The sequence below is a fragment of the Vallitalea sediminicola genome, from assembly GCF_054408565.1.
The window spans coordinates 1-115343 of the sequence record NZ_BTPT01000034.1; the positions used below are offsets into that span (position 1 = coordinate 1).

Genomic DNA, 115343 nt, shown 5'->3' on the forward strand with positions numbered 1-115343 from the left:
AGTCAACTAAAAAAAGTGGCTGTCTAATTATTAGATAGCCACTCTACATTTATTCCACTACTTGTACTTTCATTAAGTTAGTTTTACTTCCTTCTGATAGAGGTACTCCTGCTGTTATTACCACTAAATCTTGTGGACTGACAATACCTAATTCTCTTGCCATAATTACAGATTTATAAAATAATATATCTGTAGATGTTTCCTGCTTCAAGTAGAGAGGTGTAACTCCCCATAATAATTGCATTTGTCTTCTTACTTTTTCATCACTTGTCACAGCAATTATCTGAACATTTGGTCTGTACATGGAAATCATCCTAGCAGTATTACCACTATAAGTTGGACATATAATTGCTTTTGCCCTTAGATGTATTGCAGTAGTATAAGCCGAGTAACTAACAGCATGAGTAATACTCGTTTTACTCTTTTTGCAAATATTTCTCTGTTCATGATCATTCATACTCTCAGCAGCATAGGCAATTTTACTCATCACTTTTACTGCTTCAACCGGATATAGTCCAGCAGCTGTTTCACCTGATAGCATAATAGCATCTGTTCCATCAATGATGGCATTAGCGACATCAGATACTTCTGCTCTAGTTGGTCTTGGGTTTTTAATCATGGAATCAAGCATTTGGGTAGCTGTAATTACTGGTAATTCATCTTGATTACATTTATCAATTATCATTTTTTGAACAATAGGTATTAATTCTGTTGGTGTTTCAACTCCTAGATCACCACGAGCTATCATAATTGAATCTGATACTTTTATTATCGAATCAATATTATCTACACCTTGCTGATTCTCAATCTTGGATATTATTTTAACATCTTTTCCACCATTATCGTCTATGAATTTTCTGATTTCTAGAACATCTTCAGCTTTTCTAATGAATGAAGCAGCAATAAAATCAATGTCATGTTCAAGTCCATATAGTATTTCATCTTTGTCTTTTTCAGTAATAGCTGGCAAATCAACATTGACATTGGGAACATTGATGCCTTTTTTATTCTTGACTATACCACCATTTTTAACAACACATATTATAGATTTTTCTTTTGCATCCACTTGTAACACTTCAAGTTCGATTAATCCATCATCGATTAATACTTGACTACCTTTTTTGACATCTTTATATAGTGTAGGATATGTTATGCAGAAGCCATCTTTCGTACCATCAAAATCTCCATTACATATTTTTATTTGTTGTCCAACTTCAAGATTCAATTGTCCACCAATAAAATTTTTGGTTCTTATTTCAGGACCTCTTGTATCCATTAAAATAGCTACAGGAATATCTAATTCTTTTCTAACTTCTTTTATTATATTAATAATTTTTTTATAATATTCTTTGGTTCCATGAGATAGATTAAGTCTAGCAATGCTAAGTCCATTTTTTACAAGCTCAGTAATAGTTTCTCTGTTATCACTGGCAGGTCCAATCGTACAAATTATCTTTGTTTTTGCTTTATACAATATTAAACCTCCTTTATTTATAATAATATTTATGTTAACTTTACTAATAAAACGTAAATACGCAAAAAAAATTTGTTAAATAATATACTGTGGAAAAATTCATTAACCACTATGTATTTTTGTTATATGCAAAAGTTTTTCCCATTGTATTATACGCTTAAAAGCATAATTTGTAAAGTACTTATTTTATCTAATGTTACAGACAATCATCATGGAAAAAATCAAAATTTTATATTACTATATTATAATTACTCATTAGTAACTCAATATGTTTTATTCTATCTTCATCTAAACTCTTTACAAAATAATCATAATGTATTTTCCATTCTTCCTCGTCATCAAAAGACTCTATCAATAAGAGATTGATTTCGTCTTTATATCTGAGTTCTTCATCATATACTATCTTACCTAGAATAGCTAATTCCATATCATTAAAAATATTGTATATACTTAAAAATGTTTCTTCTCCAAACAGGCAATCAGCTTTTAAGATATCTATAAAATCTATTATAGATTTTACATTATCTTTAATAATCATTATTATTTCTTCTATATTAGTACATTCTTGAATTCTATTAACCATATCTTTGAATGAATCATCATCCATCTTATTATCAGTATCCAATAGATTTATTTCTTGTAATTTTTGTGTATCATTGATTATGATCATATATTCAAGGCTACCATGCTCCATATTATTAATAAACCTGTCAATAAAAACACTTTTATATTCATTTATATAATTAATAAGTTCCTTATCCTTGATATCTAGATTTATAACTATTTTATCAAAAACATCATCTATCAGAGCATTAATATCTTTACTTTGAATACTATTAAGTTTACTGATTATTATCTCATAATCAACTTTTGATATATTAATGCTTATTCCATCATTTTCAGCTATTAAACAAAAAATATAGTTATTAATTACAATTTCAAACACATTTATTAATTCTTCACTATAATTTATTTTGTATAGCTCTCCATAACAGCTTAATACTCCATTTATTTCATTGATAAAATAATTACAGAATTTGTTTTCAATAATTATTGTCTCTAGATATTTTTTAATATAAAAAGTTCCCTGTACACTCATATCATCTATTGCAAGAGGATAATCAATACTGCACATCGTCTCATGGGCATTATACAAACAATTATAATGCTTTAAAAAATATGGTATTGCCATGTCTAGAGTATCATTATAAGCTTGTATATCTATTTCCTGTTTATTGGCCATAATATCTTCATATAAATCTTTACATTGTTTAAAACAAAATCTTACTTCTTTTAATCCTTCTTGATATATTTCCTTAATCCCTTGATTTTGCAGAGTTACTAACCCCTTTTCCTTGGAATATCTATTTACATAAGCATCGATTGAATAATGGACAGACAGTAGAAGGTTTTCAGCAACTTCTGTTTTTACTGATGAACTTTCACCAAAAGTATATTTCTGAATTAAGTTTTTTAGTATATCTAATATCTCTATATTATTTTCCCTGATAAACTGCAAAGCCAAATTATTATTCATCTAAATACTTCTCCTTTAAAAAAATCAGATCGTTGATATTTAATTCTTTGATTTCTAGCAAATAATTCAATTTCCCTACCTTGTAATAATTCTATAGATCCTTTGCAATAATCCTCAAAAAACTCTTTTAATAGTTCAACAATCTCATCATCACTTAGATTATCTTCTGTTTCATTTTTCATATAATAAAATATTTCTTGTAACTCCATTAGAGTTGACATATACATATCTTGTTGTATATATGACGAATCATAAAAACTCTTAATTAATTTATTAATGACTTCTGTACCTAATTCAATACGTCCATATCCTTTCAACAAGTCATTTCTAACTTCAATAATTTGCATTATTTCACGTTTTGAAAGTGATAGACCATAAGTTATTGTTTCCTCATTAAGTTTAATAATGTCATTCATCTGTTGTTCTGTTGAACTATTAATAATCATAATAGGTAATTTCATAAAATCCTCCTTATAAATTTTTCAAAAATCCTTGACAAAACATTTTAAATATGTTATAGTAAACTTGGTATATTATATATTTTTCTAATCAAAGACTTAAATTTTATTATATAACATGAATTCTATATTGTCAATCTATATTTTATTGAACGCAAAAAAAGGCATGTAACCATACCTTTTCTATTTTTATATTTTAATTTGTATTATTATTCTTCAATACAATCACTATTCACTATCCTAATAACTAAATAACTCAAGAACAATATAAAGCATGAAAGAAATCCATATTTTATGAGTTTTTTAATCATGTCTATTTCCCCCTTTGGTAATAACATATTTATATTATACCAAATAGCAACCTATAAAAACATTGATTTTCCTTACAAAATTTATGTACAACCTTACAAGTATGTAAGATTCAATATCTTATACCTAAAATGTATTATTAGATAGCCTCATTAACTTATTGAATCACTGCGTTATTGTAATATGTTCTTTCTCAACATCAGATAAAGCTTTGAAGATTTTTTTAATACTATCTGGAACTTTATTAAAATAACGATCATAAAATTCTATAGCATGTTTCTCTCTTTTGTTAGCTTCTATCAATAATAATTCATCAGTATTATGCCTAGTATAATCTATTTTTTTAAGACTTGGTAATGTAGCAAAACCACCAAAATTCTTATGTACTCTTGCATGCATCATTTCAATATTACTCAAGTCTTTAAACATTTTCTTAAGATTTTCATCTTGTGCTTGTTTACTAGCTTTAGCATAGAAATCACCGTTGAACATTTCTAATTTCATACCCATATCTAGTACTTTCTTAGTTTGATCATCTAAATCTTTTGGATCCAGATTAATATATTCCTCATTACTACTTAAATATTCTTTGGTAACCCCACAAAAAGGGCATCTAACTATTTCGTCTTCTTCATTTTTATCAATAAATGTAGATTCATTCATATTGTAGTTTTTTTCATTTATGATCATTCCACATATTAAACATCTCATCTTTTCCACAGTAAATCATCTCCCATGTCTTAATTAAATAATATTATATCATACTTATTTATAAATACAATGAGACTATCTCATCTTGTCTTAATACATTTATGATATCCGTTTTTTCTAACCAGCCTTTTCTTGCAACATTAATACCATATCTTATATAATCAAGCTCTTTTATGCTATGTGCATCTGGAGAAATGACAAACTTACATCCTTTTTCTTTTGCATTTTTCATATATCTCCAGTCCAGGTCTAATCTATAAGGATTAGCATTGATTTCAATAACTACATTATTTTCACTACAAGCCTCAATGATGTGATCTACATCTATTTTATACCCTTCTCTGCTAAGAAGCAATCTACCAGTCGGATGCCCTAATATGCTTATATATGGATTAGAGATTGCCTTTATTATTCTATTTGTCATCTTTCCTTGTTCCATTTTAAAGGCACTGTGGACTGAGCCAATAATAAAATCAAAGGATTGTAGAATTTTTTCATCATAATCCAAGCTACCATCTGGAAGAATATCTGATTCAATACCTTTTAATATCTTAAAATCATGATATTTTTCATTAAGGATATCTATCTCTTCATGTTGTCTTTTTATATCCTCTTCAGTAAGACCACCTGCGTAAATAGCTGTTTTACTATGGTCTGTAATTCCTAGATAAGAATATCCTCTATGAATACACTCCCTAACCAACTGTTCAATTGTAGCATTACCATCACTATAATTAGTATGAGTATGAAAAATTCCTTTGATATCTTCAATGGTTACAAGAAGAGGTAACTCATTATTCTTGGCAGCCTCAAGTTCTCCATAATTCTCTCTTAATTCTGGTGGAATATACTCCATACCAAACACATTAAATATATCTTCTTCACTATTACAGATAATCAATTCATCATCTTTGAAAATCCCATATTCATTCATTTTTATTCCTTGTTTCTTGGCTAGGTGTCTAAGTGCTGTATTATGTTCTTTGCTACCTGTAAAATGATGAAGTGCATATGGGAATTGAACATCACTAACAACTCTAATGTCAACATTCATACCATTTTGTAATACTACACTTGATTTTGTTTCTCCCTTACCAGTTATTTCTTTTACATAATGATGGGAAGTAAATAAATCCATCACTTTATCCGGTTCATCACTACTTACTAATAAATCAATATCTTTTAGCACTTCCTTTTTTCTTCTTAAACTTCCTGCTAACTCACATCTTTGCACTATACTGCTTTCTCTAATATATTTTAACAACTCAGAACCTAAAACTTCACCAATGGGATAGTGATATTTTTCAGAATATTCATTATAATTCTTTATTCCTTCTAAAATTTTATCTTGAGTTTTCTTACTGAATCTTGGTAAATCTAATAATTTATTATTCTCACAAGCTTCTTTTAATTCTTCTATAGTACTTACACCAAGGCTTTTATATATAGTCATTATTTTTTTTGGTCCTAACCCTGATATACGTAGCATACTTACAAGTCCTCTAGGTACGGTCTCTTTTAATTTCGAATAATATTCAAGCTCACCTGTAGTGACTAGTTCAGTTATCTTACTAGTTAATGCTTTACCAAATCCTTTTATACTTCCTAATCTATTTTCTGAAACCAAAGTCTGTATATCTTCTTGAACGACTTCCAACTTGTTAGCTGCATCATAATAGGCTCTAGATTTGAAGAAATTTTCACCTTTCAATTCTAATAACAACCCTATTTCATTGAGAATTTTTATTACTTCACTCTTTGTCATTACGACACCGCCTCTTTATCTATAAATGATATCTTATTAATACTTTTTCTATAGTTATACTTAATCTAAATATTAGTATTAGCACTTAACAAAATATCTATACTGAACAGTAACAAATACGGTGTATTTTATAATCTTCCTAAACCCTTTGAATCTATTATTTTATTTGATATAATATACAATATATAATTAATAAATTCATATTCAGAAAGAAGGATTCATATGTGTGGTCGTTTTGTTTTAACATTAGATTATGACATGTTAGTTGACATTTTAAAAGGCAGATTTGATATTGAAAACGTTGCTTCTAATCTTGATTATATTCCTCGTTATAATATTGCTCCAAGTCAACAAGTTCTATCCATTGTCGGTAATGGTAAAAAAGATAGAATGGGTTATCTACGCTGGGGATTTGTTCCTTCTTGGGCAAAAGATACAAAAATCGGATATAAAATGATTAACGCAAGAAGCGAATCTGTAGAAACTAAACCAGCATACAAAAAATCCTTTATAAATAATAGATGTCTTATATTATCTAATGGATTCTATGAGTGGAAAAAAGAAGGAAATAGTAAAAAACCTATGTTTATCACTTTAAAGAACAATAAATTATTTTGTATGGCAGGTCTATATAGTATATATCATACTGAAGACAAACAAAAAATAAGCACTTGCTCAATATTAACAACTACACCTAATAGATTAATGTCCAATATCCATAATCGAATGCCTGTAATATTAAATGAAAATGATGAAAAAAATTGGTTGAATCCTGATATAGAAGATATAACTTATCTTAAATCATTGTTACAACCATACCATAATTCAGAAATGGAAGCTTATGAAGTATCTAAACTAGTAAACTCACCAAGAAACGAAAGCCCATTATGTACAGAACCTTTATCTTCTTAAATATTTTGTATAACAAAAGAAGGACTTATCCTAGTCCCTCAAAATGCACTCTAAATATTTTTCAACCAGTTTTTCAGTTTATTAACAGACTCTGATTTAGCCTTCAAAGGATCTTTGATATCTATTTCTCCGATGAATTTATTACCTTTTAATTTTTCTTTATAACTTTTAAAAGCTTTTCCATCACCACCACCTGCATGGCAGCAAAAAAGCGCTATATTTTTATTAGTTATTGGATTCTCTGATAAAAAAGTATTAACAGCTGGTGAAAAATGGCTAGCCCATATAGGTGAACCTATGAAAATCGTTTCATAATCGTCTAAGTTAACATCATATGGTAATAATTCTGGCTTTTTATCAGTAATTGCCTGTCTTCCCCCTATCAGGTATTTCAAGAATCCTTTTGACTTAATATCTTTCTTCAGTTTTAATTCCAATAGATCTGCATTCTCTTCTCTTTTTATTTCCTCGGCAATAAATTTTGTGTTTCCACCTAAAGAATAAAACACAACAAGTTTCTTTCCATTTTCCATAAACAATTCCACCTTTCATTTTTTATAATCTTGATAAAAGTATACTTTTCATTTGTTCTTTATTTAGATTAACAGGATTATTTTTATTATTCGTATTCCTTACAATAATATCCAAGTCTTGTTCTATAATACCAAATCCACCAAGTTTGGGGATATTCAGTTCATGTACCCAATACTCTATGATACTTATTAACTCTCTACAAGATGTATCTATATCTTTTTCACTACATCCAGTAAGCAAGGCTCCTACTTTAGCATATTTTTTTATATAGTAGTCCTCTTGTTGTTCTTGTAGTAATTTGATGTTAAGTTTAATTGCCTCCGATAATAAGGTACCGCATAAAACTCCATGGGGGATATCTACATAACCACCTACACTTGATGCAAAACCATGTACAATACCCAAACCTGCATTCGCCAATGTAATTCCTGATATATAAGAAGCATAAGCCATATTGGCTCGTTTTTCTATTGAATCATATTCATCCTTACATACTGATATAAAAGATTTACCAAAGTATTCTATACCAGACATTGCTAATGCATCAGTCATAGGATATGCCTTAGTCGATACATACGAGCCTATTAATTGAGTCAGCGCATCTAGTCCACTTGCTGCTGTCACATTAGATGGGCAGTTAACCATCAACTCTGGATCTAGTATAACTATATCTGGAACAAAATTTTCGTGACGTATGGATTTCTTGAATCCTTTTTTACCCACTTGACTTAAAACAGCATTTTTTGTTGTCTCACTACCAGTTCCAGAAGTAGTAGGTATTGCAATTAGAGGTATTTTATCTCCATTATGAATCTTTCCTTCTCCAACTCCCTCTAAATATGCTATAACCGATTCTTTTTGAGTCAGCATTGCAGAAATAGCTTTACCAGCATCCATAACACTACCTCCACCAATGGCGATAATCAAATCAATATTCTGATTTCTATACCCATCAACTTCCTTATCTATACCTTCTGGTGAGGGTTCTCTTATTACTTTTGTCTCGTGAATATTAGTATTTACCATTTTATCTAACAATCTTTTGTAATATTTAGTCCTTCTAAAAGAACTAGCACCAGTAACAAGCAAAACATTTTTTGCATTTTCCACTATCGGCAAAGAATCTATCTTATTAATACTTCCTTGATAAAAAAACGTTTGAGGTACTTTAGCAAAATTAAAGTTCATTATACGACTCATTCCTCTTCAGTATATTTATTATCTAATATTCATTTGATAAGATTTCATAGAAGGTAAAATCCTATAAACTATATTTTATATCAAAAAAGCTTTTTTGTCATTTATTATTTTAGAAATATTTGTTAAAATCTTTATATTTTTTGTGCAATATTAAATATTTTGAATTAACTAATTGTAATTTAATTCTTAAATATTAGATAATTTACTCAAATAAACATATTTATTTTTTTCAACTTTTCCCCTTGACAAGCATATAATATAAGCATATAATCTTAGTTAATTCAATTTGATTATTAAATATGTATTAAAAACTGTGATAAGAATTAGTAGAATCAGTAGCGTTTTCAAGAGAGTTGCCGGTTGGTGAGAGGCATCAAACAAGCTGATTTGAATACATCTTTGAGTTTCCTATCGAAAGTTAAACGAGTAGACTAGTGACGTTGGGTATACGTTATAATACCAGGGCATCCTTTTTGAATACCAAATAGCGTGCTTATTGAGATTGTTATAGTAATATAACAGTGAACCAAGGTGGTACCACGTGAGATTATACTCTCGTCCTTTTATTAGGATGAGAGTTTTTTATTTGTCCAAATTTAATTATATTTAATTAGTTAATTGATTATTAGTGAGAATATATCTTAAGGCCTAAAGATTATTTATAAATATTATATTTTATGGAGGTAAGAAAAATGGATAGAAATGTTTTTGAAACTTTACAAGAAAGAGGTTATGTATACCAATCTACACACGAAGAAGATATAAGAAAAGCTCTGAACAGCGGTTCTCCAGTCACATTTTATTTAGGTATTGACCCCACTGCTGACAGCTTGCATATAGGACACTTTTTTGCATTAATGATGTTTAGATATTTACAAGATGCTGGGCATAAAGGTATTCTTGTCATCGGTGGTGCAACTGCACTTATCGGTGACCCAAGTGGTAAAAGTGATATGCGAAAAATGCTTACAAAAGAACAAGTAGCACATAATGTTGAAGAGGTTAAACGTCTTGCAGGTAGATTTATCAAGACTGATGGTGATAATCCTGCATTAATTCTTAGTAATGCAGATTGGATCAACCCTTATAGTTTTATTGATTTCATGAGAGATATAGGTATTCATTTTAATGTTAATACCATGCTTTCAGCTGATGCTTATTCTAAGAGATTAGAAGAAGGCGGACTTACGTTCTTAGAGATGGGTTATATGCTTATGCAATCCTATGATTTTGTTTACTTGAATAAAAAGTATGGCTGCACTTTACAAATCGGTGGCAGTGATCAATGGGGAAATATTGTTGCTGGTACTAATCTTGGAAGGAAACAAAATATTGCTAATAATGATGAAAGAGATATTATGTTTGGACTTACTTGTCCTCTACTTATGACAAGAGAAGGTAAAAAAATGGGTAAAACTGAATCTGGTACATTATGGGTAGCTAGAGATAAAACTACAGTTTTTGATTTTTATCAATACTTTTACAATGTGAATGATGATGATACTGAGATGTTATTACGTTTATTTACTAGAGTACCTATGGATGAGATTATAAGTCTATGTAAAGAGGATATTCGTGGAGCTAAGAGGTTGATGGCTTATGAAATAACTAAGTTGGTTCATGGTAAGGAAGAAGCTGATAAGGTTCTTAAGACTATTACTGAGTTATTTGACAAAAATAAAATTTCTAGTGATATGCCTGCTTTTGAGATTGAAGAGAAATTAATAAAAGATGGTATTTCAGTTATTGATTTATTGTTTGAGTGTGAATTTGTAAGTACTAAGTCAGAGGGTAGAAGATTGATTAAGCAAGGTGGTATCAGTATTAATGGAGTTAAAGTAGAAAATGTTGATTTAGTTGTTGATGAAAATAGCATTGAAAACAGTGAGATTATCTTGAAAAAAGGTAAGAAAAAGTATTTGAAGGTTGTAGTGAAATAAGTATAATACAACTCAAATTCATGTGGCTAATTAGCTTTGACCACATGAACTTGAGTATTATACCAATTGACTTAAGTCCCACAAATTTTTATATATTCCATTTTGCATAATAAGTTCTTTATGATTTCCTGATTCTACCATTTTACCATCATCAATAACCAAAATACTATCTGCTTCTTTTATACTTGATAATCTATGGGCAATCACCACCAAAGTTTTATTTTTTACAAGCTCATTAATTGCCTCTTGAATAAACAGCTCATTTTCTGGATCGACACTTGATGTTGCTTCATCTAGCAGAATAATAGGAGAATCCTTTAGTATTGCTCTTGCAATTGATATTCTTTGTTTTTCACCACCAGAAAGGGTTGCACCACCTTCTCCTACCACTGTATCATACCCATTTGCTAAATCAGATATAAACTCATGGCATCTAGCTTTTTTTGCTGCTTCAACAATTTCCTCATGGGTTGCTTGTTCCGCACCAAAAGCTATGTTCTTAGCAATTGTATCTTCAAATAAATACACATTTTGAAAAACCATACTTATTTTTGATAATAAGGTATTTAAGGAAATTTCTTTAATATCTACCCCACCAATGGTCACTTTACCATTATCAACATCCCAAAATCTAGAGAGTAAATTAGTAATCGTGCTCTTACCTCCACCTGATGGACCAATTAAGGCAGTAAATGTTTTTTCTGGTATTCTAAAATTTATGTCTTTTATTACATCCTTTTTATCATATGCGAATCTTACATTAGAAAATTCAATATCCAAGTTATCAAGTTCAATGTTTTTATGGGTGTCTTTAAGTTCCTCTACCGCCATTATCTCATCATATCTATCTAATCCCGCTTCAAGGATATCAAAACGTGTTACCCCATTTACTATAACCATAATTGAATCTAAGGAAATAGGTGCAAATATCATCATTCCAAGGACAAATTCCAATCTGATATAACTTGAAAAGTAAAGTATTAATGATAATGAAATTAGTAAAGCAATCCCTATGTAATGAGAACTTTCTGTTAGTATCCTAGGAAGTAAATATGCTTTTTCAAAAACAATTGCCTTGTTTTTACTTTTTTCAAAATTCTTTTCAAGATCTATATTGTCTTCGTTTTCCATACCAAATGCCTTAATAGTTCCAACTCCTTTAATAAACTGCACTACAGCACTAGATAAATTAGCGAACTGCTCTTGTCTTATGGCTCCATGTTTCTTATTTACTAGATCCAAATAATTAATAGTTAAAAAAGCTATGAAAACTATGATGACAAATCCAAAACCTAACCACATGTTTATATAAAACATAAATATAGAAGTAAGCAACAGACTAATGTATGCCGAAATTAATTGTCCTAGAAAAATCATACCATTTTCTTCTGCAAATATAATATCTGTCGTTACCACAGAAATAATATTCCCAATATTCCCCTCTGAAAAATACCCCAATGATAGTTTTCTGAGGTGTTCAACTAGCTTTAATCTTTGTTTTGCAAATATATTTAATCCCTTTGCACTTTGTAATCCATCAACAATTCTTCTAAATATACACCGAAAAATAATGCTCACTAACATTGCTATACTAACGTTCCTTATACTAGTATAGGTTAAATCATCATTCAGATAATTATTCAAGGAATAAAATACAAGCATATATGGTACAAATATAGTCATATTTTCAAGTACAGAAAAAATTATACTTATATAAAGACTTTTTCTATCTTCTTCGGCTATGATAAATATTCTTCTTATTATCTTTAACATACTATACCTCCCTTACTTTGAATCTATAATCTAATGTCATATTGTATCTTTCCCAAAGATTTTTATAGATGTCATTATTTAATAGCTCATCATGAGGCGCAAAATCAATTAATCTACCTTTATCTATCAACATGATTTTATCGGAGTTCCTTACACTTGATAGTTTGTGAGCGACTGTTATAACTGTCTTATCTTTCGTTAGATTCCTTATGGCTTTATTTATAAGTGCATCATTTTTCGCATCTGTAAATGACGTTGCTTCATCAAGAATCACAATATTTGTATCCTTTAATATTGCTCTAGCTATAGTTATCCTTTGACGTTCTCCACCAGAGAGTTTATTCCCACTATCACCTACATTCGTATTATATCCATTGGATAGGCTCATAATTACATCATGACAACTTGCAGCCTTACAAGCTGCAACTATCTCATCTTCAGTAGCATCTGACTTTGCAATTAACAAGTTTTCTTTAATAGATATGTTAAATAGAAAATTATCCTGTGACACATAACTGATATTTTCCATTAGCTTTGTTAACGAAATCTCTCTAATGTCTATACCACCAAGTTTAATTGCGCCATTATTCACGTCCCAATAGTGCATAATTAATCGGCCTATCGTACTCTTACCACTTCCACTTTCACCAACAATACCAATTTTCTCTCCCTCATTAATTGTAAAAGTCATATTATCTATAACACTTACCTTATCATAAGCAAAAGTAACTTGTTCGAAATCAATTTTAGTAGACACTATATCTTTATCTCTAGGATTTTCAACAAGCTCAGCCTCATCAAATTCTACTTCAAGTTTTTCAATTTTTTTCACAACATTATACATCATAGGCACAAAGTTCATTATCTTTAATAATGGCGTACTTATACTTAATGCGAGAATTATACCAAACAATAATGTTGATAATTCCATTGTATTGTTTAAAACCATCATCATACCAACTGGTAGCATAAAAGCAATTGTTGATGGCAATACAGATTGGAACACAGCCATATAATTAAAATTAACCTTATACCATTTTTTTGTAAACTCTTTGTATTCGCTTATTGAATCATCAATTTTCTTATTAGATATTGAAGTCTTATTAAATATTTTAACAACTTCCATTCCCGATACATATTCTACAATAGATTTATTAAGCTTAATAAGACTATTTCTATATTGTTTACTTTGTTCTACTCCATCTTTTACCATTCCAACCATTGCAACTACAGCAATAGGAATCGTAACCAAACTTAGTAGTCCCAACCTAACATCAACAATAAACAAAACTACATATACACTAATACTTGAAATCACATATGGTAAACCCTCTGGAAAAGCATGAGCAAGTAATAGTTCTATACTTTCTATATCATCAACAAAGTTTTGTCTATACATACCTGCTCCCTTATTTGTTATTGTACCAAGCGGCATTTTTTTCAGCTTTTTAGCTAATGCCTTTCTAATATTACATAAGGTATTAAATGCAAATACATGAGACTGATCAAGACCAAAGGAAAACAACGTTGATTTTAATAAGTAAGCAATAAAAATTCCTACAACGTATATTGATACAGAGTTAAATGCACTTAATCCACTAATTAATTCTTTAATGATGCAATACACTAAATAAAATGCAGTAATTTCACTAAGTACACTTAGTAGAATTAAAATTACAGCAGTATATCCATTTTTCTTATATTTTCCTGCATAAGAAAATATTTTTTTCAGCATATAATTAACCTCCTTTTTTTAGAAACCAAACACCTTACTCCAATTAAAAAATATTGCTATAGTTTCGGATTTTTTTAGTGCCACTTCCCTTGAATCACTGTGAATAATTGATTCAAATATTGTAGTCCAATAAGCCGTTAATAGCATATGAAGTGTATCCTTGTCCATCAAGGAACAACTTAAACCTCTTTTATAAATTTCTTCAGTAATCTCATAAGTTAGATTTGTAATCTTTGTGACAAATCCATGTAAAAACCCACTATGCTTGGTTCCTTCTGATGAACACAGAAGTAACCTCATACCTTCATAATGATCATATAAATAATTTATTTGATACTTATATGTTTCAATTGGATTTGACCAAAATTTTTCTAGCTCTTTGCTCTCTAATATTTTCAAGGTATTGCTTATCCTATTATCTGATAGTTTCTCAAGTTTGTCATATATAGGCTCTATAATAGTATCGAATAAATCTTCTTTCCCCTTGTACCTCTTGTATAATGCACCTGTAGTCACTCCAGCATTCTCACATATTCTTTTCACTGAAGCATTAAGATAGCCGTACTCTAAAAATTCTTTTATAGCACTTTCAGTTATTTTTGGATTTAAGCTAGTATCCTGTACAGACATAAAAAACCTCCTTCTATTCGATAATTAAATTACCGATAATCCAATTATCTATTTGTTAGTATATTCCTATTCATACTATTTGTCAACTGTGTTTTGCTATCATTCCAACATAACGCTTACACAAGAATTAATAAAATTTCATTAGTATTTAATGATTTAATGATTTAATTGATTTTGTTTATTGAAGAAAGTTTTATATCCTAGGTGGAGCATTATTATGACGGTTAATGATACAGAGCCGAAAATACCTAGCATGATGGCTATTTGGTATGTTATGGCGGTTGTTGGTATTACTCCTGCTAGTATCTGTCCTGTCATCATACCTGGAAGGAAGATGATTCCCATTCCCAGCATTGAATTAATTGTTGGGAGAATTGCTGAGTCGAAGGCTTTATTTATTATATTTTTGGAGGCTAGCTGTGGAGTTGCCCCTAGGATTAGTGCTTCTTCTATTATGGCTTTATTGGTTGTCATTCCTTCTATCAGCGAGTTTATTCCTAAAGAGATACCTGTCATCGAATTTCCTATAAGCATTCCGGCTATAGGGATAAAATATTGTGGTTCATACCATTTTGGAATACGAATGACTATAAATAAAAAGTAAGTCAGGCATATTAATGTACCAACACTCATTGAGAGTGCTATGACTTTTTTTAGCTGAGTCGATAGCTTAGCTTTAAATTTCTTGAATACGGTATATATTGAAAAAATCTCCATTATCATTATTATGGCTATGGTGATATATGGATTAGGGTTGTTAAAAACAAATAGTAAAACGTGGCCAGTCAATATGAGTTGCAGAGTCATTCTTATTGATGAAATGATTATTTCTTTTTCTCTGCTGATACCTCTGAGTCTAACTATGACAAGTACGAAAATCACAAATATATAGGCTAGTGCAACTTGTATTATTGATAAGTCTATGATTCCATTCATATGTCACCCTCCATTATATGTTTTCCTTTGTTAATTTTTATTATTGTATCTGAATATTTGTTTGCTATTTCTTTGGAATGAGTTACCATTATTAGAGTTTTATTGTTTTCTTTTGCAAAACCAGTAATCATTTGTATTATTAGTTCTTCTGTACTGTCGTCCAAGGAAGATGATGGTTCATCTAATAGATATACCGGTGAATCCAGGAGTAGAATCCTTCCTAATGATAGTCTTTGTTTTTCTCCACCTGATATATGTTCTACATCATCATCAAGGTTTTTATTCAATTGGACTTTTTGTAATATTTCTTTTAGGTAATCATCATTTGGTAACTCTTTACCTTGGAATTTTAATCCAACTATAAGATTGTCTTTAATATTTCCATCAAAAACTATAGGAGTTTGGGACAGCATTGTTACTTGTCTACGATGTGTTATTGAATCGATCTCGTCTAATGATTTACCTTGAAATAAAATTTTACCTTCTGTTGGTGAAATCATTTTGTTTAACAACTTCAGTATTGTTGTTTTTCCTCCACCACTTTCCCCTACTAGTGTTGTAATTTTATTTTCTTGGATTTTCAATGATGGTAAGTCTATTATGTGTTTAAATTTCACACCTTGTAGTTCAAACATTTTTACTCCTCCTCTTCAGTTCCTATTTCAGCTATAAGTTCTTCCAAATATCTCTTCGATTCCTTTAACTCTTTTTTACCCTCTTCTGTAATGGAGTAATATTTTCTGATTTTTCCTTTTACCTTTTCATTATAATGATTAATGAATCCCTCTTTTTCTAGATTGTGCAATATTGGATACAGTGTTCCTGGACTAAGTTTATACCCATGCTCAGATAATTCCTCCAGCATCCAACTACCATATATAGGTTCTTTACTTGCATGATGTAAAATGTGTAGACATATAAAACCTTGAAATAATCTCTTACTTATACTATTTTTCATATTATTAACTCCTATATCGTTTATTGTTATCGGTTTTCGATATCTTATTATAATTATATTATAATATTATTTTTCTTAGATGTAAATGCTAATTATTCTACAAATTACTACTGCTTTTTTTGTTATTTTAATATTTTCAAACATCTTATAGCTAATAGTAAACCACGTCAGAAGAAAAAAGGGGTTTGTGAACTAAAACTAAGACACTTAAAGCAAAATAGTATATGTATATGTGGAGTAGTGAGGCAGGACGCCGAACCCAGCTCTTAATCTGACAGCCCTACTGGACTGTCAGAAATAATAATGGACTCGATGTCCATTGTTATTTATTGAACTCATGGACGAGCAAGTAGCTGGCGTAACATATACATATACTATTTTGCAAAAGCCACGTCAGAACAAAACTCTTTTTTCTGACTTACCTCAATACATAAAAAAAGACACACCAGAACTATTAAAATTCTAAATGCATCTTTACACGCTTTTAACTTATCCCCTTCACAAAAGGTTTATATATCTCTTTCTTAGAATAAGTAAGTACTTCATTATTTTCTGATTGACTAAATCTTTTAGTTATTACTTCCCACCCTTTTACAAATTCAACATTTTCTATATTATCGGGTAAAAGTTCATTCAAAATATTTTTTTCAACCCTGACCTTTGTTTCAACTTCATCTCTAGATACTATTTTACACCAGATCACCAGATCTTCTTTTGAAACACCCATGTTAATTACCACATCCGAGTTGGTACTGTTTTGAAATTTCAGATCTTTTCTACCGTATACATAGGTTGCATCTCTACCAAGGTCTACAAATCTATCTTCCCCCCATAGGTCTGTACTGTGATTATATTTTTCTAATACTTTTAGATTTCCATATAATACAGCATTAAACAAAACTGAGCTATCAAGACAAAGCCCCCCACCAGTAGTATATGTTGTCTTACCATTCCTGAATACCGGTCCCTGTGCATAACCTTTTTCAATTGTTGCTTCTCCAAGAACTTTTCTTAGAGAAAATATCTGCCCAGGCTTTAAAAGAGTTCCATTTATTGTATCTGCTCCTAGACTCATGTTATGTATTCTGCTATGGTTAACCTCTCCTAATTCTTCTCTCCAATTAATATCTATTTTATATTCCGATATCACATACCATTTATCAACATTCTCTTTATTTTCTATTTTCTTGCTGGTTAGTCTAAAATACCATCCTTTAATAAAACTTTTTAAATTATCCAAGAATAATCTTGTCCTAAGAAACCTCATCCCATTTTTCCTTTTACCAAACATATTATCTCCTCCTTCAGCATTATTAATATGTTTTTTATATTGTACCAAATACCTCCCAACTTATTTATTATACAATATTTACTCTTTCTTTGTATTTCATAATGATTAAATGTTATTAATACACTATTAATTTTCATTTACCAAATATTAATAATATTTAACCATAGTACAAAACAATTATAAAAAATCTTAAATGCAAAAAGAGACTGTAGGTTATCAATACATTTTTTAGATTAGACAAAACTTAGTCAATCTTCCTTGACGCTAAAAATATATTATCCGACAGTCTCTTAATAATCACTTATCATAAAGTGCTATTCAATATTTATTATATTATAATCCCTATGAATTAAACTAGATACTAACCTTTAATGTATGAATCTCAAATGGTTGGAATCTTAAATTAGTTATTCCTTCTTCAAAAGGTAATTCCTTTGGATTTTCTTCCATCATATCTACCAATTTTACAGATTTTACATTAAAATCAAAAAATATCTTTGCATTACTACTAGAACCATTAGTTTCGTACACTCTAACTATAATATCATTGTCATCTTCTGCTTTTTTTATTGATTCAATTATTATATCTCCATCCAAAACCTCAATGAATGATTTAGCATTTGGTAGTATTGCCTTATTTGAGTTACACTTAATGCAATTCAATGGAATATTAAGTTCATATGCTTTTTTAGAAACTTCTCCTGCTACATGATCTCCATTATGAGGATAGAGAGAGTAAGTGAACTCATGTATACCTCTATCAGCATCAACTCCCGGATAATCAGTACTTCTTAATAGGTTAAGGTCTATAGTATTTCCTAAGACTTTATATCCATATTTGCAATCATTCATCAATGCAACACCATAATCTCTTTGAGAAATATCTACCCATTTATGGGCGCATATTTCATATTTTGCTGCTTCCCAACTGGTATTTCTATTTAGTGGACGTTTTATTGTTCCAAATTGAATATCGCATGTTGCTTCTGTAGCAAAAACATCTATTGGAAAAGACGTTCTTAACATTTTCTTTCTTTCTTCCCATTTAACTTCAGTCTCAAAATCTATCCTACGGCTATCTTTGGTTAAAATTATTTTTTGTATTAATCTTGATTCTCCAAATGTATATATTTGTTTCACTATGGCTCGTGGTCCATCTATATAATTTTCCCTTGATTCTAACTGAAAACTATCATACATTCTTTCATCATAATTGATATCAAAATCCCATGCATCTCCTTGATCATCATAGACAGCTAATACATTAGCTGTAATACCATCTTGTACAATCTCTCGTACATATTCTTTATCAAAAATTGATTTTATTGTACCATCTTCATTGAATACTATTTCGATAAGTTCATTTTCAAGACTCTCTTCTCTCACTATTAGTTTTTCACTTAAAATATCAGTTTCCTTTTCTTCTATTACTAGATATCCCATTGGTGGAACTGATAAAAATTGCCACTCATCATTCACTTTTGTCCATTCTTTTCGTTCCCATGAAAGTGAATTAAATATAATATAGGAATTATCTATTCCATTAGTATTAACACTCTCTGCTACTGCTTCATAAGCTTGTTGAATCATTTTTTCAGTTTTATTAATTAATAATTGGTATCTTTCAAGGCTTTCATCATATACACGTTTGATAGATGAACCAGGTAAAATATCATGAAATTGATAGAGTAAAATTTCCTTCCATATTTCCTCAATTTCCTCTTGGGGATATATCTTATCACTATTTATCTGTGCTAATATAGATGAAAATTCTAATTCTCTCAACATTATTTCCATTTTTCTATTGTATTTTTTGTTTTTTGCTTGAGTAGTAAAAGTACCTTGATGTTTTTCAAGATATAATTCTCCGTTCCACGTTTTATACCTATTAGAATCTTTATCTATCTTTTTGAAAAAATCTAGTGAAGATTCTTGTACTACTGGTGATAGTCCATTTAGATTCTTAACTCTTTTAAGTCTTTCTAAATGTTCTGCACCAGGACCTCCACCTCCATCACCAATTCCAAATAACATAAGGCAATGATCGGATACTCCTTTATCTAAGTATTGTGTCTCCGCTTTTTTAATTGCTTCAGGGCTTCCTGAACTATTATATGTGCCTTCTGGAGGCATATGGCATAAGATTTTTGTACCATCTATTCCTTGCCAATTGAATGTATGATGAGGAAATTGATTAATTTCACTCCATGACAACTTTATGGTCATAAAATAATCGACACCTGATTTTTTTAATATTTGAGGCAATGAAGCAGTATATCCAAAGACATCTGGGAGCCACAATATCTTCATATCTTTACCGAATTCTTCTCTGAAAAATCTTTTACCATATACAACTTGTCTAATCAATGCTTCTCCACCTGAAATATTGGTATCAGGCTCTACCCACATGGCACCTTGTACTTCCCAACGATCTTCTTTAATTCTTTCCTTGATTTTTTTATATAAACTAGGGTAACGCTCTTTCATCCATACATAGAGTTGAGGCTGGCTAGCTCCAAAAATATAATCTGGATAACGTTCCATCATCTCTAAGACTGTTGAAAAAGTTCTAGCTCCCTTTCTAATAGTTTCTCTAATAGGCCATAACCATGCAAGGTCAATGTGAGCATGACCAATAGCACTTACTGTTAATGATGGGTCGCCACCTTTTTTATTCAGCTCACTCACAAGTATTTCTCTTGCTTTGATTGCCTCTTCCTCTGTAAAGTCTTTCAAGACTTTTGTGGCTTCATCTAATTTATAAAGTATACTCATATGCCTTGATTCACTTTCAGGTAAGTGTAACATCAATTCATATAATACTTGGAAGTCATAATATAAAGCTCTCATTTCTTGATTACATATTGCTACACTGGCCTCTTCCAAAGTACCCTCTTTACTATATCTACCGAAAAGGTCATTACATCCTGTTTCTATCCATAAGTCAATCTTTTCTCCACCTTCAGAGTGTTCTAGAAACTGTACAACCTTTTTACCAGGTTTTCCTAATGAAAAATCAAAAGAAGAGCTTATATTGGTTAATCCTCTAATTGGACAACCTTCACTATCAAAAATACAACCCTCACCATTAACATCAATCAACAGAACTATTTTTTGACCTTTTTGTTTTTTAGGAACTTCTCCAGTAAAATGAAACCATCCACAATCCCATAGTTGTCCCCAAGTCTCTCCTACACGAACCTGTTTTTTATCTCCTGTACATCGTTCTTCAAATGAAACGGGTTCTTTGGTAATCCATGCAACAGCATCTAATTCTGCCACTTTTATATACATAGCTTTATTAATTTTCTGAATCACATTTTGAATATAGACATATATCTGTTTTCTATTATATGGCATAATTATATTAACTCCTATCTTATCTAACTTTATTACTATTCTCTCACTAAAATAATTATTTGATTCCTGTCATACTGATTCCTTCAACAAATTTTTTCTGGAATATTAAAAATACTATCACTATTGGAGCTAAGGTTGTAATCAATGCTGCGGATTCTAGAATCATATCGTATCCTGTCTGAAAATTAGTTTGGAATCCCATCAAACTAAGTTGAACTGTAAATACTTCTGCTTTGTTAGTAACTATCATCGGCCATAAATAATCATTCCACATTCCCGTATAAGTTATAATGAAATATGTAGCTATTACTGGTCCTGATAATGGTAATACAATCTTAAAGAAAATCTTCATTTCACCAGCACCATCTATGTATGCAGATTCTATTATTGAATCTGGAAGTGTTTCTAAAAATTGTTTAGCAAGAAATATCCCTACAATATTGACTAATCCTGGTATAATAAGTGCAGCTAATGTGTTGAGAAGCTTTAGGTCCCTAACTAGAATATAATTAGGTATCAATAATACTTCTGCTGGTACCATTAGTGTTGATAGCAACATTATAAATATCATTTTTCTGCCTTTGAACTTTTTCTTAGCAATTACATACCCTACTAAAATAGCAATGAATGCACTTATTATAGTAAAGATTGTAACATAAATCAAACTATTTTTGTATCCAACTCCTAGATTTGACATTTTCCAAGCTTGAACATAGTTTTCAAAATGGAATCCCTCAGGTAATAAATATATTTTACCCATTTCAGGCAAGAAATCTTTTGGTTGCAGTGAATACACTATCCTCAGATAAAAAGGAAATAGCTGAACAAATGCAAAGATACTTAAGATTATATAAAATATCGTATTTCTAATTTTATTTTTACCTTTATTCATAAGTCACCGTCTCCCCTTCAAATTTAAATTGTATTATTGTAACAATTAGAATAAAAATGAAAAACATTACAGCAATAGATGAGGCATATCCCATTTTATTCTCAACAAATCCATCTTGATAGATTCTAAGAACTACCGACATTGTACTACCGATAGGTCCCCCTTTAGTAACAAGCTGCATCGGACCTATTACCTTAAAACTTTCAATTGTTGTATATACTATATTTAATAAAATGATTGGTTTTAATAGTGGAATAGTTACCCTCTTGAAAATAGTCCAGTTACTTGCCCCATCAATCTTAGCAGCTTCATAAAATGCCTTAGGAATTTGTTTTAATCCCGCTAGATATATGAGCATTCTTATTCCAAAACCTAGAAACAGAGGATAAAGCATCAATGATATCAATGCCATATTGGGGTCTGATAACCATGCTACAGATTTAATCCCAAAATGTCCTAATATTGTATTTAAAAATCCATATGGGCTAGGATCAAATATCCATTCTATCATTGTGGCACCTACAACTTGAGAAACGAGTATTGGCCAAAATAATGCCGCTCTAAAAAACTTCTCTCCCTTAGAAATACAAGTAATCATGTAAGCTGTACCAAGTCCAATTAAATTATGACCTATTACAGTAAAAACTGTCCATATAAATGTATTTTTAAATGCCTTCCATAATGCTCCATCGTTAGTGAATATACGGATATAGTTATCTAATCCGACAAAATCTGGAGATTTAAAAATATTCCAATCTGTGAAACTAAGGTAAATTACTCTAAATAATGCGAACAGGAAAAATATCCCCCAAATAATTAACGGGATAGCAAGCATTTTATATGCTACTATTTCATTTTTATATTTAACTCTAAAATTATTAGGGCTTTTAGTTTTTTTCTTCATAGCCTTCTTTTTCATCATTAACCTTCTTTCAAAATAAGGGCTGTCTAATAATACTTACAGCTGCACTATTACATAACCTGTATTATTAGATGCCCCTTCTTATTTATGTAATTTTAGGTAATTCATTATTTAATGTTCTTTATTTCTTCATCACATAATTCTTTTGCTTCCTTTAATGCTTCTTCTGGTTCTGCAACACCAGTAAGAACTTTTTGAATTGAATTTGAAAGATGTTTATCAATTGAAGGCCATGCTGGACTTCCTGGTCTTGATACAGTATTTTTAAATTGTTCAACGAATACCTTCCATTCAGGAGTATTGAACATTTCATCTTCTAGTGAATCATTTAATGATGGCATTAAATTAGTCTGTTTTGCATAGGATAACTGTAAATCTTTATTAGTTGCTAGGAATTTACAGAAATCATAAGCTTCTTGTTGATGTTTTGTTGCTTTTGTTACTGCCAAACTATATAATCCTAGAGGCGCATATCCTGTAACTCCATCTTTTAATGATACCAATGGTGCGACATTTAAATTAGCTGACTCGTCAGCAGTAAGTCTATTTATATTCCAACATCCCATTTCTAATAACCCAATCTTACCCTCATAGAATTCATTTTCAAGATATACATTTGGTGGAATTGCTCCACAACCAAGTAAATCATCTACTTGTTGTAATGCATTAACTGCTTCTTTACTATCTAATGTACTTGCACTCCAATCATCATTTAGAATAGAGCCACCGTTTCTAGCTACCCATGAACTGAATTGAAAAGATAGGAAACCACTTCCTTTTGGATTAACTGGAACTGTATATCCATATACCCCTTCTTCACCTAGATCATTGATTGCCAATGCAACCTCTTTTAATTCTTCGTATGTAGTAGGAACTTCTTTACCTGCTTTAGCCAATAAATCTTCATTATACATCAATGCTAGTGTATTAGCGTCGAATGGTAATGCATAAACATTATCTTTATACATATTCGCTTTCCATGCTGCATCTACAAATTTGTCTCTAATATCATTTGCACCAAAATCACTTAACTCTAGAATTTGGTCATTATAACCTAAAGTTTGAACAAATACATGATCTATCTTTACAATATCAGGTGCTGTTTTTCCCGCTAATGCAATTTTATAATTATCATAGTAATCGAAATTAGCTAACCACTCTGGTTCTATTTTTACGTTAGGATGTTCCCCTTCATACTCTGAAATGGCATCTAACAGTGGCTGTTTGAATTCATCTTGACTTGCCCACCAAATACTGAGTTTAACTTGTTCCTTACCCGCTCCTTCTTGCTCATTAACTTTTCCATCCGTTTTCTGGGAATCATTTGAAGATGTTTCTTTTGAACCACATCCAGCAAATAAACTCATTACCATTACTATACTTATAACAAGAGTAAACCATTTTTTAGTGTTAAACATATTATATCCTCCCTAAAACCTTAGATTTATGATATTTTATAGTTGTTTATCATATTAAAACTTGTCCTACAGAACCTGTTTTAATAATTTTGTATTCATTTAGAATAATATTTGATGATTGCTGCTTATTATCTATAATCATAGTGATTTGTTTTGCAGCAGCTTCACCCAATTTTTTATAATCTACTACTACCCTACTAACTTCAGGAGTCAAGAAATAATCCATACCACCTAATGCAAAAACAGAAATATCACCTGGTATATTAATACCTTTATCTTTTGCTTCTTCATACACCCCAAGCGCCACTACATCTGATTCAGTAATAATTGCACTGAATTCTCCCTTTTCCAAAATACTACTTGCTAATTTTCTCGCTTTTGTTATTGTATTATCACAGTTATATATATAAGAAGGTTCAAAATCAATCTTGTCTTCTGATAGAGCTTTTATATATCCTTTTAAACGATCGGATGTTATTGTCAAGTTAGGCTTGCTGTTTATGAATGCAATCTTTTTATGACCGTTTTTTAATAGCATCCTAGTTGCACTATAAGATATTTCAATGTTATCAACATCTAGACTACATAGATTCTCGTACGATTTTGGAGCTTTTCCAACTAAAACTATGGGAGTACCTGAACTTACAAAGTCTTTAATACGAATATCTTCAATTTCTGGATCTAAGATAATCGCTCCATCTATAGGTTCTATTCTTAATTTAGCACTTTTAGGAATTTTCTCATTCTCTCTGTCAATATATAATATAACATTAAAATCGTACTCATTTAATTTCATAGCTACACCTTCAATAATTTGATGATGCATACTTCGAAACTCACCTAGATTCTCTAGAAATAAACCGATCATATAAGTTTTTTTATTGGCAAGACCTGTAGCTAGTTTATTAGGATAATAATTTAATTCTTGTGCAGCTTTTAAAACTCTATCTGTAATCTCTTCACTTACATATTTAGTATTGTTAAACACGTTAGAAACAGTTGATTTTGATACTCCAGCTAATTTTGATACATCATTGATTGTACTCATTCTTTAACCACCTTTTTACCTTAGAATAATGCTTTAACCGTATGTGGAGAACCGGTTTTCTATACCATAGTATCATAATTATGTATATATGTAAATGGTATTTAACAATTATAATGTCTATTAGGACAAAAGGTGTTATGTATTAACTTGACTAAAAGTAGCTTGTAGTAAAAGTAAATATATCGTTACATTGAGTAGTAATATTATCATCTACAGCAATAACTTTCCAATAATATTTTGTCCATCTTTCTAATGTAATAGTCGAAGTATAATTACTGGTTGTAATGTCTGAAACATTTATTTCAGGACTAGAAAAATCACTATTGTCATCTACTATTATTCTATAACTATCTGCTCCTACAGAATCTTCCCAATCAAAAGCTGTATTTGTTTTAGAAACCCACGTATCATTATCTGATGGATTTAATAATTTAAAAGTTTCAGCAGTCTGGTTTATATTTTCTTTTATCAATCCAACAAATTCATCAGGAGTGACTACTCTAACATTAGAATCTAATCTATCAACAATATATTGTAATGTTGCAGGTAAATCATAATTGTTCCATGCATCAACTGCTATCATTGAATATCCACTTTCACTATGAGTGTCAGTAGGTTGATTATTAAGGTAGTTTACGACTTGATCTTTTTTATAAGCATATGAAAGTCCATCTGCTAATTTCATACTAGTCGATATTACAGGTTTTCCATTAGACCACACAATATCTCCGTTGTAAGGACTTCCAAAATATTGTGTCCACTCGTAATAGAATAAACCATCAATGTTAGGCTGCATAGTATATTTATCCCATACTGAAGTATCATTAAATGAATTCCTTCCAATGACAGCTGCAATACCCATATCCAATTTTCCCATATACTCATTTAATCTCTGAGTATGTAAATCAAGCTCGCTGGCTGGATATGCATTTGGAAAAATAAATCCGCTACCTGAAGGTCCTACTATAAAATTATCATTTGAAGTTGCTGATTCGTAATACCAATCTAGTACACTTGGTGATAAGTCTATCATTCCAGGAGGCATTGTCCATCCTATTGCAAAATTACCTCTTGATTGACTTCCCCACCAATCATCTTCATTTCCTCTGTTTAGAGTCCATTGTAGATTATCTCCATCAGATACATAGAATGTTACATAATGTACATTTTCCTCATTAGTAGCTTGTGAAGTATTTTGAGAATATGTTCCTGCAGAAAATCCGCTTAGAACTGATAAATTAAGTGCCCAATCAGAAGGAATACTCATTACACCATTATATGAACTATTAGAAATAAACGCTTCTTCTGAACCACCACTGGTATCTCCCCATCCAAAAACAACTGAATCAGGTTCTAACTTTTGCATTATAGATGTTCTAAAACTTGAATTTCCATCATAAAAGACAAGTGCCTTATTCATTGTTGCAAAATCCCTTAAGTGCGTTGAATGTTCATTATCCTCTTTTGCTTCTATAACAATGCTATGATTCAATTGATCCCAATAGTTATCTACTACCCATGATTCATTTTTGCCAGTAACATCTTGCACTAGAGTTAATACATTAGTCTGTGCAGTAGTTTCGATACTTGCATCGACAGCAACTGCATCTAATATCCCTGCTAGTGAGCTAGCAACATTCATGGAATCAGTACCTGTTTGATACAATATGTATCCGTCAATATATTGACTGAATGTATTAATTAAATCCCATGCGCTATTAACTTCTTGATAAGTTATTCCCTTTTTGCTTACTAAATCATTCAGATATCTGGAGTATGCATCTTCAGTAAAGTATGGATCCGAATCGATTATGTATATTTGTGATGATGTCTTATTAGCAACAATCCCTTGTAAAGTTGCTATCATAGTTCTTTCTGCATAAGTCATATTTTGGATGTCTATAACATATAAGTCGGTTGCTGTATATGCTGGTTTTGTATAATATGAACCATTAGAATAAGCATGTACATCATTAAAATTAAAAGTTGTTATGGAAAATATCATACATAAACATAATAAAACACTAAACACCTTGTTTTTCACAAAAATTCCTCCTAAATTCTATTATATTACCTGTAATTAATTTGTATTAAATTATGAATTTAAGATAAGTATACAATGAAGTTAGTTGTTTATATCTTGCAAGATATATAATGGCAATTTAGTAAACCGGTTTTCTGTAATCATAATAATATATATTTGATTAAAAGTCAATACTTTTTATAAAACCAATTTTTTTTTCATTAACAATATTGACTATTCTTGCAATAAAAAGTGGCTGTATTATTACAGCCATTTCTAATATTCAAATGTAGCTTCTACCATAGCTACTATACTCAACTTTCCTGATTGAACAGGTATTCCGCCATCTCTATATATAGCAGTTTCATATGGTTTTATTTGATCACGTTTTGTTTTTTCTATTACTTTTATTGGTTGTAAATCTATTCTTGTTCTAAGTGTTATCCCTATATTTTCAGCTTTGTCCCTAGCATTAATAACTGCTGATTCCAATGCATCTTCATAGTATTTATCAGGTTCATTTACTGTAAAATTAAGTCCTTGTTGATAATTAACCCCATTTTTTACTGCATTCTGAATTATAGTACCTACTGTATCTATATCTGCAACCGTTACTTCAATTACATGTCTTACTTCATAACCTCGAAAATCTTGTTTACCTTCAATATAATCATATTGTGGTACTACAGTATATTGAATAGTCTTGATTTCTGTTTGTCTTACACCATCATCTAAGAGTCCCTTGATTACTTGATCCATAATATTTTTGTTTTCATCTTGTGCCATTACTACATTTTCATTTTTTGTAATAACACCTATTTTTATAATTGCAGTATCCGGTTCTACTTCAACTTTACCTATACCTACTACAGTAATCACTCTTCTGTCTTCGCAGTTTATCTTTTCTCGATAGGACTGAGGATATCTATCGTAACATGAATTTGGTACCATATTTTTCCCCTCAATAATATTATTCTTATATATAGTATGTTATTTTGTTATGAAATGTACTTATGATTTATTTATTTGTTGGTAATAGAAAAGGTTGCCATTAGGCAACCTTCTCTATTATTATATATACTGTTATATAAGTCAAATTAAATACTTACTATAAATCCAACAATTATTTAGTTTTATTTTGCTGTAATATATCCTTCAGCTGTCAACAATTCTGCAATTAGAACTGCTCCACCCGCTGCACCTCTTAGAGTGTTATGAGATAGACATACGAATTTGTAATCATACAAATTATCTTCTCTGAATCTACCAACTGTTACGCCCATTCCATTTTCATAATTACGGTCGATTTTTGTTTGTGGACGATTATCTTCTTCCATGTATTTCATAAATTGTTTTGGTGCCGATGGAAGTTTCAATTCTTGTGGTTTTCCTGAATAATTATTTAATATACTAATAACTTCTTTGATTTCAGGTTTTTCCTCAAAACTTATAGAAACTGCTGCTAAATGACCATCAGCTGCTGCAACTCTAATGCATTGTGCAGAAATTACAGGCTCTGTAGCTGAAACAATTTTATCGTTTTCAATTTTTCCCCATATTTTCATTGGCTCTTGTTCACTTTTCTCTTCTTCGCCACCGATATAAGGTATTACATTGTCAACCATTTCTGGCCAACTATCAAATGTTTTACCAGCTCCAGATATAGCTTGATAAGTACAAACATTAACTTGAGTAGGTTTATATTTCTTTAATGCATTAACAACAGGTACATAGCTTTGAATTGAACAGTTAGGTTTTACTGCAATAAAACCTCTTTTTGTTCCAAATCTTTTTCTCTGTACATCAATTATTTTTAAATGTTCGTCGTTAATCTCAGGTATTACCATAGGTACATCTTCAGTCCAGCGATTAGCTGAGTTATTAGAAACAACTGGTACTTCAGCTTTTGCATAAGCTTCTTCTAATTCACGAATAGTTTTTTTATCCATATCGACTGCACAGAAAACAAAATCAACCATTTCACTTATTTCTTCAACATTTGATGCATCTTTCATCACCATATTACCGATTTTTTCTGGTATATCTATTGATTGCGCCCAACGTCCTTTTACTGCTTCATTATATGACTTTCCTGCTGATCTTGGACTTGCAGCTAGACATACTACATCATACCAAGGATGATCATGCAATAATGAAATGAATCTCTGACCTACCATACCAGTAGCACCAATTATACCAACACGTAATTTACTTTCCATATTTTTATACCTCACTTTTTTAATCTTTATATTGAATTAATTAAATATATCTTATATAATAAATAAACATAAATAATCTTTTGTCTTTGTAGCATAAACATATGTTTTTGCTATGCGTAGATTTTATCACGATTTTAATAAAAAATCAAGCCTTTTAATAATTTATCTCTGTATTTTAGTAAAGTATTTTTTCTTATAATATATATATATTCATTAATAGTAAAAAATCACTGAAATTTATCAGTGATTTTTTTATTTAATTTAAGCATGAACACTTGTAGTTGTTATTTTACCTTCTACCTTACTTAAGTTTTTAATCTTAAGTGTAGGATTTTTAACTTCATATTCATCTAAAATCTTTTCTAGGATTCTAAATTCATTTCTCTTCATTACTATTTCAACTTTATGTCGTCTATCGCCATTAATACCACGAGCAAGGAAATTGTTAACTGTATATCCTTCTCTTCTAAGTTTTTCTGCGATTTCAATCATCTTTTCTCTGTTACTTAAAAATAAATCCACTTCAATAATTCCTAGAGCTAAACGCCCTTCAATCTTTCCACCCATAAACACACCAAATGTTCTACCACATGCATATGCTATTGTATAATGAAATCCACTTGAACTAGTAACTTTCGTAAGTACTGATGCAAAAATTATTGCATCTATAAATACTAGAATGTATACTGGGTTCATAATTTTTTTTGAAATCAATATTGTTTTAAGTGTAGCTAAAATATTAGTAAGAGAGGTGATAATGAATAATCCAACTAAAGTCAATATGAGTTCTTTTGTCATATTGCCACCTCCTTATATATTTTCTCATCAAATGAGAATTTTTTGTTGCTATAGATTATTATAGATGTGAATTACATAGATATAATATTTATAAAAATTTTACCAGCCGCGGATTCAATAAATTAAACATATCTTTTATCAATTAGTTTTTCTTTTCAATATAAAAAGACTAATACCGCTATTAGTCTTTAATAATTACATATTAAAATTTTATATAAAACAAATACATCTTTTTGCAATTTGACATTTACATAACCTTAATAACTTCTCGTATTATACCATAAGATAATATATAATGCAAGTGCTTTTTAAAAAAGCTAGAAAAAGTTAGATTCGTTAACTAAAGTTTCTATCTTTAACATATATTTTAAGTTCTATATAAAACTTACATTTTAAATAATGGAATATCATTAAATAACGTTAATGATTTGAATATGGTTAATATTTTTTTCAAATTATATCCGTGGAAGAATATAAACCAACAAATTTTTCTTCAAATTCTTGAATAGTATAAGTATGTACTTCATGAAAATACAATTTTTGAAATCTTTCTAATCCAAATCTTATTAATTCTTTATTTGCTAAACCATGAATTCTCTTAGTTATTTCATCTCTAGAAAATGAGTCTTGAATATTTTCTTTTTTTTCAAACAAAAAATTCTTATCATCATTATAAACCAAGATATAATCCATGTTTTTTCTTGTGTAACTTATTCCCTTATTAATTATATCCGTAATAATGAGCAAACTATCAAAAATCTTTAGTCTAATATCAAATTGTTTTTTTCCCTTAACTTGCCCATTTTTAAATTCTATAAAAACTAAATGTTCATCTTTGATATATAGTGCATCATTTGATTTTGGTATTTCACTGATACTAATATCACATATATACTCATCTTTAACTTTATCAAAATCAATGACAGGAAGAGATGATTGTGTCATATAAAAATCATCTCCATCATGATTATCTTTAGACGTTTCTTTTAGCGTTGATATATTTCTTTTTAGTAACTCAATATCTTCAATATCAATCATTACTATACCTCTCATTTTCAAGGTTTTGAAATGGTCTAGCTAATTTTTCATATATTCTTTCTATATCGTTAGTTACATCAGAAATAATTGACTTAGTATTAACATTCTCTGCCAAATAGTATTTACATTTATCCTTTATGCCATATTTAGCTGCATAAACTTCAATAGCATTTAAAAAATAAGGGCTATGTGTATTTAACAATATGTGCATATTAAATTCTTTTTGAATTAATATTATTAATTCTGCAAATAACAATTGCCATTCTGGATGTAAATGGATTTCTGGTTCATCTAAAACTATAGTTCCATTATCTTCTAAACTACCATTTAATAATAATGTCTTAAGAATAACGAATGTTTTAAGACCAGTGGAGATATTTTTAATATCTAATACTTCATCTGTATTCATTTTCTTATATCCATATGTTACACCTGTTTTTACCATTTCACCATTACATACAGTATTAATCTTTTCAAATATCTTATCTAATTTTTTAGCCGCGATAATTTCTTCAAAAGAATCTTTTACATTTAATTCATTATTCTTTATACTCAATTTTGACTTTAAATGCTCTCTATGTGCAACATAACTGCTACCCCATATTAATCCAGCATATGTCAAATCATCTAAAGCAAATGGATCATCTATATAAATAACTTCAGTTTTCAAACTAAAGTTATTGGTAATTGTATCTACAACATCGTTTTTAACCATTACTTTAACATCTGAATTTTTTATTTTCAAATAAATTTCGCCGGAATTTTCAGGAGAGTATATATTGTTTATCTGACCATTATATTCAGCTTTTAATTTTTTTTGCAAATGATTTTTAAACACTTCATTATCTGATATATTTAGTATCTGAATAATTTTATCAGATGTAGCATCCACAAAGTCTTCATTAAACTTCATTTCATCTTGAATCTTATAAAATTCTTTAATATCTTGTCGTAATTTTATATTGTTATCTAAATATTTTTCTTTCTTTTCAAATATACTTTCAACTATCTTATCTGCTTTAATTTTACTTTCAAATGTATTAGCTACATTATGATAACTTGATTCAAAGCTTCTTCCAATAGCATCTTTTCTTTCTCTATTAATCTGTTTTTTTATATTAAAAAAGCTGTTAAATATACAAAATAATGCTTTACCTACAGTACTTTTTCCTGTATTATTTTCACCAGCAATTACAGTTATACCATCTAGTTTTATGTCTGCATTAGAGATTCTACCTATATCTTTTAGTTTCAATAACATTTTACCCAACCTCCCTTTATATTCTTAACTAATATATATAACCTTAATCAGTCATAATTAGTACTTAGCCCATACAAAATTTAAGTATCCGCATCTAATTCTAACTACCTATTATTATATTTCAAATAAATATAAAATACAACTAGTGTTTACTTACATGCATTGTATCTAATAATGTAATATTATCAGTCATTTCTTTATATAAGCATCTCAAACACATATACCGTTAGAATTGCACTTACAGCCACCTTTATTAATCTTTTATCAAAATAAGCTACTACCAACGCTACTATTAACCCTACAATCGCAGAATATAAATGCTGTGTAGAGTATAATATACTAGGAAATGTCATAGCTCCCAACACTGCATAAGGCACATAACTTAAAAAGGAGCGAATGAATTTCGACTTAATCTTACGTTGAAAAATTACTAACGGTGCTACCCTTGGTATATATGTAACAAAAGCCATAATAAGTACTGCTATGAATTGCTTGGTAACTGTCATCTAATCATCCTCCTTTGGAAACATAAGAGCACCAAAAGACGATGCAATCATGGTTGATATTATAATTCTCCATCCTGATGATATATGATTTACTACAGGAAGCCATGTTAAAATACAATTAATGCCTACAGCTATAACAACAACCATTAAAGCTGACTTGGATTTTTTTGATGCTGGAACTATTAATGCAATAAACATAGCGTATAATGCTATTCCCATGGAGTTTTGAACATTTTCTGACAATACTGAACATGATAAAGCTCCTAGGGCTGTTCCTAACCCCCATCCCAAAAAAGGACCTGTAATCAAACCTAACATATAGAGAAAAGATATTTCTCCATCCTCCATTGCTGCTAAAGTAAATGTTTCATCTGTAATCCCGAATGCAATTAAGCACCTTCTAAATACACTCATAGGTTTCTTAATCTTTTGAGATAGTGCTAGTGACATAAGCATATAACGTATATTTATAACAAGGGTTGTCACCCCAATTTCCAAATACGATGATCCTGCTATAATTAATCCAGTTCCAGCAAATTGACCAGCTGATGTAAGATTCGATAGTGATATAAAAATTGTCAACCATATAGGTATTCCACCAGTCACTGCCATTAAACCAAATGTAAATGAAACAGGTATATAACCTAATGCTATGGGCATTCCTTTTTTCAATCCACTATAAAACTTACTATTTGTTGCATCTTTATTGTGTATCTCGTTATACTGTGTTGTTGCTGCATAATCTTTCAGTTTTCTCACCCACTAATTAAAATACTGTCGTTTAAATGAATATATTGTAACAATATATATAATAATGGATGAATAATATTTGTCAAGATTTTCCGAGTAATTTATGCATAAATATTAATTTATTTGGTTATTTTTAATCATCATCAGATCTTTCTTCTGTTGAATCAGTTGTGTAAATTCTTCATCAAGCATTCTATAATGTTCATGCTCTTTGTTTAATCCACTCAAATCTCCAAGTATCTTTACAATTCGATTTTCAATTATAATCAATTTTTCTTCAAATTCTTTTTGAGTATTTGTTCCATCTTTTCTTTTTTCTTCTTTCAACATATAGTCCTTATAAGAATCTTCTTTCCTATATATTTTACCTTCTTCAAAAACTAATACTTTATTACATAACTTTTCTAACAAGTATCTATCGTGAGAAACAATGATTATTGTTCCTTGATAATCTCCTAGAGTTTTTTCCAACATCTCACGACTATGCAGGTCTAAATGGTTGGTAGGCTCATCAAGTATTAGAACATTGTTTTCCATCATTATCATATGAGCTATTTTCACTCTTGTTTTCTCACCCACACTAAGATTCTTGATTTTAGTGTTGACCATCTTTTTTGTGAACCCCATATTTGCCAAAAGTGTTTGAAGCACACCTCTTACTTGATAATTATCTATATCAAAAAACTGTAATACCGTTTTATCTGTATCCATTTCACCCACATCTTGACTTAGATAAGCAATTTTAGTTGAAGGACTAAGATACATTTCTCCCTTGTCTAATTCAATCTCATTTAATATAGCTTTTATGAGAGTTGTTTTACCGCAACCATTTCTACCTAATAATCCAATTTTTTCTCTGGACTTAATATAAAATGAACTGGCTTCAATCAAAGTTTTATCATCAAATATCTTTTCTATATTGTTAGCTTCTAGAACTTTATTGCTTTTTGAATCATTATTGAACTGAAATGTTATTTTCTGTTCTTCTTTTGGCTTTTCTATTCCTTCATAACTAAGTTTTTGTATTTTTTTTATCTTCGATTTAACCTGTTTATCTTTTTTCTTAGCTCTTACTCTATATTTTTCTTTATAGCCTTCTTTTTTAGTAGAATCCTTATGACCTTTTTGTGACCATTCCTTCAATCTTTTGATCTCTCTTTTGATAGTATCTTTGTTTTTCTCTTGAACCTGATATTGATGTAATTGGCTCTCATATCTTTTTTTCTTCTCACAGTAATATACTGAATAATTACCATTATAACAATTGGCTCTACCTTCTTCAATCTCTATGATTCTATTACAAACTTGATCCATAAAATATCTATCATGAGATATGATTACCATTGTTCCTTCATATTTGTTAAGGTTAGTTATTAACCAGTTCACACCATCATAGTCCATATGATTAGTTGATTCATCTAATATTAGAAGTTCTGGATTTTGCGCCCATATTTTTGCAAGTGCCAATTTTGTTTTCTCTCCACCACTAAGATTTTTTAATCTTATGGTATTATAATCTTCTATGTTCTCAACACCTAATTCTTTTGATGTATGAAAAAAATCTCCAATACCTATCTTGTCACCACTCATAACCATATCCTTGAATTCACCTTGAGTATAATAGGTGGATTGATGTAAATATCCTATCTTAATATTTTTCTTATGCCATAATAATTGCCCACTATCTTGATTCAAATTACCTGTAATGATATTGGCAAGTGTAGTTTTTCCTGCTCCATTATCACCTACAATAGCTATTTTATCACCACTTCCAATATGAAAATTAACATCATCTAAGATGACCCTGTCTTTGAACTCTTTTTTTATATTAATACATTTTAATAACAACGACATAAAATTTCCTCCTGTCTAACTATAATCTATGGGAAATCTAATATCTTGTTTCATTTAAAGCATTAAACCTTGTAATTAATTATTAAATTAAACTTTCCTATAATATAAAAAAGCTGCAAGTCGAATTAGTTCAACTTACAGCAATATATTCTAAATCTTACCATACCAATGATTTCTAATAATTATATTAAAATCTGGTATCTGTTAAATTATAAGAATGTAAAGCAGTTATATAATAGTTATACTATCAATAAATAATTTCAAACTAGTTCTTAGCTAAAAATGCACAAAGATATTGTATTCCATTGACTTATGTGATTCATATAAGTCTACAAATCTTCTTACACATCTATTAAATTGTTACTTATCTAGCTAAAAACATTATAATCATTTCAGTCTCCTTTTCATTCTTTATTAATATTATATTATCAATCTATAATTAATTTGTCAATACTTTAGATTAAAATGAATGATAATATGACTACAACAGCAAATGTAACAAGCCCTTGTATCAATGTAGCCATTGTATGGGATTTATACGCTGTAGATACATCCATTCCACTGAATTCTGTTACAACCCAGAAGAAACTATCATTAGCATGAGATACTGTCATAGCACCTGCACCAATAGCCATAACTGTCAATACACTTCCCATTGTTGATTGAAGTCCTAATGCTCCTAATAATGGTGCTACAAGAGCGGATGTGGTTACTAACGCTACAGTTGAAGAACCTTGTGCTGTTTTAAGTGCAGCCGCTATTACAAATGGTAATAATATGCCCAAATTATATGTTGCTAATGTTTCACCTAAATAGCTTCCTATAGGAGTTGCTTTTAGAACCGCACCAAGAGCTCCACCTGCTCCGGTTACCATAATAATTATTGCAGCACTTTTAAGCCCTTCTCCAACCCATCCTGTCAATGTTTCTTCATTCAACTTAGGTAGTAATAATAATGAGAAGAAGAATCCTATAACTAATGCATTTATTGGTTTACCTAAGAAGGCAAAAAAAGTATAAGCTGTACCTTGACCAAATGGTTGAGTTGGGAAACTTGCTATTGATCCAAGAGTGATTAATACTATGGGAATCAATATAGGTGCAAAAGCTTTCCAAGCACTTGGTAATTTACCATATTTCTCTTTTATCTCTTCATATGAAAACTCTAATTTTTCGTCATCCTCTTTTGAACGATATTTTTTACCAGCAATCTTAGCCCAAAAATATCCTGCCAACATACCTATCAATGCTACAAATATACCCACTAGAATAACTATACCAAGTTTATCTTCAAGACCTAAATTACCTGCCGCAGCTATTGGTCCAGGAGTTGGAGGTACAAATGTATGTGTTGCATATAATCCAGTTGCTAATGCAACAGTCATCATAACTGATGATGATTTTGTTCTTTTTGCAAGTGATTTTTTTAGAGATGACAAAATTACAAAACCAGAATCACAAAATACTGGGATAGATACAATATATCCAATAATACTCATTGCAAGCCCTGGACGTTTTTCTCCAACTACTTTCAGAACTGTATCTGCCATAGTTATAGCAGCTCCTGATTTCTCTAAAATTGTACCGATGATAGTTCCTAATATGATAACAATACCAATATAATTAAGTATTCCCCCGAATCCACTTCTGATTGTGGAACCAATTTCTAACACTGGCATTCCTGCTGCTAATGCAATCCCATAAGAAGTAATTAATAATGCGATAAATGGATGAATCTTTAACTTAGATGTAGCCAATACAATAAAAGCAATACCTAGTAATAAGATTAGAATTAATACTGGTCCTTGAACCATTTAAAACCCTCCTAATTATTAATATATTTTTATTTAGATAATAAACATTAAAAGCTATTTTTATACACTTCTGCAAATTAAAGCCTATAATTATTTGAATAATCAGTCAAATAACTTTATAACTTTCATGATTCTCTCTATCGCTTGTAATAATAATGTATCTGCATTTTTTATTGCGTAATCTAATTTTTTAGGTCCATCCATAATTGTAAAGATAGAATCAATACCATATTCATAAACTCTATCTGCATCCTTACCAATTGAACCAACTACAGCAATAACTGGTACATCATATTTTTTTGCTGTTTTTGCAACACCAACAGGTAATTTACCATTAACCGTCTGATAATTGATTTCGCCTTCACCAGTAATCACTAAATCCAATTTGTAATCACTAAAATACTTCTCTAGATTAATTATATTCTTAATTATTTCAAATCCTGGTTTCAGTGTTGCATCAAAGAAAGCTAAAAGTCCTGCACCTAACCCACCAGCTGCTCCAGAACCTTCAATATCCTTTACATCTTTGCCAAAATCATTTTTGATAACTCTAGCAAAGTTGGCTAATCCATCATCTAGTAATTGTAATTGCTTTTTTGTTGCACCTTTCTGTGGTCCATAGATATAACTTGCACCATTAGGTCCACATAATGGATTATTGACATCACAAGCAACTAGAAAATCAACATCATCAAGTCTTTTATCCTTATTACTTGAATCGATATGGTGTAAATTCTGTAACCCTATAGCACCTCTTTGTATTATATTATCTCCGTCATCTAATAGCTTGAAACCTAGAGCTTCCATCATTCCTGCTCCACCATCATTAGTAGCACTACCACCAATACCTAATATTATTGTAGTACAACCTTTATCAATGACCTTTTTAACTAATTCTCCTGTACCATAAGTAGTTGTGTATAATGGATTCCGTTTGTCTATTGGAACTAGCGGCAAACCTGAAGCACTTGCCATTTCTATAACGGCTGTTTTACCATCACCTAATAATCCGTATTTTGCTTTAACCAGGTTCCCAATAGGGTCAGTAACTGTTTCAAAAAATATACTTCCCTTTGTATTATATACCAAAGCTTCAACTGTACCTTCACCACCATCTGCCATAGGACAAGTTACTACATTAGCATCTGGAAAAACATTAGTAATTGCTTTTTTAGCTATACCACAATACTTTTCTGCTGACAAACTACCTTTAAATGAATCAGGAGCAATGAGAATATCCATTTTCCACCTCCTTTACATAATTATAGTTTTGCAAAATAATTTACAAAACTGTCTTTTGCTCTCTATTATTATATTACATTTTAAACAATACCTCTTTATACACCTACAATAAAAAAGTACACATATTTTGTTTCAAGGGTACAATTTTTATCCAAATTCACTATACAAATTATAACATCACACATTATCCATATCTTTTGTTTGATAGTATTTAACATATAGGTATATCAGATGAAGCAACAGCCTATCTGATTCATCATGCAATGGATTGATACCAAATAACTCTTTTAATTTATTCAACCTGAATACAATAGTATTTCTATGCACAAATAAATCCTGAGAGGCTTTAATCAAATTCATGTTATTTTTTATCAGAGCCTGCATTGTTAGTAGCATCTCTTCGTTATTATTAACTTTTTTTACAAATGGACCCAAAAAATAATCCATTTTCTCTTTATCTATACTAGCAAAGAGAAGTTCAAAGACATGGTCTCTAGCAAATATGGTTTCATCTTTTTTATTCATCAAGCTACCATAATCAATCATAGCTTTTGCTTCTTCATAACTTTTATTATAACCATACATTGAAGTATGATACGTACCTACTCCAAATAATAATTCAACCTCTATATTACTAAAACTTGATTTTATATTATCAATATATTCCATAAGCTCTATTTTCACATTATCAGGATCTGTTTTATTAAGTATCTTAAAAATAATGATTTTATTGATTGTTACATAGGATGATATATCCTGTTTGTTATGCTTTTTTGTTCCTTTAATATTATTCAACACATACTCTTTGACTTTTTCTTTATTGAGTAATGGATTCTTTTTCACAATTGAATTTAAGTTTTGAATAGAGATTAAGCATACAACTCTAGGTATATTCAAGTCATAACCTAATTTAGAACCCCAATGAACAGTAGCTGACCATTCTTCATCTGTATTCATTGTTAATAATTTATTTATAAAAAATGTCTTTTGGCTTTGATGAAAATAAACTCTTTCCTTCAATGCTTGTTGTTCAAGCATCAATTCTGTTGACATTCTTACTATTTCTGCTGTATTCTCTATTTCTTTTGGTGCTCCCGTTATACCGATTACACCAGCTACTTCATTATTATAATAAAAAGGCATATTAATCCCTTTTTTGACTCCCTCATATTTGTTTTCATCATTTTCATATATATCTATTCTCAACTTTTTATTTATTACTTCTTCAGCTACCTTATGAAAAGTACCAATTCTTTCTTTATTTCCACTTGCAATGATGACACCTGACTCATTCATAATATTTATGTTATATCCAAGATTCTTCATGATGTTATCTACTAATTTTTGTGCTAACTCGTGATTTAATAACATATTGGTTAATGCTCCTTTGACTATTAGGATTTATATCTTGTACTTATGTTATCTATTAATTAATGTGTAGTCAAGGACTTTAAGTTACACATTTTTCAGAAATAATTTGCATTGCAAGTAATTCAGAAAAAGTGAATTGTTCTGACGTGGCTTTTGCAAAATAGTATATGTATATGTTTCGCCAGCTACTTGCTCGTCCTGAGCTCAACAAATAATGATGGACATCGAGTCCATTATTATTTCTGACAGTCCAGTAGGGCTGTCAGATTAAAAGCTGGGTTCGGCGTCCTGCCTCACTACTTCACATATACATATACTATTTTGCTTGGAATTCCGTCAATATAATCACAAAACACTTTTTCTTCTTAGTTAGTTTACCTATTGGCTACTTCATATTTTATTATAAGAATATGGTAGCTAAGGCTAAATTACCTACAAAATAAAAACTGCAAGTTGAATTTTCTCCAACTTGCAGTAATTAGAATACAATATAATCATTTTAAGTAAATAAGCTTATTTTTTGTTTACATTTATAAATTGTTTATTGAACTTCACCATTTTTAAATAATGGTAATTTTCCTAAGAAAATTATGTCATCACGGTCAGCGGCATCACCTTCAGCTAATATTGCAGCTTTTCCAACTATTTGTCCTCCTGCTTTATTAACTAAATCTTCTATTGCGATAATAGATTCTCCTGTACTAATGACATCATCTATAATTACTACACGCTTATCTTTTAACAACTTCACTTCTTCTTTATCAAGGCATAATAACTGTTCTTTTTGAGTTGTTATAGATACAACTTTTGTTACTAATGGATCTTTCATATAAGGTTTTAGACTTTTTCTTGCTACAATATATTCTTTCATATTCTTTTGTTTAGCTATTTCATATATCAACGGAATCCCTTTAGCTTCTGCAGTAATCAATATATCTGCTTCAGGTAACTTTTTTGCTAAATGTTTTCCTGCTGTCTCCACTATTTCAGTATCACCAAGTATTACAAAACTCGCTATTTTCAAGTTTTCATTGATTTGTATAATTGGTAAATCCCTTTTTAGACCACATACTTCCAACGTATATGTATTTTTCATTTAACTTACATCCTTTCTATCCATCACTTCTAAATCTCTTAACTAATTATCTATCATTAATTATTATAATCCTATAATACCTGATAACATTTTCATAATCAACCCTGCAACCATACCAAAGAATGGGTCAGTTATTGCAGTTACTGTCATTGTTATACCACCTACTAGAGAATCTTGTCCTAAAGATGCAGCAGCATTAACTGGAACTGTCACCCAAGCACCTAGAACAAAAAGGAAACCTGCTATGGATTCACTTGGTACATATTTTCCGATTTTAGGCAATAGACCTGATAGCAATATTACAGCCATAAGTATCATCATTCCAACACCAGCCCAAACTGCATGAGGTGCACTGGCTGTCGCAGAGATTATAGATTCAACTGGTCCTCCTCCGAAAAGTGAAGATGACATATCAGCTAAACTACTTATTACTGCTAGATGATCTAAATTGACACTTTCCCCAGCAATATTACCAGTGATATTTCCAAAAGCTATGTTAGCACCTATATTAAGACACACCATCGATAATGCTCCTCTTATGATTGATGTATTCAATATTGGTTTTTGAAACTTAATTTTATCATTGCCATTTGCCATTATTCCAGTATCTTGTTTCATTATTCTAGAAACTACACTCGATAAGATTACTGAAATAGATATAGTATATACTAAATCTTTTGTAAATAAAAATGTAAGAAATGCAGAAGCTATAGAAACACTACCAATTATCCTATTTTTTCTACACATATCAATAGAAACACGAGCTAACATAATACCTACACCAGCCATCATACCGCTGGTAATTACTGGTCCAATAAAATCTACAATTGTTCCTAGAAATCCAAAAACTCCAATAAGTGCCATAATGACACCACCATAAAATATCATGGATAATCTTTCTCGCATATTCTTACCCATAGTACCAGCTATTGTAATTGTCTCAGCTTGAAAAGATATTGGAGCTACAGAACCAACTATACTATTACCTACTGCTCCTGTTAAAAATGCAAAAGCAGTCGGTATTGATGCAAAACCGAACGTTAACGCTAACAACCCTTGTGGCAATCCATTCAAAATAACACTAAAAACGGCTAATAAATCTTTAATAAAATCCATATTTTTTGTCTCCTTCATAATGTCTGATTCTAATATTATATCGTCAATTTATTTCCGAACATTTTTAGCTTATTACAAATTAATGTTCTAAAAGTCATTATATGACATATTTATATTTTTTTCAATATAAAATTTATATTTAATTATATAACTCTGTAATTCTTAATAAAATTACATACTAAAATAATAACAAAAAACCTTATCAGTATAAAATAAAATTCACCGATAAGGTTTAATTAATATGTTAAAACAAATATAATTCATTTGATAATTTATTGTTTTCGTAGATACCATGTAAAGCCAAATATACCTATAGTTCCAATAAGCAATACTACTAGGTTAGGAATTAATAATTCCATATTAACAGTCATTCCTTGCTGCTGCATACCCATAGGCATCATGCCAGCAGGCATATCTTTCATTAATTCTTTCATTTTATCCATTGGAGGCATTTCACCATTTTCCATATAACTTCTTAATTCCTCTGGCAAATCCTCCATATTCATACCCTTAGGCAAACCTCCCATCATGTCCTTACTTCCTTCATCACCGTTTTTCTTAGCTTCACCATCTTGATTATTCCCAGGAGGTACTTTACCATCATCTCTTCTTTGAGGTTGTCCATTCTGACCTCCCATACCATTAGGTGGCATTCCGCCTCTCTCTGATGAACCATTATTTCCCAAACCATTATTGGTACTTGGTATAGTGCCTTCAAGTTGCTTTGCAATATTATCATTTCTTTTAGTTACAAAGTTAAGTAAACCTAAATTAGTATCAGTATCCAAGAACAGCGCTTCTTCAAATTGTTCATAAGTAAAGAAAGCTGTTGGATCTGTTTTAACATAGTCCTTAATCATCTCATAAATAGATAAGACTTTATTTTCCACATTTTCCTCTGCTAAATATCCGTTGATTAAGATATTTATATAGTCATGATAGCGATCCACATACTCATCATTTTTAAATATAGCATTTATTAAGGGATAATTCTCCATTTCACCAATTACTGGTTCATCTATTAAAAATTCCGTTGCCTCTTCATCGGTTAGACCAGCCATAGGAAATTTATTATAAATGGAGTTAAGATCCCATGTAATCCATTCAAAAACACCATTATTATTATACAAATAATAGTTATGAAACATTCCTGATTGGTAATTATCCAGATGTATTGTCACAGTACTCATAGCCAGATATTTGAGAAAAGAATCTACATCCAACACACTTTCTAGATCCCCACCCTCTTCTATCACTTTCATAAGTTCAATCAATTCCTTATTGCTATAATTAGAAAGATTTTCTGGAAACATACCAGTGTAATCCTCACTATTATCTGAAATGTATTTCAAATTACTTCCAACACCCATATCAGGTTTGTATAATTCATTATTGGCATTTCCATAATGATCTTTCAAGAATGTTTCATTAACCTGCTCCACGCTTAGATAAAGTCCAAAATACTCTCCGTTAATATGTAACGCAACATAAGTTGTCCTTGAAGCATCAGCATCCAACTCCGACATAATCTCATACCCCATATACTCTGACATCATCGTTGTATCGCCATAGAGATTATTTAGATTCAATTTGGTGACTCCAAAAAAGCTTTGATCATCAATGTAGTAATTGAAATCCACTTTGAAACTGTAACGTATACTATCTGTATCAGCTACAAACCTAAGACTCGAATTTCCTTTTGGCCTTATACCCACACTACTAAAACTAATACCATTATAAACAATATCTGCCATTACAATTTCTTCGGACATTGCATTCTCGTTCATATTTGTATAAGTATCTTCATCAATGGTAATATATACTTCAATAACCTCATCATGTGGAAAGACCGTTTCATCAACTATACTTCCACTCTTATTGTCAGCTTGGATTGTACTACTCAACAATAAGTTGTCCATGGCTATTAGTAGGATAAAAACACCCATGAGAACAGCCATCATTTTTATCCATTTCATTCAATCATCCTCCTAACTGGAAAATTCATTATTGCTGACAAGCATAGCATTGGAGACAGATTTTACCCTTTGCAATTCATTAATCAAATCTGTTTCTCCATCTTTTATTCTTAATTCTACAGTAAGCTCTGTACCTTCACCATCAATTGTTTTGGATTTAATGAAGTACTTCGTAACAGTAGATTTGATCTTATCTAAGATTTGTTGTTCAGCCATTGTTTCTGTAAAATTTATAAGAAGCAGATAAGGACTTTCTTGTTTAACACTCTTAGTCAGCATATAAATAACTATACCTACCACCAAAGAGCCTATAATAGCCAATAAATAAAAACCAGCTCCTGTTATAATACCTGCAGCAATTGCCCAGAACATAAACACAATATCCATAGGATCTTTAATGGCACTTCTAAAACGAACAATACTAAGAGCACCAACCATACCTAGTGATAAAACCACATTAGCTGTTACTGCTAAAATTACTAGAGCTGTTACCATGGTCATCATGACTAATGAAATGTTAAAACTTTTCGTATAAACCACACTTTGATATGTTTTCTTATAAACTTGAAATATAAAGATTCCAATAATAAAAGCTAAAAATAATGTAATTCCAATTGATAATGCTGATATGCTTGTTGTATTTTCTAATATCCCATCTTTTAAAATATCTTGAAATGTTGTCATTAATATTCCCTCCTATATGTTTTAAAATATGTTTATCCTAAAAACTCACATTGTACTTTCTTGAAAAGATATACTTGGATGAAGACGCTTGCATAATATGTCCTGATTGAATGAGGCTTCTGATAAAATCAGGTAGAACTCCATTAAATTTTATTTCCAAAATGGTCTTCCCTTTCTCCAATGCATCAATAAAATATTGATTGTCACTTAAAATATTAGTATGCATATTGGCAGTCTTTATTTTACGGTCAAAGGTAATTCTCAAATCTCCGACAGGGTGTATAAAAGCTTCCCTATCATACTTGACTATTACTTTTGGCTTTAATAATCCATGCTTTAATTCTTTATAGAATTCATGATATAGATATTTTTTCTTGGCTAATAAAAAATCTAAATCCCTTTCATAGATTTTTTCCACTTCTTCTACAGATAAAGGTACAGAAACTTTTTTTGTTATCTGATTAATCTTTGATTTTTTCTCAAGTTTAATATATGACAGATCATCATTGTAATAGCGAATCCTATATTTATGTCTAATAGCTTCACCATTCATCTTTTGTTCATAAGCTTGATTATAACAATTATCAAAATAAAGACTTGTGATTGAATAGCCTTTTCCATTACTATTCCCATCTCTTTTCAATACTTTCTCAACACGTTTGACTAGAACTATATCTTCCAACTCATTCATCATGTACTTAAGCTCATGTCTTCCAGTCATGCTATATCAACTCCTTTCTCAGTTGTATATGTTTAACTATGAATTTACACTAACTTTACATTATCAATGTCACAGTTATATCACAGTTACGAAAAAAATAACTTGTATAATTTGTGATATAACTGTAACATTAAAATGAGATACTAATGAGTGAAGAACCTAGCAATATGATGAATAATACAACCAAAAAAGATTAGGTGATATAATATGAATAAAAAAATCTTAATTGCCGAAGATGAAATTAGGATGCGAATTCTTGTATCGGATTTCTTGACTATGGAAAATTATGATATCTTAGAAGCCAAGGATGGTAAACAAGCTATTGATATTTTCATGAAGAATCCAGATATACAGTTAGTAATTCTAGATGTGATGATGCCCTATTATAATGGCTGGGAAGTTTGTGAAGAAATTAGAAACATCAGCAATGTTCCTATAATTATGCTCACTGCAAAGAATACTGAACCTGATGAATTAAATGGATTCAAGTTTGGGGCGGATGAATATATAACAAAACCTTTTAGTCCATCAATTTTTGTCGCTCGTGTTAACGCCTTGATAAAGCGCACCTATTCTACACTTGGGCAAGGTGATATCATCAAAGGTAGTTTATCCATAAATGTTACTAGGCATAAAGTAACTACGAATAAAATACCTATCGACTTAAGCCAAACTGAATACAGCCTACTGTTATATATGATTCAGAATGAAGGTCAGGTTTTTACTAGAGACCAATTACTTAACAACGTTTGGGGTTATGATTATCAAGGCACAGATCGAACCATCGACACTCATATTAATAGACTACGTATTAAGTTAAAAGATTGTGGACATTATATTCAAACCATTAGAGGATATGGTTATAAATTCGAGGTGAATACATGAATTCTATAAAAAAGAAGCTCTTTCTTCAAATTGGATCTTTAGCCATTATACTCATCGGAATTATGGTTCTGGCTAATACCTATTTACTACAACCTTACTATCTTAACAAGGCAAAAAAACAGCTTTATACGTATTACAAAAAAATAAATAAGTTATCCTCAGTAGATTATAATAATTCTTTATCAGATTTTATTTCCATTGAAGATGCCTCTAATATAGATATTCTTATCTACAACTCAGAAGGTGATATTAGCTATGCCTCTAAATCATATATGAAAGATAGACATTTATTAGAATTTGTAGAATCATTACCTAATATGAAAGGACTCAAACCCAAACCCGCAGGTCCACCTGTTAAAATTAATACTGAGGAACCTATTAATGACAAAGTAAAATATCTATGGGTAGATGATCTGATGTCAGGTGGGAAAAGCCTTGTACTAACTGGAAAATTGGATAATGACTATAATATTGATCTAAGATTACCCCTTATTCCTATCAAAACCAGTATATCAATATCTAACAACTTTCTACTTTTTACTGGTATTCCTTTGTTTTTAATAGGTATAATTACAGCCTATTTCTTATCAAAGTCTTTCACAAAACCTATTCTACAAATGAACAAAGCAACTAATAGCCTGAAACAACTTGATTTCTCAACCAAATGTTCAGTCATATCCAATGATGAGATTGGACAATTGGCTAACAGTATAAATGATATGTCAATAGAACTAGAAAAAAATATAGAATCATTAAATACAAGCAATACAAATCTACAACAAGAAATAGAAGAGAAAACTAAAATCGATGAGAGGAGAAAGCAACTCCTTAACAATGTTTCACACGAACTCAAGACACCTTTAGCTCTTATGCAAGGTTATGCAGAAGGGTTAAAACTTAATGTTGCCAAAAACCATAATAGGACAGATTTTTATTGTGATGTCATTGTTGACGAAGTTAAAAAAATGAATCAACTGGTACAAAATCTATTAAGTATCAATCAAATTGAATTCGGTGATACTACACCTAATAATTCAACTTTTGAAATTGTAGAATTCATAGAATATATACTTAAAAAATATGATCATGTATTTATAGAAAATAAAATCAATCTTTCATTTAATAAAATAGAACCCATTAACGTTTACGCAGATGTTTTGAAGGCAGAACAAGTTCTTACTAATTATTTAAACAATGCTATTCAATACGTTGATAATAATAGGGATATTAGAGTTACACTCTCAACCAAAGATAATCATGTGCGTATTGAGATATACAACTCCTGTGAAACGATAGACGCAGATGAGTTAGATAAATTATGGTTAAGTTTTTACAAAAGAGACAAAGCAAGAACCAGACAACCTGGGAGCCATGGATTAGGACTATCCATAGTTAAAGCTATCCAGGAAGCTAGTAATAATGATTATGGTGTTAGAACTACCACTAAAGGAATTACATTTTGGTTTGAATTAGATATACAAGACTGAGAGTAACCATATATAACTAATCACTGAATCCTCCACCAAATACCTCAATACTCTCAGTTACGTAAACAAAACTATTATCATCTAATGCAGCAACATAATTTTTCAGAGTTATCAATTCCTGATTAGTTACTACTGCCTTAATCATCATTTTCTTTCTAACTTTGTATGTTCCTACGCAAGGTACAAAAGTAACTCCTCTGTTTAGTTTTTTATGTATGAATTCTGTAATCTCAATAAAGTTATCTGATATTATATTCACACAATATTCTCGTCTTGTCCCAAGAATAATATAATCTGTTACTTTACCAGAAATATAAATACTTATAAGAGAATAAATAATACAAGTAATATCACCATAGGTAAGTGATGATGTCAAAATGCAAAAATTAAGTATAGTAAAGAACGTTCCAATAGTTATACCTTTTTTCTCTTTTAGATACATACCAACTATGGCTTCAGGTCCATTTGCTGCACCTTCCCTAATTATAATCCCTGCAGAAACCCCAAAAAGCACTCCTGCTACAATAGCAGCTACAATTGGATCTGTTTCAAATGCTGGAACAAACTTCCCAACAATTCCTATAGAAAAAGTAAATAATCCAAAACAGAATCCTGCATAGAATACCAACGTTCTATTATATTTGAAATAAGCCCATATAATAATGGGGCAACATAACCCTATTAAGACCAATTGAATGTTTGCACCAGTTAACTTATTAGCAACAGTTGCAAGACCTCCAAAACCGCCTGCTATCAAATTATTGGGTAATAGTATTTGTTGAAACGCTATAGCTGCAATTAACTGTCCCATAATAATAATCAAGTAATGTTTAATCTTCTTTAGCATTTTTGTGCTCCTTTATTATAGTATGTCATATCCCTTTTCACCCTATAACGCAATGAAAAGCAAATGCTTATTACTTATTATAATAAACATTTGCTATTAATTAAAGTTATTTATCTATTTATTTTTGCTCCAAAAGGAATAAGTGCAAGTTTAGCGAATTTAAAATGCTGTAAGCCAAATGGAATACCTACAACAGTAATACAAAAAATCAATCCTACACTAAGGTGTAACATACATAATTCCCACCCAAACAATATAATCCACAGTATATTACCAGCAAGGCCAAATATGCCAAAATTACCTATGTTTACATCTGACCCAAAAGGCCATAATACAAAATTAGAAATCTTGAAGCATTGCTTTCCAAATGGAATAAAAATAATGGTAATACATAAAATCAGACCGGCTGCAAACCACAAAATAGAACTGATTAATCCACCAAATACTATCCATATCAAGTTACCAAGAAACTTCATCGTTGTCCTCCTCACTAAAAAACAGTATATTCTTTTTTTAGTATAGATTATGAACGTTTCTTTGTAAATGTTAAAATGATTAGAATTGGATTAAGCATTTATATTCACTAATTCAGCTATATACATATTTGCCACAAATAATAATATACTTATATAAATAAGTTCTTAGGAGATACCTAATGGTTATAACACCTGATTTGCAGAATTTGAACTACTCTGTAAAATACGGAGTTAAGTGTTTTGAATTAGTGGCAGAACCAGTTAAACAAGAAATACTCCCTGGTATTTTTATGAATGCATGGGGATACAATGGGAGTTCCCCTGGTCCTACAATAATTGTTTATCCTGGTGACTATGTAAAAATAAGAGTCTATAATAAACTACCTGAGCCAACAAGTGTACATTGGCATGGACTAAACATACCTAATGACATGGATGGTGTTCCTGCTGTAGAACCTTCTCCACGAATTGACCCAGGTAGTTTCTTTGATTATGAATTTCTCATTACCAATCCTCCTGGCACACATATGTATCACTCTCATTATCATACAGTTAAGCAAGACACGATGGGTTTAGTTGGTGCTTTCATCATTGCAGATGAAAAAACCGAAAACATACAGGAAGATTACTTCATTATGTTAGGAGAAAACAAATTAAGGAACATACCAAAATTCAATGTCAGAAAAGGTATTTTTAATATTAACCCTTTTACAATGGATTCAAATTTCTTTTTTATGAATGGACGCTGTTTTCCTTATACTTCACCACTTTTAGTTAAGAAAGGTGAAAATTGTAGAATTAGATTTGGAAATATCAGCCTTAATAATCACCCTATACATTTTCATGGTCATCAATTTGCCGTAACAGCATCTGACGGTAATCCAATAGCTAAAAGTACTCAGCTAATTAAAAATACTATTATAATTGGTTCCGGAGAAACATGGGATATAGGTTTCAATTGTAATAACCCTGGATTATGGCCTCTTCATTGTCACTTTGCACATCACGTATCTAATAATCTACAACTCCCCTTTGGAGGTATGGCGACATCTGTAAATTATATTGATTTTAACGGTAAAGCCGCAGATCCTGTTCCTTTAACTCGTTGGTTAAAAAAATAAACCTTATAAAATAAACTACTCCATCTATATTTATGGAGTAGTCATTTTTTATTATTACATTACACCAATTTTCTTTAACAATCTAATACAATCCCTATAACCTGCTATGGTACATATCTCTGTATAAACATGTTGCTTCGCATGATTGTTTATCTATATAATCCCAGATAAATTTTTTATCATCTTCATTTAGAGAATTTATAATTTTCTTAAACTTTCCGTCACTTTTTTTCAAGTAATTTTCTATTTCTTGATACTCTACATTAACATTTTTTGAATTCCTATATGCTGATATCTGCATACGGGATACGAAATCGCCAAAATGTTCTTCAAAATCTTCCATTAAATTATACCTCCTATTATTGAATTACCATCCTAAACAGGGTATAATAGATTTACCTCTATTTTAGGATAGTGGTTACTTAGAAAGTGGTGTTATGCTTAGTGGGCGTGCACCACTTTTCTATTTAATTATCATCAATCAACTGAATTATAGCCTTTCTAATTAAATCTGATCTAGATATATTATTTTTGTCGCAATATTCATCTAGTCTATCCAAAGTTTTTTTATCAAGCCTGAAACCAACACGTATAGGCATTGGTTTTTCAGTTGGTCGACCTATCTTCTTATTACTCAAACATTCACCTCACTTTTGCTCGACATAACTATATTACACTTTTGTCGAGCATATGTCAAGGAATTAAATCCCTTGCTTTTATCTCATCTAAAAGTTACAATATATAGGGGTGATAAATAATGAAACTTCTAAATTTTTTGTCATTGGGAAAAATGACAGTCTCTAATGTAATCCATAAAATATTTTATATAGGAATGTTAATAGTAGCCTATAAAGCATATATGTTTGCAAGAGTGATTTATATGACTTGTACATATGAAAAAATGGTTCGTCATTTTGCAGGCAATAATACGTATTCATACACTTCTATGACTGTGAACAATGCACCGTTAGCGATACTTGGATTTATAATATGTTTTATTGTAATTTTAATCCTATGGAAATTAATCTGTGAACTGCTATTAAAATTCTTCACATATTTTGAATCGCAAAACTAGAATTATTAGAATAAAAAAAATCCATTTACACATATTAAATAATAATATTGATAATTAATCCATACCTAAGGAAGATTTCATGAAAACAATTATACTTATTATTATTTTACAACTGCTATACGTTCCCCTACTTACTATGAGAACTATTTTTATGGTCAAAAACAATAGTTTCATAGCTTCAGTATTTGGATTTTTCGAAGCCGCTGTATATATCTTTGGTTTATCCCTTGTCATAAGCGGAGATCGAACTTTTTTAACCATGTTCATCTATGCACTTAGTTTTGGCGTTGGAATATACATCGGTAATCTAATTGAAAAGAAACTCGCTATCGGACATATCACCTACAATATAAGCTTAAAGCACGAAAACCAACTATTCATTGATAAACTCCGAGAACAAGGGTTCAGAGTTACCATCTTTGAAGGTATAGGAAAAGAATGCAAACGCTACAAATTAGAAATCCTCATAGACAGACATCTAGAAGACGAATTATGGAAATTAGTTAAAACCTATGAACCCGAAGCCTTTATAACCTCCTACGAACCCCGAAAATTCAAAAGAAGACACAGCCAACTCCTAAAATAATCATAGTCTACCCATCTACTATCTCTCCCTCACAAACAAAATATCACTAAATCAATTCCGCTGCACAAAATTTAAAAGTGTTATATGGTTCGTTTTACCAAGACCGTTCCTTGGAGTAAGGCAAGTAAAACGAACCATATAACACTAAACTAACTTACGTTGTCCTATATTTTATAAATAACTAACTATATTCATTTAAAACCACTGACTAACATCATTCAATATATTAAAATTAGTCAAATCATAATGCAACGGTGTAACAGTTACAAACCCATTATCCACATAATAAGAATCCGTCTCAGGAACATGTTCTACAACCCTTACTCCCTCTAGTTTATAAACCATATCTTCCTCTTCTTTGTGAGTTTCCTTATAATAATGATTAAATTGTAACTTTCCTATCTTACAAACCTTTATCCCTTTTATCTCTTTCTCCTTGATTGGAGGTACATTAACATTCAATACTATATCACCTTGCAATTTGTTACTTACTGCAATCTCTATAACTTTATTAATATACTTAGCAGCATTTTCATACACATAAAATTCTGCACTTGATTCCGTCGAAACTGCAATAGCTGGTATATTACACAATGTAGCTTCAACAGCAGCTGATACTGTCCCCGAATACAATATATCAGTTCCTAAGTTATACCCTATATTTATACCCGAAACAACCATATCAACTTTATCTTTAATAATCTGGTCTATAGCCACACGAACGCAGTCCGCAGGTGTTCCACTAACAGAATATGCTTTTGATTTTATATCAGGCAGTTCTACTTCTTTAACTATTAACGGTTTTGCTATTGTAATAGAATGGCTTGTTGCACTTCTCTGATCATCAGGCGCCACAATAATAATATCATGATATTTTTCCAGTTCTTTGCATAGTGCATGAATCCCTTTTGCGTGAACACCATCGTCATTAGTAATTAATAATCTCATATATTTCCTCCTTCTAACATTGTTTATTATCTGTAATTATATTAAAATTTTGGCTAGTCCTAATTATATTATTAGGACTAGCCATATTATCTAATCATTTCTATCAATTAAATCTATTAACATATCAATATCGTCTTCAATCATTCTCAGACCGCCTCTGAAGAATTGGACATCAGTTAAGTCAATTCCAACACTCTGACCTATACCATAGATTGAATTTTTACCTGTTTCTCTAAGCAATGTATCATATTTTGACAAGAAACTGTCTCCTTCATTTTCATACATAGCATATAACCCTTTTGCCAATAATAGTCCAAATGCATAAGGGAAGTTATAGTAGTTCCTACTTGCATAATAATAATGAACTTTATTTACCCACATATATGGATGATTAAACCTGCTGTCTAAAACATCACCATATGCTTTTTCCTGAGCATCAGCCATAAGGTCACATATTTGTTCAACTGATAAAGTAGTACTTTCACGTTTTTCAAATAATGCTTTTTCAAATAAGAATCTACTATAGATATCCATAATGATACTCACATATCTTATAACCTGATCATTAAGTATTTCAAATCGTTTCTTATCATCCCAATTGGCTAAGGCAGATTTTATGATTATTGTTTCACAGAAAGTTGATGCTGTTTCTGCTATTGGCATAGTATAACTTCTATTCAATAACTCTTCATCTTTCAAACAATGTCCATGATAACCATGTCCAAGTTCATGAGCAAGAGTAATAACATTAGTAAGAACACCATCAAAGTTTAATAATACTCTGCTCTCACCTATTGGAAGATTAGAACAGAATGCTCCCCCTCTTTTACCAGCTCTTGGCTCTACATCAATCCAGTTCTTATCAAATGCCATCTGCGCAAAATCAGCAAGATTAGGATTAAATGATCTGAAATTGTCATATACAATATGTTTCGCTTCTTCATATGTAATCTTGGATACTTCTTTTCCCAATGGTGCATATAATTCATACCATGGAAGTCCGTTATCATATCCTAAAACTTCAGCTTTTTTCTTAAGATATTTACGAACAAGAGGCAATCCTTCTTCTATAGCTTTTAATAAAGCATCTAATATCTTACTATCCATCCTAGAATAGAAGAGTGTCATATCTAATGGTGATGAAAATCCTCTAAGTTCTGTTTGTGTAATAGCTTCACCTTTGATACCGTTAAGACACGCTGACATAGGAAGGGTAATCTTCTTATAGGCTTCTAATTCACTTTCATAAGCACGTTTACGTACGTTTTTATCTTGTGAATAAGCCATGTTTCTTACGGCACTAATAGGTTTTATTTCTTCTTCCAAACCATATTTAGCTGGTAATTCAACTTGAAGCGTAGATAGTAACTGTTGATGAAGCTTAGTCCAAGACGTGGAACCTGTATTCTTCATTCTTGCTATAATACTTTCTGTATCACTATCTAAGCTATGTTTCTGATTATCTACAATTTCTTGCAATATGTATCCATGATCTTTTAGGTATGGTGTAGTAGATATTATTTTATCCAATTCATCAACTTCACTTATATAATCCCCAAACATAACTTCTAATTGCGTAACGTCTGGGAATAATGCTTCTATAATATTAAGTTTCTCCAATGCTGTCTGGTTAGTTGTATCCGTAGCAGATTGCAAACGTGCATAAGCTGCATATCTATCCAATTTATAGTCTATAGATGTCATTCTTTTAAGTATATGTGTTATTTTATCAGTATCATTTAGTTTATTATCGGTTAGCTCTTCATGAAACCATTTTTTTAATGATTGTATCTCATCTTTTACATCTTGTAAATCCTTATCCATCTTAGGATCATCAAAAGATGCATATAGAGATGTCAAATCCCAATGTTTACTCATTATTTAACTCCTCTCAAATTTTATTATCTTTAATATCCTCATTATAGATTATATAAAACAATTTATCTATAGAGAATTGTTATTATTAATATATATTTGTTTTTTATGGGTCATTTTAATTTTTTCATAATTAAAAATTCCATTGCCCCATCTTCTCTTTCTCTTTTAAAGGTAATTTAATTTGGTATTAAAAAAGACCATCGATAATCGACAGCCTCTTTGGTTTACTATTCGTATACTTCTCTTTTTAAAATCCCTACAAAAGGTAGATTCCTATATTTTTCATCAAAATCAATACCATATCCAACTACAAATTCATCTGGTATATCAAAACCTTTATATTTAACATCAATATGTGCTTTTCTTCTATCCGGTTTATCTAATAAAGTACAGATATTAATACTTTCGGCACCTCTTGATTTTAGATTTTCAGTTAAATAACTTAATGTAAGTCCTGTATCGATAATATCCTCTACTATCAAAACATGTTTACCTTCAATATCTTCATCCAAATCTTTCATTATTTTAACAACACCAGAACTTTCGGTTGAATTGCCATAACTAGATATTGCCATAAAGTCTAATGCTATAGGAATGTTAATCTTTCGAATCAAATCTGCTACAAAAACATTTGCTCCTTTTAATACACCTATTACAACTAATTTCTTTCCAGCGAAGTCCTTAGTAATTTTATCAGCAAGTTCCGTTACTTTCTTGTTTAAATCTTCTTCTGATACAAGTACTTCTTTCACATCGTTTAACATGATTTTTCCTCTCTTTCTCAATCTAGGTCAATGATATTATAACATCTATCTAGTAAAATGTGAACATATTTTTTGATTTTAATACTAATGTTCGATAATATTATTTATTAAGTTTTCCATTTCAAAACATAATTATATTTGATATAATGAAAGAAAAAAAGGAGGATATCTATTATGGAAAAAGCTAATGCTCTAGAGATAATAAATTTTGCAATTTCTATAGAAGAACAAGGAATAAGATTCTATAATGAATATAGTAAGTTAGCCAAAGGAGATATCAAGGATCTATTACTAAAACTAGCTTCAGATGAAGAAAGTCATGCAGATGAATTTCGTAAAATGCTAGATAAAGTAAGTACAGACAATTATTATTTTGCTGAAGAAGTGGATGAATATTTTCGTTCTTATGCTAACCATATTGCATTTAATCGTAGGAACGATAAATTAACAAGTGTCAAAGAAGTTCTTGAAGTAGCTATTGAAACCGAAAAAATCACTACCGAATTCTACGAAGGACTGATTCCTAAAACATCAGATAAAAAAGTACTAAATATATTAAAAACTCTAGTTGATGAAGAAACAAAACATCGTATTGTTTTAGAAGATTATCTTAAAAAAACTGATGAACCTAATTAAGTTCATCAGTTTTTTTGCTTTTATTTATTTGCCTTGTCCATATTTGTATTTTGCAAATTCTGCCATTGCCTTGATATTCTCTTCTGACAAAGGCATATAATCTTTTCCTGTTGCTCTTATTAGTTGATATATTTGCGCAGTTACTTCTAGAACATTCGCAACTTTGAAGGCTGCTTCCATATTTTCACCTACGCAAACTGCTCCATGAGATTGAAGTAAACAAGCATTCGCTTCTTTTCCTAACGCTTTTATACATTCTTCTGCAAGTTCTTTACTACCAGGCAAAGCATAATTAGCTGTTTTAACTGGAGCTCCTAATGCTTGTGCTGCTTCATCAATTAACAATGGTATACCTTCTCCCATACAAGAAAATACAGTAGAATATATAGGATGGGTATGTACAACTGCTTTTACCTCTGGTCTGTTTCTGTAAACACTAAGATGTAATTCTGTCTCGATTGTAGGCTTTCTATGACCTTCAACAATTTCTCCATCTAGCTTGCACACAACAACATCATCTGTAGTACAATTACAATAATCCATTCCACTTGGTGTCAAATAAACAAGTCCTGTTTCTTCATCTTTGGCACTTATATTCCCCCAAGTTTCAATTGTAAATCCTGAATCGATTAATTTTTTTCCTGATTCGATAATTAGTTTTTTATAGTCCATTTCATTCATCCTTTCATTATTTATAATTAATTTTTTATGATTAATTGATTAATCTGCGAATTGTTCACAATATTTTTTGTGCTCTTCTACATTTTCTTTTGTGATTAATTTAGCTCCTGTATCAATATACTCTTGGGTATCTTCGCCATTAATGATTTTCACCATATTTTCAACACCTAGAATACCCATTTCTGCTGGATACTGAGCAACTGTTCCAAACATATCTCCTTTTTCGACCATATTTAATGCTTCACTGATAGCATCAAACCCAATAATTTTGATATCTTCTAATTTACCTGCTTCTTCTACTGCACGTAAAGCACCTATAGCCATTCCATCATTAGAAGCAAAGATCAAACCTATATTAGGATTAGCACTTAATATATTCTGAGTAGCTGTATATCCTTGGTCTACTTCCCAGTTTGCAGATTGTTCTGCGACAACCTTAACATGTGAACCAGCTGCATCAAAGAAACCATTTCGTCTATCTGCTGCATTTTGTTGACCCTCAATACCTGTTAAAATAGCAGTTTCAATTTCCTTTTCAAAGTTTTCAATTACATAGGCTCCAGCAAATTCTGCTCCAGCATAATTATCTGTCCCATAAAAAGGCACTTCTAATCCTGCTTCGTCTAAAATACTTTTGTCAATCTTGGTATCTAGGTTAATAACAGGTATCCCTGCCTCTTTACACTTCGTCAAAGCAGTGGATAATCCTTCTGAGGAACTTGGTACAATACATATTCCATCTACACCTGATGTAATCATATTCTCTACAATTGTTAACTGCGCTGCAGCACTTGCATGTTGGTCAGCTGCTTGTACATCTAACTTGATTCCTAATTCTTCTGCTTTTTGTTTTGCCCCGTTTACCATTGTAATAAAGTATTCATTGTTTAGTGTCATAGGAACAAAACCTATAGTGATTTCTTTCTGTTTATCAGTAGTACCATTATCGGTTGATGGTTTTGGTTCATCTTTAGTTGTATCTTTACACCCTGCTAATACAAATGTTACCAAAAGAATTGAAATAATTAAAGTTGATATTTTCCTTTTCATTTAATAATCCTCCTTAAAGTTATTTAAAGCAGCATCTATAATTATTCAGCTCTTCTCTCTTTTGCCTTATCAAAGAAAACAGCTGTAATAATCGCTAATCCAATGATTATAGTTTGGTAGTATACTGGAACATTTAAAATCTGAAGACCACACTTTAACATTCCTAGTATTAAAGCACCAACTAATGTATTCCCTAAATTACCTTTACCACCTGACATTGCTATACCACCAATAACAACTGCTGCAATTGAGTCAAGTTCATATCCTGAACCTGCATTAGGATCTGCATAGGATAATCTTGATAGTAATAGAATTCCTCCAATAGCAGCGAATATTCCAGAAATTACGTATGCATAAACCTCTATCTTTTTAGTTTTTACTCCTGCTAATTTAGCGGCTTTTGCATTTCCACCAATAGAATATATCCATCTACCTAATCTGGTTTTAGTCATTATTGTCATCATTATGGCATAGAGGATGAAAACATATAAAATAGATATAGGCATTCCTAATATTTTGGTATTCATAATCGCCCTTAAACCTTCTGGAAAACCTGAGATAGGTTTACCGGAATTGACAACCATGGTTACCCCTCTAATGATTTGAAGAGAACCTAATGTAACAATAAATGCAGGTATCTTTCCGTAACTTATCAAAGCACCATTACAAGCTCCAACAAATATACCCATAAAGATCAGTAGTATACAGACAACCCCAATAGGCATACCCGATTTTATTAGTAAACCACCTACTATACCAACAAAACCAACTGTCGAACCAACCGATAAATCTATTCCACCAGTCAGAATTACTACAGATTGTCCTATGGCGATTACAGCAATAACTGAAGACTGTGTTATTACATTTTGAATGTTACCAAAGGTTAGAAAATTCTTTCCAGCCAACCTACATACAACAGTAAATATTATCAAAATAGCTATAGCACCAATGTAAAGCGTTAAAGATTGCAAATCTAATTTTTTCATACTATCTTTTTCTAATACATTATTCTTCATTCTTATTCCCTCCATACAAAGCACAAGATAATATGTCTTCTTGTGTTAGATTATCTTCATTTGGTAAAACAGCAGCAATCTCTCCTTCTTTCATTACCGCTACAGAGTCACACATTTTCAAAACTTCTACAAGGTCTGATGAAATCATGATGATTGAAGCACCTTTTTCAATTAACGTTCTCATTATTTCATATATCTCATCACGTGCCCCAACATCTATTCCTCTTGTAGGTTCATCAAAAATATATATATCAGAATCGGAATATAACCATTTCGCTATTACTACTTTCTGTTGATTTCCTCCTGATAAATTTTCTACTTTACTGAAAGGACCATTTGTTTTTATCTTCAATTTACTAATAAATTCTCGTGTAACTTGTTTCATTTTATCGTTATTTAATAATAATCCACCAAATCTTTTAAGATTAGGCAATGCTACATTATCTAATACAGTATGCATTAAAATTAATCCTTCATCTTTTCTATCTTCACTCAGATAAACCATTCCGTTATCTATTGATTCTTTAATGCTGTTCCCATTTAAGGTTTTACCCTTCAAGATTATATTACCTTTTTTAATTTTGTAAGCCCCTATAATGCACTTAGCTAGTTCAGTTCGCCCTGCACCAACAAGTCCAGCTATTCCTAATATTTCACCTTTTTTAAGTGTTAAACTGACATTTTTAATTAAATCTTTGTAATAAATGTTTTTAACTTCAAGAACGACCTCGTCTTCTTTAATGTACTTATTTTCAATTTTTTCAAAACTTACTTTTCTACCTACCATTAATTTTGTTAGTTCGTCACAATCTGTTTCCTTAAGATTAACCGTTGAGACATATTCACCATCTCTCATAACCGTACATCTATCACCTATCTCGAATAATTCACTCATTCTATGAGATATATATACAATCCCAACGCCATCTGCTTTTAACTCATTTATTATTTCAAATAGTTTTGCAGTCTCTTTATCAGTAATTGCGGCAGTAGGTTCATCAAGTACAAGAATTTTAACATCGTTAGATATAGCTTTTGCAATCTCCACCATTTGTTTTTGTGCTACACTAAGTTCAGATACTAATGTTGTAGGATCAACTTTCAACCCTATTAGTTCCATGTATTTTTTTGATTCTTTTATTGCAGTCTTCTTATCAATTAGACCGTTCTTAGTAAATTCTTTTCCAATATATATATTTTCATAAATAGGTACACACGGATTCAAATTGAATTCTTGATAAATAACACTTATTCCATTATCAATTGCCTCTTTTGGAGAACGAAATTCAATACATTCACCATTTAATTTAATGATTCCGCATTCTTTTTTATAAGCAGCTGATAATATTTTAATTAGAGTAGATTTTCCTGCTCCATTCTCTCCCAATAAAACGTGAACTTCACCCGGTCTGACTTCAAGTCTAGCATCATTTAATACTTTAACACCATAGAAACTTTTAGAAATACTTTCCATTTCAAGTATATTCTCGTTCATACCATACTCCTCACTTTATATTAATTTAGAATACCTATCTACTATACCATTATCATCAATATCAACTTGATATTCTTCCAAATCAATAGATTTTTTAACAATATCTCTCATATCTTTTAAAGATATATCTTTTTCAAAATGTTTGATTTGAACAACAATATTTCCAAGAGATGTACTTTCTTTACTACAAGCAACAATCTTTTTACCTGTTCTTTTAGCTGTCAACTTATTTACTACAATATTCTTGGATCCGCCCCCCACAATATAGATATCTTTAAACTCCTTTCCTATTACCTTTTCAAGACTATCTATTGTTTGAGCATAACAACAAGCCATTGATTCTTGGACCGCTTTTATTACAACACTCCAATTGAATTCACCCTTAGCCTGATTTGTTTCAACTAAGTAATCATGTATTTCTTTTCCCATATGCACCGGATTGAAGAATCTATTATTATTAATATTGATAAGTGGTACTTCACCCATATACATATCTGCTATATTATTTATTTCTTCCCAAGAATTATCTCTCTTAGTGATTTCATCATATTCTTTTTTTATTCTTTGAATTATAAACATGCCTGCACTATTCTTTAATATGGTTATTTTATTGAATGCACCTAATTCATTAGTAAGATTACTTTCCAACACCTCTTTTGTGACTACTGGCTGGTCTAATTCTGCACCTATCAACGACCACGTTCCAGAGCTAATAAAAGCGAAATTATCTTCCTCAGAGGGTATTGCAACTACTGCAGAAGCTGTATCATGTGAAGGTACAAGAATAACTGGGATATCATAATCAATACCTAGTTCATCTTTTATTGAAGGAAGTAAATTACCTATTTTCTCACCATGTACACCTATCTTATTAAATAAATCTTTTGAAATACCAAATTTATTGCATATTTCCGAGCTGATATTCTTAGTAATAGAACTTAACAGCTGTGTTGTACTCAATTCACTAGGCTCATTTACCATAACTCCTGTTAACATATAATTAAGAATATCGGGCACCATAAGCAGTTTATCTGCTTTCTCGAAAATTCCAGGCATTTTTTCTTTTATTCCATTCAACATGAATATAGAGTTGATTTTGTCACACAATATTCCAGTATCATAGAACATTTTATCTCTTTCATCTTTTGACAGACTCTCTAATGATTTAACACCAATTTTATTTCTATAACTCAATGGATTGCTTAACATATTTTTATCTTTATCATATAGTGCAAAATCCACACCCCAAGTACAAACACCGATAGAATCAATTTTATCTACTTTTTTTAATGTTTCTTTCAAACTTCTTTTAAAGAAATCTAAAATCTTATATAAATTCCAGTAATAATAATCTTGTTCTTTTATCATACTATTTGACTCTTGGGCAATAACTTCAGTTGTAATCTTATTACCATCATATCTACCCAGCACTACTCGATAAGAAGAATTACCACAATCTAGCGAAATAATATTTTTGATAGTATTCATATTAACCTCCCTTTTATTTAATAATTATTGGATTTTAATATTAAGGCTATAGTTTTCAAATAAGTTACTCATACATTTTAGATCACTTGTTTTTAATGACTTCATATCACCCATCTCATATTTTCTTCCTAGTCCTTCATACTTCGGCATTCCTAATCGATGATAAGGCAAGAATACAACTTCTTCAATATTATCTAATGTCTGGACAAAATCCAGTAATTGTTTAATAGAATTAATGTCATCATTACAATTCGGAATATAAGGATATCTTACAGATAATTTTCCTTTATAATTATTTGATAACCATATTAGATTATTGATAATTAGTTTATTATCTTCACCTGTCAGTTCCTTATGTTTCTCACTGTTCATATGTTTAATATCATAGAATATATAATCTACATGCTCATAAACTTCTTTAATGTTCTCGATATCTATATGCCCACAGGTTTCTATTAAAGTGGTGATATTATATTTTTTCAACTTCACACTACATTCTTTAATGAATTTGCTGTAAAATAATGGTTCTCCTCCACTAAATGTAATACCACCACCTGACATTTGATAGTATTCATTATCTTTTAGGACTTCTTTAATCAATTCGTCAGAATTCATATCTTTACCAAGTAGACTTCTTGCATTGTTAACACAATTATCAATACATTTTTCACAATAATTACACAAATCAATATTAGTTATATAGCCAAACCCTTCAACTAATTCTATGGCTTTTTGATTACATATTTGGATACATTTACCACAATTAGTACATGGAGCTTTTTTATATAATATTTCTTTTTTAAAATCTTGAGATTCAGGATTTGCACACCACTTACATCTAAGGGCACAGCCTTTTAAAAACACAACTGTCCTAATACCTTCCCCGTCTTCTGTTGCAAATCTTTCAATATTAAAAACTCTTGCTTTCTCCATAAATTTCAGCTCCAAAATCTTATATATCTAATTCCGTCCTATTGATAACGTCTAACTGCACTTCTGGTACTAATGTAGTGAACAATGCACTATATCCAGATACTCTAACCATCAGATCATTATAATCTTCTGGATTTTTCATTGCTTCTTTGTATATTTCACCGTTTACTACATTAAATTGTATTTGCTGTCCATAGTTATTGAAAAGTACTTTCACCATATCAACAATACGTTGTCTGTTATCTCTAGTTGCAAGGGCTGACTTAGTAAGTCTCATATTGAATATTGCACCTTTTTGGAACCATATACTAGGAAGCTTAGCTATTGAATTACATGCTGCTGTTGCTCCATTCTTTTCTGAACCGTTTGCAGGGGATATCCCATTATTGACTGGGTCTCCACTTCTTCTTCCTTCAGGAGTTGCTCCTATACATCTTCCAAAAGCGATATTACCTGTAACAGGGCTTTGACTATATGAATAGCAACAAGGAATAGGTCCTTTTCCATGTTTTGAACTCTTATAATTGTATCTATATGAAGAACCTATATATTCTTCTAATTCAACTACCCATTTGTCAACACCATCATCGTCATTACCAAATTTAGGTGATTTATTTTTTAATATCAATCTTATTTCTTCTCCACTTGGCATTGTATCATTATCTTCAAAATTAGTTTTTAATGCGTATAGCAATTGTTCTAATGTAATTAACTTCTTATCAAAAACAATGGTTTCTATGGCAGCTAATGCATCACCTGTACTAATAGTTCCTGCTGTAGGTCCACCATCTGCTGAATATAGAGAACCACCTTCAACTAGATCCAAACCTCTTCCAATACAGTCTTCAATTAATGAAGCACGAAAAGCATTAATATCAGTAAGTACGTGAATCTCATCATTAACATGTTCAGTAATCACTTGAAGGTCCATAAAATATTTAAGCATCTGTTTATATTCATTGAATATCTCTTCAGTTGTTTTGCACTTTTTAATATCCTTAGATGTTTTTCTAAATAATTTTCCTGTTTTAGGATCAACACCATTGTTCAATGTTATTTCTAATACTTTTTCAACATTTAACCAAGGTCCTTTTGCCGCAAAATCCCATTTACCTGGTATTGATGCTTCTATACATCCATCAGGTGACCAATCCACTAGGTCTTCTTTTGCTATCCCCATATTCTCTAATGTCCTAATAAATGCCTTATCATTATAAAAAGCTGGTTGTCCTCCTTGATGTACCATAACTGCTTCCAAAGCTTTTAGCATAAATTCATCATCTGTCTTATCAAACCATTTTACTGAAATAGAAGGTGTAAATAATTTAACGTCTTGGCATGCCTCTATACATAGATATGAAACGTCATTTACTGCATCTTTACCATCTACTGTTTGACCTCCTATAGCTAAATTGATAAACATTTGATACCCTAGGAAAAATTCTGAATCAGGCCATGAACGAAGTTTATTAAGTTCATTGCATTTAATAAAGAATGCTTCAATAATTTCTAGACCTTCTTCTTTTGTCAATGTACCTTTTTCTATATCAGCTTTATAAAAAGGATAAACATATTGATCGAATCTACCTAATGAAATAGCATGACCATTTGATTCTAAATGTACTGCCAGCAATAGTAAGTAAATACTTTGAACTGCTTCATGAAAAGTCTTTGCTGGATTTAATGGAACGTTTCTACATATATTTGCTAAGTCCAATAATTCTTTTTTTCGATTCTCATCTTCCATCTCATTTGCTTTTATTTCACATTGATAAGCAATTCGATTAGTAAAATTAACTACTGCTTGGTTTCCTTTTAAAGCACCTTCCAAAAACCATTTTTTCTTGACATTGCCTGGTTCTTTCAGGTCTAGTTCAGATATTCTTTTCTCTATCCTTGCAATAACATCTTTTAGACCTTTCTTCAAAACCAAATTATAATCAACTATAACATTACCTAATCCTGCTGCTGAAACCCATGTATCATCAATTACACCTGCATCCCATGCATTATTTATCTCATCTGGAAGAGTTTTCCTAAAATTCTCATATAGTGATTTACCTTTCCAATAATCTATACATGAAATGATATCTTGTTTTGTTTTTTCTTCATAATAAAATTTGTCTCCAGGTCTTTCATTGAAATAATATGGATTACCATCAAACTCTTCTATCAACCATTCATATGAATACTCAGGATAAATCGGTGATGATTTGGGCCATTTGGCTTGATTTCCTACTATTATTTCATCATCAGATATAACAATTGACATCTTATCCAATACCTCATAGAAAGCATTTGCTCTTCTTATGGCAATGGGCAACCCTTCAGATTGTTTCATTGAATCAGTAAAAATAACGCATCTCTCAGAGCAAATCTTTGGCTGAGTCTCAAATAATCTCTTTCTCAATTTTGTTATTTTATCATTCATATAATCAGCACCTTAATATGTATTTTGTGTTAATGTAACTTGTTACAATTATTATTATATGCTCATTTCAAAACATTGTCAACCGTTTATTGTGTATTATCACATATTTTTTTAATATCAAACGTTAGTTTTATGCATTTAGACCAATGATTGCTGGATTATTCTATTTAAATTGTAATTATTATCAATATTCTATTTTCCCCTAAATTGGCTTGCATTATCACGTTTTTTATAGTAAACTTGTTACATAATAAAGTAATAGGGATGATAAAATTGAATACAAGCGAAAAGAAATATTTCGGTATTAGAGATATAGCAAAGATAGCAGGCGTTTCGACTGCAACAGTTTCAAGAGTTATAAACTCACCTGATTCAACATCTGAGGCTGTTAGAAAAAAGGTTACGGCAGTTATTGAAAAATATAATTATGTTCCTAATCAAATGGCAAAAAATCTATTTTCAAAGACTTCTAATTCAATAGCAATTTTTGTATATGATATGGAAAATCCATTTTTTACATCTTTAGTAAAAAAACTTAACAATATTGCCTTTAAAAACAAGTATACTCTATTAATTTGTGATACTGAAAATAACATTGATAAAGAAAGAGAATATTTGAATTACTGTAAAAGCATACGAACTTCAGGTATAATACTTACCGAAGGAGTTAATTATGACCTTTATTCATCTGATAGTCAGCAAACTATTGCATGTTTAGACAGGTCTGCAGATACTAGATTTGCAACTGTACGCTCGAATAACGTTAAAGGCGTTAAGATGTTAATTGATTATCTATACAATCTTAATCATAGGAAAATTGCTTTTGCTGGTGCTATGGATGAATTCCAAACCGCGACAGAGCGTAAAGATAGTTACATAGACTCATTAAAATCTCATGATATTGATATCAATGAAGATTATATTTTTACTGGACACTTTAATTACGAGACTGGAGTTAGGGCTCTTAATTATTTCTGGTCACTTAATGAAAAACCAACCGCAATTGTATGTGCTAATGATCAGATAGCAAAAGGTCTTATTATGGAAGCTTATAAACTAAATATTTCTGTTCCAAATGATTTATCGGTTGTAGGTTTTGATGGAATTGTTTCTTCATATTTTTATCCTAGGATAACAACAATTGAACAAAATATAAAAAAAATAGCAAAATCATTATTTAAAATCATAACTTCAAAACCATCTAATCCTATTCATGATATAATTGATGTTTCAATTGTTATCGGGGAATCTTGTAAAAAAATAGATTTAGAATAGAATATATAAAAAGGTGTTGTACTATAATTGATACAACACCCTTTCATTATATAGACTTATTCCCCTCTACATATTCTTGCAGTTTCAACCATTGCAAGATACCCTTCTAATGGTACATAGCTAGGAATAGAATTTCCAGAACCCAAAGCAAATCCTTTATGGTCAATAGAATAATTAATAACGTTCTTAACATATTCTTTTATTTCCTGTTCACTACAGCGACATAATACATCTGTATCAACGCCTCCAAAATTACCAATAATATCACCGTATTTCTCTACCCAAACTGAGAAAGGTGCTATCTGGTCTTCATTGGAATGTTTAGCATTAATTTTTGCTATATTAATAAGGTCATCCATAACATCAAAGATTTGTCCACATGAATGTAGTAGAAACGGTTTCTCATAAAAATGAACTGTAGCAATTATTTTTTGATATTGAGGTATTATATTATTTTTTATATCATCTGCCGATATCAATGTTTGACTTTTAAATCCTAGATCATCACCAAATCTGCAAACAGCATAAATATCTCCGAACTCTTTTAAAAATCTTTTCCATATCTCAAACATAGTCTTACCAACTGTACTAAACAAATCTTTATAGAGTTCTGGGTCATCGATTGAAATATAGCATAATTCAGTATATCCCACTAGGTCTTGAACACATTCAAATACTCCGTTACCTGGTCCCCCTATTGCTTTCATACCTTGTGGCATCTCTTCTCTCAATAATTTAAAATCATCTGAAAAAGCATCAAAAAATAAATCTGGTATTTCTGCCCATGGATATTTATTAAAATCGTCTCTTGTCTTAATAACACCTGGCTGGTGGTTTCCTAATGCACCACTACCCGGCATTATCTGTCCGATACATCTTTCCATTGATACTGTATCATATCCCATTTCTTTGAAGAAACTTGTGTAGTTTCTCATATATTCTCTTTTATCAGCTATGTTTCCATTAAGTAATTCAACAAATTCTTTATTAAGAATCTTTTCCATTCTTTCATCTGAAATAATATGCTCATATAATGGCATTCTTGCAGGCTTAACATTATTTGCTGCATTTAAAATATTATTATAATCTGGTACAAACTTACTCATATCAATTACCTCCCATTATTATCATCATTCCTAACTATAGATTAACTTAATAGGAGATTAAAATATATCTATTTTTTGCTTAATCCTTTACAGTTTTTGCTTTTTTTATTTTACTGGGTGAATATCCTCTGATTCGTTTATATACACGATTGAAGCTAGATACATTATTATACCCTACTTCATAAGCTATTTGAGATATATTCATGTTTTTAGAGAGCAATAGCTTCTCAGCCTCACATACTCTAACAAAATCTATATATTCTTTAAAGTTTCGGCCCGTAGCTTTTTTGAAGAAACGAGAAAAATGATAATAACTTTTATTCATCATTGTCGCTGCTTCATCAAGGGTAATATTCTCTTTATAATGAAGTTCAATATATTTCAACAGAGGATTTATTTCTATTAATTCATTTTCCTTGATTGTGGGTTCATATAATCTTAGATTGTCATTTCTTATCAGTATAGCAATCATCTGATAGATATACCCCTTAATAAATATTTCATAACCAATTTTTTTGTTTACGAATTCATTATAAGCACCCATAAACAACGCAATCAATTCATCTGTACTTTGAAATACTCTTGTAGAATCAACTTCATTACTATTTGTATTTTGTAAAAAAGTAATAATATACTTTGACTCATAAATATTAGATGTATTGCTTAACATTTCAGGCAAGAATTTTACAACTAATATCTTGGTTTTATCCTTAGGATTACACCACGTACCATGAATATCCCCATTGTTCAGGAGAATTATATCATTAGCATTAACATTTAGTACTTTATCATTTATCTGCTGCGATGCAGTACCTTCAATCATATATAATATTTCAACACAATCATGCCAATGAGGTTTAACAATAATATCAGCTTTTTCATTGTCTTGGATAAATATCTCTACTGGAAAAGGTAATTCTGGTGATATCAAATTTTCTTTATAAGGTTTCATGATATGATTCTCCTTAAACACTAAATAATACTTTCCAATTACTTTATAAGATGTTCTCTAATAATATGATACATTATGCAAGCTTATCTGAAAAGAGTAAAATCCAGCCATAAGCTGGATTTTACTCTTTTTTATAATATTATGGTGCAACATCAAATGGATTAGCATATATTCTTGGAAATTCTTTCTTTTGTGTATATGTCAATATACCTTTATTAGCATTATCTAATGTGCCATCTGGGTTAATAGGTATTATTTCTCCAGTAACTTCATACGACATAGTGTCTTTGGTAAGATGTATCCTTGTTCCTTCATAACCATTGTCTGAAAACCAATTTGGCAACACATATTTATTGGTTTCATCATAAGATTCTATCTCTGTTTCATTAGAACTTGAAGTGTCTATATACTGTCTATGTCTCTTATAACCGGCACTTAATGATATGAAATTTTTGAATTTTGCTGTTAAAGAAGTAGAAAATCTCTTATTAGTTATTTTTGTTTTTTCTGTTGTTGAACTTACAGTCACATCTTTTGCTATCTTTACAGTTTGTGTTAATCCTGGTAACACTGGATCTCCCAACTGTTCTCCTGGTAACGAAATTGAATCATAAGCATTTTTAAGAGGACTTTCAGTTACAACAAATTTATAATATTTATTATCCTGATATATTATTTCTTCAATACCGCTTGGAACTAAGTGAACAGGCTTATTTAGATTGAAATCATTAGGACCGTCGACTTTCCAAGGTATAACTACTCCCTCTACTACAGGCCAATAGAATTTGTAATTGACTATGGTATTACAATTAGGGTCATATTTTTTATAATAACCCTCTCTAACCACTAATTCCCACATATTTCTTCCACAATGTCCTGAATGTCCATTTGCAAGATTAACATGTACTATTTCATTATTATGTTCTTCTGGAGGATTTTCTAAGCAAGGTAAACACATATCACATCCACGAATCTCTTCGCCACAGTATCCACAAGTACTAATTGAACTATGTGGTCGTTTCTGCTTATATGTATTATAAACTGAGGTATATCCTTGATGTTCATCACTTGTTGCTCCATCTACAATAATTTCTGCTACTACATCATATACATAATAATTGGTGAAAGTATAAAAATCGGCTGAGTTACAGCCTTTAAAATTAGGCAAGTCAGGAACCGTAAAACTTTTTGTATACTCTCGCTCCACTTTATTCACACGTGTATTCGTATTAGTGGTTGTATATCTTCTATCGAATGAGAAATCTGCTGAAAAACTAAAAGACGTGTATGATTTCAAAACACTTTGTATCGCACTAGTAATTTTATCATTATTTTTATCAGCACTTAGACCCAATCCAAAAGAAAAAGCATTATTTGTTGATTTAGCTTTGGACATAGCAACTGTTTTTTGATATATACTATTTTGTGTTGTAGTACTTGTCTGTCCATTTGCAATGGACTTTATTCTTTTCAATCCAGTGTATGGCAAACTATTGGTTTCTTCTTCATTCAAAGTAGCACTGATTATCTTTAATTTGTTAGCTTTATTATCAACATAAAATGTTTCATATGTACCAGGTAACTCTATACTTTTTGGTGCATTGTAACTGCTTTTTTCAATAAATTGATTACTTGCTTGGTCTAGTGTAAAGTATATTGGCTCGTTATCACTCTCTGCAAATGCTATGTTACTAAAGGGTGCTAATACTAATATAATACATAATACAGTTGAAGCAATCTTTTGTAAGTTTTTCATTATAATCCTCCTTTTATTCCATAAAAATAAGACCTGTTAAAGGTTTAATTTAAAAATATAAAGAGATCTCTTAATATTATTCTATCACAAAAAATAAATAGTTTCAATATTTTATCAATATTCTGTTATTAATGTATAAAATATTACAATTACCGATATTTTTCATACCAAAATGTTTAATTTGGTAGTTTTTATATACCAATAGTAGTGTTTTACTAAAAAATCAAAATACACCTATAACTGTAAATATGTAATATCATGAATCATCATAATAAACATTCATCACAGATAATAGGTGCATTCCTTAATAACACTATGTATTAAATTAAATCTAACTTAGAATAATCTATACTTCCATCTGCATTAACGATATTTTCGTCTGCATTAATATTTTCTATTTTTCCTATAAACATTTCATGTGAACCAGTCATTATAGAATCAACAACTGTACATTCAATATTTACTGGACAATCTACTAATATAGGTGCATTCACTTTGCTGGCATCAGCTGTTTTTATATTCATCTTAGCTAATTTATCTTCATCTCTTGCACTTACACTACCTAAATAATCAAATTCTTTTTGAAAATCTTTTGTTGGTAGATTTACAACAAAACATTTTGTATCTTTTACCATTTGATAAGAATGTCTTGATGGAACAATTCCAACCATAACCATTGGTGGATCATAACTACAATTACCACAATAAGCAACAGCAAGAGCATTATCATTACCCTCTTTATCTCTACAGGATACCAATACTTTTGGTGCAGGTTGTAAACTGGATTTTGCTATAAATTGTTTTTTATTCATATTTTAATAACTCCTTTTCTTCTTTTACTATGTAAATTATTATTTTCACTTTACTATAATGTTACTCCTTTAGATATTTATTGTCAATTTGTATTTTATCCATAATTTCTCACATTATATAAGTTTAATTTATTAAAATTGGTATATCGGTATTTAGGTTCAGCATATTAGTTATAATTTCATTGTATTTTTCAGCAGATTTACTAGTTAAATAATACTAATTAATATTTGATATTGAATGTCATTATTTAAATTGTACTAATTTGATTTTTATAATAATTGCAGGAAATAAAATTTTTTATTTACTTTTGCTGGTTATCATTGTATAATTTTTTATAGAAGAATAACGGCTACATACTCTCCTATATTAACTCAATAGGTATGGTTACAAACAATGAAGTCGGCTACATTTATATAAATCAACTAACATAAATCAAGGAGGTACATATGAAAAACATAATAAAAATTGGTATTGTTGGATACGGAAATCTAGGAAGAGGCGTTGAATTTGCAATTAAACAAAACCCTGATATGCAATTAGCAGCCATCTTTACAAGAAGAGACCCAAAATCTTTAGAAGTTGCTGATAATAGTATAAAAGTATTATCAATTGCTGATGCAGAACAATATAAAAATGATATTGATGTATTAATATTATGCGGTGGTTCAGCTACAGATCTTCCTGTACAAGGTCCACAATTTGCAAAAATGTTCAATACAGTTGATAGCTATGATACTCACGCAAAAATTCCTGAATACTTTAAATCAGTTGACGAAGCAGCAAAATCAAATAATAATCTAAGTATTATTTCTGTTGGATGGGATCCAGGTTTATTCTCAATGAACAGATTATTATCTCAGTGTGTTCTACCTGAAGGTAATGATTATACTTTCTGGGGCCGTGGTGTCAGCCAAGGTCATTCTGATGCAATCAGAAGAATAGAAGGTGTAAAAGGTGCAGTTCAATACACAATCCCTGTTGATAGTGCTTTAGAAAAAGTTAGAGCTGGTGAGAATCCTGAACTTACTACTCGTGAAAAACATATAAGAGACTGCTATGTTGTAGCCAAAGAAGGTGCAGACAAAGCTAAGATAGAAAATGAAATCAAAACAATGCCTAACTATTTCTCAGATTATGATACTAATGTAACTTTCATCAGTGAAGAAGAATTGAAAGCTAAACATTCAGAAATGCCTCATGGTGGATTCGTAATAAGAAGTGGTAAAACTGGTGAAGATAATAAACATAATCAAATCATTGAATTCTCATTAAAATTAGATAGTAATCCAGAACTTACTGGAAGTGTTCTAGTTGCTTATGCACGTGCAATTCATAGATTAAGCAGAGAAGGCGCTACTGGTGCAAAAACTGTTTTTGATATTCCTCTTGCTTACTTATCACCTAAATCTGGAGAAGAGTTAAGAAAACAATTATTATAATTATTAAAATTAAAAAAATATAAGGAAAATTTATTTTGATTGATGTTATCAAGTTAACTTCTTTCTTTATACAACGAAATGCGATAATCATTATTTGATGATTATCGCATTTTTTGATTTATCACGGTCAACTCATCTAAAAATATTTATAATTCCTATATAATCAGTGAATAAATACCTCAAAAGGCGCAAATAATAATCTAAAACTTTATGTAAAAGGGTGATTATATGCGTCAAAGGAAAAGAATGTCTTCAGATGTTTCAATAACTCGCAACTCAAATGAAAGTCAAGCCATTACCGAAGGACTTAATAATATTACTGCCAGTCAATTGATTAACAACAATGATGTTGTTGTTATAACACCTAACTGGGTTAATCTAGATAAGCCTAATCCCCAATCAGGAGTTGTTGTTGGAGGAGATAGTCTTAGAACCATTATACAATATGTTAAAGGCTCTAATCCCAAGAGAATAATTATTGCTACAGGCTCTGGCGGTCAAACTACTTCAGATGTCATGAAAAAAGTTGGATATGATGAAATTATTCAAAGTGAAGGTGTGGAGTTTGTTGATTTGAATTATGGACCATATACTACCATTAGCCTTAATAACGAAAGACCTTCATCAACAAAAATAAATCAAATAATAAATGAAGTAACTGTACTTATATCTTTCACTCAGCTAAAACATCATGAATCAGCTACAATGTCAGCATGTATAAAAAACATTGCTCTAGCTTGGCCTCCAGCAGAAATTCATGGTTATCCCAAAAAAGCTCTTGGCATACACGACAATCTCCATAGCTTCATAACAGCAATGGCAGAAGCCGTTCCTATTGATATATGTATTTTAAGCTGTAACCCTACAATGATAGGAACAGGTCCAACCGGTGGTGTTTCTAGACATACTGAGCTTGTTATCTGTGGAACAGACCCTGTTTCTGTAGATACTATAGGTGCTAGATTCTTAGGTTTCAAAACCGAGGCAGTTCAGTATTTAGATAAATGTGATAGACTAAAAATTGGAGTAACTGATTTGAAACAGATGAATATGACTGGGCTGGATTTAGTTAGTGCCGAACAACAATTCAGCAAAACTGTTTATGGTGAAACCATAGCTATTGATAGTAAAAATTAAAAATATATATAATTAAAGGACTTAACAAAAAACAGTCTCTTTGTGATAGTCCTTTTTAGTTATCCTATTTTAAAGCGTTTTCAATTATTCCTCTACCCAATCCTAATACTCTACTTAATTGTCTAATACTAACACCTGTTTCTTTCCTTATTCGTAGTATCATCATATCTCTATCACTTTTAGGTATATTATTAATATCTTTGATATCATATTTCAATTCTAACTGATCTTTTAATTCAAAATCCGTAAATTTAATTTTGTTATAATACTCAAGACATTGATCAGTATTAAATTTCATCATATATTCTTCATATTTTTCTATATTGTCAAAGTAATCAAGTATGTTTTCTGTATCCAGTTGAACATTATCACCGTAATATTTATCAATATATTTATTATAACTACTCCATATATATATTGCTGGTGATTTTATAATATTTGCTTTTACAGGATTTTGATGTATGTATCTTGCAACTTTCAAGAGATAATTTTCATTTTCTACAACTTCACTTTTATACCTGTTTTCAAATAAATGTCCTGTTCTACCATACTTGTTATTATGCCACTGAACATAACTTACTGTTATTCTTTTAATACTATTTCCTATTTCTTCATTTTCTTTGATTAATAGATGTACATGATTGTCCATAAGACAATATGCGTATAAAGAAAATCCTCCCGATTGTTTGGCTTTCAGTAAAGTATTCAAGAATTTTTCTCTATCTTCATCATCTAAAAAAATATTACGTTTGTCAATTCCACGTAACATAATGTGATATATACCTGACTTACTTCTTTCTCTTTTTTGTCTCGCCATCTGACATCACCATAACAAATATATCATATTTATGGTAATGTGTCAAAAGAAACGTCCCTAAGTCATGTGGTCATTCCTTAGTAATATCCATTTCAACTTTTTGAGGCAAAGCTAATCCACATTCAACTTCAATACCTTTTAATATAGCAGTTGGTATTGGACATGATGGATGCTTACAATATTTCTTAGCCAAGTCAAATACTTTAGATTCACCAAATGTTCCTAGAACTTCACCAAAACTGTCTACATCTTTTAGCTCTTCACTCATATTTTTATAATTAGGACAATCCGTTTCAATACTAATATTTACATTCTGCATATCTTCTGATTCAATATGGATAGTTGTATCAAATCCACATATTCCAGGTTTTACTCTCACATGTGCCAAAATAAAATCCTCCTCTGTTTTTGTTGTTATTAATTCATTATAGTTTCTATATAAAAATATTTCTATTAAATATTTGTTATTTATATCATTATTTTATTGACTCATTTCGCTTTTCACTAACTACTAACATTAGTTTTTTGATGTAGCTAAATTCAGTACATAAAACAAATAAATAAAATTATTTCAAATTAGTTATTGACATATACCCAAAACCTGTTATAATTTGTTTATGAGCATATGCCCATTACAAATTGAAAGGAGCGATATTTATGCCAAGATTAGATGGATCAGGTCCACAAGGTGATGGACCATTAACTGGAAGAGGTTTAGGAAAATGTACTGATGCTAAAAATAAAAATGTTAGCGGTAGTGGATTAGGTTTTAACAGAAAAAAAGGTGATAGACTATTTTCTAGAAGAAGAAACAGAGGACGTTTCTTTAACAATTCAACAAATAACGATAATAATTAATAGTCAATGTTTTCTAGAAATAACTTATTAGGTGGTGATTAATATTCCTAGACCAAGAAAAAGAAGACGGATAGGCTGTAGACCACAGTTTCAAACATTTGGACCTCATGGTCCTAATTGCAACAATGAAATTATCAATCTAAAAATTGAAGAATATGAAAGTATTAGATTAATGGACTTAAAAAATCTTGATCAATCTGCATGTGCAGAACTTATGGGTATTGGACGTTCAACTTTCCAACGAATATATAAAGAAGCAAGATTAAAGATTGCTGATAGTATAGTAAATGGAAAACGTCTAATTATTGAAACTGAAGATTTTGACCACCCAGGTGGAAACGGTCACTGCCATAGACATTTCCAAGATAATAATCAAGATAATTAATTTTAAAGGAATCTTGATAATACATTTTGGTGATTGTTACAAATTCTGGAAGATAGACTAGCACTTACAGCTAAAACTAGTCTATCTTCCTTTATATTACCTTATAAAACGTATTATGATACAGATAGTTTTTACTTAAACTATGGTTGATATACTGCATCTAATCCTCCCTTAGGTTGTGGCATTATTGTATTATCACCATCATCAGGGTCAACTTCATTATAGTACCCATCTCCATCACTATCTACTCTATTAGGATTAGTAGCTACATAATTATTATTGTTAACTGTATAATCTATTCCATTTGAAGTTTTAATGACTACATTTCCACTTACAATACCATTTCCAATATTAGTATTGATATCTCCTCTTTCTGTTAAATAAACATCACTAGTAGCTAATATAAGATCCATGACACATTGTCTAGGATGACCATATGTATTACCATCCCCTACGGATACAACTGAAACTTCTGGATCTAGTTGATTAACAAAAGTGGCATTACTAGAATGGTCACTGCCATGATGATTAACTAAATATACATCTACATCTCCTACTTCTTTTGCCACACTTAATTCAATATCATGATAAGAGTATCCATAATTACTGGTACAGTATTCTCCATCTAAATCTCCACCTATCCATTCATCGAAATCTCCATAACTTAGTTTTAGTCCAATACTATAATCATTTTCAGAAGGTGGATACGCATCATTACTGAAGTCTCCTTGTATGATTGCTCCATTACCATCACAGGTTAATATATCAACTGTTACCCCATTACCTAGATCAATTTGATTAGTTCCTTCTATTGCGATAATAGGATTCAATTTATTGTTACCTGTCCCCTCTAGATAAGTTTTCCAATTACTGAACGTACTACTTGTTTGACCTAAATAATTATTATAATCTCTATGTATCATTTCACCAATAACGAAATCCTGTTGTTCAACCAGATTCCATAACCCACCATAACCTACATAACCGATATGGTCACAATGAAAATGTGTTATCAATACATAGTCTATATATTTAGTACCTAATACACTCTCAACATATGGACCAACAACTGATGCGTCAGCATTACTATTCCAATAGGATTCTCCTACATCAACTAACATTGACCTTCCGGTAGGTCCTACTACTAGTGTTGCATTTCCTTGCCCTATATTAATGTGATGAATTTCTAAATTTCCAGGAGTCCAAGAACCAGATCCACTAGAAGAATTAGAATTAAGAGCTTTTGGAGTACCATATCCACATTGATATGTGAGAGTTGAGCTATTCCAATTAGCTGATACAGTACCATCTACATTAGAATTGATTCTTTCCATTGTAGCTTTAGTACCATTATTTCCAGCATACCAGTTATTTACACTGTCAATTGTGTTCCCATTATTATCCTTCAATTGTAGAGTTTCACTTGAATTTTCCAACGAACCAGTATAGATTAGATCAGCATTGATACTAGGAACTGAAGTGTTGTCAGTTCTTTCTAATAGATAAAATGATTTGGCAGGTATAGTTCCTGATAAGTTAATAGAAGGTGTTCCATCTACAGCTTTTAACGTCCATCCATTAAGGTCGATGTTATTATTAGTATTGTTATACAGTTCAATCCATTCATCATAAGCACTAGTTGTTGTTCCCATCCAGCAGATTTCATTAATGACCACTTCTCCATTTGAAGCAGCATAATTAATAGTATCAAATAGTAAAAAGGGCATAGTGAGCATTAATATTAGCACTACTTTAATACTTCTCTTAATCATTAGATAACCTCCTCAAAATTACTATCAAAATTTATTCTGTAAAATACTGAAGATAGTATGTCTATATGTTAAAACAAGTATATAATTTCATAAATATAATGTAATTAATAGGGATAATTGAGATTATTCATTGAGAAGGAGGAAGTCTGGAAATATGTATATATAAAGTAAAAAAAGATATAATTTGATATTTGCAAATTATATCTTTAATAATATCACAGGGGCTATTATCTGTCAATTTCAAAGCCAATCTATCTATAGGTTTATACTTTTTTTCTAATATCCTTTACTTTTGGAAATACGTTTACAAGTATTGAAACAATTATACCAATAAAGGTATCAAGTACTCTATTCATTGCGTATATATGTGATGGAGTACCTTTTAGATTAGTCATAATGGCTATAAATACTATACAAGCTATAACTATAGAGTCACTTTGTTTACAAAGATTACATAAGTAAATAACTATAACAATCCCTAAACCCACTACTATTGAATAGTTCCCAAAAATTAGTGAGAGTATAAGCCCAATGGCTCCACCAATTGTTGTACCAATCATCCTGTTCTTGCCAATAACAAAAGAATTCTGTATAGAATTTTTCATACAGATTACTGCCGCTATACATGCATAAAAAGGATATGGTCGGTTTAATAATTGAAAAATACTTATACAGATAAAAACCGAAACCGCAGTTTTTATATTGCGTGAACCTATCTTCATCATATCTAGCTAACCTTTCCGTCAAACACAAATAATTATTCAGTACAAAATTTAACCTTTTGTTATTATATATTCTATTATGTTTTACGTCAACAAATTTACATATAATATATTAGGACTACCTAATATCCAACTATCCACACTTCCATCTTCATTTATTATTGTACCCTTAGCTAATACTTTTATATCCTCATCACTCAGTACAATATCATTAAATCGCTTTGTTAGATTCCTGAAAACTTTGTATTTGAAATCCTTATTATTTTCCATCTTATCTACCACATATTGTTCTACAGATATATTTTTAGTGTTACCTTGCGCAACACAACCGAAGGCATAACATTTTAAGGCTTTGTGCCCATATGGCATAGTACCAATATTAATATTAACCTCTGGAATTAGTCTATTCATTTCATTCTCCACAGTTGTTCTGAACTTCTCAATACAAGCCCTATTAACTCTTTTTGCAGTATGTATTTTCCGTTCATATCCCGCTTTAGCAAACTTTCTATCTTTTATCCCCTTAACAGCCTCTACACCCATTACATAACACTCCCTCTACAAAATAGTTATATGGAATATATCGACATCTTTACATGAGCTTTTAATATTCAAAGATAGAAAAATACAATAATAATAAAGCTAGGAGATAATCCTAACGTCGAATCATCTCCTAGCATATTTTAATTTGCTTTCGCACTAACTCTGCACTTATCACAATAACCAAATATTTTTAATTTATATTCTGTACACTGAAAACCTTTTTCTTCCATGAGCTTCTCATAAAAATCATCTTTCAATAATCCTGAAGCTTCAATTACCTTTCCGCATTTTTTACATATCAAATGATGGTGATTTCTAGTATTTTCAATCTCAATTTCATATTTAGCAGCACTATCACCAAAATCATGTTTGATAACAATACCTTTTTTTAATAACATATCGATAGTTCTATATATTGTAGCCATTCCTATTATGTTTTCTTTATTTTTTATCAAAGTATAGATTTCATTTGCAGAAAGATGTTTGCCAACATTATCAATTAGAGTATTTAATATTATTTTCCTTTGATATGTCAATCTTATATCCATCTTTTCAATCAGATTATTCATAATAGGATCTACTGCTGTATTCATTTAAACCCCTCCTCCATTTTCACTATTACTATTTTTGTTGAAAGTTACATAAATTGTTTTGATGGAATGTTACTTCCATCAATGACTATTTCTTCAGCTTCGCCTAAGAAACCTGTCACAACCAAGTCTATGGCTTGATCTTCCGTCAATCCTCTACTTCTTAAATAATTAAGAATATCTTCTGATATTTTACCAACTGATGCTTCATGTGTTAAAGATGCATCTTTGTTCCTATTAATGAGTTTTGGCTCAGCCACAATGCTACCAGAATTGGATAAAAGTAATCCCATGCAATCTAAATGCCCTGTTCCTGCCTCATTACCCACCATATTACTATAGGCATTGATCTGAGATTTATCTCTTGAGATCATTCTAACTCTTGATATACCATTAGCATCCTTACCATTAAGATAAGTATCATCAAACATCTCAACTTTTCCACGATCAGCTAATACTGTAGTCACAAAGTTAAGAGAGGCTTTTTTATCCAGATAATTACTATTCTTCATACTTAACGCCATAGGAACTTCATGGCATTTTTGACTATATGATACTTGTGAATTCTCTTTTAGAATAAGCTCTACACTTGATTCAACTGTATCGTATTTGCCCCATGTATGAAAATTTTCAACTTCTAATATTGCATTTTCTTTAGTAACTATTTTGGTATCGCCTATATGTTTACCATATAAATATTTTTTTCTAGCTGCACAAACACTTTGTAATTTAGCCTCTACATTTTTTTCTAATACAACCAGGTTATCAGTGTTTTGCACAACATACATGGAACACATAAGTATATTTGTAATAATTGGTTCATCTATTGATTTCTTAACCCATATAAAATAACCTTTTTCGGGTTTTTTACAATAAAATCCCCTAACCCAATCATAGGTTTCAAAAGCTTCATTTATAGACAGGATAATTACGTCTTTTTCTTCATGTATCTGTACATCATTATCTATCTGAAGATAACTTGCATGTTTTACATTTTTCATAGCCATTCTCCTCAATTAATCTCCATATTTTTTCCCAATCCTTTGATGAACAAGTAATTTTCCCGTCTAACATTACATGTGCATAATCAGGTTTAAAATAGTTAAGTGCCTTACCTCTATGAGTAATTAATAGTATCGTTTTATCATTCAATTGTTCTTTTATTAATAGACTTAATCTTTCTAAATTCTCTACATCCAATCCAGCATCTAGTTCATCTAATATAATTAAATCTGGATCCATGCTAATTACTTGAATCACCTCTGAAAACTTTCTTTCACCACCAGAGAAACCGATATTTACTTTTCTCTGCATTAAAGATTCTATTCCTTCTATTTTCACATTTTTTTTACTAATTCTATCAAGTAGCTTAGATAATTTAACATTGATTGCAGGTGGATTCTGATAAACTGCCGCCATTCCTCTTTGCGCTCTTTCTTCAATCTCTATTCCTGTTATATCCTCATCTTTAAAAAGAATCTTACCTGATTTTATTTTATATTTTGAAAATCCTAATAATGTACAAAGCAATGATGACTTCCCAGAAGCATTAGGACCTAATAACACATGGGTTTCTCCTTTTCCCATCTCTAAATTAAGTTTATCCAAAACTTTTTTACCATCTACTTCAACTTCTAGATTATCAATCTTAAGTAAACTCATTTCTATCACCTCTTTCACTAGTATCTTTCTTGACTCTTTAATAATAGTATTAACTATAACCGACTGATTTAACTTATTGTTATTTTTTAATAATGATAGTCATTATCAGTAAGTCATTATAAATAATAGGCTTGAACATATTCAAAGCCCTTTTTTGATATATTATTATATCATTCTAATTACGGAATATTTACTTTATTTTAACATATAACCATACCATATTCAACTAGTTAACTCTAAAGTTTTATAGATATCTCTTTATAGTTTTAAAAGTCCTTCTATATCATCTCCATATTTATGAAATATTTCTTCGCCAAAATCTGATAGCATTTTATTCATATAAATATCATGTAATATATAATTATTCAATATCCTTATGACACCTTTATTAAAAGTATAGTAACCCTCTCTTTTATTCTCTTGGTTCTCAAAAACGAATATTCCATATGAGTTATCTACTACTAGAATAAATTCTGAATTATGAATATCTTCTGCTATTCCTAATGGTGCATGCTTGTACACTTTACCCAGTTCAATTATTTGGTCATTCATCTGACTACTAATAATTTCTATATCACGTTTTGAAGCTTCATCTAATTGTTCTTTCACTATAAGTCCATCTTCATACCAAAAACTTATAATGATTTTTTCTTTGGCTTCATTAATAAATTCTTTAGCTTTATCCATTATGTTGTCATAATTTTGCATTTGCCATAACCAATTAGGATATTTATTTTCACTAATTACATCTTTATATTTTAGTAGATAATTGTTGATATTATTATATCTTTTATTATTCATCTGTACAAAGTCTTCAAGGGGTAAAGGCTGATATCTAATAGGTCTATCTCCTGAAGGATATATTAATCCCTTATCTATTAAAGAGTTAATGGTTTCATATACTTTCGGTCCAGGAACGCCTGATAGTTTCTGGATTTCACTACCATAACTAAGATTATTTCTAAGTAGAGTCAAATAAACCTTACCTTCGTATTTAGATAACCCAAGCTCATTAAAACAATTAATTACTTCGTCATTAGAGTAACTGCTCTTACTATTAATGATTATCGCCCCATTCCCAAGTTACTACATAAGTAGTAACTTATATTTATATAATATATAACTTATTATAATTAGTCAAGAGAAATTTCAATTTTCCCTGCTTCTTCTATTATTTTATTTGGAAACCCTACATATTTCAAGAGTTTTATAGCATTTTTAGATGTTGCCACTCCATGATATATCTTATAATCAAATACGATATCATTCTCCTTCATTATTTCAGTAAAGTGATACTTGTCATATATACCATCTAATATCTGTGTTAATTCAATATCATGTGTGACATTCTTTTAAATAAAAGTGATTCCTTTTTCAAATCATGAAAGTTATTTTCATATGAGAACTTGTTTGTATCAGCAATCTTATTTCCTACATTAACTACACCAATTATACTACTTAGTGTATTAATATGAATTTCATATTTAATCTTTGATAATGAATAAATTATTATATTAATAAGAAATATAGCCCCTGTAATAAATAGTAACGTTGAATCTTGAAGTATGATTGCAGGAAAAATTGATATTACCAATAAAATTTGCATCAAAAAATATTTCCATATATTCTGTATTTTATAATCTTCCAAATTAGAGATAAATATGGGAAGATAGTAACTATTATCCCCTTTTCCAAGACTGCTGAGTATTATTTGGATTTCTTCTCTTTGCTTTTTATTTGATGAGAAAAATTTTATTTTATTTTCTAATGATTCCATACTTGATTTAGTTTTGTTCAAGCAATGTAGTTTTGAATATAATACTTGCTCACCAGCAAAAGAATTACAGTTATTTATCCTACAAAATACATTATCCATTTCTAGGTCATTCCATGTTATGTCATCAATTTTCTCGTCATTTGGTATATTTTCTTGAAATTCTTTCCAATAGTAATCAATTTTTGAGCTATCACATTTCTTTACTTCAGGTTTTTTACCATATTGACTTTCTATCAATGCCTTTTGCCTTTTGATATTTGTTTTTTGTTCGTATATAATAATAAAATATATTAAAGCTAATATACCCATGATAATTAAAAATGTTTGCATATTATGTCTCCTTTACTAATCAACCTAGTATTACTAAAAATTTCTTTCAGAATACCATAGTTTAAAGTCATTAGCAAATATATACTTTGTATAATAGCATTGAGGTGATCTTATGATATTAGAACGTCTAAAAAATCTTAGAGAAGATAATGATTTATTGCAAAAGCAAGTAGCTGATCAACTAAAAATACCTGAAAGAACTTATGGTAACTATGAACTAGGAGTCAGAAGAATTCCATTAGAACTTTTAGTAGAGCTAGCTCTATTCTATAACACCAGTACCGATTACTTATTAGGTCTTACAGATGAAAAAGCACCATATACAAAAGCTAAAACAATAAAAATCAAATAATTACTCTAAAAATATATATAGTTTAAAAGTTATAAAATAAATATTTTTGTGGCAAAATATATTAAAATATCTTGCCTAATAAATATTTGTTTTATTTTTTTATCAAAATATATTGACAACTAATTTTATAGTGTTATAATTTATATTAGTTAATAGCAATTATTAATTAATATTTTATATCACAAGGAGGTTTTACTATGGAAAATGTTAAATTACCTTTACTAGGAGATAAATTCCCTCAAATGGTAGTTAAAACAACTAAAGGAAACACAACTTTACCTGATGATTATGCCGGAAAATGGTTTGTACTATTTAGCCACCCAGGTGATTTTACACCTGTTTGTACAACAGAATTTATAGGCTTCGCTAAAAAAGCTGGCGAATTCAAGGCTCTTAATACAGAATTAATAGGTCTATCAGTAGATCAAGTCTTCTCTCATCTTAAATGGGTTGAGTGGATTAAGGAAAATACAGATGTCACTATCCCTTTTCCAGTTATAGCAGATGAATTGGGTCGTGTATCAACTGAACTTGGAATGCTTCATGAGAAAAAAGGTACCAATACTGTTCGTGCTGTATTTATAGTTGATGCAAGTGGTATTTTACGTCTCATGATGTATTATCCTCAAGAAGTAGGTCGAAGCGTTGATGAAGTCCTTCGTTCTGTAAGAGCTTTGCAAGAATCAGATGCTAATAAAGTAGCAATGCCAGAAAATTGGCCAAATAATGGTTTTATTGGTGATAAAGTCATTATTCCTCCAGCTAGTTCAGAAGCAGAAATAAAAGCTCGTGAAGAAAGCGTTAATAATGGAGAGATTGAATGCAAAGATTGGTGGTTCTGTTACAAATCATTATAATAATTCATATATGTTAAGGAAGAGGCTGAACAAACAGCCTCTTCCTTATGAAGAAACCTAAACTTTAAACTTCAACCTCACTGTGCCAACTCGGCTTTTGTTAAAGTATTATTGATTTGTTGTGCAAGATAATAAGCTCCTCTATAACCCATAATAGGCAAATATGGATACTCATTTTCTTGTCGAAAGCTTGGGTGACTTATCTGTATTACATTTTGATTATGTAATGCTTCTATTCCATCAGAAAAACGAATAATAGCTTCTTCATTTTCTAATGCCTTTTTGAATCCTAATTCATATAAATATTCTTCTAAATATTTATTGGATATATTATTATTATTAATGCAGAATTTATTATTATCCAAGCTCGCTACTCTTCTTTTCAACATATTTTCTTTATAAACCACTCTATTAATTTCATTAGTTCCCTCAGTCGGAATGATGTTCATATTCAATAACTCCCCAACGCTTTCTAACCACTTTTTAGTACCTTCTATACCATAAGGTGTTAAATATATATATGGCTGATCATATGCTTCTTCTAATAATTTTGCAGCTTTTAGACCTTCTTTATGGATTACTATATTTATTAAGGCTTTTGAGGCTTGTTCTATATCATTGATATTAGTATTCAACATAAAAGTTGTACCAAGTTCAAGTGAGAAATTTTCTTTCATCATTCTTTTGATTTCATTAAAATCACTACTTTGATTATAATTATATATTCCTAACCCAAGAATATTATAAAAAGGTAGTTTTTCCATTCTATGATTTTTCTTGACAATTTCATTAACTAATATCTGCAATGCTTCACTAACGCCATGTGTGAAATCATTCTGAAAATCACAATCAGGGAGTAATATCAATTTACCGTTAACTCTATCCCCAACTTGAAATTTGACACTTTCTAAATCAATTCCTATAATTGATGTTATAGATGAACCTATTACAAAAATGTATTTTGGTTGTTCAATGGCATCTATTTCTAGAATGGCATCAATTATCCTTTCTTCATTACCAAAAGTTACATCATGCTCATCCATATGTGTAGTGAATGTTTTAGCAGATGTATCTATACCAAATTGCATTAGTCCTTCAATAGAAAAATGTGTTGTACCAGCAGGACCAAATTCTATGATGACAGCATCATTTATACCATTTAATGTCCATAGAATACCCATTCTATCAGAAGCTATAGGATTATCTTTATATAATTTCATACTAGAGCCTCCTCTGCATACTTGCTCCATGATTTTTCATCGTTTCTATCATAGAATCGTTGTCATCCATAGTTAATAATGCTTCTTTCATCCCATCTGGAATCTCTTTCATATTAAGTAGTATTTTTTTCATTGGTTCAGGCATATTTTTTAGATTTTTCACTTTATCTTTAACTTCATCTTCCATGGTACTTTTCTTTTCATCCATAAGGCTAAATATACCTCTCTCCTCCAAAATAGTATTAAGAACCTCTGTTATTTTTTCAAATCCTATCTTCTTAGCACAATTATCTGTTACTATTTGTACAATACTGTGTTTCGCAAGAATCATGGGACTTTCATGTCCAAAATAATAATCCGGTTTTAGCTCACCATATACTCGTCTTAAAGGTGCAATATTAGCCATACGTACTATATACGGATCTACGCTTTTATCAATTAATCTATCCATTACTTCCCTATCACTTTTTGCTAGTTCCCTACACTGTATTATTATTGGAATCATCCCCAAATCAACTAGGAAATCTGTAAACTCAAAACAATTAAAAGGTGTATTACCATAGATAAATGTTTTATTCCTTAATAATTGTTCAGCAGCTATTAAATTAGAAGCAACCGATTTGTATTTTTCATTGATTAAACAATCAAACTGAATATCTAGGATAGCTCCAATTTCTTCATATGCTTTTACCATCTTATCTAAATCCAATGCCATAGGAAAAACTACATAAGGAATACCTAATAACTTTTCCATCTCCTTAGCAAGTGATATAGCTGTGTGTTCTACTACTATATTCAATGAACTTTCAGCCGCTTTTTGTATAGTTTCTATATTCACTTTTGTGGGTATTGTCATAGAAATATTTATACCATTTTTCTTGAGTTCCTTATATAGTTCAGTATTTTCTACACCAAGATATTTGAATCCTAGTATATTGACTGTCTTTTCCTTTTTATCCATAGGAATCATAAGTGATGCCAACTGCTCTAGTGCCTTCTCAATACCATCTATATGACTATTGCATTTAAAATGCTCAGTCTTCACAATGAGTAGCTTAGTGTCTACTTCATTTTTCAAACTACGGAGTATACTTGTAACATCTTCACCTATAAGCTCTACAACACAAGTTGTTATTACCATAAGAGCTTTTGGTTTTTCTTCCCTATCTATCTTTTTTATAATCTCTACGAGGTCATCCTCACACCCAAAAGTAATATCATGTTGCTCCAACACAGCAGAATATACTCGGTCTTTTCCATTTTGACGAATCATAGCAAAATCTTTGCCATAATATGTACATTCTTCGGTTCCTATTATAAGAAGTGTTAAATCTTCAATATAAGACGCTGTCATTACTGCTCCAAAAAGAGGACAGTGAGGACCTGGGAATTGTGCTTTACTTAAGCTCTTAATATCTTTATCTTCTCTGATATTAGTTAAACGATATTTATCACTCAACATCTTTTTTTCCTCCTCTAAAAACTTTTATAGGTCTTATATGTACTTTTCCATTTTCATCATGAGCTACAATCGCCTCTACTTTATATACATCCCTAATTAATGATGAACTAAAAACTTTATTAGGTTCACCAATCTTTTCTATCTTCCCGCTTTTCATAACACATACTCTGTGAGAATATCTACAAGCTTGATTAAGATCATGTAACACCATGACAACAGTCATATCAAGTTCTTCATTTAATTCTTCTATCAAATCTAGTATTTCTAGCTGATGACATATATCTAAATATGTGGTAGGTTCATCCAGCAATAGTATTTTAGGATTTCTGGCTAGAGTCATAGCTATCCATACTCTCTGCCTTTCACCACCTGATAGAGAATTGACGGGTTTATCTGCCAAATACATGACCCCTGTTTTTTCCATAGCCCAATTGATCTGTTCCTTATCATAATCACTCATAGGCTCATACCATTTTTTATGAGGTATTCTACCGTACAGAACCAACTGTTTCACAGTAAAATCACTAGGCGAACCATGATGCTGACTTAATGCAGCTAGTTTCTTAGCTATTTTTTTTGCAGATAGATTCCTTATATCATCATTATCAATTAATATATTCCCTTCTTGGTATTCAAGTTTTTTGGTAATATTTTTAAGTATGGTTGATTTTCCAGAACCATTAGGTCCTACTATTGATAATATTTCCCCTTTATTAATTACCAGGTTCAGATTATTTATAAAGGGCATATCATTGTATGAAAATGATATTTTATTTAATTCTATCACCTTTTAGCTCCCCTTCTTAGTAAATATAAAAAGAATGGTCCACCTAACATTGCCATCATTGTACCAACAGGTAATTCAATAGGTGCTGCTATTATTCTAGCTAAAGTATCTGCAATAACCAGAACTGCTCCACCCATAAGCATACTGACAGGTAACATCCATTTATAGTCAGAGCCAAATAATAACCTGCTTATATGAGGTACAACCAATCCTACGAATCCAATGATTCCAACAAAGGCAACACTTATACCTGCTAAATAGACAGCTACAAGAGAGATAAGTATTCTTGTTAAATTTACGTTATATCCTAAATTCTTAGCTACGTCATCACCAAGCTGTAATACATTAGCTGCTCGAATACATATAAGTGCCAATATGATACCTACAATAGAATAAATACCAAGGACTTTTACATCCATCCATGAAACTCTAGATAATGAACCATTAGTCCACAACATGACACCTTGTATTTTGTCCGAATTAAGGAGTGAAATAAGACCAGTCGCTCCACCTAGGATAGCATTAACAGCTACACCAGCTAATACAATCCGAATTGGTTCTATTTCTCCACCTTTCCACGCTAATCCATATACAATTCCACAAGCTATGACCCCACCTACAAATGCAGCTATTGGAACTAATGACACAAAACTTGGAAATAATAAAAGTATTATGATCGCTAATAAACTAGCACCAGCTGAAACCCCAGTAATACCAGGGTCAGCTAATGGGTTTCTCATAACAGCTTGTAGAAGTGCTCCACTGGCTGATAAATTAGCGCCTACAAAAACTGCTATCCATACCCTTGGAAGTCTTATATCACTAATGATAGCTTTTTTCACAGTGTACTCATCGCTAAAAAGGCTTTTAATAATATCATTCAAGGATATCTTTACACTTCCTAAACATATACCAAGTAAAATTGATAAAATAAGTATTCCAATAATGATTATCAACTTTGATTTAAGCCATTTTTTCACCATAGATTATTCACCATAGATCATGTCAGCTAATTTTTCTAAAGCCTCTGCACATCTTATATTGGCAACTACACCAAAATAATGTGGGTCAAGATCAAATACTTGATCATTTTTGACTGCATCTAAAGCATTCCATACTGGATTTTCTGAGAATTCTTTTTCAAACATCTTCTTACTTGTTTCTGGATCTGTATGAGTAAATCTGATTATTACATCTGGATTCATCGCAACAACTGACTCAATACTAAATGGTAAGTAAGGACTTTTTATATCCATTCCATCAGTTATATTTTCTAGATTCAAACGATTTGCTAAATCACCTATATAAGACATATCTGTTGCTAACATAAAGCTTTCAGGTGTTCCGAATATTATCATGACTTTTTTCTTGTCATTTCCTTCTATCTTGTCCATTACTTCTTTTTCAACTTTTTTCATGTTACTTATAATTTCATTAGCTTTATCTTCTTTATCAAAAGCTTTACCAATAGATTCTATTGATGTGATGATATCGCTATATCCGCTGGTTTTAACAAATTCAGCTTTTATTTTCTTGTCTTCAAGACTTTTTTCCAAAGCATCCTGTAAAGCACTATCAGTTATAAATACATCAAGTTCCAAGCTTTTTAATTTCTCCATATCTGGCTGCATACTCATTCCTATAGCAGGAAGGTCAGCATAACGCTTTGGTATATTATGAGATTTTGATGATGGTACACCTACTAATTCTATATCCAATGCATCAAATATTTCTGTTAATCCTATTGTTCCTGTAGCTACTTTATTAGGTACTGAATCGAATTCCATTTTACTCTCTTCTTTTTTGGAAGCACTTGTCATGTCATCAATTTCTTCTTTTTTCTTATCTTGATCATTATGTACATTTTCTTTGTTATCTTCTTTTTTATCTACATCGCTATCTTTTCCTTGTTCCTTGCCATCCTGTACCTTAGTCTCATCTTTACTTGTTTCGACTTGAGTGTCCTTAGGGCTACACCCCACAGCCATCATCACGACTATTAATATCAAACAAATTAATCCTTTATTTCTCATTATCATTTTCCTCCTTAATAATCTTTTGTGCTAAATCCATATATATTTTAGACATTTCATCCTCTGGAAAAGCTTCTACAACAGTCTTACCTAGATTTTCTGCTTTTTGCACTATTGGATTCCTTGGTATATGTTGAATAATTGATGTATCTAGTTCTGTACTTAATTTTTTCACTAGTTCATCTTCGTTTTCAATATTCTTGGCATTGAGTATCAATCCGCCAAGTGAAGCATATTCACGATTAGAAAACTGCCTTACCGCTTTTGCGATATTACTAGCTGCATACATACTCATCATTTCACCACTTGTTACGATAAATACTTCATCTGAATATCCTTTTCTAAGAGGCATGGCGAATCCACCACAAACAACATCTCCTAGAACATCATAGATAACTATATCAGGCTTATAGATTTCATAAGCATTAAGCTCTTCCAATAATTCAAAAGCTGATATTATACCTCTTCCAGCACAACCTATACCTGGTGTTGGTCCTCCTGCTTCTAGACATAAAACTCCACCATCACCGACAACCATGATATCTTCTAACTTAGTATCTTTTTTCTTTTCTTTTAATGTATGTAGAATCGTAGGAATTCTCTTGCCTCCTACAAGACTCTTAGTAGAATCGGCTTTTGGATCACACCCTATCTGCATTACTGTTTTTCCTGCTGCAGCTAATGCTCTAGATAAATTTGATACTGTTGTAGATTTTCCAATGCCGCCTTTTCCATATATTGCTATTTTCTTCATGTACTCACCATCTCTTTCCGCTTAATGATATCAATTATCATTATCATTAACATTTAAAATCTTTAGAATTTCTTTAATTTTTTTTGTTATTAATATAATTATGTGTTATGATATCAATAATCATTATCAATACAAGGAGGAAGATATGAATATTTTTTTATCTAGTAACAATAACATTATTCATCCACATCTTAATCATGTATTAAAAAGTTATTATTATACTACTGGATATAGTGTTTATGCATATGATAGCCAAGGAAAATTAATAGATAAGATAACTAAAGATGATTATGTAGAAGTGAATGAGTATATGAACAACATAGCTGAAAGTGTGATTATTAATTATATAAATAATACTACTCTCCCCCCCCTAGACTCATTAATATATGAGTTATATAAGAACACTTACACTATAATAGCTCCTGTATTAAAAGATAATATACTTATAGCTTTCTTGATTATGGAACCTTTTACAATTGTCAATTTATCTACTATGGATAAAAAGTGTTATTTTGAAAAATATTGTAAGGCTACAAAAATACCTATTACCTACTCTATTTATAAGTATTTTAATTATATACATAATAATAGGCTTAATTATTTAGGTCAACTATTCTATCATCTGATGTCTAAAAGCATCTATATAGGATGTCAGCATTTTAAGCCTATAGAAACTATGAATAGTACAAAATGGGGTAAAACCTTACCTCTTGATTGTTTTAATTATACAAATGGCTTTATCAATTTTCCCGCAGTTAAGCAGATATGTGATTACTTAGTTATAAAAGACATCAAGAACGCTCTGAAATCTTATAATACATTACAGATATTTTTAGAGTTACCTTATCAAAGTAAATGTAATATAAAAATGTTTAAATACCAATTAGTAGCATTTACTACCGTCATACAATATCACCTGTGTATTCATTTTAAAGAGCTGAAAACACAATTACACAAGATTTCCAATACCTGTATATTAAATATTGACCAACATTATGATTATAGTACCTTATTTCAAATTGGAGAATTGATAATAAAAGAATTTTTTGATGTGATAAAAGATTATAATTCCATAGAATTATCTCCGAATATATTACAAGTGTTAAAATATATACATGACAATTATATGCACAACATAAAATTAGCAGATATAGCAAAAAGTATTCCAATGAACGAAAGCTACTTGTCAGCTCAATTCAAACAAGAATATCATATATCACTAAAACAGTATTTGAATCAGTATCGCATCAATCAAGCTACCATACTGATTAAGAATTCAGATTATAACCTAACTGAAATAGCATTAAAAGTTGGCTTCGAATCAACTAATTATTTTTCAACTGTTTTTAAAAAATATCTTAACATGACTCCAAGCCAATATTATAAAAAATACCGTGATGATATCTAAAAAATAATAATGTTTATTAAGCAATTATCTTATAAATATATTTTCAAGGAATAGCTCTATAATGAAAGCTCAAGTATCTAAAGTTCATTATAAGAGCTATCTTAATCAAGTCATTTATTCCATATAGTTTATTAAAGTACCTATTTTTTCTATTGTACATTGGATTTTATCTCCTGATTTTAAGTACTTAGGCGGATCAAACCCTAACCCTACACCTGAAGGAGTTCCTGTAATTATGATATCTCCAGCCTTCAATTCTATACCTTGTGATAATTCTGAGATAATATGTGGTATGTCGAATATCATATTCTTTGTATTAGATGATTGACGGATTTCATCATTCACTTTACTGATAATGTCCAAAGCTACAGGAGAAGGTATCTCATCTTTAGTTACAATATATGGACCCATAGGACAAAATGTTCGTAGACTTTTACCTCTAAACCATTGTTCATGCTTTCTTTGTACATCTCTAGCAGATACATCGTTAACAATAGTATATCCAAAAATATATTCATCCACATTTTCTTTATCAATATTGATTCCATTTTTACCTATTATTACAGCTAATTCAACTTCATAATCAATTTCATTAGTTATTTGCTCATGTCTAAGAATTGTATCTCCTATACCTATAGTCTTATCAGCTCTTTTTGTAAAATATATAGGGTACTTTGGAATAAGGTCTTTGTTATTAACAAAATCTTTTATTTCCAAAGCATGGTCTTTATAATTTTTGCCTAAACACAAAATATCTCTTTTGGGGTATCTAATAGGCGAACAGACCTTTACGTCTTTTAATGGAATTGGATTACCTGAGTATTCTCCAACCTTGTTTTTCAATGATAATTTTTTATCACTGTACTTCCTTATGAATTCATTCATATCATTGATAGATTCATTAACTAGCTTATTAACTGGAATAATAGATTTTTTATCTTTTCCCATAACACCTACATTTTCTTTACCTTCATATTCATATGTACATAAATACATAGTTTTCCCCCTTTTGATGCTAAATTATATATCTATTTTAACATAAGTTAATAATTCGTTCCATGATTTATACAATCTCAAACATTATCTCTATCTGCATCTTACCAGCATTCATTTTATATCTTTCATATTAGGGAGCTTACTACTGTTTATTATTTTTTATAGCAAAACCAGCAACGTATAGACACTGTACGTTGCTGGTAAAAAAAATCATATCATGCCGTACATAAATTTCGCTCTTCTGCATTCTTTTGTGCATCCCATAACTCTTTATAAAGGCCATTGTTATTTAGTAGACTACTATGGTTACCTGTTTCAACAATTTTACCTTTATTAAATATCACTATTTTGTCTGCACTTCTAATCGTTTTAAGATGATGAGCAACTACAATGACTGTCCTGTCAACAGATAAATTACTTATGGCTTTTTGAATTTTTCGTTCATTTATTGGATCTACATTACTTGTCATCTCGTCAAGAATTACTATAGGGGCATCTTTCAAGAAAGCTCTAGCTATGGAAAGTCTTTGTTTCTGACCACCTGATAGACCTACACCATTTTCCCCTAATCTTGTTTCATATCCCTCTGGCAGAGTTTCAATAAAATCATGTATCTCTGCTTTTTTAGCAGCTTCTATTATTTCTTCTCTTGTTGCATCACTCTTACCTACTCTGATGTTTTCATATATTGAATCTGAGAATAATATGACATTCTGCATTACAATACTTATATTAGATAATAGATCATCATAATCGATTTCTCTTGTATTTATTCCTCCAATTCTTATTTCTCCTTCTTGAGGATCCCAGAATCTTAATATCAAATTAGTGATAGTTGTTTTACCTGAACCAGAAGGTCCAACTAAAGCTACCATACTACCTTCGTCAATATCAAGATTAACATTGCTTAATTGAAATTCATCTTCTTCATAGTTAAAGTTCACCTTATTGAATTCAATGTTAAATCCATCCATCTTCTTAGGTTGTTTCACTGTCTCAACAATTGGAGCATTTAATATGGTCATTATTCTGCTATAGCTATCTTTAACCCTAATATAATTAAGCCAATGAGTTTCTATATTAACAAATGGTTTATAGAATTCTTTACTGAAAATTATAAAAATTATATAGTTATATACATCTAATTGTCCATAGAACACCATGAATGCTCCTACAATCGCTAACACTGCAAATGATAGTTCTAAAAATATAAAGTATTTTCCTATATATTTTGCTATGGATTTAGATAATTTTTTACTACTTTCCCCAAAATCCATAGTACTATTTTTAAGTTTATTTTCAAATGTTTCACTTTCATTAAATGCTTTTAATAGAGGAATTCCTTTAGTGTATTCTACAAATAAACTAACCATATCAGCAAGATTATCCTGAGTCTTTTCTTCTAATTTACTATTGGATTTAATCCCTGACACCAATAATATTAGTCCTATAGGCAAAAATGAAATCATAGCAAATCCCATCTTCCAATTAATAGCAAAAAGTAACCCTCCAATAATTATAGCTGTAATGAAATCACTAAACATCCTTGACCACATATGAGCTGTAATACTCTCAATATTATCAACATCTTTATGAATAACGGTACTAATTTCTCCTAATCTTTCTTTTGTATAAAATCCTAGAGAAAACTTTTTTAATCTTAAAGTTACTTTGTTTCTGATTTTGGCTGCAATCTCAAATCCACTAAAATGTTTTGCTAAATCACCAATCGTATTAAATAATCCTTTCAATACTATAATACCTATAAGAGCTATCCAATACATATATAGATTGTTTGTCTGACCATCTATAATTTTATTTAGCATATCAAGAATGACTAGCATCATTGAAGCACCTAATAAAGATTTCACTGTAAAGGATAATATGGATAATATAAGCATACCTTTACCTTTTCTAGTCATATATCTAAAAATAGTTGATATCATGAATTTACTACCTCCTTAATTTCCCAATTATCTACACAGGCTTGTTCTTCAATCATTTTTTCATATAATTCACTATTTTGGAGTAATTCTTTATGAGTGCCTTTTCCTACAACCTTACCTTCTTCCATAATAATGATTTGGTCTGCATTGATAACAGTATTAAGGTGATGTGCAATCGTAATAATAGTTTTATTCTTTCCTAGATTATCTATTGCTTTTTTTATTAAATATTCATTAGCTGAGTCAATAGCAGAAGTAGCTTCATCTAATATAATGATTGGAGAGTTTTTCAATATCATTCTCGCAATAGATAGTCTTTGCTTTTCTCCCCCAGATAACTTAGCTCCTCCTTCACCTACTATAGTCTTATAACCTTTAGGAAGACTCATTATCATATCATGAATCTGGGCTTTCTTAGCCGATTCTATTATTTCTTTTGTAGTCGCATCTTTTTTACCTATTCTAAGATTTTCTTCTATACTCATATTAAATAAAAAAGCTTCTTGTTGAACTATTGATACTAACTTAGTCAAATCATGCTCACTCATTTCACTAATATCTTTGCCTCTAATAGTTATTCTTCCGCTACTAGGTTTCCAAAATCCCATCAAAAGATTTGCTATAGTCGTTTTACCTGAACCCGATGACCCGACTATTGCATTCATTGAATATTTTTTGAATACTAAGTTAATATCTTCCAAGGTATTCTTGTTTTCCTCATAACCAAAATTAACATTATGAAATTCTATCTTCCCAGCTTTCAAACTATCATTAATAGCATTATCATTAATTGGTTTGACTCCCATGACAGAGTTAATTTCTCTTAGTGCATTCTTGAATATAATACTCATATGATGGAATATGGGAAGTTTTGCAAATGCATTACTGAATATACCTCCTAGAATTATTGCCAAAACAAAAGTATTAACATCAATTTTATTATCCTTCAACAATAATGATCCAACGATCGCTAATACTACTAGTCCTCCTTCCATAAGCATTGTTGAAAAAGTCATAGGAAAAGAAATGCTTACAGTCATCTTTTTCACCCATGAAATATAATTATCCATTCCATCCAATACTTTTTCTGTTCTTTTTTCTTCTTTACTGAATGCTTTAATTACAGGAATTGTAGCTATATATTCTATTAAATCTTCTGACATCTTTTTTGTGCTTTTAGCATAATACATGAATTTTCCCGCAATCAATTTGTTAAGTATTTTTTGGTACAAAAACACAAGTGGTACAGTTGAGATCAACGCCAATCCAAGACGTACATCCATAATAAGTAGACTAATAGCTATTACAAAAGGTATCAATATAGCTATAGTTATCTCCGGCAAACCATGTGCCATGTATAATTCTGTCTGGTCAACATCATGATTTATAATATTAGTTAAATCCCCTATCTTTCTTTTCTGAAAAAAGCTGAATGATAATTTTTTCAAGTGTTCAATCATGTTTATCCTAATTTCTGATAATGTGGAATATGCGTAATCATGTGCTTTCCATATTGATAATGCATAAAAGGCTGCCTTAATAATCTGGCAACAACATATAACTGCACCAAGTATCATAATGATCTTTGTTGTAATTTCATTATTAGAAAGTAAATTCACCATCCTCATAACAATAATAATAGGTATTATACCTGCAATAACACTTATGGCTATTAATATTCTTGATGGTAAACTTCTCCTTTTGTAATCTTTTGCTGAAACGCTGCTATCTTCTTTCATACTTGCCTCCTTATAATTTTGATATTTATTATAAATAATAATTTATAAATCTTTTGAGTAATAAATTATTAGTTTATACGTATAGTATGTATACGTTTGAATAAAAAAAATTTATATATGTCTTTCCGCCATTTCGCTTGTTTTCTCCATAAAAGTTATTACTATATCCAGTTCTCGTTCGCTTAAGTTATTTAGATACTCAAAAATATCTTTATCAGATACTTCGTGGTGCTCTTCATGACTTAGATATGCTTTTTTCCCTTTTTCTGTTAATTTAACCAATAACCTTGTATTATTTGTTTCATCAAGGTATTTTTCAACTAACCCCTTTCTTTCTAATTTTTTTAGTGTCTGTGAAACTGCTCCTTTAGTAACACCAAATTTTCTCGCTATTTCTGAAACATGTAGATTAGCATAATCTCCTATTAATTTCATTATATGGATTTCACTCCTATATATGTCTACATCTGTTCCATAATTACGAGGTTTTTTACCACAAATAGATATTTTTTCAGTCATAGTCATAAATTTTTCGATTGCTATTTCCATATTTATCTTCATGCTATTATCGTATATTAGCTATACGTTTTTGTCAACTATTATTTAATATTATTATAAATTAATAAGAGCTTTAATTAATAGCATTTTGGAACTATATAAATAACTATTGCTTATTATGACATAATATGATAATATGTTTTGTGCAGGGAATGAAGTTCTCCCTTAGCAAAAGCTAAAACCGCTTATACGCTGATGACTTCTGTGATAATATCGCAGAACCATCAGCTTTTTTAATGATAGAACAAGAAAGCTTTGTCTTATGTTCTGCCAAAGGAGGATTTTTAGATGTTATTTAGTTTATCATTAATTTTAATTTTGGGATTTGCTTTGAGTGGAATTCTAAACAAGTTAAACATACCTGGTTTATTAGGTATGATCTTAACTGGAGTGATACTTGGTCCATTTGTACTTAACCTTATTTCACCAGAAATACTTGATATCTCTAGTGATCTTAGAGAAATTGCCTTAATAGTTATTTTAATTAGAGCTGGCTTATCTCTTAATATAAGAGCTTTGAAGAAAGTTGGTAAACAAGCCATTCTAATGTGTTTTATCCCTGCAACTTTTGAATTAGTAGCAGTAATTGTACTTGCTCCAATATTCTTTGACATAAGCTATATTGAAGCAGCTATCATGGGAACTGTATTAGCAGCTGTTTCACCAGCGGTTGTTGTTCCAAGAATGATTAATCTAATGGAACGTGGATATGGGAATGATAAAAGCATACCTCAATTAATAATGGCAAGTTCATCTGTTGATGATATCTATGTTATTGTTTTATTCACTGCTTTTTTAGGGATGTATAGTGGTAACGGATTTGATACTTCAAGCTTATTATCTGTACCATTATCAATAATACTAGGATTAATTCTTGGTATAATGACAGGTATTGTTTTTATATGGATAGTGAAAAGGCTTCATATGAGAGACACTGTCAAAGTGCTTATAATACTAAGTATTTCATTTTTATTTGTAACTCTTGAGAGTTTTGTGAAACCTGTAGTATCAATATCTGGTTTACTAGCTGTTATGGCTTTTGGCGGAACTATATCTGAATCCTATAATGTACTCGCCAAGAGATTGATGACTAAGTTTTCTAAGATATGGGTAGGCGCAGAGATACTATTATTTGTATTAGTTGGTGCAGCTGTGGATATTAGATATCTTGCTGGTGCAGGTTTAATTTCTATACTACTTGTTTTATTCGCATTAGTATTCAGGATTTTTGGTGTAAATATATGTCTATTGAAATCTAGATTAAACAAAAAAGAAAGACTATTTTGTTCCATAGCCTATCTACCAAAGGCAACTGTACAAGCAGCTATCGGAGCTATACCTTTACAAAAAGGTGTGGAATCTGGCAATACAATTCTCACTGTAGCTGTTCTAGCCATTATAATAACTGCTCCCCTTGGAGCTATAGGTATTGATTATACCCATAAGAAATTCTTGAATCATACAGTAACCAATAATTAAACCATATCCGTAATTAAAATGAGGCTCACCTAATACATCTTATATAAAAGAAATGTATTGAAGTGAAGCCTCACTTTTAATCTAAAATAAACTTTTCTATCTCATAAAATGCTACTCTACCAATTATATATCATACAACTTGATATTTCTTAATCTAAGAGCATTGGTAACCACTGATACAGAACTGAACGACATTGCTGCAGCTCCAATCATTGGATTAAGTAAAGGTCCGCCGAATACATGAAGTAGTCCTGCTGCTATTGGTATACCCAATGTATTATATCCAAATGCCCAGAATAAGTTTTGTTTGATATTTCTAATAGTCCCTTTGCTTAGCTCTATCGCCTTTATAACATCTACAATACTGTCTTTCATCAATACTATATCTGCTGATTCCATAGCTACATCAGTTCCTGATCCTATAGCTATACCGATATCTGCTTGTGCTAATGCTGGAGCATCATTAATTCCATCACCAACCATTGCTACTCTATAGCCCTTATCTTGTAAAGCTTTGACTTCTCTCGACTTATCTTCTGGTAAAACTTCAGCTATGACTAGATTAATACCCACTTCTTTAGCAATAGCTTCAGCTGTTTTCTTATGGTCACCTGTTATCATTGCTACTTTGATGTCCATAGCTTGTAAATGATCAATTGCTTTTTTGCTATCTGACTTAACTGTATCCGCTACAGCTACTATACCTGCATATTTTCCATCAATAGAAATGAACATTGGCGTTTTTCCTTCAGAAGCTAAATCCCCACCTTTACTAATATCACATCCTTCAATCTTAAACTCTTTCATCATCTTTTCATTACCTAATAGAAGTTCTTTACCTTCTATCACCGCTTTTATACCTTGACCAGAAATGGTCTTAAAATCTGTAATGGTACTAACTAATTCTATATTATCTGATTCAGCTTTATGAACTATAGCTTCACCTAGAGGATGTTCTGAACCTTTTTCTGCTGAAGCAATTAATCTTAATATCTCTTTTTCATCATAATCTGTAGTAATAAGATCAGTCACTACTGGTTTACCTTCTGTAATAGTACCAGTCTTATCAAAAACTACAACATCTATTTTATGTGCTGTCTCAAGGGCTACTCCACTTTTAATCAGAACTCCTTCATCTGCACCTTTTCCAGTTCCAACCATTATGGCTGTTGGTGTAGCTAAGCCTAGTGCACAAGGGCAAGCTATGACTAGAACAGATATAAACACCTTAAGAGTAAGTTCCAAATCACCAGTTCCTATATACCATGCGATTCCTGCTAATACTGCTATTGATATTACAATAGGTACAAAATAACCTGCTATAACGTCTGCCAATTTAGCTATGGGTGCCTTGGACCCCTGTGCTTGTTCAACTAGATCAATAATCTTTGCAAGTGCTGTGTCACTACCTACCTTTGCAGTTTCAATCTTCAATAACCCATTTTTATTTATACTTGCTCCTATTACACTACTACCTACACTTTTTTCCACAGGAATGCTCTCACCACTTATCATTGATTCATCGACCGAGCTGTTTCCCTCTATTACACGTCCATCAACAGGTATTTTTTCACCAGGTTTAACCAAAACAATATCCCCTACTTCTACTTCATCTATAGGAATACGTATCTCTTCTGTTCCATGTAAAACTATAGCTTCTTTTGGTCTAAGTCCTATTAATTTCTTGATGGCTTCAGATGCTTTGCCCTTAGAACGATGCTCTAGGGATTTGCCAAGCATTATTAATGCTATGATAGTTCCTGCTGATTCAATATATAAATCTTTTACATAATGAACTTGTCCAATACTTATTTGGTATGTTGCAACTATACCATATATTATCGCCGCAGATGTTCCTACTGCAATAAGTGAGTCCATATTGGGATGTCCTGTGAATAGAGCTTTAAATCCCCTACTATAAAAATATCTACCAACTACAACAATAGGTATAAGTAATATAAATTGTGCAAGTGCAAAGTTAAGTGGTTCATACATAGGATTAATGAATTTTGGTATTGGCAGTCCTATCATATGTCCCATAGAAATATATAGAAGCGGAATAACAAATCCTATTGCGATCTTTAATCTAAACCACATTTTCTTTTGTTCTATACTACTAGAATTATCTTCTTCAGCATCATTATTACGTTCTATTTCCTTAGGAGTGAATCCCGCTTTTACAATTGCTTTCTTAATTTCTGATAGTCTTACTTTCTTAACATCATATTTTATATACGCTTTATTGGCTAAAACATTTATAGATACTTCTAAAATACCATTTAATTTATTAACACCTGTTTCAATTGTTTTGGCACAAGCTGCACAATGCATTCCTTCTATTGGTATTACAACCTTTTTTTCTTCCGAATCCTCTGAAGGTACAAACCCAGCTTTTACAACTGTTTCAAAAATTTTCTCCTTATCAACTACATCTTCGTCATATTCTATTTGCATTTTTTTTGTATTGATATTAACACTTACTGAGGAAACCCCTTCTAATTTTTTAGTTACACGTTCTACTCCTGCTGAACAAGCTGCACAATTCATACCGTCGATTTTATACACTTTTTTTGTTTTCACGTTTCCCAACCTCCAATCATATTTCTTTATAATTTTTCATATTTTTTAATACGTTTAGATACTTCCTCTAGAAAAGTAGCATTACCCCATAAAACAAATCTAGCTCGTTTTTCTGCTGAATCATATATATAATTGAATTTATACTGGTTTTGTCCTTCCATAGACATTATTACATCTGTTATTTCATGGGCAATAGGTTTAGCTTCTTCTTGTTCATTTACGTAATAATCTATTATACTGCATACTTGAAGCCTGTCTTCTGTTGTCCTGTTTTGTCCATCCATAAATACACAAAAATCATCTTGACTAACATCCCCATTTCCACACGTGCATTTAGAATCTTCATAATACTTATCCAATGCACTTTCATATATTCTCCACTGTCCTCCAACCTTCAAAGCCTGTATTTTACCACTATATATATATCTTCTTATTGTCTTGGTATGAACTTCTAATTTAACAGCAACCTCATCAATAGTATAATATTTTTCTTCCATGAGCATCACCTTTCTAGTTTTTAATAATTATATTATATCATAATGATAATGATTTTCAAGTACTTTTGTACAACTTTGTCTACTTTTGTTCACTTCGCATAAATTATATACATAGATATTAGATTTAATTGTTAATATTATATTTCTTTTCGTAACAATTATCCCTGTTTAATTTACATACCTATTATTATATTTACAACTTGGGCAAATAAAAAGCATTAAAAAAGAGCCTTATTCTATTTAAAGAATTAAAACTCTTGCATACTATATTGATTGATGTAATTTATCTTAGCTGTACCATTTTATAAATACTATCGTCTATTTTATCAGCTCTTATAATAAAATCAAATATATCATAGTCTAAACAAAGGTGGAAATCTTCTTTTGGTTGACTATCTTGTGTATCTGTATTCTGAAATCTCTCGCCACCATTGTTTATAAGTTCAGCTTCAAGATTAGCTAAATCAGGTTCTTCATTAAGTAATAAGCTTTTTATGTAGTTAGCACATAAAACATCTTCTTTTGCTTCATAAACACCACCGTTTCCCATTGCTACAAGAGATACTTTTTCCGGTTGCTTCTGCTGAATATATGTTGCTATAGCTTTAGCATTAACAAAACTGCCTGTAATAATTTCTGTAGCATTTGTAGCACTCACAATCCCCTTAGTTCCTGCACTAGTAGTATGAACTACAGTGCTATCCTTAAGGTTCCCACCCTTATTAATATAGTATGGTGAATTTCCATATTCAAAACCATCTAATAAGAGTCCATCTCTTTCACCTACTAAAATATACTCTGGATGCTCTAATTTAAGTTGTTGAGCTTTTCTAATTGTACCAACCGTATAAATATTTTTTACTCCCTGCTGATATAGGTAACATTCCACACTAAAAGCTCTAAATACATCAATAATGACTGTAAGCCCTTCTGCATGTTTTGCTCCTTCTAATAAATTGAGTATTTTTATATCCATTATTTTCAACTCCTCTAAGATAAGAAAAGGACATGTTACTCTCCAAAATTATTGTCAAATAATTCTTTTAAGGCAACAACGGCTTCTTTTTCATCTGGTCCGTTAACTTCTATTGTTAATTCATCATCTTTAATTGCTCCAATACTTAAAATCTGTAAAATGCTCTTTGCAATAAAAGCTTGGCCATCTTTAACAATACTAATATCTGATTTATATTTAGATGCCACTTTAACAAACATACTTGCTGGTCTTGCATGTAATCCGACTTCATTTTTTAACACTACTACTGCTTTTTCCATTTCATTTCCTCCGATTGTGATTTATAAAAAAATAATAGAGTATTCCAGTTAGAAATAGGGGCTAATAAGCCCCTTTATACTAATAACCTATCAACTAAATATTAGAACTGTGTATTATTAAATTTAAAAGCATTCTCCACATTATTTTTAGGATCATAAGTCTCAATGATTTCTCTATATCTTTCTTTATAATCATTGTCAACTTTTAATTCTGGAGTAACTATAGTACCTTCCTCAAAAAAGTGCTTAGATCCTCTACCCATAGCTACACCTCTTTTTGTATGTTTGTCAAGTGCGACATCCATAATAGTAGGTAATTTACCTAGAGCAGATCCCTTGATAATTATATTTTTAAGAAGATCACTTGAACGATCTTTTTTGCAACTGCATAATATACGAATTGCATGGATAAAAAATATTGGTTGATCTCCATCATCATAAGGGAAATTTTTTCTCATTTCACTTAAATTCTGGATATACCCTGCTGCATCAAGATTTCCAAACCCTATATCCTCCACTGAAATAGCTAACAACCTTCTCCATAATTTATCTAACAGTAATGGTGATGTTATGTATAATTCATATGCATATTCACATGCTTCTTCCACCATTGCTCTACGAATTGATTTTTGTAATGAAGAAATTATTTCATCTGCTGCAAATCCATTCTTTGTTGTTATTTCCGACCATATATTATAATTTTGTGACATTGTATTTCCTCCTTAAATTACATAATGTACATTTTCATAAATAATATTGATATCTATTTATCTGCACTAACAAATTGTGATAGTTCCTTAGTTAAAAATTTAATTGTTTCAACACTCATCAATTGATCTTCTGCATGTGCTAAAAGCAAACAAATCTGTGGTGTTTGAGTTTTCATTTCTTCACTCAATAAACCTAAATGTACTTCGTGTGCTCTCTTAAAGTTTTGATCCGCTAGCATAAGTTTATCATTATGCTCTTCTTGATTACCTGCTTTTTTTGCTTCATATGCTAGGATATAATTTGATTTAGCTGTTCCTGCATACGATATAATCTCCATAGCTATTTGTGCTAATTTCTCAATATCTACCATTCATCTCACCATTCTTCACTATTTTGCTAATGCTAATGCTTGATCAAGAGCTTTCTCTCCATCAGCAAGTGCATAAACTCTTGTATCTACACTTTCAGTTGGTACACCTAATGTTTGTTTTATATTCTCTAATGCATAAACAATTTGTGGTCCTATAAGACATACATCCCAATTTCCGATTTCATCTTTTAATCCTGAATTTGGTCTAGCTTCAATAATAACATCCAGATTTCTTTTTTGAGCTGCATCTTTCATTTTTTTCATTAAAATAGAACTTGACATTCCACCGTTACATACAACTAATATTTTCATTGTCTTTCTCTCCTATTAATTTATAATAATATATTTGTCATAATAAATATCATACGAATATATTAGCTAACTGTGTTAAGAAATGTTTCGCATCTTTACTAGCTACTAGCATTTCAAAGCACTTTTTATTTGGTCCCATTTGTTTAAACAATTGAAATAGTTCTTGTATTTCTTTATCAACTTTCGCCTGTGAAGCAAGTAAAAAGATAAGTTTCACTTGTTTATCTTTATATTTTATTGGTTTTCTAATTATTGCCACACTAACTATACTTTTTTTCGAGAAAGTATATAGAGGATGGGGTACCATAAAATGTTCTGATAAAAATGTTGGATAATTAATTTCTCTTTCAATAACATCTTTATAAAATTTCTCATGATTATCTATATATTTATCATCATATAGTTTCCTTGATAAATCATAGATTACTTTTTCAAATGTTACTTCTTCTTCATATATTGATACATATTTTTCATCAAACTTTTTTTCAATTAATTGCTCTGTTTTATTGCTATGGCAACAACGATTAAGATGTTCATAAATATTCACTCTATCTACATCTTTCGGCAACCCATCAATTACATACACAGTTTTATTATCTACTTTAATAATATCAGTCATGGATATTATTAAATCTACCTCTTGAGCTTTCAAAAAAGCTTCTAATTGATAAACAGGAATTACATCAATAATTTGAATTTGGTTAGGAAAATTTTTTATAATCCACTGTTTTGTAAAATTAACCATACCTGATAAATTACTGCTTACTAAAACCACTTTGATACTTTGAAATATATTTTCAAAATAGAACTCGATATATAGAGCAATATATGAAACTTCTGAATCTATAAGATATTTCTTTTTATATCTATACACAATAGGTACAATTAACATTGCAATTTCATAAGCATAAGCATATTTTTTCTTAATTAAATCTCTTGCAGTATTATCATATTCATATCCTTCTTCTAATCGTCTAAGCATATAATCCATATGAGTCGTTAAATTTGAATAAACCTCTTTGCAACTAGTAATATCAAATCCATATTTTTTTAATACTTCATCATAAAATTCTTGCATTATATTTTGGTGCTGCTGATTAATATCTTCAGTTGAAGGATTAAACAATTTAAGTGTCCACATAAAACTATCTAGAAAACCGATATCATTAATATAGAGTTCATCAAATTTATCTACTACTTCTTTCAAAATCTCAATAATAATTTTTGAAGATTTTTTATTAACATAAAAACCACTTAACTTTCTGTTAATCTGATTACGAATAATAGAAAAATACAATACCCAAACAAGCATCAGAAATGAATCATCTGAGAGTACAATACTATGTTCTTTAAATATATTTTTAATAAAATTGCTTAATATATTAAAATCATCTTGATTGTAAAACCCATCTAACAAGTTAGATATTTCCAAAGAATACACAGTTGTTTTCCGAGTAATTTCTTCTTCTAGGAGTGCAACAAAAACTTTTCTAATTACTTCTTCATTTTCTGTTGTATACACTATTTCATTTTGTATTGTAAATAACTCAGCTTCTACTTTATCTCCAATGATAGATTGTAATTTGATTAAATCTTTATAAACTGTTTGAGGTGAAACAAATAATTCATCTGCAATATTATTTATATGCTGTTGCTCTGAAAACAATATTTTTCCAATTAAGAACTTATATCTAATATTAATATCATCTAAACGTTGTTCGTTATTATATTCAAGTAATAAAGATGCAATAAGAGGGATATCTTTACTATTAATATAATATCCAATTTTATTAGACGAACTAATACAACAATTATATTTTTTTAGGCATCTATTAATTACACTGATATCATTACGGACAGTTCTATCAGACACTCTTAATCTTAGTGCTATTTTTGACCCGATAATACCCGCTGTATTTTTAATCAATATTTCTAAGATTTTAAGTTGTCTTTCTGTCCACATAACGTCACTCCTATAGTATAGTTATTTAGATATCTCGTTTATAATTTCTATGCTTCTATTTCTTTTTTAAGTTCTTCAGCTTCCATTGCTTTAAAGAATGGATAATATATTAATGTCATTAATGCAAGACAAGCGAAAACAAGAACTACTGCTTTCCAATCTAGAGTCATTAAAAACGCTCCTACCCCTGGTGGTAAAAAACTTGGTGGTTCAGCAATTGGCATTCCCACGATACCTAATGACATTGTTAAGTAACAAATTGTTGCGATTATCAAAGGTCCAAATACAAAGGGTATAAATAAAAATGGGTTCAATATAATAGGCGCACCAAATATTACTGGTTCATTAATTCCAAATATTGATGGAATAATTGATGCTTTCCCTATTGCACTAAAATTTTTAGATTTTGATCGCATCATTAATATTACTAGTCCAAGTGTCAATCCTGACCCCGTTACTTGAATCAATGCATAATAGAATCCAAATGTAAAGAAATGTGATACTGGTTGTCCTGCAGCATATGAAGCTACATTTGCTGCACCATAAGAAACTGCAAATGGCACCCAAACCGCTGATGTAATTCCTGGTCCATGCAAACCAAAAAACCATAAGAGTTGTGTTAAAAATACAACAATCAGAATAGCTGGTAGTGTATCCATTGAACCAACTGCCGGTGCTAGTATTTTCATAAACCATTGAGGAAATACTGAACCTGTAGTATATTGTACTAACATGGATACAGAAGTTGCAATTATTACATTTACTATAAATGGGAATAGAATACTAAAGCTTTCACCCACCATTTCAGGTACGCTATCCGGAAGTTTTATTACCAACTTTTTGTTAACCATAAAGCGCGTTACTTCTACTGTAAGAATTGCTGCTACAATACTTGTAAATAACCCTTCTGCCCCTAAATAAGCTGTACCTAGGCCATCCTTAATTGGTATACCACTTAAAATCAAGAATACTACCATTGCAGTAATACCCACAAAATTTGATTTGAAATCATATCTTTTTGCTAATGCATTTGCTATAAAAAACACTGCATAAATGGCAATAAGACCTGTTGTAAATTGATTTGCATATGTTAAACCTTTCATATGCCTACCAATAAAGTCTGCTATAGCTCCTGAACCTAGGAGGTTCTTTACCGCTATTGGTAGCAAACAAAATGAACCAAGTATAATAATTGGTATTATACCTATCATACCTTCTTTAATTGCTTGTAAGTGTTTTTGTTGTTCAACTTTGTTAGCTATTGGCATTAGATATTTTTGTAGTATGCTTTGAACTTTTGAAGTTTTCACTTTATCTTCTCCCTTTTAGTCTTTTGGAAACAACTTATAAGCGTTTCATTTGTTAAGCAAAATATAACAGCTGTTTACTTTAATACTCTTTTATTATATATAAGATTAAACTTCACTTCAAATAACATATTTCCAGTCAATTAGGAAATCTATAACCATCTCACTTTAATTTCCTTATCCTTAATAAGGATTTCATATAATAATATTATATTTATTGTTCAATTTTTTAGCCATTTTTTTTGTTTTAGGACTAATGCTTTCTATACAATCATTAATAAATAGATTAATTTCCGTCTTATCTTGTGCTTTATCATAAATCGAATCCAAAAGATCTAAAATATCATATTTTAGTAATTCTGTCTGTTTTTTTGTATATGATGTTATATCTTCTATGTGAAGTACCATATTACCTATTTTTCCTATCATGTCTTCTCTATACTTAACTATTTTTTTCAGATTTCTAACACAGCATTGAGCAGTCATAAATTTTTCATCATCAATACACTTAATATATTCATCAAAAACATCCTCTAGTTTATTATTAGTATCAACGGCTATTAGATTCCCAATCAATATCATTCCAATATCACGATGATAAGAATTTTTATGACTAAGCAGGGAAGCAAAATCATCCCAATATTCATAGAACAATTCTGGTTTTATTTCACTTGCATATGCTAATATATAATAACTGTGGTAATAAACCATAATTTCTTTGTAAGTCATCAAATACAACACTACCATATCTCTATATTCTTTATCATCTATTGTTTTTTTTGCGAGTGCAGATATATCCAAATCCTTTTTCTTGATTTCTTCAATAAATTTATTATCTATCATAAGCTAATATCCTTCCATAGTTAATGACTTTTAACTCTATTTTAATATGATACATTAGAGTTAATTATATTGCAATCAAGATAGAAAAACAAAAAATAAAGGGGTGAAATTCAAGAAATTCCACCCCAAGTAAGATATTATTTAATTCATACTATTTTCTTTTATTATCTCATCAAAACTATTTGAATCCATAATATGTTTAATTATTTTCTCCATTTCAGTTTTATTATAATTGTTTGTTAATGAAGAAAATATAACATTATAGTAGATATCATTATCTTCCCATATAAATTGAATATTCTCATCCGCTGTTTTTTCAAATGGTCGTTGATCTGAATTATTAAAGGTTGTTATTAATTTTAACACTTTTTTATTGTTTATATATTCCCAATTTGCTTCTAATCTTTTAATCATTTTTTCATTATCATTGTTAATTTTACCATGTTCATTGAATTGATTATAATAATACGGTGCTTTCTTCTCTATTGATAACCTATAGTTATACTCACTATCACTAATTAATATAATTTTATCATTTATGATACTTATAGACCTATATTTATTATCTATAGGAAATTTAAAATCGAATCCAATATTTTCCCTAGCTTCTTTCATATCTTCCATTTTATATATATGTGTTGTTTTATAAGGAGTTATAAAATTATGTTTATCAATATCTTCAGGTTTTTTTAGAGATTTAATCATTTTAGCAACTTCTAATAAATTCAATTCACCAATAACATTATTATCCTGATCAACAATGTTATACTCTATATCATAATAAATATTATCCTTTTCAAACACAAAATGTTTATGTTTGGTTAATGTTTTACCACCAATACTAATTTCTATTACTTCACCTTCAACACCTTCATAATTTGTAATATATCTGTTTATTATAGATGGATTACTATTATACATCTTATTTACTAAATAGATTTCAGGGTGTGTTTTAGATATATCTATGTTAAAGTAAAATCCATTATTAATACTATTGAAGAAGTTAATTCTATTTTCTTCTTGAATGAATTGAATACATTCTATCTTATAATCACCTTCTGTTATGTATTCTGGAATCATAATATTAAAATTGACATCTTTTAAAAGTCTATCCAAATCATTATATTCTTTATAATATCGAGGCTCAATAATATTTTCCACTAGGTCCTTATTTTCAACAACTTCAATTTTAGGTTCTTGTGCTTTAGTTTTAACTGGATTAGTAAGCACTATACCTCCTATTAATAATGCTATCATTATCGATAGTGCTGTAAATTTATATGTATTTTTTTTAAACTTATTAATCATTATAATTCTCCTCTCCAACTGTTTCTTAGTGTTATTGAAATAACAAGCCAATCCTATCTGATTACGCCTTGCTAGAAACAATCGTGTAACAACCAATATACTTTCCCCATATGATATTGCATTGTCCTCTCCTAATTTATCAAGAACATACGTATCACAGGCTAGTTCTATATCTGATTTGATAATAGAAGTTATTTTCCATATTATTGGATTAAACCAGTGAATACCTATAGCTATAACGCTAAATATATTGTAAATTAAGTCTTTTCTCTTATAATGGGCAAGTTCATGCAATACCACATGTTGAAAGTGCTCCTGATTCACATTAATTATCTGTTTAGGAAAATATACTCTGGGTCTAACTAGACCTGTTATTAATGGACTTGTTAAATTATCTCCCATGTATATATTTATATTTCTTTTGATACCTAATATCTTTTTACACTTGTCTATTATAATTATTAAATCGCTATCATCTATTTGTTTACATGATTTTAATCTAATAATAAATCTCTTCTGTATTATTATTGAGCCAGCTAAGATTATTAATAACCCCGCTAACCATATCATTGATAGTATGTTAATAATACTAAATCTGTGTTTGACCTGTGCTATATTAATATTAGGAGTATCTAAATGTTTATCAGTATTTTGGTTATACTTGATTTGTGTTTTTTTTCCTATATCATCTATCGTAGTTTGTTGACTTTCTATATTGGGATGTATAGTGTACAAACTCTCTGATATAGTATTTTCTGCCCCATATTGGGGCAGTAGATTTAATATGCTTATAGAACTTTCTGGTACTATAAGCATACAGAATCTTAATAAAATAAAACTTAGTAGTATCTGGTTAAATCCAATACTTATTCTTGCTTTTAATAGATATCTGATTATTAGTATTAGTACTGCTATTATACTTGATGTGAATGTGACTAATAGTACATTCATGAATATCATATTAAGAATATCCATAGCTATTACTCCTTTTGGAATACTTATTTCTTAATGTTAATTGATACTACTTTACATTAGATATCTCATCAAAAGTCTTTGAGTCCATAATATGTTCCATTGCCTTTTCAATATCTATTGGACTAGTATAACCATTATATGAAACACAATAATATATATCATTATCACACCAGATATACTCAATGTCTCTATCTGGTTCTGTCTGATTTCCGAATAACTCACACGTATAGATTACTTTCAACACTTTTCTATTATTGATATATTCCCAATTACCTTCCACCTTTTCAAACCAAACCTTTTCAGAATCAGCTATCTCTAATTTACCAAGTTTAGTAAATTGATTATAATAATAAGGAATTTCCTGTGTTTGTACTAGGTTGAAGCCACCTTCAAAATTCAGATTTATATCTTTTCTATCTTCTGAAGCCTGAATTGTAGTATATTTACCTAAAAAATCATCAATAGGTAGTTTAAAATCAAATCCTACAATTTCTCTAGCTGTTTCCATATCTTCCATACTATACACACAAAAATCTATATTAGGTAGATCAAAGATACTTTTATCAACATCTTCTGGATTTTTTAGAGATTTAATTATTTCAGCAACTTCTGATAATGATATCTCACTTTTAATACTGTTGTCTCCATTAACTTTTTGATAATCTATGACATAATATATATCCTTTTTCTTATATATAAAATGTTTAGTAGTCTCAGAACCAAACTTAGTAACTAATATTTCGCCCTCTATCCCTTCTATACTACTTGGATATCTATCTACTTTTACTGTCCTATTGCCAAAATATTCATCTGGATCTTTTTGAAATATCATAATATCAAGGAAAAATCCATTATCATTATCATAAAACAATCTAGCTCTTTCATCATGTGGAAACCAAGCTAATTCGCCCAAATAATAATTGTTCTGTGGTACATAGTCCGGCACCATAAAATCAAAATCTACATTATCAATAAAACTATCCAACTTGTTATACCTGTTACAATATAATTTAACTAAGATATCATCCATCATATCCTTATTCTCATCAACTTCCAGATTATCTATAGAATCTTTCATCTTATCATTTTTTTGTCTAGCACTTACTGGATTAGTAAGCACTATACCTCCTATCAATAATGCTACCATTAATGATAGTGCTGTAAATTTATATGTATTTTTCTTGAACTTATTAATCATTATAATTCTCCTCTCCAACTGTTTCTTTGTATTACTGAAATAACAAGCTAATCCTATCTGATTACGTCTTGATAGAAACAATCGTGTTACAACTAATATACTTTCCCCATAAGATATTGCATTATCTTCCCCTAATTTATCAAGAACATATGTATCACAAGCCAGTTCAATATCTGATTTAATAACCAAAGTTATTTTCCATATTATCGGATTAAACCAGTGAATACCTATAGCTATAACGCTAAATATATTGTAAATTAGGTCTTTTCTCTTATAATGAGCAAGTTCATGCAAAATCACATGTTGAAAATGTTCTTGATCCACATTAATCATCTGCTTAGGAATGTATATACTAGGTCTAAATAAACCTGTTATGAATGGGCTTTTAAAATTATCTCCCATATATATGTTTACATTTCTTTTTATACCTAATATCTTTTTACATCTCTCCATAATAATTAGTAACTCACTATCATCTATTCGTTCACATGATTTTAATCTATAAGTGAATCTCCCCTGTATTAAAATTGCACCAATTAGGATTATTAATAATCCAGCTAACCATATGATTGATAGTATGTTAGTAATACTAATTTTCTTTTCAACATGTGTTGTATTGATAGTCGAATCTAGACGTTCATCAGTATTTTTGATATAATTAACTTGTGTTATTTTTTCTGTACTATTTCCTAGAGTTTGTTTATTTTCTATATTGGGATGTATAGTGGACAAACTCTCTGATATAGTATTTTCTGCACCATATTGGGGCAATAGGTTTAGTATACTTATAGAACTTTCTGGTACTATAAGCATACAGAATCTTAATAAAATAAAACTTAATAGTATCTGGTTAAATCGTATACTAATTTTTGCTTTCAATAGATATCTGATCAAGAGTATTATTACTGCTATTATACTTGATGTGAATGTGACTAATAGTACATTCGTGAATATCATATTAAGAATATCCATAGCTATTACTCCTTTTGGAATACTTATTTCTTAATGCTTATCTTTTTTCTTGTTTTCTAACATCTTTTGAAGTTTATCAATATCTTCTTCTGATAGATCCTCTTGTTCAATGAAGTTATAAACCAGCCTATCAACAGCACCATCATAAATTTTTTGAAGAAAACTCTTATTCTCAACCTTTACATATTCCTTTTGAGTAACAATAGGATAATATAAATAATTGCGTCCTACCCTGTTATAAGATATAGCTTTCTTCTTAACCAGCCTGGTTATAAAAGTCTTAATAGTTTGTGGATTCCAACTCATTTTTTCAGATAAACTATTTATTATCTCATCAGAAGTAATAGGGTTCTTGAACCATATTAATTTCATGACTTCTAATTCTGAATCAGAGATACTAGGAATATTCTTTTTCATATAATAAACCTCCTGTTTTTAAATCTACACGCGTAAATCTATTATTCAGTTTACACTTGTAGATTTAAAATGTCAAGATATTTTTATAATTTTAATACAACTTTTTTTAATTACAATATATCTTGCATGTCTCTATACTTTTTTGGTGTCATACCATACATTTTTTTGAATATACCTGCAAAATGTCCTGCATTATTATAACCTACTTCCTTTGCGATGTTCTGTATACTATAATTAGAATCTTGCAAAAGAAGTAAAGCTTGATTCATTCGTAGCGATTTCAGATATTCATATGCAGTAGTTCCATATGTTTTTCTGAAAGCTAATTGAAAACGAGTAGTACTCATGCTTGCAAGCTTTGATAAGTCCTCAATTGATGGATACCTAGCTAGATTTTTATTCATATACTCTATTACTTTTTTCAAAGATCTTACATCATTATTACTAAGTTTCACATGTATAGGCTCAGTTTTAATCGCTTGCTCATAATTATAAGTAGCAAGAGCTAATAATTCTAGTATCTTACCTTCTAGATATATATTCATGGACGAACCTTTTGCCCTGGAACTTTTTATTTGTTGGAATATAAAATTAAGCTCTGGTTGATTAGGGCTTAATGATAGAAATCTTACTGCATTTTTAGCCCCCTGATAACTATCTCCATATCTTTTTTGTAAAAAATCATCATAATATTCTTTGGATATTATTACTTTTGTAAAACGTACAGGCTCTCCTTTTTTGCAATATACGTATATTTTTTTACTATTATTGATATAACAGCATATACCTTTTTTAACTGGTTTAACCTTTTGTTTACCCACTTTGAAAGAACTGGAACTTGTTTCAAATTGACTGATCTCTACATAACTCTGAGTGATTTCTGATACTTTTTCGAGATTATCTTTTGGTGTATAATCTGCAATAATTACCATGAACATGTCATTAAATGAAATAAGCCTTAGACTCCCTTCACCATATTCTGGTTCCATTCTATAAAAATAATCACCTTTCTGTGAGCATT

The 115343-nt window shown here is 30.3% G+C and carries 105 protein-coding genes, 1 riboswitch and 1 other annotated feature (1 of these 107 running past the window's edge); of the genes, 17 read left to right on the forward strand and 88 right to left on the reverse strand.

The window, feature by feature from the left end; genetic code table 11:
- Window positions 1-49 precede the first annotated feature (49 nt).
- From pyk to polX, 5 genes are all read right to left on the reverse strand, one after another.
- Window positions 50-1474 carry a pyruvate kinase gene (gene pyk, locus ACX6CF_RS15200; protein WP_458786195.1) on the reverse strand — a complete coding sequence of 475 codons (1425 nt, stop codon included), beginning with the start codon at window positions 1472-1474 and terminating at the stop codon, window positions 50-52.
- Between the two features lie 229 nt (window positions 1475-1703).
- Complete coding sequence (locus tag ACX6CF_RS15205; RefSeq protein WP_458786196.1) at window positions 1704-3011, reverse strand: DUF6179 domain-containing protein; 1308 nt, start codon at window positions 3009-3011, stop codon at window positions 1704-1706.
- Entirely contained in the window at window positions 3008-3472 is a 465-nt protein-coding gene (locus tag ACX6CF_RS15210) for a DUF6323 family protein (protein ID WP_458786197.1), read from the reverse strand. Before ACX6CF_RS15210 ends, ACX6CF_RS15205 begins: the two co-directional genes overlap by 4 nt.
- A 471-nt stretch (window positions 3473-3943) precedes the next feature.
- Entirely contained in the window at window positions 3944-4489 is a 546-nt protein-coding gene (locus ACX6CF_RS15215; RefSeq protein WP_458786308.1) for a ferritin family protein, read from the reverse strand.
- Between the two features lie 58 nt (window positions 4490-4547).
- A complete protein-coding gene (gene polX, locus ACX6CF_RS15220; protein WP_458786198.1) occupies window positions 4548-6254 on the reverse strand; it encodes a DNA polymerase/3'-5' exonuclease PolX in 1707 nt (568 codons plus the stop codon).
- A 222-nt stretch (window positions 6255-6476) separates the two neighbouring features.
- Here polX and ACX6CF_RS15225 point away from each other — a divergent pair, with 222 nt between their 5' ends.
- Window positions 6477-7166 carry an SOS response-associated peptidase gene (locus tag ACX6CF_RS15225; protein WP_458786199.1) on the forward strand — a complete coding sequence of 230 codons (690 nt, stop codon included), beginning with the start codon at window positions 6477-6479 and terminating at the stop codon, window positions 7164-7166.
- Window positions 7167-7216: 50 nt separating this feature from the next.
- On the opposite strand, the gene ACX6CF_RS15230 is transcribed toward ACX6CF_RS15225, so the two are convergent.
- A complete protein-coding gene (locus ACX6CF_RS15230; protein ID WP_458786200.1) occupies window positions 7217-7699 on the reverse strand; it encodes a flavodoxin family protein in 483 nt (160 codons plus the stop codon).
- Window positions 7700-7721: 22 nt separating this feature from the next.
- Window positions 7722-8888 (reverse strand): iron-containing alcohol dehydrogenase, encoded by a 1167-nt coding sequence (locus tag ACX6CF_RS15235; RefSeq protein WP_458786201.1) that lies wholly within the window; start codon window positions 8886-8888, stop codon window positions 7722-7724.
- 316 nt (window positions 8889-9204) lie between these two features.
- Window positions 9205-9466, forward strand: a binding site (T-box leader).
- A 126-nt stretch (window positions 9467-9592) separates the two neighbouring features.
- On the opposite strand from ACX6CF_RS15235, the gene tyrS reads away from it, so the two are divergent.
- Window positions 9593-10840 (forward strand): tyrosine--tRNA ligase, encoded by a 1248-nt coding sequence (gene tyrS, locus ACX6CF_RS15240; RefSeq protein ID WP_458786202.1) that lies wholly within the window; start codon window positions 9593-9595, stop codon window positions 10838-10840.
- Window positions 10841-10897: 57 nt separating this feature from the next.
- Here tyrS and ACX6CF_RS15245 read toward each other — a convergent pair whose 3' ends face one another.
- The 29 genes from ACX6CF_RS15245 to ACX6CF_RS15385 form a co-directional block, all read right to left on the reverse strand.
- The gene (locus tag ACX6CF_RS15245) at window positions 10898-12613 is read right to left on the reverse strand and encodes an ABC transporter ATP-binding protein (protein ID WP_458786203.1); all 1716 of its coding nucleotides are present in this window, start codon (window positions 12611-12613) and stop codon (window positions 10898-10900) included.
- Window position 12614: 1 nt separating this feature from the next.
- Complete coding sequence (locus ACX6CF_RS15250; protein WP_458786204.1) at window positions 12615-14348, reverse strand: ABC transporter ATP-binding protein; 1734 nt, start codon at window positions 14346-14348, stop codon at window positions 12615-12617.
- An 18-nt stretch (window positions 14349-14366) separates the two neighbouring features.
- Window positions 14367-14978: a TetR/AcrR family transcriptional regulator gene (locus tag ACX6CF_RS15255; RefSeq protein ID WP_458786205.1), complete on the reverse strand. Its 612-nt coding sequence runs from the start codon at window positions 14976-14978 to the stop codon at window positions 14367-14369.
- A 156-nt stretch (window positions 14979-15134) separates the two neighbouring features.
- Window positions 15135-15914, reverse strand: coding sequence for an ABC transporter permease (locus ACX6CF_RS15260; protein ID WP_458786206.1), 780 nt, complete (start codon window positions 15912-15914; stop codon window positions 15135-15137).
- The gene (locus ACX6CF_RS15265) at window positions 15911-16549 is read right to left on the reverse strand and encodes an ABC transporter ATP-binding protein (protein WP_458786207.1); all 639 of its coding nucleotides are present in this window, start codon (window positions 16547-16549) and stop codon (window positions 15911-15913) included. Before ACX6CF_RS15265 ends, ACX6CF_RS15260 begins: the two co-directional genes overlap by 4 nt.
- A 2-nt stretch (window positions 16550-16551) precedes the next feature.
- Complete coding sequence (locus ACX6CF_RS15270; RefSeq protein ID WP_458786208.1) at window positions 16552-16872, reverse strand: PadR family transcriptional regulator; 321 nt, start codon at window positions 16870-16872, stop codon at window positions 16552-16554.
- A 484-nt stretch (window positions 16873-17356) separates the two neighbouring features.
- Window positions 17357-18163 carry a VanW family protein gene (locus ACX6CF_RS15275; protein ID WP_458786209.1) on the reverse strand — a complete coding sequence of 269 codons (807 nt, stop codon included), beginning with the start codon at window positions 18161-18163 and terminating at the stop codon, window positions 17357-17359.
- A 354-nt stretch (window positions 18164-18517) separates the two neighbouring features.
- Window positions 18518-21523, reverse strand: coding sequence for an alpha-mannosidase (locus ACX6CF_RS15280; protein ID WP_458786210.1), 3006 nt, complete (start codon window positions 21521-21523; stop codon window positions 18518-18520).
- Window positions 21524-21578: 55 nt separating this feature from the next.
- A complete protein-coding gene (locus ACX6CF_RS15285) occupies window positions 21579-22415 on the reverse strand; it encodes a carbohydrate ABC transporter permease (RefSeq protein ID WP_458786211.1) in 837 nt (278 codons plus the stop codon).
- The gene (locus tag ACX6CF_RS15290) at window positions 22408-23334 is read right to left on the reverse strand and encodes a carbohydrate ABC transporter permease (RefSeq protein WP_458786212.1); all 927 of its coding nucleotides are present in this window, start codon (window positions 23332-23334) and stop codon (window positions 22408-22410) included. Before ACX6CF_RS15290 ends, ACX6CF_RS15285 begins: the two co-directional genes overlap by 8 nt.
- A 110-nt stretch (window positions 23335-23444) precedes the next feature.
- The gene (locus ACX6CF_RS15295; RefSeq protein WP_458786213.1) at window positions 23445-24755 is read right to left on the reverse strand and encodes a sugar ABC transporter substrate-binding protein; all 1311 of its coding nucleotides are present in this window, start codon (window positions 24753-24755) and stop codon (window positions 23445-23447) included.
- Window positions 24756-24804: 49 nt separating this feature from the next.
- Complete coding sequence (locus ACX6CF_RS15300) at window positions 24805-25803, reverse strand: LacI family DNA-binding transcriptional regulator (protein ID WP_458786214.1); 999 nt, start codon at window positions 25801-25803, stop codon at window positions 24805-24807.
- Window positions 25804-25954: 151 nt separating this feature from the next.
- Window positions 25955-27847, reverse strand: a complete 1893-nt coding sequence (locus tag ACX6CF_RS15305; protein WP_458786215.1) for a GxGYxYP domain-containing protein — start codon at window positions 27845-27847, stop codon at window positions 25955-25957.
- Between the two features lie 255 nt (window positions 27848-28102).
- Window positions 28103-28777: an SIMPL domain-containing protein gene (locus ACX6CF_RS15310; protein WP_458786216.1), complete on the reverse strand. Its 675-nt coding sequence runs from the start codon at window positions 28775-28777 to the stop codon at window positions 28103-28105.
- A gap of 182 nt (window positions 28778-28959) precedes the next feature.
- On the reverse strand, window positions 28960-30045 hold the full coding sequence (asd, locus tag ACX6CF_RS15315) for an aspartate-semialdehyde dehydrogenase (RefSeq protein ID WP_458786217.1): 1086 nt from the start codon (window positions 30043-30045) through the stop codon (window positions 28960-28962).
- Window positions 30046-30306: 261 nt separating this feature from the next.
- The gene (locus ACX6CF_RS15320) at window positions 30307-30843 is read right to left on the reverse strand and encodes a DUF5698 domain-containing protein (RefSeq protein WP_458786218.1); all 537 of its coding nucleotides are present in this window, start codon (window positions 30841-30843) and stop codon (window positions 30307-30309) included.
- A gap of 450 nt (window positions 30844-31293) precedes the next feature.
- Window positions 31294-31881 (reverse strand): hypothetical protein, encoded by a 588-nt coding sequence (locus ACX6CF_RS15325; protein WP_458786219.1) that lies wholly within the window; start codon window positions 31879-31881, stop codon window positions 31294-31296.
- Window positions 31874-33142 (reverse strand): AAA family ATPase, encoded by a 1269-nt coding sequence (locus ACX6CF_RS15330; protein WP_458786220.1) that lies wholly within the window; start codon window positions 33140-33142, stop codon window positions 31874-31876. Before ACX6CF_RS15330 ends, ACX6CF_RS15325 begins: the two co-directional genes overlap by 8 nt.
- 197 nt (window positions 33143-33339) lie before the next feature.
- Window positions 33340-33648, reverse strand: coding sequence for an AzlD domain-containing protein (locus ACX6CF_RS15335; protein WP_458786221.1), 309 nt, complete (start codon window positions 33646-33648; stop codon window positions 33340-33342).
- Window positions 33649-34407 carry an AzlC family ABC transporter permease gene (locus ACX6CF_RS15340; protein ID WP_458786222.1) on the reverse strand — a complete coding sequence of 253 codons (759 nt, stop codon included), beginning with the start codon at window positions 34405-34407 and terminating at the stop codon, window positions 33649-33651. It lies immediately after the preceding gene.
- A 105-nt stretch (window positions 34408-34512) separates the two neighbouring features.
- Window positions 34513-36252 (reverse strand): ribosomal protection-like ABC-F family protein, encoded by a 1740-nt coding sequence (gene abc-f / locus ACX6CF_RS15345; RefSeq protein WP_458786223.1) that lies wholly within the window; start codon window positions 36250-36252, stop codon window positions 34513-34515.
- A gap of 455 nt (window positions 36253-36707) precedes the next feature.
- Window positions 36708-38066: a GntP family permease gene (locus ACX6CF_RS15350; RefSeq protein ID WP_458786224.1), complete on the reverse strand. Its 1359-nt coding sequence runs from the start codon at window positions 38064-38066 to the stop codon at window positions 36708-36710.
- Window positions 38067-38168: 102 nt separating this feature from the next.
- Window positions 38169-39308, reverse strand: a complete 1140-nt coding sequence (locus ACX6CF_RS15355) for a glycerate kinase (RefSeq protein ID WP_458786225.1) — start codon at window positions 39306-39308, stop codon at window positions 38169-38171.
- Between the two features lie 177 nt (window positions 39309-39485).
- On the reverse strand, window positions 39486-40679 hold the full coding sequence (locus tag ACX6CF_RS15360; RefSeq protein WP_458786226.1) for a CdaR family transcriptional regulator: 1194 nt from the start codon (window positions 40677-40679) through the stop codon (window positions 39486-39488).
- Between the two features lie 541 nt (window positions 40680-41220).
- Window positions 41221-41775, reverse strand: a complete 555-nt coding sequence (locus ACX6CF_RS15365) for a phosphoribosyltransferase family protein (RefSeq protein ID WP_458786227.1) — start codon at window positions 41773-41775, stop codon at window positions 41221-41223.
- Window positions 41776-41838: 63 nt separating this feature from the next.
- Entirely contained in the window at window positions 41839-42891 is a 1053-nt protein-coding gene (locus ACX6CF_RS15370; protein ID WP_458786228.1) for an NCS2 family permease, read from the reverse strand.
- Between the two features lie 272 nt (window positions 42892-43163).
- Complete coding sequence (locus tag ACX6CF_RS15375) at window positions 43164-44867, reverse strand: CotH kinase family protein (RefSeq protein ID WP_458786229.1); 1704 nt, start codon at window positions 44865-44867, stop codon at window positions 43164-43166.
- A 12-nt stretch (window positions 44868-44879) separates the two neighbouring features.
- Entirely contained in the window at window positions 44880-45551 is a 672-nt protein-coding gene (locus tag ACX6CF_RS15380) for a DUF4956 domain-containing protein (RefSeq protein WP_458786230.1), read from the reverse strand.
- 37 nt (window positions 45552-45588) lie between these two features.
- Window positions 45589-46272 carry a polyphosphate polymerase domain-containing protein gene (locus tag ACX6CF_RS15385; protein WP_458786231.1) on the reverse strand — a complete coding sequence of 228 codons (684 nt, stop codon included), beginning with the start codon at window positions 46270-46272 and terminating at the stop codon, window positions 45589-45591.
- Between the two features lie 207 nt (window positions 46273-46479).
- Between ACX6CF_RS15385 and ACX6CF_RS15390 the strand changes: the two genes are divergently transcribed.
- A complete protein-coding gene (locus ACX6CF_RS15390; RefSeq protein ID WP_458786232.1) occupies window positions 46480-47157 on the forward strand; it encodes a response regulator transcription factor in 678 nt (225 codons plus the stop codon).
- Window positions 47154-48644, forward strand: a complete 1491-nt coding sequence (locus tag ACX6CF_RS15395) for a HAMP domain-containing sensor histidine kinase (protein WP_458786233.1) — start codon at window positions 47154-47156, stop codon at window positions 48642-48644. Before ACX6CF_RS15390 ends, ACX6CF_RS15395 begins: the two co-directional genes overlap by 4 nt.
- 16 nt (window positions 48645-48660) lie before the next feature.
- Here ACX6CF_RS15395 and ACX6CF_RS15400 read toward each other — a convergent pair whose 3' ends face one another.
- Together ACX6CF_RS15400 and ACX6CF_RS15405 are read right to left on the reverse strand one after the other, a co-directional pair.
- Window positions 48661-49491, reverse strand: coding sequence for a YitT family protein (locus ACX6CF_RS15400; RefSeq protein ID WP_458786234.1), 831 nt, complete (start codon window positions 49489-49491; stop codon window positions 48661-48663).
- 110 nt (window positions 49492-49601) lie between these two features.
- The gene (locus tag ACX6CF_RS15405; RefSeq protein ID WP_458786235.1) at window positions 49602-49967 is read right to left on the reverse strand and encodes a YccF domain-containing protein; all 366 of its coding nucleotides are present in this window, start codon (window positions 49965-49967) and stop codon (window positions 49602-49604) included.
- Between the two features lie 179 nt (window positions 49968-50146).
- Here ACX6CF_RS15405 and ACX6CF_RS15410 point away from each other — a divergent pair, with 179 nt between their 5' ends.
- The gene (locus ACX6CF_RS15410; RefSeq protein ID WP_458786236.1) at window positions 50147-51088 is read left to right on the forward strand and encodes a multicopper oxidase family protein; all 942 of its coding nucleotides are present in this window, start codon (window positions 50147-50149) and stop codon (window positions 51086-51088) included.
- Window positions 51089-51182: 94 nt separating this feature from the next.
- On the opposite strand, the gene ACX6CF_RS15415 is transcribed toward ACX6CF_RS15410, so the two are convergent.
- Together ACX6CF_RS15415 and ACX6CF_RS15420 are read right to left on the reverse strand one after the other, a co-directional pair.
- Window positions 51183-51431, reverse strand: a complete 249-nt coding sequence (locus ACX6CF_RS15415; RefSeq protein ID WP_458786237.1) for a hypothetical protein — start codon at window positions 51429-51431, stop codon at window positions 51183-51185.
- 124 nt (window positions 51432-51555) lie between these two features.
- Window positions 51556-51726, reverse strand: a complete 171-nt coding sequence (locus ACX6CF_RS15420; RefSeq protein ID WP_458786238.1) for a ribbon-helix-helix domain-containing protein — start codon at window positions 51724-51726, stop codon at window positions 51556-51558.
- A 119-nt stretch (window positions 51727-51845) separates the two neighbouring features.
- On the opposite strand from ACX6CF_RS15420, the gene ACX6CF_RS15425 reads away from it, so the two are divergent.
- Window positions 51846-52163 carry a hypothetical protein gene (locus tag ACX6CF_RS15425; RefSeq protein ID WP_458786239.1) on the forward strand — a complete coding sequence of 106 codons (318 nt, stop codon included), beginning with the start codon at window positions 51846-51848 and terminating at the stop codon, window positions 52161-52163.
- Window positions 52164-52242: 79 nt separating this feature from the next.
- The gene (locus ACX6CF_RS15430) at window positions 52243-52749 is read left to right on the forward strand and encodes a DUF5698 domain-containing protein (RefSeq protein ID WP_458786240.1); all 507 of its coding nucleotides are present in this window, start codon (window positions 52243-52245) and stop codon (window positions 52747-52749) included.
- A gap of 195 nt (window positions 52750-52944) precedes the next feature.
- Here the strand turns inward: ACX6CF_RS15430 and surE are convergent, their stop codons facing one another.
- The 3 genes from surE to hpt form a co-directional block, all read right to left on the reverse strand.
- On the reverse strand, window positions 52945-53697 hold the full coding sequence (surE, locus tag ACX6CF_RS15435) for a 5'/3'-nucleotidase SurE (RefSeq protein WP_458786241.1): 753 nt from the start codon (window positions 53695-53697) through the stop codon (window positions 52945-52947).
- Window positions 53698-53787: 90 nt separating this feature from the next.
- Window positions 53788-55575, reverse strand: coding sequence for a M3 family oligoendopeptidase (locus ACX6CF_RS15440; RefSeq protein WP_458786242.1), 1788 nt, complete (start codon window positions 55573-55575; stop codon window positions 53788-53790).
- A 227-nt stretch (window positions 55576-55802) separates the two neighbouring features.
- Entirely contained in the window at window positions 55803-56339 is a 537-nt protein-coding gene (gene hpt, locus ACX6CF_RS15445; RefSeq protein ID WP_458786243.1) for a hypoxanthine phosphoribosyltransferase, read from the reverse strand.
- Window positions 56340-56513: 174 nt separating this feature from the next.
- Here hpt and ACX6CF_RS15450 point away from each other — a divergent pair, with 174 nt between their 5' ends.
- Window positions 56514-56975: a ferritin family protein gene (locus ACX6CF_RS15450; protein ID WP_458786244.1), complete on the forward strand. Its 462-nt coding sequence runs from the start codon at window positions 56514-56516 to the stop codon at window positions 56973-56975.
- A gap of 24 nt (window positions 56976-56999) precedes the next feature.
- On the opposite strand, the gene ACX6CF_RS15455 is transcribed toward ACX6CF_RS15450, so the two are convergent.
- From ACX6CF_RS15455 to ACX6CF_RS15485, 7 genes are read right to left on the reverse strand one after another with little or no spacing between them, the layout of a single operon-like run.
- Complete coding sequence (locus ACX6CF_RS15455) at window positions 57000-57647, reverse strand: class II aldolase/adducin family protein (RefSeq protein WP_458786245.1); 648 nt, start codon at window positions 57645-57647, stop codon at window positions 57000-57002.
- 48 nt (window positions 57648-57695) lie between these two features.
- On the reverse strand, window positions 57696-58706 hold the full coding sequence (locus ACX6CF_RS15460; RefSeq protein WP_458786246.1) for a sugar ABC transporter substrate-binding protein: 1011 nt from the start codon (window positions 58704-58706) through the stop codon (window positions 57696-57698).
- Between the two features lie 41 nt (window positions 58707-58747).
- Entirely contained in the window at window positions 58748-59722 is a 975-nt protein-coding gene (locus tag ACX6CF_RS15465; protein ID WP_458786247.1) for an ABC transporter permease, read from the reverse strand.
- Complete coding sequence (locus tag ACX6CF_RS15470) at window positions 59712-61217, reverse strand: sugar ABC transporter ATP-binding protein (RefSeq protein ID WP_458786248.1); 1506 nt, start codon at window positions 61215-61217, stop codon at window positions 59712-59714. The genes ACX6CF_RS15465 and ACX6CF_RS15470 overlap by 11 nt, the downstream gene beginning before the upstream one ends.
- Before the next feature lie 15 nt (window positions 61218-61232).
- Complete coding sequence (locus ACX6CF_RS15475; RefSeq protein ID WP_458786249.1) at window positions 61233-62705, reverse strand: rhamnulokinase; 1473 nt, start codon at window positions 62703-62705, stop codon at window positions 61233-61235.
- A gap of 24 nt (window positions 62706-62729) precedes the next feature.
- Entirely contained in the window at window positions 62730-63638 is a 909-nt protein-coding gene (locus ACX6CF_RS15480; RefSeq protein ID WP_458786250.1) for a glycyl-radical enzyme activating protein, read from the reverse strand.
- Between the two features lie 19 nt (window positions 63639-63657).
- Window positions 63658-66069, reverse strand: a complete 2412-nt coding sequence (locus ACX6CF_RS15485; protein WP_458786251.1) for a glycyl radical protein — start codon at window positions 66067-66069, stop codon at window positions 63658-63660.
- 273 nt (window positions 66070-66342) lie between these two features.
- Here ACX6CF_RS15485 and ACX6CF_RS15490 point away from each other — a divergent pair, with 273 nt between their 5' ends.
- On the forward strand, window positions 66343-67344 hold the full coding sequence (locus ACX6CF_RS15490; RefSeq protein WP_458786252.1) for a LacI family DNA-binding transcriptional regulator: 1002 nt from the start codon (window positions 66343-66345) through the stop codon (window positions 67342-67344).
- Window positions 67345-67400: 56 nt separating this feature from the next.
- Here ACX6CF_RS15490 and ACX6CF_RS15495 read toward each other — a convergent pair whose 3' ends face one another.
- From ACX6CF_RS15495 to ACX6CF_RS15510, 4 genes are all read right to left on the reverse strand, one after another.
- A complete protein-coding gene (locus ACX6CF_RS15495) occupies window positions 67401-68450 on the reverse strand; it encodes a uroporphyrinogen decarboxylase family protein (RefSeq protein WP_458786253.1) in 1050 nt (349 codons plus the stop codon).
- Window positions 68451-68529: 79 nt separating this feature from the next.
- Window positions 68530-69402, reverse strand: coding sequence for an AraC family transcriptional regulator (locus ACX6CF_RS15500; RefSeq protein WP_458786254.1), 873 nt, complete (start codon window positions 69400-69402; stop codon window positions 68530-68532).
- Between the two features lie 139 nt (window positions 69403-69541).
- A complete protein-coding gene (locus tag ACX6CF_RS15505; RefSeq protein WP_458786255.1) occupies window positions 69542-71158 on the reverse strand; it encodes a hypothetical protein in 1617 nt (538 codons plus the stop codon).
- A gap of 320 nt (window positions 71159-71478) precedes the next feature.
- A complete protein-coding gene (locus tag ACX6CF_RS15510; protein ID WP_458786256.1) occupies window positions 71479-71970 on the reverse strand; it encodes a flavin reductase family protein in 492 nt (163 codons plus the stop codon).
- A gap of 447 nt (window positions 71971-72417) precedes the next feature.
- Between ACX6CF_RS15510 and ACX6CF_RS15515 the strand changes: the two genes are divergently transcribed.
- Together ACX6CF_RS15515 and ACX6CF_RS15520 are read left to right on the forward strand one after the other, a co-directional pair.
- Window positions 72418-73410: a diaminopimelate dehydrogenase gene (locus tag ACX6CF_RS15515; RefSeq protein ID WP_458786257.1), complete on the forward strand. Its 993-nt coding sequence runs from the start codon at window positions 72418-72420 to the stop codon at window positions 73408-73410.
- A gap of 228 nt (window positions 73411-73638) precedes the next feature.
- Entirely contained in the window at window positions 73639-74547 is a 909-nt protein-coding gene (locus ACX6CF_RS15520) for a DUF362 domain-containing protein (RefSeq protein ID WP_458786258.1), read from the forward strand.
- 64 nt (window positions 74548-74611) lie between these two features.
- Here the strand turns inward: ACX6CF_RS15520 and ACX6CF_RS15525 are convergent, their stop codons facing one another.
- Both ACX6CF_RS15525 and ACX6CF_RS15530 read right to left on the reverse strand, forming a co-directional pair.
- On the reverse strand, window positions 74612-75364 hold the full coding sequence (locus ACX6CF_RS15525; protein ID WP_458786259.1) for a transposase: 753 nt from the start codon (window positions 75362-75364) through the stop codon (window positions 74612-74614).
- Between the two features lie 70 nt (window positions 75365-75434).
- Window positions 75435-75743 (reverse strand): DUF6951 family protein, encoded by a 309-nt coding sequence (locus ACX6CF_RS15530; RefSeq protein ID WP_458786309.1) that lies wholly within the window; start codon window positions 75741-75743, stop codon window positions 75435-75437.
- 278 nt (window positions 75744-76021) lie between these two features.
- On the opposite strand from ACX6CF_RS15530, the gene ACX6CF_RS15535 reads away from it, so the two are divergent.
- Together ACX6CF_RS15535 and ACX6CF_RS15540 are read left to right on the forward strand one after the other, a co-directional pair.
- Window positions 76022-76222 (forward strand): DUF5320 domain-containing protein, encoded by a 201-nt coding sequence (locus tag ACX6CF_RS15535; RefSeq protein WP_458786260.1) that lies wholly within the window; start codon window positions 76022-76024, stop codon window positions 76220-76222.
- Between the two features lie 31 nt (window positions 76223-76253).
- Window positions 76254-76607, forward strand: coding sequence for a DUF134 domain-containing protein (locus ACX6CF_RS15540; RefSeq protein WP_458786261.1), 354 nt, complete (start codon window positions 76254-76256; stop codon window positions 76605-76607).
- Between the two features lie 140 nt (window positions 76608-76747).
- On the opposite strand, the gene ACX6CF_RS15545 is transcribed toward ACX6CF_RS15540, so the two are convergent.
- From ACX6CF_RS15545 to ACX6CF_RS15580, 8 genes are all read right to left on the reverse strand, one after another.
- Complete coding sequence (locus ACX6CF_RS15545; RefSeq protein ID WP_458786262.1) at window positions 76748-78379, reverse strand: lamin tail domain-containing protein; 1632 nt, start codon at window positions 78377-78379, stop codon at window positions 76748-76750.
- Between the two features lie 263 nt (window positions 78380-78642).
- Window positions 78643-79104, reverse strand: coding sequence for an FUSC family protein (locus ACX6CF_RS15550; protein WP_458786263.1), 462 nt, complete (start codon window positions 79102-79104; stop codon window positions 78643-78645).
- Between the two features lie 81 nt (window positions 79105-79185).
- The gene (locus tag ACX6CF_RS15555) at window positions 79186-79644 is read right to left on the reverse strand and encodes a hypothetical protein (RefSeq protein WP_458786264.1); all 459 of its coding nucleotides are present in this window, start codon (window positions 79642-79644) and stop codon (window positions 79186-79188) included.
- Window positions 79645-79784: 140 nt separating this feature from the next.
- Window positions 79785-80237: a Fur family transcriptional regulator gene (locus ACX6CF_RS15560; RefSeq protein WP_458786265.1), complete on the reverse strand. Its 453-nt coding sequence runs from the start codon at window positions 80235-80237 to the stop codon at window positions 79785-79787.
- A gap of 44 nt (window positions 80238-80281) precedes the next feature.
- A complete protein-coding gene (locus tag ACX6CF_RS15565) occupies window positions 80282-81235 on the reverse strand; it encodes a SufB/SufD family protein (RefSeq protein WP_458786266.1) in 954 nt (317 codons plus the stop codon).
- Entirely contained in the window at window positions 81195-81896 is a 702-nt protein-coding gene (locus tag ACX6CF_RS15570) for an ATP-binding cassette domain-containing protein (protein ID WP_458786267.1), read from the reverse strand. The genes ACX6CF_RS15565 and ACX6CF_RS15570 overlap by 41 nt, the downstream gene beginning before the upstream one ends.
- A 258-nt stretch (window positions 81897-82154) precedes the next feature.
- The gene (locus ACX6CF_RS15575; protein WP_458786310.1) at window positions 82155-82964 is read right to left on the reverse strand and encodes a TrmB family transcriptional regulator; all 810 of its coding nucleotides are present in this window, start codon (window positions 82962-82964) and stop codon (window positions 82155-82157) included.
- A 256-nt stretch (window positions 82965-83220) separates the two neighbouring features.
- The gene (locus ACX6CF_RS15580) at window positions 83221-84003 is read right to left on the reverse strand and encodes a hypothetical protein (RefSeq protein WP_458786268.1); all 783 of its coding nucleotides are present in this window, start codon (window positions 84001-84003) and stop codon (window positions 83221-83223) included.
- 112 nt (window positions 84004-84115) lie between these two features.
- On the opposite strand from ACX6CF_RS15580, the gene ACX6CF_RS15585 reads away from it, so the two are divergent.
- Both ACX6CF_RS15585 and ACX6CF_RS15590 read left to right on the forward strand, forming a co-directional pair.
- A complete protein-coding gene (locus ACX6CF_RS15585; RefSeq protein WP_458786269.1) occupies window positions 84116-84355 on the forward strand; it encodes a helix-turn-helix domain-containing protein in 240 nt (79 codons plus the stop codon).
- Between the two features lie 197 nt (window positions 84356-84552).
- Window positions 84553-85212 (forward strand): peroxiredoxin, encoded by a 660-nt coding sequence (locus ACX6CF_RS15590; RefSeq protein WP_458786270.1) that lies wholly within the window; start codon window positions 84553-84555, stop codon window positions 85210-85212.
- A 77-nt stretch (window positions 85213-85289) separates the two neighbouring features.
- Here ACX6CF_RS15590 and ACX6CF_RS15595 read toward each other — a convergent pair whose 3' ends face one another.
- The 6 genes from ACX6CF_RS15595 to ACX6CF_RS15620 are packed head-to-tail and all read right to left on the reverse strand — an operon-like array spanning window position 85290 to window position 91468.
- Complete coding sequence (locus tag ACX6CF_RS15595) at window positions 85290-86432, reverse strand: nitrogenase component 1 (RefSeq protein WP_458786271.1); 1143 nt, start codon at window positions 86430-86432, stop codon at window positions 85290-85292.
- A gap of 1 nt (window position 86433) precedes the next feature.
- Window positions 86434-87894, reverse strand: a complete 1461-nt coding sequence (locus tag ACX6CF_RS15600) for a nitrogenase component 1 (protein ID WP_458786272.1) — start codon at window positions 87892-87894, stop codon at window positions 86434-86436.
- Window positions 87884-88681 (reverse strand): ABC transporter ATP-binding protein, encoded by a 798-nt coding sequence (locus tag ACX6CF_RS15605; RefSeq protein WP_458786273.1) that lies wholly within the window; start codon window positions 88679-88681, stop codon window positions 87884-87886. The genes ACX6CF_RS15600 and ACX6CF_RS15605 overlap by 11 nt, the downstream gene beginning before the upstream one ends.
- The gene (locus ACX6CF_RS15610; protein ID WP_458786274.1) at window positions 88678-89664 is read right to left on the reverse strand and encodes a FecCD family ABC transporter permease; all 987 of its coding nucleotides are present in this window, start codon (window positions 89662-89664) and stop codon (window positions 88678-88680) included. The genes ACX6CF_RS15605 and ACX6CF_RS15610 overlap by 4 nt, the downstream gene beginning before the upstream one ends.
- 3 nt (window positions 89665-89667) lie before the next feature.
- Window positions 89668-90714: an ABC transporter substrate-binding protein gene (locus ACX6CF_RS15615; protein ID WP_458786275.1), complete on the reverse strand. Its 1047-nt coding sequence runs from the start codon at window positions 90712-90714 to the stop codon at window positions 89668-89670.
- The gene (locus ACX6CF_RS15620; protein WP_458786276.1) at window positions 90704-91468 is read right to left on the reverse strand and encodes a nucleotide-binding protein; all 765 of its coding nucleotides are present in this window, start codon (window positions 91466-91468) and stop codon (window positions 90704-90706) included. The genes ACX6CF_RS15615 and ACX6CF_RS15620 overlap by 11 nt, the downstream gene beginning before the upstream one ends.
- A 145-nt stretch (window positions 91469-91613) precedes the next feature.
- Between ACX6CF_RS15620 and ACX6CF_RS15625 the strand changes: the two genes are divergently transcribed.
- Entirely contained in the window at window positions 91614-92876 is a 1263-nt protein-coding gene (locus ACX6CF_RS15625; RefSeq protein WP_458786277.1) for a helix-turn-helix transcriptional regulator, read from the forward strand.
- 114 nt (window positions 92877-92990) lie between these two features.
- Here the strand turns inward: ACX6CF_RS15625 and ACX6CF_RS15630 are convergent, their stop codons facing one another.
- From ACX6CF_RS15630 to ACX6CF_RS15645, 4 genes are all read right to left on the reverse strand, one after another.
- Complete coding sequence (locus tag ACX6CF_RS15630) at window positions 92991-93872, reverse strand: fumarylacetoacetate hydrolase family protein (RefSeq protein ID WP_458786278.1); 882 nt, start codon at window positions 93870-93872, stop codon at window positions 92991-92993.
- A 215-nt stretch (window positions 93873-94087) separates the two neighbouring features.
- Window positions 94088-95818, reverse strand: a complete 1731-nt coding sequence (locus ACX6CF_RS15635; protein ID WP_458786279.1) for an ABC transporter ATP-binding protein — start codon at window positions 95816-95818, stop codon at window positions 94088-94090.
- Window positions 95815-97557, reverse strand: a complete 1743-nt coding sequence (locus ACX6CF_RS15640; RefSeq protein ID WP_458786280.1) for an ABC transporter ATP-binding protein — start codon at window positions 97555-97557, stop codon at window positions 95815-95817. The genes ACX6CF_RS15635 and ACX6CF_RS15640 overlap by 4 nt, the downstream gene beginning before the upstream one ends.
- Window positions 97558-97668: 111 nt before the next feature.
- On the reverse strand, window positions 97669-98106 hold the full coding sequence (locus ACX6CF_RS15645) for a MarR family winged helix-turn-helix transcriptional regulator (protein WP_458786281.1): 438 nt from the start codon (window positions 98104-98106) through the stop codon (window positions 97669-97671).
- A gap of 148 nt (window positions 98107-98254) precedes the next feature.
- A riboswitch (Fluoride riboswitch) is annotated at window positions 98255-98327 on the forward strand.
- A 76-nt stretch (window positions 98328-98403) separates the two neighbouring features.
- Between ACX6CF_RS15645 and ACX6CF_RS15650 the strand changes: the two genes are divergently transcribed.
- Window positions 98404-99594, forward strand: coding sequence for a cation:proton antiporter (locus ACX6CF_RS15650; protein ID WP_113671612.1), 1191 nt, complete (start codon window positions 98404-98406; stop codon window positions 99592-99594).
- Window positions 99595-99717: 123 nt separating this feature from the next.
- Here the strand turns inward: ACX6CF_RS15650 and ACX6CF_RS15655 are convergent, their stop codons facing one another.
- The 14 genes from ACX6CF_RS15655 to ACX6CF_RS15720 form a co-directional block, all read right to left on the reverse strand.
- A complete protein-coding gene (locus ACX6CF_RS15655) occupies window positions 99718-102174 on the reverse strand; it encodes a heavy metal translocating P-type ATPase (RefSeq protein WP_458786282.1) in 2457 nt (818 codons plus the stop codon).
- Between the two features lie 26 nt (window positions 102175-102200).
- Window positions 102201-102671 carry a helix-turn-helix domain-containing protein gene (locus tag ACX6CF_RS15660; protein WP_458786283.1) on the reverse strand — a complete coding sequence of 157 codons (471 nt, stop codon included), beginning with the start codon at window positions 102669-102671 and terminating at the stop codon, window positions 102201-102203.
- Window positions 102672-102954: 283 nt separating this feature from the next.
- Window positions 102955-103647, reverse strand: coding sequence for a 2-phosphosulfolactate phosphatase (locus ACX6CF_RS15665; protein WP_458786284.1), 693 nt, complete (start codon window positions 103645-103647; stop codon window positions 102955-102957).
- A gap of 35 nt (window positions 103648-103682) precedes the next feature.
- The gene (locus ACX6CF_RS15670) at window positions 103683-103946 is read right to left on the reverse strand and encodes an HPr family phosphocarrier protein (protein WP_458786285.1); all 264 of its coding nucleotides are present in this window, start codon (window positions 103944-103946) and stop codon (window positions 103683-103685) included.
- 101 nt (window positions 103947-104047) lie between these two features.
- Window positions 104048-104656, reverse strand: coding sequence for a hypothetical protein (locus ACX6CF_RS15675; protein WP_458786286.1), 609 nt, complete (start codon window positions 104654-104656; stop codon window positions 104048-104050).
- 53 nt (window positions 104657-104709) lie between these two features.
- The gene (locus ACX6CF_RS15680) at window positions 104710-105027 is read right to left on the reverse strand and encodes a PTS lactose/cellobiose transporter subunit IIA (RefSeq protein WP_458786287.1); all 318 of its coding nucleotides are present in this window, start codon (window positions 105025-105027) and stop codon (window positions 104710-104712) included.
- 18 nt (window positions 105028-105045) lie between these two features.
- The gene (locus ACX6CF_RS15685) at window positions 105046-105339 is read right to left on the reverse strand and encodes a PTS sugar transporter subunit IIB (protein WP_458786288.1); all 294 of its coding nucleotides are present in this window, start codon (window positions 105337-105339) and stop codon (window positions 105046-105048) included.
- 49 nt (window positions 105340-105388) lie between these two features.
- Window positions 105389-107302 (reverse strand): BglG family transcription antiterminator, encoded by a 1914-nt coding sequence (locus ACX6CF_RS15690; RefSeq protein WP_458786289.1) that lies wholly within the window; start codon window positions 107300-107302, stop codon window positions 105389-105391.
- A gap of 47 nt (window positions 107303-107349) precedes the next feature.
- Window positions 107350-108612 carry a PTS sugar transporter subunit IIC gene (locus tag ACX6CF_RS15695; protein ID WP_458786290.1) on the reverse strand — a complete coding sequence of 421 codons (1263 nt, stop codon included), beginning with the start codon at window positions 108610-108612 and terminating at the stop codon, window positions 107350-107352.
- Between the two features lie 192 nt (window positions 108613-108804).
- Complete coding sequence (locus ACX6CF_RS15700) at window positions 108805-109452, reverse strand: hypothetical protein (protein ID WP_458786291.1); 648 nt, start codon at window positions 109450-109452, stop codon at window positions 108805-108807.
- Window positions 109453-109593: 141 nt separating this feature from the next.
- Entirely contained in the window at window positions 109594-111735 is a 2142-nt protein-coding gene (locus ACX6CF_RS15705; protein WP_458786292.1) for a M56 family metallopeptidase, read from the reverse strand.
- 46 nt (window positions 111736-111781) lie between these two features.
- Window positions 111782-113905: a M56 family metallopeptidase gene (locus ACX6CF_RS15710; protein WP_458786293.1), complete on the reverse strand. Its 2124-nt coding sequence runs from the start codon at window positions 113903-113905 to the stop codon at window positions 111782-111784.
- A gap of 30 nt (window positions 113906-113935) precedes the next feature.
- Window positions 113936-114322, reverse strand: a complete 387-nt coding sequence (locus tag ACX6CF_RS15715; RefSeq protein WP_458786294.1) for a BlaI/MecI/CopY family transcriptional regulator — start codon at window positions 114320-114322, stop codon at window positions 113936-113938.
- Between the two features lie 110 nt (window positions 114323-114432).
- Window positions 114433-115343, reverse strand: the 3' portion of a protein-coding gene (locus tag ACX6CF_RS15720; protein ID WP_458786295.1) for an AraC family transcriptional regulator. The gene runs 67 nt beyond the window's last position; 911 of the gene's 978 nt are visible here — the last part of the coding sequence; the start codon falls outside the window, past its right edge; it ends in the stop codon at window positions 114433-114435.

Bases quoted from the DNA above. Each gene is read 5' to 3' on its own strand.
- ACX6CF_RS15205 (WP_458786196.1), bottom strand. From the start codon at position 3,011: ATGAATAATAATTTGGCTTTGCAGTTTATCAGGGAAAATAATATAGAG.
- ACX6CF_RS15210 (WP_458786197.1), bottom strand. From the start codon at position 3,472: ATGAAATTACCTATTATGATTATTAATAGTTCAACAGAACAACAGATG.
- ACX6CF_RS15215 (WP_458786308.1), bottom strand. From the start codon at position 4,489: ATGAGATGTTTAATATGTGGAATGATCATAAATGAAAAAAACTACAAT.
- polX (WP_458786198.1), bottom strand. From the start codon at position 6,254: ATGACAAAGAGTGAAGTAATAAAAATTCTCAATGAAATAGGGTTGTTA.
- ACX6CF_RS15225 (WP_458786199.1), top strand. From the start codon at position 6,477: ATGTGTGGTCGTTTTGTTTTAACATTAGATTATGACATGTTAGTTGAC.
- ACX6CF_RS15230 (WP_458786200.1), bottom strand. From the start codon at position 7,699: ATGGAAAATGGAAAGAAACTTGTTGTGTTTTATTCTTTAGGTGGAAAC.
- ACX6CF_RS15235 (WP_458786201.1), bottom strand. From the start codon at position 8,888: ATGAACTTTAATTTTGCTAAAGTACCTCAAACGTTTTTTTATCAAGGA.
- tyrS (WP_458786202.1), top strand. From the start codon at position 9,593: ATGGATAGAAATGTTTTTGAAACTTTACAAGAAAGAGGTTATGTATAC.
- ACX6CF_RS15245 (WP_458786203.1), bottom strand. From the start codon at position 12,613: ATGTTAAAGATAATAAGAAGAATATTTATCATAGCCGAAGAAGATAGA.
- ACX6CF_RS15250 (WP_458786204.1), bottom strand. From the start codon at position 14,348: ATGCTGAAAAAAATATTTTCTTATGCAGGAAAATATAAGAAAAATGGA.
- ACX6CF_RS15255 (WP_458786205.1), bottom strand. From the start codon at position 14,978: ATGTCTGTACAGGATACTAGCTTAAATCCAAAAATAACTGAAAGTGCT.
- ACX6CF_RS15260 (WP_458786206.1), bottom strand. From the start codon at position 15,914: ATGAATGGAATCATAGACTTATCAATAATACAAGTTGCACTAGCCTAT.
- ACX6CF_RS15265 (WP_458786207.1), bottom strand. From the start codon at position 16,549: ATGTTTGAACTACAAGGTGTGAAATTTAAACACATAATAGACTTACCA.
- ACX6CF_RS15270 (WP_458786208.1), bottom strand. From the start codon at position 16,872: ATGAAAAATAGTATAAGTAAGAGATTATTTCAAGGTTTTATATGTCTA.
- ACX6CF_RS15275 (WP_458786209.1), bottom strand. From the start codon at position 18,163: ATGTTTGGTAAAAGGAAAAATGGGATGAGGTTTCTTAGGACAAGATTA.
- ACX6CF_RS15280 (WP_458786210.1), bottom strand. From the start codon at position 21,523: ATGCCATATAATAGAAAACAGATATATGTCTATATTCAAAATGTGATT.
- ACX6CF_RS15285 (WP_458786211.1), bottom strand. From the start codon at position 22,415: ATGAATAAAGGTAAAAATAAAATTAGAAATACGATATTTTATATAATC.
- ACX6CF_RS15290 (WP_458786212.1), bottom strand. From the start codon at position 23,334: ATGAAAAAGAAGGCTATGAAGAAAAAAACTAAAAGCCCTAATAATTTT.
- ACX6CF_RS15295 (WP_458786213.1), bottom strand. From the start codon at position 24,755: ATGTTTAACACTAAAAAATGGTTTACTCTTGTTATAAGTATAGTAATG.
- ACX6CF_RS15300 (WP_458786214.1), bottom strand. From the start codon at position 25,803: ATGAGTACAATCAATGATGTATCAAAATTAGCTGGAGTATCAAAATCA.
- ACX6CF_RS15310 (WP_458786216.1), bottom strand. From the start codon at position 28,777: ATGGTACCAAATTCATGTTACGATAGATATCCTCAGTCCTATCGAGAA.
- asd (WP_458786217.1), bottom strand. From the start codon at position 30,045: ATGGAAAGTAAATTACGTGTTGGTATAATTGGTGCTACTGGTATGGTA.
- ACX6CF_RS15320 (WP_458786218.1), bottom strand. From the start codon at position 30,843: ATGACAAAAGAACTCATATTGACTTTAGTTGGATTATTCATTATCACC.
- ACX6CF_RS15325 (WP_458786219.1), bottom strand. From the start codon at position 31,881: ATGATTGATATTGAAGATATTGAGTTACTAAAAAGAAATATATCAACG.
- ACX6CF_RS15330 (WP_458786220.1), bottom strand. From the start codon at position 33,142: ATGTTATTGAAACTAAAAGATATAGGTAGAATCTCTAATGCAGACATA.
- ACX6CF_RS15335 (WP_458786221.1), bottom strand. From the start codon at position 33,648: ATGACAGTTACCAAGCAATTCATAGCAGTACTTATTATGGCTTTTGTT.
- abc-f (WP_458786223.1), bottom strand. From the start codon at position 36,252: ATGTCGTTGTTATTAAAATGTATTAATATAAAAAAAGAGTTCAAAGAC.
- ACX6CF_RS15350 (WP_458786224.1), bottom strand. From the start codon at position 38,066: ATGGTTCAAGGACCAGTATTAATTCTAATCTTATTACTAGGTATTGCT.
- ACX6CF_RS15355 (WP_458786225.1), bottom strand. From the start codon at position 39,308: ATGGATATTCTCATTGCTCCTGATTCATTTAAAGGTAGTTTGTCAGCA.
- ACX6CF_RS15360 (WP_458786226.1), bottom strand. From the start codon at position 40,679: ATGTTATTAAATCACGAGTTAGCACAAAAATTAGTAGATAACATCATG.
- ACX6CF_RS15365 (WP_458786227.1), bottom strand. From the start codon at position 41,775: ATGAAAAATACATATACGTTGGAAGTATGTGGTCTAAAAAGGGATTTA.
- ACX6CF_RS15370 (WP_458786228.1), bottom strand. From the start codon at position 42,891: ATGGATTTTATTAAAGATTTATTAGCCGTTTTTAGTGTTATTTTGAAT.
- ACX6CF_RS15375 (WP_458786229.1), bottom strand. From the start codon at position 44,867: ATGAAATGGATAAAAATGATGGCTGTTCTCATGGGTGTTTTTATCCTA.
- ACX6CF_RS15380 (WP_458786230.1), bottom strand. From the start codon at position 45,551: ATGACAACATTTCAAGATATTTTAAAAGATGGGATATTAGAAAATACA.
- ACX6CF_RS15385 (WP_458786231.1), bottom strand. From the start codon at position 46,272: ATGACTGGAAGACATGAGCTTAAGTACATGATGAATGAGTTGGAAGAT.
- ACX6CF_RS15390 (WP_458786232.1), top strand. From the start codon at position 46,480: ATGAATAAAAAAATCTTAATTGCCGAAGATGAAATTAGGATGCGAATT.
- ACX6CF_RS15395 (WP_458786233.1), top strand. From the start codon at position 47,154: ATGAATTCTATAAAAAAGAAGCTCTTTCTTCAAATTGGATCTTTAGCC.
- ACX6CF_RS15400 (WP_458786234.1), bottom strand. From the start codon at position 49,491: ATGCTAAAGAAGATTAAACATTACTTGATTATTATTATGGGACAGTTA.
- ACX6CF_RS15405 (WP_458786235.1), bottom strand. From the start codon at position 49,967: ATGAAGTTTCTTGGTAACTTGATATGGATAGTATTTGGTGGATTAATC.
- ACX6CF_RS15410 (WP_458786236.1), top strand. From the start codon at position 50,147: ATGGTTATAACACCTGATTTGCAGAATTTGAACTACTCTGTAAAATAC.
- ACX6CF_RS15415 (WP_458786237.1), bottom strand. From the start codon at position 51,431: ATGGAAGATTTTGAAGAACATTTTGGCGATTTCGTATCCCGTATGCAG.
- ACX6CF_RS15425 (WP_458786239.1), top strand. From the start codon at position 51,846: ATGAAACTTCTAAATTTTTTGTCATTGGGAAAAATGACAGTCTCTAAT.
- ACX6CF_RS15430 (WP_458786240.1), top strand. From the start codon at position 52,243: ATGAAAACAATTATACTTATTATTATTTTACAACTGCTATACGTTCCC.
- surE (WP_458786241.1), bottom strand. From the start codon at position 53,697: ATGAGATTATTAATTACTAATGACGATGGTGTTCACGCAAAAGGGATT.
- ACX6CF_RS15440 (WP_458786242.1), bottom strand. From the start codon at position 55,575: ATGAGTAAACATTGGGATTTGACATCTCTATATGCATCTTTTGATGAT.
- hpt (WP_458786243.1), bottom strand. From the start codon at position 56,339: ATGTTAAACGATGTGAAAGAAGTACTTGTATCAGAAGAAGATTTAAAC.
- ACX6CF_RS15450 (WP_458786244.1), top strand. From the start codon at position 56,514: ATGGAAAAAGCTAATGCTCTAGAGATAATAAATTTTGCAATTTCTATA.
- ACX6CF_RS15455 (WP_458786245.1), bottom strand. From the start codon at position 57,647: ATGGACTATAAAAAACTAATTATCGAATCAGGAAAAAAATTAATCGAT.
- ACX6CF_RS15460 (WP_458786246.1), bottom strand. From the start codon at position 58,706: ATGAAAAGGAAAATATCAACTTTAATTATTTCAATTCTTTTGGTAACA.
- ACX6CF_RS15465 (WP_458786247.1), bottom strand. From the start codon at position 59,722: ATGAAGAATAATGTATTAGAAAAAGATAGTATGAAAAAATTAGATTTG.
- ACX6CF_RS15470 (WP_458786248.1), bottom strand. From the start codon at position 61,217: ATGAACGAGAATATACTTGAAATGGAAAGTATTTCTAAAAGTTTCTAT.
- ACX6CF_RS15475 (WP_458786249.1), bottom strand. From the start codon at position 62,705: ATGAATACTATCAAAAATATTATTTCGCTAGATTGTGGTAATTCTTCT.
- ACX6CF_RS15480 (WP_458786250.1), bottom strand. From the start codon at position 63,638: ATGGAGAAAGCAAGAGTTTTTAATATTGAAAGATTTGCAACAGAAGAC.
- ACX6CF_RS15485 (WP_458786251.1), bottom strand. From the start codon at position 66,069: ATGAATGATAAAATAACAAAATTGAGAAAGAGATTATTTGAGACTCAG.
- ACX6CF_RS15495 (WP_458786253.1), bottom strand. From the start codon at position 68,450: ATGAGTAAGTTTGTACCAGATTATAATAATATTTTAAATGCAGCAAAT.
- ACX6CF_RS15500 (WP_458786254.1), bottom strand. From the start codon at position 69,402: ATGAAACCTTATAAAGAAAATTTGATATCACCAGAATTACCTTTTCCA.
- ACX6CF_RS15505 (WP_458786255.1), bottom strand. From the start codon at position 71,158: ATGAAAAACTTACAAAAGATTGCTTCAACTGTATTATGTATTATATTA.
- ACX6CF_RS15510 (WP_458786256.1), bottom strand. From the start codon at position 71,970: ATGAATAAAAAACAATTTATAGCAAAATCCAGTTTACAACCTGCACCA.
- ACX6CF_RS15515 (WP_458786257.1), top strand. From the start codon at position 72,418: ATGAAAAACATAATAAAAATTGGTATTGTTGGATACGGAAATCTAGGA.
- ACX6CF_RS15520 (WP_458786258.1), top strand. From the start codon at position 73,639: ATGCGTCAAAGGAAAAGAATGTCTTCAGATGTTTCAATAACTCGCAAC.
- ACX6CF_RS15525 (WP_458786259.1), bottom strand. From the start codon at position 75,364: ATGGCGAGACAAAAAAGAGAAAGAAGTAAGTCAGGTATATATCACATT.
- ACX6CF_RS15535 (WP_458786260.1), top strand. From the start codon at position 76,022: ATGCCAAGATTAGATGGATCAGGTCCACAAGGTGATGGACCATTAACT.
- ACX6CF_RS15545 (WP_458786262.1), bottom strand. From the start codon at position 78,379: ATGATTAAGAGAAGTATTAAAGTAGTGCTAATATTAATGCTCACTATG.
- ACX6CF_RS15550 (WP_458786263.1), bottom strand. From the start codon at position 79,104: ATGATGAAGATAGGTTCACGCAATATAAAAACTGCGGTTTCGGTTTTT.
- ACX6CF_RS15555 (WP_458786264.1), bottom strand. From the start codon at position 79,644: ATGGGTGTAGAGGCTGTTAAGGGGATAAAAGATAGAAAGTTTGCTAAA.
- ACX6CF_RS15560 (WP_458786265.1), bottom strand. From the start codon at position 80,237: ATGAATACAGCAGTAGATCCTATTATGAATAATCTGATTGAAAAGATG.
- ACX6CF_RS15565 (WP_458786266.1), bottom strand. From the start codon at position 81,235: ATGAAAAATGTAAAACATGCAAGTTATCTTCAGATAGATAATGATGTA.
- ACX6CF_RS15570 (WP_458786267.1), bottom strand. From the start codon at position 81,896: ATGAGTTTACTTAAGATTGATAATCTAGAAGTTGAAGTAGATGGTAAA.
- ACX6CF_RS15580 (WP_458786268.1), bottom strand. From the start codon at position 84,003: ATGCAAACATTTTTAATTATCATGGGTATATTAGCTTTAATATATTTT.
- ACX6CF_RS15585 (WP_458786269.1), top strand. From the start codon at position 84,116: ATGATATTAGAACGTCTAAAAAATCTTAGAGAAGATAATGATTTATTG.
- ACX6CF_RS15590 (WP_458786270.1), top strand. From the start codon at position 84,553: ATGGAAAATGTTAAATTACCTTTACTAGGAGATAAATTCCCTCAAATG.
- ACX6CF_RS15595 (WP_458786271.1), bottom strand. From the start codon at position 86,432: ATGAAATTATATAAAGATAATCCTATAGCTTCTGATAGAATGGGTATT.
- ACX6CF_RS15600 (WP_458786272.1), bottom strand. From the start codon at position 87,894: ATGTTGAGTGATAAATATCGTTTAACTAATATCAGAGAAGATAAAGAT.
- ACX6CF_RS15610 (WP_458786274.1), bottom strand. From the start codon at position 89,664: ATGGTGAAAAAATGGCTTAAATCAAAGTTGATAATCATTATTGGAATA.
- ACX6CF_RS15615 (WP_458786275.1), bottom strand. From the start codon at position 90,714: ATGAGAAATAAAGGATTAATTTGTTTGATATTAATAGTCGTGATGATG.
- ACX6CF_RS15620 (WP_458786276.1), bottom strand. From the start codon at position 91,468: ATGAAGAAAATAGCAATATATGGAAAAGGCGGCATTGGAAAATCTACA.
- ACX6CF_RS15625 (WP_458786277.1), top strand. From the start codon at position 91,614: ATGAATATTTTTTTATCTAGTAACAATAACATTATTCATCCACATCTT.
- ACX6CF_RS15630 (WP_458786278.1), bottom strand. From the start codon at position 93,872: ATGTATTTATGTACATATGAATATGAAGGTAAAGAAAATGTAGGTGTT.
- ACX6CF_RS15635 (WP_458786279.1), bottom strand. From the start codon at position 95,818: ATGATATCAACTATTTTTAGATATATGACTAGAAAAGGTAAAGGTATG.
- ACX6CF_RS15640 (WP_458786280.1), bottom strand. From the start codon at position 97,557: ATGAAAGAAGATAGCAGCGTTTCAGCAAAAGATTACAAAAGGAGAAGT.
- ACX6CF_RS15645 (WP_458786281.1), bottom strand. From the start codon at position 98,106: ATGGAAATAGCAATCGAAAAATTTATGACTATGACTGAAAAAATATCT.
- ACX6CF_RS15650 (WP_113671612.1), top strand. From the start codon at position 98,404: ATGTTATTTAGTTTATCATTAATTTTAATTTTGGGATTTGCTTTGAGT.
- ACX6CF_RS15660 (WP_458786283.1), bottom strand. From the start codon at position 102,671: ATGGAAGAAAAATATTATACTATTGATGAGGTTGCTGTTAAATTAGAA.
- ACX6CF_RS15665 (WP_458786284.1), bottom strand. From the start codon at position 103,647: ATGGATATAAAAATACTCAATTTATTAGAAGGAGCAAAACATGCAGAA.
- ACX6CF_RS15670 (WP_458786285.1), bottom strand. From the start codon at position 103,946: ATGGAAAAAGCAGTAGTAGTGTTAAAAAATGAAGTCGGATTACATGCA.
- ACX6CF_RS15675 (WP_458786286.1), bottom strand. From the start codon at position 104,656: ATGTCACAAAATTATAATATATGGTCGGAAATAACAACAAAGAATGGA.
- ACX6CF_RS15680 (WP_458786287.1), bottom strand. From the start codon at position 105,027: ATGGTAGATATTGAGAAATTAGCACAAATAGCTATGGAGATTATATCG.
- ACX6CF_RS15685 (WP_458786288.1), bottom strand. From the start codon at position 105,339: ATGAAAATATTAGTTGTATGTAACGGTGGAATGTCAAGTTCTATTTTA.
- ACX6CF_RS15690 (WP_458786289.1), bottom strand. From the start codon at position 107,302: ATGTGGACAGAAAGACAACTTAAAATCTTAGAAATATTGATTAAAAAT.
- ACX6CF_RS15700 (WP_458786291.1), bottom strand. From the start codon at position 109,452: ATGATAGATAATAAATTTATTGAAGAAATCAAGAAAAAGGATTTGGAT.
- ACX6CF_RS15705 (WP_458786292.1), bottom strand. From the start codon at position 111,735: ATGGATATTCTTAATATGATATTCATGAATGTACTATTAGTCACATTC.
- ACX6CF_RS15710 (WP_458786293.1), bottom strand. From the start codon at position 113,905: ATGGATATTCTTAATATGATATTCACGAATGTACTATTAGTCACATTC.
- ACX6CF_RS15715 (WP_458786294.1), bottom strand. From the start codon at position 114,322: ATGAAAAAGAATATTCCTAGTATCTCTGATTCAGAATTAGAAGTCATG.